This is a genomic window from Ewingella americana ATCC 33852 (assembly GCF_000735345.1).
Lineage (GTDB): Bacteria > Pseudomonadota > Gammaproteobacteria > Enterobacterales > Enterobacteriaceae > Ewingella > Ewingella americana.
The window spans coordinates 57401-151769 of sequence record NZ_JMPJ01000038.1 but is presented as its reverse complement, the minus strand read 5'-3'; the positions used below and the strand labels follow the sequence as shown (position 1 = coordinate 151769).

Genomic DNA, 94369 nt, shown 5'->3' with positions numbered 1-94369 from the left:
GGTTCGAGACCTGAGGCTCGAAGCCCGAACTGAGGGAACCGCCTAAGCGGCGGCACTTCGCGACAATCGCAGTGGTTGCTGAAACACGTCCACCCCAACCCTGCGCAGCCTCGATCTTCCAGCAGCAAAAAAACGCAGGATTCCAAAGGGTTTCGTTTAAAACCCTTTGGGCCAGTGTGGGCGGCGAGCCCACGGTGTTGACCTTAAGGCCGGTGTGGCGGCAGCGCACGACCTTGACCTTAAAGGCCAGTTTGCGTGGCAACACACGGTTTTGAATTCAAACCCCAATTTTTCTTTAATTTTACCAAAATTCTTAAATGTGATTTAAATCTCAATTTCCGGAATTTTATTCTTCTCTAAATAACGGCGTTTCCGCGCCGCCCTCATCCCAATTAAGGTAAACAACAACCAGCATGACTGGGAAATACAGGACGCCAAATTAAAATCATGGCTCAGGGAGTAGAGACCAAAGGTACCGCCAATAATATTAAGCCAGGCATAAATATCAGCATCTACTGCTAGTTTGCGCATTTGAACTAGCGCATAAGCCAGCAGGTAGCAAAAGACGCCAATTAAGCCAATCACGGTATGGAAGTCCAACGGTTATTTCCCTTCGCCGAATTCAGATACAGGCAAAATAAAACGTTTCAGGGTGTTCTGCCGCGCATTTTTCGCATACTCTCATGATAAATTCTCATGCAAATTCATCAGAGTGTTTTGATATAAATCACTAAGCAATAAATATAAATTATTCCTTTTTTCACCTGCGCCTATCCCCTGTGCCCTTCGCGTTGAATCAAGGCAGCAAGCGAACAAACCCCGGTTAGCTTACCTCCGTAAGTGTTGCAGGCGAATGAACGCGGCCCCCGAGAGACGACGCGCAAGGCCAGGAGATAACAGGTTTTCGCCACCCCGGAGATAATTAGATGAAAGATAAAAATTCCGCTTTGACGCAATTAATGCAGGATGCAAAACTCAGCCGCCGCGGTTTTATTACTAGCGCTGCCGCTGTGGGTATTACCGCCGCATACGGTCTTTCCCCCCTGTCTGCATTTGCAGCCGAGCCGAAAAAAGGTGGCGTATTAAAATTGGGAATGTCAGGCGGTAACACCAGTGATTCTTTAGATCCCACATTATTCAGCGACTGGGTTCCGTTAAATCAGGCATATATGCTGATGAACGGCTTGGTTGAAATCGATGAAAATAACAAAGCTATTCCTGAACTCTTCGCCAGTTGGGAAGCCAAACCGGGTGCGACCGAATGGATTTTCACTCTACAAGACGGCGTGACATTCCATAACGGCAAGAAACTCGATGCCGACGACATTATTTACTCCATCAATTTGCATCGCGGCGATAAGACCAAAAGCGCCATCAAAACTCAGCTCTCGCCAATCACCGGTTTGACCAAACAGGGCGACAACCAAATCGCAATCACGCTGGAAAGCGGCAACGCCGACCTGCCGTACTTGCTGGCTGACTACCACCTGCTGGTGGTGCCGAACGGCTTTACCGACTGGTCGCACCCAATAGGCACCGGCGGCTTTGTGTTTGACCAATACGAACCGGGCGTGCGCTCACTGTTCAAACGCAACCCGAACTATTGGAAGAAAGACCGCGCCTTCGTCGACGCCGTGGAAGTCATCGTTATCAATGACCCGACCGCGCGCACTAACGCCCTGATTTCCGGGCAGGTTCACGCCATTAACCGCGTCGACTTCAAAACCGTCGACTTCCTCAAACGCAGCCCGGCACTGAACATCGTGCGCTCCTCCGGCGGCCAGCATTTCACATTCCTGATGGACTGTAGCGTCGCGCCGTTCAACAACAACGACGTGCGCATGGCGATTAAACACGGCATTGACCGGCAGAAGATCCTCGACACCGTGCTGCGCGGCTATGGCTCACTCGGCAATGACCACCCAATCCCGAAAACCGACCGCTTCTTCAACCACAGCCTTGAGCAGCGCGTCTATGACCCAGAAAAATCCGCCTTCTATCTGAAAAAAGCCGGGCTCACTGACCTCAAGCTCGAGCTCTCCTCCTCCGATGCCGCCTTTGCTGGTGCTCTCGATGCCGCCGCCCTGTTCCAAGGTGAAGCGCAAAAGAGTGGCATTCAGGTCAGCATCAAGCGCCAGCCAGCAGACAGCTACTGGGACGACGTGTGGATGAAAGCGCCATTCAGCATGGGTTACTGGGGCGGCCGCCCGACGGCGGATCAGATGTTCTCCACCGCCTATCAGTCGACGGCGAAATGGAACGACACTCACTGGAAAGATGAGAAGTTCGACGCCATGCTGCTGCAAGCCCGCTCCCTGCTGGACGACGGCAAGCGCGCCGAAATCTATGGCGAACTGCAAAGCATTGTCCGCGACAACGGCGGCGCGATGATCCCACTTTTCGGCGACTACCTTGACGCCGCTAACAAAAAAGTCGGCGGAATTAAACCGCATCCGATGTTCAACTTCATGGGTGGTCGTCTGGCCGAGCGCGTCTGGCTGGAGGCATGATGAAGAAGAAGATTTTACAACGCGTGCTGCTTGGCGTGGGCACGCTTTGGCTGGTTTCACTGCTGATTTTTGTCGGAACTGAAATGCTGCCGGGTGACGTGGCAACCGCCATTCTCGGCCAGAGCGCCACCCCGGAAACCGTCGCGGCGCTGCGTCTGCAATTGGGACTGGATGAGCCCGCCGTGCTGCGCTATCTGCACTGGCTGGTGGGCATTCTGCACGGTGACTTGGGTAACTCGTTGGCGAATGGCCGTCCTATCGGCAACGAGCTGCTGCCGCGCCTGGGGAATACGCTATTTTTGGCCGGTTACGCGGCCATTATCGCCATCCCGCTGGCAGTCGGTTTAGGGATTGCGTCCGCCATCTGGCGCGGGTCAATCTTCGACCGACTGGCGAATACCCTGACGCTTATCAGTATTTCGGTGCCAGAGTTCTTCGTGGGTTACGTGCTGGTGATCGCCTTCGCCATTCGCCTGACGTGGTTCCCTAGTCTGGCGATGGTTGATCCTAGCTCGTCTTTCGTCGACCGGCTCTATGTCTGCACCCTGCCAATGCTCACGCTGACGCTGGTGGTGTTGGCTCACATGTTGCGCATGACCCGCGCCTCGGTGACGGCGGTGATGTCCAGCCCGTATATTGAGAGCGCGGTGCTCAAAGGCGTGTCGCGCTGGCGGATTGTGGTGTCCCACGCCCTGCCCAATGCCCTCGCGCCAATCATTAACGTGGTCGCCTTTAACCTTGCCTATCTGGTGGTGGGAGTGATTCTGGTGGAAGTGGTGTTTGTCTATCCGGGGATTGGCCAATACATGGTTGACGCCGTGACCAAGCGCGACCTGCCGGTGGTTCAGGCCTGCGGCCTGCTTTTTGGCGGCACCTACATCTTCCTCAATACCACCGCTGATTTGCTGGCGATTTGGTGTAACCCACGTTTACGCCACGCGCGCTAAGGCAGGAGCAACATGAATCGTTCGTATAAACCTTCATTTATCAGCAACATTCCGCTGTCGGCGTGGATTGGCATCGTGATTATTGCGGTGAACCTGCTGGCGGCGGTTTTCGCCCCGTGGATAGCCCCGCACAGCGAAACCGAACAAGTAGGCGATATCTGGCTGTTACCTTCGGCGGCCACGCCGTTCGGCACTGACAGTCTGGGGCGCGACATGCTGTCACGCATCCTGTTTGGCGCTCGCACCACCATCGCCATCGCGCTAACCATCACCATTGCGTCATTCATTATTGGCATTATCAGCGGCTTTGCGGCGGCGATTTATGGCAAATGGGTGGACGTGGTGCTGTCGCGCATTGTCGACACCGTGATGTCGATTCCCGTGCTGATTTTCGCCTTGATGGTGCTCTCCGTGATGGGTACCTCCATTCCGGTTCTGGTGCTGACCATCGCCCTGCTCGACGCCACCCGCGTTTTCCGTTTGGCTCGCTTAGTGGCACAAGCCATTGTTTGCCAAGAGTATGTCGAAGCGGCTCGCCTTCGCGGTGAAGGCCTGCGCTGGGTGCTAACCAAAGAGATCCTGCCCAACGCCATGCCGCCGCTGCTGGCCGAGTTCGGCATGCGTTTCTGCTTCACCTTCCTGTTTATCGCCGGACTGAGCTTCCTCGGCTTGGGCATTCAGCCGCCTTACGCCGACTGGGGCAGCATGGTGCGCGACAACGCGCAGGCGATTAACTTCGGTCAGTTCGCGCCGCTCTACCCGGCTGCGGCCATCGCGCTGCTGACCATTGGCGTCAATTTGGTGGTTGACTGGCTGCTGGCTCGCAACAGTCTGCCGCACGGAGAAGAAGCATGACGGACAACAAGCAAGACCTGATCCTCGAAATGCGCGGGCTGCGCATCGAAACGCTCGACGGCTCGCCGCTAGTGCAAGACATCTCCCTGACGCTGGCGAAAGGCGAAATCCTCGGGCTGATTGGCGAATCTGGCGCGGGGAAATCCACCATTGGCTTAGCTGCGCTGGGCTATGCGCGACAGGGCTGCCGAAATAGCGGCGGCGAAGTAATTGTCGATGGCACCGATATTGTTTCCCAACCTGCGCGAGTTAAACGCCAGTGGCGCGGCCGCCGCGTGGCCTATGTCGCACAGAGCGCAGCGGCGGCCTTCAACCCGGCGTTGACCATTGAAAAACAGGTGTGCGAAGGGCCGATTCGCCACGGCTTGATGAGTAAAGAAGAGAGCCGCCAGTGGGCCATCACCCTGTTCCGCTCGCTGGATCTGCCGGACCCGGAAAACATTGGGAAACGCTATCCCCACCAGCTTTCCGGCGGCCAGTTGCAGCGCGCGATGGCGGCTATGGCCATGTCCTGCAAGCCTGACTTACTGGTGATGGATGAACCCACCACCGCGCTGGACGTCACCACCCAGATTGAAGTGCTGGTGATGCTGCGCAAGCTGGTGCGCGAGTTCAACACCGCTGCGCTGTACATCACCCATGACCTCGCCGTGGTGGCCCAGTTGGCGGACCGCATCATGGTACTGCGCCACGGAAAAGAAGTGGAAACCGGCAATACCGATCAGATTCTTAGCTCGCCAAAAGAGGAATACACCCGCCGCTTAGTGGCCGAGCGCGAACACGCAGCGGAAACCGTGACCGCCGCGCAGCCAGAAGCCCCGGCGGCGCTGCTGACCATCAAACAGCTGAGTACCGGTTACAACGGCAAGAAAGTGGTCAATGACGTCAATCTGCAACTGGCCCGAGGCAAAACGCTGGCGGTAATTGGTGAGTCGGGCAGTGGCAAAAGTACCCTCGCCCGCGCGCTGGTCGGCCTGCTGCCAGATACCCAAGGCAGCGTCGAGTTCGATGGCGTTACCCTCTCCCCGCTTTACCAACAGCGGCAGAAAGAGACCCTGCGCCGGATTCAGATGATTTATCAGCTGCCGGACGTCGCGCTTAACCCGCGCCAGACCATTCTTGAGCTGATTGGCCGCCCGGTGGCTTTCTACTTCGGCCTGAGTAAACGCGAAGTGCGCGCCAAGGTGGAAGAGCTGCTGACGCTGACCGAACTGCCGCTCAAGCTGATTGACCGATATCCGGGCGCGCTGTCCGGCGGCCAGAAGCAGCGCGTCTGTATCGCCCGCGCGCTGGCGGCCCAGCCGGAGCTGATTATTTGCGATGAAGCCACCTCGGCGCTCGACCCGCTGGTGGCCGAAGAGGTGCTCAACCTGCTGCGCCGCCTGCAAGAGCAGCTTGGGCTTTCCTACCTGTTTATCACCCATGACCTCGGCACGGTGAAGCGCATTGCCCATCAGGTGGCGGTGATGTATCAGGGCAACATTGTTGCCAGCGGCGACACTCGCGTGGTGTTCAGCCCGCCGATGCATCCGTACACTGAAAAACTGCTGACCTCGGTGCCGGAAATGCGCACCGACTGGCTGGATGACGTGCTGGCGCTGCGTTCTTCCTCTTCTTCCGACAAGACATCTTTGACAGGCGCACTATGACCACAAAACGCATTATTACTGAGTTCCCGCATTCGGTGACCACCATCGAGCATCTGTGGATCAAACTGAGTGACGGCACCCGCCTCGCCGCCCGTTTATGGCTGCCGGACAGCGCGGCGGACCAGCCGGTTCCGGCCATTTTGGAATACATTCCTTACCGTAAACGCGACGGAACACGCACCCGCGACGAGCCGATGCACGGCTATTTCGCCGGTAATGGCTACGCCGTGGTGCGCGTGGATATGCGCGGCAGCGGCGAGTCAGACGGGCTGCTGGCGGATGAATATCTACTGCAAGAACAGGATGATGCGCTGGAAGTGATTGAGTGGATCACCCAGCAGGCGTGGTGCAGCGGCAATGTCGGCATGATGGGCAAATCATGGGGCGGCTTTAACGGCTTGCAGGTGGCGGCCCGTCGCCCAGCGGCGCTAAAAGCGGTGATCACCGTCTGCTCCACCGACGACCGCTACGCCGATGATATTCACTACAAAGGCGGCTGCCTGCTCAATGACAACCTCTGGTGGGGCGGCATCATGCTGGCTTATCAGAGTCGCCCTTCGGACCCGGCGCTGGTCGGCGAAGGCTGGTACAACGAGTGGCTGAATCGCCTCGAGAACATGCCATTCTTCCCGGCATTGTGGATGGAACATCCGCTGCGCGACCGCTACTGGCAGCACGGTTCCGTCTGCGAGGACTGGTCAGCGATTCAATGCCCGGTGTTAGCCATTGGTGGCTGGGCAGATGCCTATAGCAACGCGGTGTTCCGCCTGATGGACAACTTGCAGGTGCCGCGCCGCGCCATTATTGGCCCGTGGGCGCATATTTACCCACAGGACGGCACGCCAGAACCGGCGATTGGCTTCCTGCAAGAGGCGGTGCAGTGGTGGGATCACTGGCTGAAAGGGGAACAAAACGCCGCGATGGACGGCCCGATGGTGCAAGCCTGGCTGCAAGACAGCCAGCCGCCGTCGGCCCAACGCCCGGTCAGCAAAGGTCAGTGGGTCGGCTTTGATAAAGGCACGGCAAGCAATGTGACGCATGAGCCTCGCTGGCTGACGCGCGGCCAGTTGAATGCTCATCCGGACGCAGAAGCTGGAGTGATTTCCATCTGCTCGCCGCAGAACCACGGTCTGATGGCCGGTGAATGGATGGGCGCAGGCGTGCTGGGCGAAACCCCGCCGGATCAGCGCGTGGATGATGGCAATGCTGAAATCTTTGATGGCCAGCCGCTGGCCGAGCCACTGTCTATCTTCGGCTTCCCGCAGTTCACCGTCGAGCTGAGCAGTGATAAACCGGCCGCTATGCTCTACGTGCGGCTGTCGGACGTCTCGCCAGAGGGCGCGGTCAATCGCGTGACCCACGGCTGGCTGAATCTGAGCCACTTACAGGGCCATGATAAATCTGTACCGCTGGTGCCGGGGCAGAAAGTGCGCGTACCGGTACAGTTGGACGGCATTGCCCATCGCTTTGAAGTCGGCCACCGCCTGCGGGTGTCGCTGGCCACCACCTATTGGCCGATGATTTGGCCAATGCCGGAAGCCGCCACCCTGACCCTCGACCTGCACAGCGCCCAGCTTTCACTGCCGGTGTGCCATCAGCCGCTGGTGATTGATGGCCCAATCAAAGAGCCGCAAAGCGCCGCGCTGACCCCGCAAACCGTGCTGACCCAAGGCCGCGTTGACCGTTCGATCAGTTACGACTTCCTGACCGATGAGTGGACCAGCGTGACCAATGGCGAAGGCGGCGTGTTTGGTGAGGGTGTTTATCGTTTCGACGACATTGATACCACGGTGGACCACAACCTGCGCCGCGAGCTGGTGGTCGGCAATGCTGACCCACTGTCGGCGCGCTATCTGCTGACGCAGACCATGAAAATTGGCCGCGAGGGCTGGCAGATTGAAGCTGTGATCACCCTAGAAATGCGCAGCGACCTGACTCACTTCATCGTCAGCGGCGATATGGTGGTCAGCCTGAATGGCGAGGAAGAGTTCACCAAGTACTGGCACGAGCGAATTCCTCGCTAATTCTGTCAAATATAACTCTGAAATGGAGCAACCTAGGCTCCATTTCACTTCACCAAACCTTATAGCATAATCTGAATATTCTCATAGTTATGAGCGAGTTGAGATTTTGCTTTTCACCCTAAACATCGCTAAAGTACCGTCTTTTAAACCCTCGCCCCTATTCGTAAGATTCGTTTCGAACCATCAGAATCTGCTTTCACTTTTTCAAATGGATGATTTTAATGCGTTATCGTCCCGATATTGATGGTCTACGAGCCATCGCCGTCATTCTTGTGCTCATTTTTCACGGCGGTTTACTCGTTTTTCCTTCTGGATTTATTGGCGTTGATATCTTTTTCGTTATTTCCGGGTATCTCATTACTGCGATCGTGATGTCTGCAAAAACGGCCGGAAATTTCTCGTTAGCTCAGTTTTATACTCGTCGCCTATTACGTATCCAACCCGCCCTATTAGCAGCTACATTGTTTACTCTGCTGATTAGCTTGGTTTTCTATCTTCCTGATGACCTTACCGCCTACCTTGATAGTGCCAAATATTCATCCCTGTTTTTATCCAATCAGCATTTCTCAAAAGTAACTACCGGCTATGCATCTCCCGATAGCGCTGTGATGTTATTGCTCCATACTTGGTCACTGTCGATTGAGTGGCAATGGTATCTCATTCTGCCATTAGTTATGATCACGACTTGGAGATACTTGGGACAGAAGAGTTTACCCCGACTTATTTTGCTGATGACTCCGGTCATGTTGTTGGTTGCTTTACTATTATCTCACCAACATCCAGATAAAAGTTATTACTTCCTATTATCCAGAATCTTCGAGTTTTTGGCCGGTAGTTGTGTCGTTGTGCTGTCACGTAGTGACACAAAGATGTCGTCTTGGCTCACGACAGTTTTAGGGATCACTGCACTTGCAGCGCTAATATATTGCGCAAGACAAACTTCGATTTTGTTAGGCTATCCCGATATTTATGCAGTGATAGTGGTCGCGGCCACAGCCCTGCTAATCTATATAGGCGGTATCGGCCCTAGTCCTATAACAAAAATATTGGCGTGGAGGCCACTGGTCTTTATCGGTAAGCGTTCTTACTCTCTTTATCTGTGGCATTGGCCAATATTCGCCATCGCGCGATATATGGGGTTCAATGAAAATGTAGTATTCAAACTTACTTGTTTCTCGCTGACATTTATTTTTGCCTTACTTTGCTATCGGTTTGTCGAGCAGCCGCTACGCAAACTTAACATCTCCCTACCACGCGCATTTCTCCTTTTGGTGGTGATACCTATTGCGCTGTTTACAGTTTTACTTGCGGCTAGTAAGAAATTTGAAGGTTTTGCTTGGCGATTTGGTCCGGAATTGATGCGCATCGAGGCCGTAAAGCACGCCAGTGCAGCAGAGTCAGAATTGCGTCAATCTTGTCTTAACGGCGACACTATAGGTACAGATGCCCACTGCTTTATAGGTGACGTAACCGCCCAAAAAAGCGCGTTGCTAATTGGGGATTCACATTCAAACCACTTTTGGGGATTTTTTGATACGCTGGCCAAAAATGCGCATATTTCAGTGTTGGCTCAGGGGACATCATCCTGTCTGGCCCTTCCTGACATTTACCAATATGACTGGTGGCATTTTAAAAATACCGTGTATCAGGAATGTTACGACAACGTTCGGCAGTATTATCAACTTGTCGAAAAAAATCACTATAACTACGTGATATTGGGCCAATATTGGGAAATGTATATTGGTGATAATATTATCAATCGCTTGGGTGATTCACGCTCAACAGAATTATCAGAGACCAGAATAGAAAGCAGCTTTAGAAAAGCGCTGGATATCATCGTTAAGTCTGGGGCTCGCCCGGTGATTATCAAGACTGTTTTTACCCGGCCGGAGGGTTATACAGCCTGTTTTAATCGCCACCTGATAATGCATGCCAAGTACGACAGTAGTCAGTGCAACTCTCAAGAGTGGCAAAGCGACCAACAAGATTGGTTCCCACAGTTATTTGAAAAACTGCAACAGGACTACCCATCGATGATTATCATCGACCCGAAAGATGTTCAGTGCCATGCAAACCACTGCTTGACCGAAATAGACGGCGTCCCAATTTATCGCGATGTTGGCCATATCACTGATTTTGCATCAAAGACTTTTGGGCAGTGGTATCTTCAAACCTACGGAAACCCTCTTAAGTAGGCGGCATTTAACACGTGATTTAGTCGCTATTTACGCTCGGGCTGAATCGCCGTGATCTGGTCATAGTTCAAAACCCGCCCATCTTGCGAACGCAGTTCTATGGTTTGCAAAGGTTGGCGGGTTTCTTTATCCACCATTTCGGTGAATGGCTCGTCATCTTCAAACAGGTATTTGCTACCCCACTGGCTTAACGCCACCATGATCGGCCGCAGCGCTTTACCTTTCTCTGTCAGCACATAGTCCTGATACGCCGAGCCGTCGGCGGCGGGTTCGATGCGCAAAATCCCTTCCGCCACCATCGATTTCAGCCGCGTGCTGAGGATGTTCTTCGCCGCGCCCAGACTGCGCTGGAACTCGCTAAAGCGCGTCAAGCCAATCATTGCATCGCGCACGATAAGCAAGGTCCACCAGTCGCCAATCAAATCCAGCGAACGCGTGGCCGGGCAAACGCTGTCTTCCATTCGGGTTCTTTTCATTGCCGTTCTCTCTTAGCTGTTCTCAGCGACTTGTTCTCTAGCAACAGGGCCGAGTAGCAAAATGTGCCCTGCTCAAAAACCTGGTTGCATTATAAAACCACCTGCCGTACAAATGCATCTAGTTTAATAATTAAACCACACCATCAACCTCTAAAAGGAACACCCAAATGTCGCAATCTACTCAACACAAACCCGTTGCTTTAATCACCGGCGCGTCCACCGGCATTGGTGCGGTTTACGCCGATCGTCTGGCGAAACGCGGCTATGACCTGATTCTGGTCGCCCGTAATGCCAAACGAATGGAAAATGTGGCGCAGCCGCTGCGCGAGGCGGGCACTCAGGTGGAGATCATTGCCGCCGATTTGACCGAGCATAACGACCTGCTGCGCGTGGAAGATTTTATCCGCCGCCACCCGGAGATCACTCTGCTGGTGAATAACGCCGGTTCCACTACGCCAGGCGGGTTTGGCTCTACCGACGTTGAGTCGATTGACCATCTGATTCGCCTTAACGTCACCTCGGTGGCTCGTCTGTCCCGCGTGGCGCTGGACGGCCTGCTGAAGCACAAAGATGGCGCAATCATTAACATTTCATCAGTGATGGCTTTTGCCCCTGAGCTGAATAAAGCGGTCTATACCGCCTCGAAATCCTTCGTGCTGACCTTCTCACAAACGCTGCAAAGCGAGCTGGAACAGCAAGGCTTATACGTGCAAGCCGTGCTGCCAGCCGCCACCCGTACTGAGATTTGGGACCACGCGGGGCAGAATATTGATGACCTGCAAGGGGTGATGGAAGTGGCTGATTTGGTTGACGCCGCGCTGGTGGGCTTCGACCGTAAAGAGAAAGTCACCATCCCACCGTTGCAGGATGAAAAACTGTGGACTGACCACGAAGCGACGCGCATTGGCCTGCTGACCAACTTCGCGCACTCTACGCCGGGTGCCCGTTACACTCGCTAACAGCCGCACGATGACCGGCGAACAAATTCGCTGGTCATCCGCTTTACTCTTTGCAAATATAACATTCCGTTAACGTCATTCGGACATGTGAAGTATGCCAGCCCCCGCCACCAGCGTGACTTATGGAATGTCGCAGCGCAGCGACCGCCCTGACTTTTATATCCGCGATCAGTCCGAACGCCCGGCGTTGATGCAGCCACACCGACATGACTATTTCCAGATCCAGCTCAACTGCGGCACCGATAGCGTCCAGCACATCGGCGGCGCCATTCGCCCCTTCACCTATCGCACGATTGCTTTTATCCAGCCGCACCGCCTGCATTTCATCCCTCATCCGAACGATGGCCGCTCGATGGTGATCAACATTTCTGCGCCCTTTTTACTGCGCAATACAGCTATGGACACGCTGGATTTAGATGACATTCCGCTGGCCGATGTGCCTGAGCTGGCACCGTTTCGCTTTCAGGAGTATCTCGACTTCGTGATGTCCGAAGAGGATTTCGCCGAGATAACCGTGCTACTGGAGAAAATGCGCCAGTGCGACCGCCAGCGCGAATTTGGCGATGAGCTGCGCCTGCGCGGCTACCTGCTGCAACTGCTCGGGCTGGTGTGTCATCGCTATCAACAGCCGCTGCAAGAGATGGCAGCGCGTAACGCCGAGAAGCGCGGGCAGCAGGCGGCGCTCAACCGCACGCTACGCTATATCCGCCGCCAGCTGGCTGACCCACAGCTGAACCTGACCGATGCCGCCGCCGCGGCCTTTATTTCTCCCAACTATTTGACCCACCTGCTGCGCAAAACGATCGGCAAAACCTTCTCCGAGCTGGTGCTGGAGCGGCGGATGCGTCTGGCGCGCATGAAGCTCACCACCAGCAGCGACAGCATTGCCGAGATAGCCCGCCAGTGCGGCTATACCGACGACGCCTACTTCTCGCGGCGCTTCCGTCAGGCCCACGGCGTGCCGCCGGGCAAGTTCCGCCAGTCGCCCACTGACTTCTAACGCCGATTTCCTCTTTTTGTCCAAAAACAGCATGGATCTGTCCAGTTTCAACCCGACGGTTTTACGCGACACTGCAACTCAGACATCGCAATAAACTGAAGGAAGACAATATGACTGATTACGTGTTTACCCCTGCCACCACGCCGTCTCTGGCGATTGAAGGTAAAGAGGCTCGCTTCCCATTACGCCGCGTCTACTGCGTCGGCCAAAACTATGCCGCGCACACCCGTGAAATGGGTCATGACCCTGACCGTGAATTGCCTTTCTTCTTCAGTAAACCGGCGGATGCGGTGATCCCAGCCAGTGGCAACGTGCCTTACCCGTCGCAGACTGAGCTGCTGCATTATGAGGTGGAGTTGGTGGTGGCGATTGGCGTTGGCGGCAAAAACATCGCCGTGGACAACGCACTGGACCACGTTTGGGGTTACACCGTGGGTGTCGATTTGACCCGTCGTGACCTGCAAACCGTGGCGAAAAAAGCGGGACGCCCTTGGGACTTAGCCAAAGGCTTTGACGCCTCTGCACCGACCAACCCGCTGCTGCCGGTCAGTAAGGTGGGACATCCGGTGAAAGGAATTATCTGGTTGAGCGTGAACGGCGAAGAGCGCCAGAACGGCCATCTGAGTGAGTTGATTTGGAAAGTGCCGGAAGTGATCAGCCTGCTGTCTGAGGCGGTTGAATTGCAACCCGGCGACCTTATCTTCACGGGAACCCCGGCAGGCGTAGGTGAAATCAAACGTGGCGATGTGGTGACTGGCGGTATCAAAAACATCGGGACGTTCAGCTTCACCATCGTCTGATGAGGCTAGCTTGTTGTTAAATCTAAAGTGTTAAATCAAAGGCGTCCGGTCACCGGGCGCTTTCTCCTCTATAGTGCGCTCCACGATGGGTGCCAACTTCTCAAATCCACAGGCCGTGGCCGGGTCGAACAGCGACAGAGACTCAATCTGATTGAGTAAAATTACCTTGCGGAAATTCAACGCGTTATTCGGCTCAGACACCGGGGTTATCCAGTGCTTCTGGTAGTAAACCGCATAGTTATGCTCTACCACCAACTGCTGGGTATTGCGGTCGCGATAACCACTGATCATCGGGATAACCACAACGTTATCTGACGACGAGGTTTCACAGCGCGCGGTATGCACCATGCCGATATACACCCGATGCGAATTCAGGGTGATATACACCATGTCGCCCTGTTCCATGCACTGATACAAAATCCCTTCCACGCCGTTGGCGCTGGTCAGCTGCTTATAAAGCTGCCTACGACCGGCGGTGTTAAGCCGCAGCCCGGGGGACCACGTCGTGCGGAACAGACAGAGCAAAACCGACACACAGAGCATAATCACCACGGGGGCTTGAATCCCCAAGAAACTCCAGTTAATGAAGTCACGGTGGTAATGCACATGCTGCGGAATGGCCTGCATCTCCGGCAGATAGTTAATGCCGATGGAAATGCCCCACAGCAGCAGATAAACCAACGCAATCACCATTACGCCCTGCAACACGAAAATGCAGCCGTACAGCGCTACCAGGAAATAGACATCCCAGCCGAAGGTGCGTTTGAGTTTAAAGCGCGTGGAAACATTGCGCGTGGTGTACCAGTAGCCGCACACCATTAAAACCATAAATACTGCTGTTGCCATTAAAGTACGCTCATCTTTTTGACGTGACGGGTGAAGTCCTGCTGCACCTGCTCATTGGCAGGATTCACAGACGCGATGCCGTTTTCATCAATCAGAATTCGCTCGCCCTCCTCGATAGTTTCTTGAATGTCATTCGCACTAAACAGCCCTAAAAATTGCTCAGGACTGGAAAAGAGTTGCATGACGATTTTCAACATATTGCCTCCTTTTCGGCTAAAGAAAGAGAGAGTGTAGTCAAGATAACTGGCGAAGCGCGGTATTGCGGGGGTTTTCGGATTAGTTACTGGTTAGACTTACAGGCAAAAAAAGAGCACAGCGCGATGCTGTGCTCCAGAGTTTACTCAGTCAGTGGGAAAAGGGATTAGCTTTTCGCTTCGCCTGCGTGGTGCGCTTCTTCGTGCGCGGCCTGCTCGGCTTTGACTTCTTTGGCGCGGTTACGCAGACCAAACCAGCCCAGTACCAGCAGAATAATCAGCACCGGAATGGTGGCGACGGTGTAAGTGCCGTTCGGGTAGTCGAAGGCCATCAGCACCAGCACGCCCGCCAAGAAGGCTAAGGTCAGCCATGAGGTCACTGGCGCCCAAGGCATTCTGAAAGAAACCTCTTTCGCTTTACCCTCTTTGATGGCTTTACGCAGCTTCATCTGGCAAACGATGATGAATGCCCAAGAGCTAAGGATCCCCAGCGACGCGACGTTCAGAACAATTTCAAACACCTGCGACGGCACATAGTAGTTCAGCACCACGCCGATGATGTAGATTGCCACGGTGACCAGAATACCGGCGTAAGGCACCTGCTGGGCGTTCATTTTAGACATGAACTTCGGCGCGGAGCCGCCCATCGACAGGGAACGCAGGATACGACCGGTGGAGTACAGGCCAGAGTTGAGGCTCGACAGCGCCGCGGTCAGTACCACGATATTCATGATGGTGCCGATGTAAGGTACCCCCAGCTTGCTAAAGAAGGTCACGAACGGGCTTTGGCCTGCCTGATAGGCATTCCACGGCAGCAGCAGCACCAACAGCACCACGGAACCGACGTAGAACAACGCGATACGCCAGATAACGCTGTTAATGGCTTTCGGCAGAATAGTTTCAGGATCTTTGGTTTCACCCGCCGCCGTACCGACCAGTTCAATGGCGGCGAAGGCGAAGACCACGCCCTGCACCAGCACCAAGGCAGGCAGCAAGCCGTGCGGGAAGATACCGCCGTTTTCCGTGATCAGATGCAGGCCGGTTGAGCCGCCCGCCACTTGTTTGCCGGTGCCCAGTACCACGACGCCGACAATCAGGAACAGCGCGATGGCGGCAACTTTGATCAAGGCAAACCAGAATTCCATCTCGGCGAACCACTTCACGCCAATCATGTTCATGGTGCCGACAATCGCCAGCGCGCCAAGGGCGAACATCCACTGCGGAACATCACCGAAGGTGCCCCAATAGTGCATGTAGAGCGCCACGGCGGTGATATCCACGATGCCGGTCATTGCCCAGTTGAGGAAGTACATCCAGCCCGCCACGTAAGAGGCTTTTTCACCTAAGAACTCACGGGCGTAGGAAACGAAGCTGCCGCTGGTTGGGCGGTGTAAAACCAGTTCGCCCAGCGCGCGCAGAATGAAGAAAGAGAAAATACCGCAGACTGCGTAAACAATTGCCAGTGCCGGACCCGCCATTTGTAAGCGTGCGCCTGCACCAAGGAATAAACCGGTACCGATAGAACCACCAATGGCAATCATCTGAACCTGACGATTGCCCATACTCTTGTGATATCCGTCTTCGTGTGAATCCAACCAACGTCGCTTAGCGGCTTGCTTCGCTTCAGCGGACTTTCTATGTAATCGCATTCTTTCCTGTTCTCCAAAAATGCCCGTAGCCTGAATTCTCCCAACAGGCAAACGGTTGCAGATGTTGACGCTTACGCGGTGTGTTCCGCTCTATTATTTTTAGCCTTAAATGAAAATACTCGTCGAACTGACTTACGTGAAAGCAGCAGCCAACACTGCTGTAGAGTGTAGGATTAAGAGTATTAACGGCGGTGGATGCTACCTGTATTGTGCATTTGAGGCAAAAAAAACCTATCTCTAAGTGTGAGGAATGTCGACTTCTTGCTAGTTGATTAAGAAGAGTCCTAGGTATAAATGCCGTAAAATTAGCCGATTGCAGCTTGCTTATTCTGTTCGTCGCTGGCCAGTGCCTACAAAAAAGCCCGCGTTGGCGGGCCTCGGTCCTCTGTGAGTTGTCATTCGGCGGTTTTGGTTCCACAACTTTCTTTGCGCACCCTTTCGATGTTGATAGAGAGATACATCATCTCTTCATTGCTCAAGGCGCGCTGATAGGTGGCGGCGAGAAACAGGCTGATTTTCTCGGCACAGCCCGACGCCTGCGGATAGCTCTCTTTGACGGCGGCGTAGAGCGCGACATCGTCGTCCGGCACCTGCGCGTGGCTGAACATGCGCTGGGCGAAGAACTTAAGATGCGTGACAAAACGCTGGTAGCTCAGCGCCTCTTGGTCATACTCCAGCCGCAGCTGATATTTCACCAGATGCAGGATCTCCTGCATCACTTTGGTGACCTGTTTTACCTGCGACATGTCGCCATCCAGTTGGCCGTTGACCAAGTGCAGCGCGATAAATCCCGCCTCGTCGTCCGGCAGCCTGACACCCAACCGGCTGGCAATAACCTCCAGCGCCTCGACGCCCAGCGCGTACTCCTTCGGGTAGAGTCGCCGCGTCTCCCACAGCAGCGCGTTACTCAGCGGCACGCCCTGCTTTTGCCTCTCCAGCGCGAAATGGCAGTGATCGGTCAGCGCAACGTAGAGATTCTCATGCAATTTCCCCAGCCGCTGGCTCGCCATTTGAATGATCTGATCGCAGGCGGTCATCACTTCCATCGGAATATGGCTCAACAGCTCAGACAGCCGCGCCACCAGTTGGTCACTTTGCAGCGCAAACACCTTCTCAATCTGGCTATCGTCAATCCGATCGCCAACCTGCTTCTGAAACGCCAATCCCCGGCCCATCACGACCTGCTCGCGTTGCTGTGGGTCGAGCACCAACACCACATTATTATTCAGTATCTTGGCGATTCTCATTGGCATCCCTTGAAAAACAAAAAACCTGACCTCTTCTAAAGCGAAGCGATCAGGTTTTGCCTGCCGAAACAGTAACAATCCAGTCCGAACTTTATCAGGTTCCGCCGCGCTCTCAATCAGCGTGCAGCGCAAACGTGATAGCGATCGCGGGTTAGGCTTTCAGCGTGGCGCCGTGATGCTTGATGATGTCCGCATACCAGTAGAAGCTTTCCTTGCGGCGGCGCTCCAGCGTGCCTTGGCCTTGGTCGTCGCAGTCGACATAGATAAAACCGTAGCGTTTGGAGAATTCTGCTTTGGAGGCACTCACCAGATCGATTGGCCCCCAACTGGTGTAGCCCATCACCTCCACGCCGTCGGCAATGGCTTCGCGCACCTGCACCAGATGGTCATTGATGTACTGAATGCGGTAGTCGTCATTGATGCTGCCGTCGGCTTCAACTTTGTCCCGCGCGCCCAGCCCGTTTTCGACAATAAACAGCGGTTTTTGGTAGCGATCGTACAACTCATTCATCAGGTAGCGCAGCCCAACCGGGTCAATCTGCCAGCCCCATTCAGAACTGGCGAGATGCGGGTTGGGCACCATATTGAGAATATTGGCGCGCGCCGCCTGATTCTGCTCGGGGTCGGTAGTGACGCAGCCGGTCATGTAGTAGCTGAAGGAGATGAAATCCACCGTCTGCTTCAGCGCGGTAATATCCTCTGGGGTGATCTCCAGCTCAATCTGATGCTGTTTGAAGAAGCGTTTCATGTAGGCCGGATAGTAGCCGCGCACCTGCACGTCGCCAAAGAACAGCCAGTCGCGGTTCTGCTGCTGGGTTTCCAGCACGTCGGCAGGCTTGCAGCTCAACGGATAGAGCATGCCGCCGAGCAGCATATTGCCCACTTGGCCGCCAGCAACAATCTCGTGGCAGGCTTTCACCGCAAGGGCGCTGGCCACCAGCTGATGGTGGATTGCCTGATAAATCGCCTGCTTGCTGCTACCCGCCGCCAGCCCAACGCCGGTAAAAGGCGCGTGCAGCGACATGTTAATTTCGTTGAAGGTCAGCCAATGCTTCACTTTATACTGATAGCGCTCGAACACCGTTCGGGCGTAATTCTCGAAGAAATCTATAGTCTTACGGTTGCTCCAGCCGCCGTAATTGGCCACCAAACCATAGGGCATTTCGTAGTGTGACAACGTCACAAGTGGCGTGATGCCGTACTTTTTCATCTCATCAAACAGCCGGTCATAGTACGCCAACCCGGCTTCATTGGGCTGAGTTTCATCCCCCTGCGGGAAAATCCGCGTCCAGGCAATTGAGGTGCGCAGCACGGTGAAGCCCATCTCGGCGAACAGTTTGATGTCTTCCGGGAAGCGATGGTAGAAATCAATCGCCCGGTCTTTAACGCTAAAATCTCCGGCCACGCGCTGCTTAATCTCGCCAAAAATCCCCTGCGGTTGGAGGTCCGAGGTGGACAGCCCTTTGCCATCAGTCAAGTAAGCCCCCTCCACCTGATTTGCGGCTACGGCCCCGCCCCATAAAAACCCGTCTGGAAAACGTTGAGTCATTGGTCTCTCCTTTGATTAGCGTAAAAGTGACAACAGTGGGCTTTGCTCGGTCACCGGCTGGCCGATGGCTGAAGCAATCACGTCGAGATAATCCTCGCTGTTGCTGATGATAATCGGCGTCGTCAGGTCATATCCCGCGTCGGCAATGGCCTGTAAATCGAACTCCAGCAGCAAGTCTCCCTGCTTAACCTCGTCATTAACTTGCGCACGCGGAGTGAAAAAGCGGCCGTCGAGCTTCACCGTATCAATGCCGACGTGAATGAGTATTTCCGCGCCATCGCGGCTCTGAATGCCCAAGGCGTGATGAGTGCGAAACAGCGACACCAGCGTGCCGTCGCAGGGCGCAACCACCCGGCCCGTCTGCGGAATAATCGCCGTCCCCTTGCCCAGCATGCCGCTGGCAAAGGTGGCGTCGTCTACCTCGCTAAGTGCAATGCAGTGGCCCGCCAACGGGCTAGTGAGCTGCTCTTTGCCGCGCACGGGTGAAGGCGTGGTTGAAGTTGAAGCCGACGTCGCTGCCTCAGCATCCGATTTAGCGTGCGTCGCGGCGCTGCCTGACAGGCCAAACAAGTAGGTCGCTGCGGCGGCGAACAGGAAGGCGAAACCGGTGCCGACAAGCGCTGCGGTCACTGAGCCATCAAAGCCCGTAGGCGGGATCATCTGCGCGAAGGTGAACAGGCTGGGCATGCCGAAGGAGTAAGTGGTGCTGTGGTAGAAGCCCAGCACGGCAGCCCCGATGGCGCCGCCGACGCAGCCGAAAATAAACGGACGGCGCAGCGGCAGGGTCACGCCATACACCGCAGGCTCCGTAATGCCGAACAGGCTGGCGCTAAATGCCGAACCCGCGATGCCCTTCAGCTTGAGATCTTTGGTGCGCAGCAGCACCCCCAGCGTCGCTCCGGCTTGCCCCATCACGGCGGGCAGCACCAGCGGCATCAGGGTGTCATGGCCGAGCACGCTGAGGTTGTTGATCATCATCGGCACCAACCCCCAGTGCAGGCCGAAAATCACGCAAACCTGCCACAACGCGCCAATAAATAGCCCGGCAATCAGTGGGCTAACCCCATGAATAAATTGATATCCGTTGGCCAGTTGCTGACTGGCCCAAGTGGCCGTCGGCCCAATCAATAGGAAGGTCAGCGGCACGATAACCACCAGACAAATCAGCGGCGTGAAGAAGTTGCGAATCGCGCTCGGCAGCCTTGGATTAATACGTTTTTCCAGCCAGCAGGATGCCCACGCGGCAAAAATAATCGGGATAACCGAGGAGCTATAGTTGATAAAAGTCAGCGGGATACCGAAGAAATCCAGCGCCACGCTGTTGGCGACTAGTGAGGAGTCAAAGGCGGCAATCATCAGCGGATGGGTCATCGCGCCACCAATCGCCATGGTAATGAAAGGGTTACCGCCAAACTTCTTGCCCGCGGTATAGCCCAGAATAATGGGGAAGAAATAGAACAAGGCGTCACTGGCGGCAAACAGCACCTTGTAGCCGCCGCTATCGCTGCTTATCCAGCCAAGGGCCAGCGCCAGCGACAAGAAGCCTTTTAAAATCCCCGACGCGGCCAAAATGCCGATAAACGGCGTGAAAATGCCGGAGATCACATCGATAAAGCGCGCAAAGACATTCTCTTTGCCGCCGTGATTACTTGCTGACTCGCCAGACTCTTCCCCTTTCATCGCCAGCGCGTCAAACACCTCGCCGACATGGTTGCCAATCACCACCTGAAACTGCCCGCCGCTCTCCACCACCATTATCACCCCGGGGTTGCGCTTTAGGGTTTCAGCGCTGGCCTTGGCGTTATCCTTGAGTTTGAAGCGCAAGCGCGTGGCACAGTGGACCACGCTTTTAACATTTTCCCGTCCACCCACTCCTGAGAGGATCTCATCCGCTAAAGCCTTATATTCCATTATTTTTTCTCGTCATGATGGGGGTTACGCCTGCGAAGGCGAGTTGCTAAACACCTGAGTAAAAGCCAAAAAAAAACCTAAACTTGCTGCCTCTTGCCCCGACGGGGTTAAAGAAGCAGAAAGTTTAGGTTTTGCCTGACGAACAGTAACAATCCTGTTTTCTGGCTCTGAGTCTCTAGCGAAGCGGCAAAAGTTACAAGCGGGAAAAATGGCCGAAGCGAGTAATTGTGACCGGGTTCATACTTCACTCACTCCGGCTTATTGCGCGTTAAGGCACCGACTGCGGCAGTTCGCGCGGGCAGCCTTTACGCCCGTTGAACAGCAGGAAACTTGCCAGCGCCAGCAGCCAGACGCCCACCGCGCCGTAGAGCAGCAGCAGGCCGAAGCCGTCAATCAGCGCCTGCTGAATGCCTGCGTTTAGCGTCGAGGATTCCGCCCCCGCCGCCACTCGCTCGGCCAGCGCGTGCAGCTCGCCCGAGGCCATATTCACCGCGACATTGTCCCGCAGGCTGGCGGCAATGCCCGCCACCAGCAGGCTGCCCATCAGTGCGATATTGATCGCCAAGGTGATCAGTCGGGCGCTGATATCAATCCCCGAAGCCATCCCCGCCCGGTTTCCCGGCACCGAGCCGGTGGTGGTATTGGTCACCGGCGTGTTAATCAACCCCAGCGTAGCCCCGGCCAGCAGTGCGCCCGGCAGCAGCGTCCAGCCGTTGGCGGCGGCAATTTTCATCAACATAAAGCTCGCCCCGAGGGTGAACAACCCCAGCGGAATGAAGCGCGCCGCGCCGAACTTCGCCACTAAACGCTCGGCCAGCGGCGGCATGATCAAAGTGGGTAAGGTGTAAGCCAGCAGCGCCACGCCGGTCGCCAGACTGCTGTAGCCCAGCCCAACCTGATAATAGACCGGCAGGTAAATCATCAGCGGCCAGAAGCTAAAGTTCATGCCAATAGACCCCATCAGCGCGCCGGAAAATGGCCGAATGCGGAACACCGAAAAATCAAACATCGGGTGCGGGTGGCGTTGCTCAATCCAGATAAACAGCAGCGCGCTCAACAGGGTCAGCGCCACCAGCCCGTAGGCCGAGCCTCCGTGCCAATCGAGAGTACTTCCCTGTGTTATCAACCACGTACTGCCTAAAACGGCGAGTGACAACGTCACAAGCCCGCCAATGTCCAGCTTTTTAGCCTGCGGATCGCGGGAATCCACCACGTTGCCCAAGGCTAAAAACAGCGTCACGACGGCGATAAACACGTGAACCAGAAATACCCATTGCCAGCTAAACAGGGCCACCAGCCCGCCGCCGATAATCGGCCCGAACCCTAGCCCGAAGCCAAACACCACGCCCCACGCGGCGAATGCCGTGCTGCGCGCCCGGCCTTGGGGAAACTGGGTGGAGAGAATGGCAATCAGGCAGGTCAGCATCGCCCCGCCGCTCAGCCCTTGTAAAAAGCGGCCAAAAATTAGCCACGCCGCGCTGCTCGCCAGCCCGCACATCAGCGAGGTGACGCCAAAGGCCGCGATGCTGATAACAAACACCCGTTTGCGGCCAAATCGGTCCGCCAGCGTGCCCACTGCCATTAACACCGACGTACAGGCCAGCGTGTAGGCATTCATGATCCACTGAAGCTCTTTAAAGCTGGCGTGCATCTGCTGCTCGAGCACGGGGAGGATCACCGGCACGCTGGAGATCTCCAGCCCGGACATCAGCGCCGCGAGGCAAACCGCCACCAGCGCCAGCGTATTTTTAGTTTTTGTTGGAGTGTTCATGCTCTTCCTGCCAAAACGATAAGTTGGCTCAGTATGGAAGATTGTAGTCGTGGTGGTAATTGGCACGGATGCCATGTATCGTCAATATTGTGCCAACTTTAGCCACTATTCATCTAAGGCCGATCATGACTGCGCTCCCTCCCTCTTATTCGCTCGCTCCGTTCAACCGCCGACTGGTGCTGCTGGCCTATGAGTGCCTGTGTACCTTTGAATTTGGCACGGCGATAGAAGCCTTTGGCCGCGTTGACGAGCAGCTCGGCAAACCTCTTTATGATCTGGAAGTCGCCTCAGTGGAAGAAACCACCATTGGCGCGCAGGGTGGCGTGCGCCTGACAGTCGACGGCGGGCTGGAGCTGCTGGAAGACGCGGGCACCATTGTGATCCCCGGCTGGCGTAGCGTGCATGAAGCGCCGTCGCCGCAGCTGGTTGCCGCGCTGCAACGCGCCTATCAGCAGGGTTCGCGCATTGTCTCCATCTGTGCGGGGAGCTTTATTCTCGCGGCCACCGGCCTGCTGGATGGCAAAAAAGCCACTGCGCACTGGAACAGCACCGAAGAGCTGGCGCGGCAGTTCCCGCAGATTGAGGTGCAGCACGGGGTTATCTATGTGGATGAGGGCCGACTGATCACCTCGTCCGGCGGCGCGGCGGGGGTGGACCTCTGTTTGTATCTGATTCGCCGCGATTATGGCGCGCAGGTGGCGAACCGCACTGCCCAGCGCATGGTCACCTCTACTCATCGTGAAGGCAATCAGGCCCAGTATTTGCGCCAACCGGTGTCGATTCTGCCGGGGAAAACCCTCTCGCCGCTGCTAGATAGCCTGCGCACTCGACTCAATACCCCGCTGGTGATTGAGCAACTGGCCGCCGAGGCTGGGATGAGCCGCCGCACTTTCCTGCGCCGTTTTCACGACGCCACCGGCACCACGCCGGGAGAATGGATGCTCAGCGTGAAGATTGAAAACGCCTGCGCCCTGCTGGAAAGCAGCACCGTCAGCATTGAACGAGTCGCCGAGCAAGCCGGGTTCGGCTCAGTAGAAACGCTGCGCCACCATTTTCGCCAGCGCCTTGGCACCACGCCGACGCGCTTTCGTCAGCAATTCAGTGATCGGACAGCTATTTAGCGTCAGCCATAAAAAAGGCGCACCGGAGTGCGCCTGAGTCATGGCCGTCTTGCTGATTAGCAGAGAGTTTTGCTTTCCCACTCGGTCAGCAAATGCATGATTTGGCGAGAGTCCCGCGGGCGAACCGCCGGGCGAGCCAAAGCTTTCTCACCGTTTTGCAGCGCCTGCCACACCGCGCGCACCTGATAGTGGAAGGCGTCGCCGTCGGCACTCAGCTCGTGGCGCTGCTCTTCGCCTTCATATGGCAACACGCGGATCACGTTACCCTGCGCCTCTGGCAGCCACGGGTTGGAGATGATTTCCATCCGCCCTTTGCTGCCCGCCACCGAAAACGCCCAGAACATGCCGTAATCTTCCGCGCAGTGCAGCTGTGCCAGCGCGCCGTTGGCGAACTGGATGGTGGCCGCCGTCTCGCCGATGTTGCCGTCGCCCAGATTGCGGCGGCCGTGCGCCGTCAGCTCCCACGCAGGGCAAGTGCCGTCCGCGCTGGCACTTTGCATCACTAAATGGATCAGCGACGCCGGGTAGCAGCCGAGGTTGTAAATAGCCCCTTTGCTGCCCGGATTGACGAACTGGGCAATGGACGCGCAGTAGCTGGCGTTGATAGAGCGCACTTCGCCCAGCTCGCCGCTGGCAACCACGTCGGCAATTTTGCTGGCAAAAGGATGGGTTAAGTACATCAAGCCTTCGAGAAAGAACACGCCGTTGCTTTCCACGGCGGCGAGGGCCGCGTCGGTGTCGGCCATGGTCACAGACAGCGATTTTTCACACAGAATGGCTTTACCGGCGTTGGCGGCTTTAATCACATATTCATGATGAATATGATTTGGCAAGCCGATATACACCACGTCCACGGCGGGGTCGTTAATCAGCGCGTCGTAATTGTCATACTGAGTTGGCGTCGGGTGCTGGTTTAAGAACTCCTCCAGCCCTTTCGGCGAACGCCCTGCGACGGCGTACAGGTTGGAACCTTCATGCTTTTCAATCGCTTCGGCCATAATGCCGGAGATAAAGCTGGTGCCCAGCAGGCCCCAATTCAGCGTTTTAGTCTGGCTCATGCGACGGGCTCCTTGACCGGCAATTGACACAAGGTGGCCTGCACAAACTCAGTCAGACCGGAATGGATAAAGCGCTGGGTGTGGGCCTCGTCGAAATGGCGCTGCGACGCGGCTTCATCTTCATAGCGTTCCCAGAGAATGATCCGACGCGGATCCTGTTTATCCTGCAACGCCATGGCGAATGAACAACCCGCCTCGCTATTCATGTCGGCGCAAAATTGCTCAATCGCGGTAAGGGCCAGATTAATATCCACCTCTTCTTTGATGCGGATCTCAGCGTTAACAAAATGTCCTTGTGTAAACATATTCTCCCCAGGGGTTTGGTAAAGAGTGGCAGGTAATGCAAAGAGCGAGATGTGCTAAACGCGGCTCTTTATAATAAAAATCTGCTCACCAAAATAGTGCGAATTAATAAAATCCTCACCACTTCAGGGCATTATTTAAAGTAACAGAGTCTGTTTGTTCCTTTTTTGAACGCAATCGATTGCTCGTGACAAACATTATGAAAAAATCAGGTGAGTTTTGTGACGTTGCTGCTATAGTGCGCGCTTTAAAACACCACTCACACTCATTGGAGCCTTCATGGCGTCAAATATATTGCATTTCCTTCTGAGCCTTATAATGATATTCGGTATCGGCTGGCTGATAAGCTACAACAAACGCGGTGTTAAATTGCGGTTTGTAGTGCAAATTCTGGTGATTGAAATCGTACTGGCATGGGTGCTGTTATACAGCCAAGCTGGTGTGTACTTGATCTCTGGGCTATCTGGCGTGTTCACTGACTTGATGAGCTACGCTCGCGTCGGTACTGACTTTGTATTTGGCGGTCTGGTTAATGACAACCAGTTCAGCTTCTTCTTATTCGTATTATGCCCAATCATCTTTATTTCCGCGCTGATTGGTATTCTCCAGCATTTGCGTATTCTGCCATTAATGATTAAAGGCATCGGCTATCTCTTATCCAAAATTAATGGAATGCCGCGTCTGGAATCCTTTAATGCCGTGAGTTCTTTATTGGTCGGCCAATCAGAAAACTTCATCGCTATTAAAGATATTGTTCCGCACCTTAATGAACGCCGCATGTATACATTATCGGCAACCGCGATCTCTACCGTTTCCATGTCTATTGTTGGTTCTTATATGACATTGCTGGAACCGCGTTACGTGATGCTGTCGCTTATCCTGAATATGCTTTCTACCTTCGCAGTGTTGCAGGTGGTTAACCCATATTCTGACGAAGCCGATAATAAAATGCCTAAACTGAATGTGCCGAAACACAGCTTCGTAGAAATGCTGGGCGAGTACATCATGGCCGGTTTCAAAATGGCAATGATCGTTGCCGCGATGCTGGTTGGCTTCAACGCCCTGCTAGCGATGGTTAACGCCATCTTCCTCGGCGGTTTCGGCAAGAGCTTCCAAGACATCATCGGCTACTTGTTCTATCCAGTGGCTTGGTTGACCGGCATCGTGAGCCAAGACTCACTGACCGCGGGCAGCATCATGGGTACCAAAATCGTGGCTAACGAATTCGTCGCCATGTTGCAGATGAAAGACTTGGTTGCCCATCTGGAACCACGCACAGTAGCGATTCTGTCGGTGTTCCTGGTCTCCTTCGCTAACATTTCTACCGTCGGTATCATTGCCGGTGCCGTAAAAAGTATCGAAGAAGTTCAAGGTAACATGGTTGCTCGCGCCGCCTTCCGCCTGCTGGTTGGCGCAACGCTGGTGAGCCTGCTGTCTGCTTCTATCGTGGGTCTGGTTTACCGTTAATCCCCCGCGAACTCTCAAGGTGCAGCCATCGCGGCTGCACCTTGCTTCTCCCTCTGCTGTTAACTCCCCTTCTTCACCGTCAGTTCCAGCCTCGAGGCTCTCCCCGCGCAAACAAACACACTATTGGTCGCGACTCGCTTTAATCGCGCCTGCCCCTCCGGCTCGCCGCTGTTCGGGTTGCAATCAAAATGTGGGAAGTTGCTGCTGGCAATATCCAGCCGCAGGCGATGCCCGGCGCGGAACAGATTACAGGTAGCGAAAGGCTCAATAACCACTTCCGCGGCTTGTCCCGGTGTCAGCATCTGCTCTCTGTCCCAGCCATGGCGATAACGGCAGCGAATGATCCCGTCGGTGATATTCATCGCATAGCCCTGCGGGTAGTCCTCAGAGGGCGGATAGATATCCACCAGTTTGGCGGTGAAATCGGTGTCCGGCGCGTCACTGGCTACCCAAAGGTGAACGCGGATCTCCCCCGCCAACAGCAGGTCTTCGGTCAGCGGGCCGGTTTCAAACACCAAAATGTCAGAGCGAGCACTGAGCGGCAGATTGTCGCCGCGGCTGCCGAAGAACTCCGGCGTTTCGCGCTGATCGAACGCGCCCCCCGCGAACACCGGCAGGCCCGAAGTCAGCGCCCCGCCGATAGTGGGTACCGGGTTGCGTGGGTCGGCCTGATAGCGCAATTCGCCCTGTGCGCTCTCCGGCGGCTGCGACAACAGACTGTGGTCGGCATGCAGATACAGCACCTGCTTTTGACTCTCCGCCAGCGGCCACTGCACATCATGCAGCCACTGGCCGCCGTGAATAAGTCGCCCACTTTCATCCTTTTTCCCGCTGCCGCCGCCCATGGCGAAAGCAGCAACCTGATGGCCCTGCGGCTGGGCTTCCGTCGGTTTGAGCCAGCGGTCAAACCAGTCGATTCGGCAACTCAGCCAGTCAGTCTCCACATTGGCGTCAAAGGCCGCCGCGTCGCCAAACTCCACATTGCCGCTATAAGTCACATTACGATCGCCGTGCAGCCATGGCCCCATGATCAGGCGCTGCGGCGCGGTTTTCCCACGGCAAAACGCATTGAAGTTATCCAAGGTGGAACTGACGTAGGCGTCATACCAGCTCGACATAAACAGCACCGGCATATCCGGGATTCGCTCATAGCTCCCCTCGGCATAAATCCCGTTTTGCTGCCAATATGGCCCGAAGGTGCCCTGTGACCACTGCTCGAACAGATAAGCCTCATACTCCGGCACGTGGCGCAGCGGCGAATGGCCCGGCGTCCACGGCATGGCGGCAAACCAGTCGCGGATATCTTCCTGCTCCAGCGCCTGAAGGATCAGCGGATTTTGCTGCGCTTCCGGGCTCTCTTTCGCCTGCTTGTAAGCCCAAGTGGCCTGTTTTAGCTCGAACGCGCCGCCCTGACGAATGCCGCAGCGATAGGCATTACTGAACCCGCCGGAGTCCAGCACCATGGTTTTCAGCCCCGGCGGGTTGAGGCAGGCCATCGCCATCTGGGTGTGGGCGGCATAGGACAGCCCCATGCTGCCAATCTGCCCATTACACCAAGGCTGTTCGAGGATCCACGCCAGCGTGTCGACGCCGTCCGGCCCTTCCGAGGTGTATTTGGTGAATATCCCCTCCGAGCCGTAGCGACCACGGCAATCCTGAAACACCACCGCGTAGCCACGCTTGACCAGCGCCAGCGCCATGGCTTCCCGCGATATCTGCGTACCGTCGCGATTCACCTCCGAGCGCGATTGCCCGCGCTTATCATAAGGCGTGCGCTCGATGACCACCGGCAAGGGCGCAATCGGCGCATCCGGCAGATAGACATCAGTCGACAGATGCACGCCGTCGCGCATCGCCACCCGGCAATCTCCCAATCGCACCATCGGGTGCGCTACAACGTTAGACTGGCTTTTGTTCACAAAACGCTCCTTGTTTCATCAATAGCCAATGGAAACCGCAAAGGTCAGCATGGCGATACTCAACAGCATGAAAAACAGAAACAGCGGCAGAATGAACTTCGCCCACTGGGTCCAGCCGACCTGTGCCGAGGCGAGGAAAATCAGCAGCCCGCTGGAAGTTGGCGTGATCATGTTGGTCAGCCCGTTGCCAAATAAGAACGCCAGCACGGTCGTTTGCGGCGCGACGCCGGAGAGCTGACCGAGCGGCCCGAGGATCGGCATGGTCACGGCCGCCTGCCCCGAGGTAGAAGGGATCACGATGTCGAGCAGCAGCTGGCAGATAAACATGCCGTATGCCGAGACATAGGCGCCGTGCTGCCCCACCAGTTGCACCAAATCGTTAATCAGCGTGTCCATCACCTTGCCTTGGCTGAGGACGATTTCCACCGCCGTCGCCAGCCCAATCAGCAATCCGGCAATCAGCACTTTCTTCATGCCGCTGACAAAGGCGTCGGCCGAGGCGCTGGCCCCTAGCCCGCTCATCGCGGCGAAAAGCATGCTCATAAACAGATAGTAAGAAGCCAACTGGGCGTTTTTCCACTGCCACTGGTTGGCGGCGTAGACCATGAAAGCGATGCCCACCGTCAGGGTCAACATCATCAGGGTGTGGCGCGAAGAGAGGCGCGTGGCGGAAAAGGCCACCGTGGCGTCCTTCAGCTTGCCGTGTTTGCGAATGGCCCACAGCACGTACAGCACGCCGAACAACATAAACACGCAGTAAGAGAACACGCGCATGCTCAGGCCGCTAAAGATTTGCAGGCCAACCAGCGGCTGGGCGATGGAGAGTGCGTAAGGGTTGGTAATAGACGCCAAATAGCCGACTTTCACCGCGATCGCCACAATTGCTAGCCCGAGAATATTCGGCAGCCCGAGGCGATTCATCAGCGCCACCACGATGGGGATCACCAGCAGATACTCCTTGGCCAGCCCCATAAAGGTGCTGCCCGCAGAGAAGGCAATCATCAGGAACGGCACCAGCACATAAATATTGCCTTTAGTGACGCTGAGCAGCCTTTCGAGCGACGCCGAGATAGCCCCCGCCTCATTCAAAATGCCAAACATGCCGCCGATAAACAGCACCATGACAATCAGACTGGCCTGCTTGATGATGCCCGCTGGGATCGCCAGAAAGCCGTCAATCAGGCTGGCGGGCTGGGCCTGCGCGCTGCTGTCCGACGCGCCAAGGCCCACCACTTGCCCCAGCGAGAAGCTTTTGTCGATCACCTGATAGGTGCCGGGCAGCACTTTTTTGCCTTCATGCTGAAACTGCCCGGAATCCAGTACCCAAGTCATCACCACCGCCAACAGCACGATAAACAGCAGCACCAAGGTTGGGTTCATCTGGCGCATTGGCGAGCTCGCCGGTGCAGCCTCTTTTGAGAGATCAGCCATCAATTTCCGCCTTATTGTCATGATAGGAAGCGAGGAGTGGAGCCAGCGGCAGCGCGCCATAGGCCGGGCTACCCAACTGGTGAGAGATCTGCGCCGCGGCGCGGTGCAGCGCCTCAATCATCAGCTGCCGATGTTGCTCCGCGCGGCTGGCGGGTGCGCTCAGGCTGAGGGAGGCCACGCAGTGATTGTGATTATCAAAAATCGGCACGGCGAAAGCCCAGACGCCCGCCGTCAATTCGCCCTGCGAACAACAGAGCTGCTGCTGGTTGATATCTGCTAATAAGGCGCGCAGAGCCTCGGGCTGCGACGACTGCTGTACACACTCATCGCGCAAAGTCTCGGGAGCATAGGCCAGCAGTAACTTGCCGGAGGCCCCGGCCCCCAGCTTGCGGCGGTTGCCCACCGCGCTGCGCACTTGCAGCACCTGCCTCGAAGTGCGCACGGCGATCTGCACGATCTCATTCCCTTCGCGCAGACGAATTTGCAGGTTTTCATTCAGCTGTTGGCTGAGCTGGTCCAGCACCGGCTCGGCGATTTCCGTCAGGTTTATCTGCCGCCGGGCATTAACCCCCAGCACCAGCAGCTGATGCCCCAGCCGATAAGTCACCGGCTCCCCAGAGCGTTGGACAAAAAACTGGTTTTCCAGCGTGCACAGCAGGCGATAGGTTCGCGACTTGGTGAGGCCGCTTTTGCGCGCAATCGCACTCAGCCCTAGCCCCGGATTTTCCGCCAGCAGGTTAAGCAAACGCAGCGCGCTATCCACGCTAGCCACATTGAATTCCGTCATTAAATTTCCTTTATTATCAATCGGTTCACCTAGTGAACCAACGTTTCATTTTAGGAGAAATCGCAGACTTGCATGTTTCTTGTGCGCTGACAAGACAGTGACATTGGGCGGAAAGCAACGGAGCTTGGGGTTAAATATCAGCAGATAAAAACTGAGCAGTTTTTACTTCTGAAAACAGGATGAATAGCAGATGTGACAACTGGCTTTAGTTGAATGCGAAGATTTTTAACAATTTGTTATCTTTTTCGATCTTTGCGATCCAGAGTGGGCCTAAGGTGAGAAAACCATTTCACAGCTACAGTTAACTTAACTGATTAACCTGAGGTTTTGCCGCGCCATGTCCCTCTTCCCCCTAAAGCACTACATTCATAACCGCCCGCGCCTGCTGAGTGCCATTATCGCGGGGGTGGCGTGCTATTTTCTTTTGCCACTGTTTCCGGCGCATTTGTCTGTTTTTGAAAGGTTAATGGTCAGCTGGAATGTGCTGGCGTGGCTCTATCTGATTTCTATTTGGGTGCAGATGATGACCGCCAAACCCGAGCGGATTCGCGAGGTGGCGCAGTCGCAGGATGAGAGCGCCACGCAGGTGCTGACGCTGGTGAGCATCACCTGTCTGGTCAGTATGCTGGTGATTTTTATGGAGTTGAGCACGGTGAAGCAGCTCTCCGGCACGGCGAAATCCTTCCATTTAATTCTTACTGTGACAACGCTGATTGTCTCTTGGTCGCTACTGCCGACGGCCTTTTCGATGCACTACGCCCATCTCTATTACCGTCGCGGCGCGGAGTCCCACAAGGCGCTGCTGTTCCCGGATAAAATCGAAAAGCCAGAATATTGGGATTTCCTCTACTTCTCTTTCACGCTGGCGGTGGCCTGCCAGACTGCCGATGTCGCCACCGGCAATACCGAAGTCCGGCGCATTACGCTGATCCAATCGGTGCTGGCGTTTGTGTTTAATCTGGCGGTGCTGGGGCTGTCGGTGAATGTCGCGGCAGGGTTAATGAGCTAGCTCAGAGCTGCCGTTCCAGCTCCAGTAATAGCAATTGCTTCAGTTGTTCTACCACTTCAGAAGGTTTCGGCTGGCGCTGGATCAGGCCGATGCCCATGGAAGGCAGGGCGGGCAGTTGGGCACTGAGAGTTGACGTCAGCGAGTCCGGCACGCCAATTGCCGAGCGCACGGTGATCCCTAATCCCGCATTCACCGCCGCCCATATCCCGCCCAGACTCTGGCTGACAAAGGCCACCCGCCACGCAATGCCCGCCGCGTCAAGCGCGTCGGTGGCGCATTTGCGAAACAGGCACGGCGAGTCGAACATCACCAGCGGCACGGGTTCGCCGCGCTGGAGATAGTCACTCAGGGGGAAGTCCGGGGTGGAGATCCAGCGCAGCGGCAACCTTTTCAATGGCGTAAACGCATTGTGCGGCGGCTGTTGGCACCAAATCAGCGCCAGATCCATTTCGCCACTTTCTGTGGCTTGGGTAAGCACCTGATTACGGGCGATATGTGCAGTCACCTGCACCCCGCCGTGGGCTTTGGCGAACTGCCCGAGTACCGGCGGAATAAAGCTTTCGCCGAAATCTTCCTGCAAGCCGAGCTGCACGCTGCCCTGCAATAACGCACCGCGCAGCGACATCAGCGCCTCATCGTTAACCGCCAAAAGTCGTTTGGCATAGCCCATCAGCCGCTCGCCGCTGGGGGTCAGCACCAAGTGACGCCCCTGCTTTTTCACCAGTTGCGCCTGGCACTGCTGCTCAAGCTTTTTGACGTGTACGCTCACCGCCGAGGTGGATCGGTGCAGGCGCGCGGCGGCCTGAGCAAAGCTGCCACACTCAATTCCCACCACAAAACTGCGCAGCGCGTCGAGATCCAGCGTTGAGGTAATAGGCGTCATAACACTCCCGATTTCATGGACGTTTTATTGCGAATATTTCGATTTTATAAACCTTATACCCGAGCAACAATCCTCCTGTCACCTCTTATCAGGAGTTAACCATGTCCCAACCGTTGAACCGCGAAACCCTGCAACGGGTTGCCCCAAAACTGTCCGAACTCACCCACGACGTACTGTTTGGTGATATCTGGCAGCGCCCGGATTTATCGCCGCGCGACCGCAGTCTGGTCACGCTGGCGGCGCTCACCGCCCTTGGCCGCAGCGGGCAGATCCCTTGGCACATCAATTTTGCGCTGAGTAACGGCGTCGAGCGCCATGAGATAGTCGAGCTGTTCACCCATTTAGCTTTCTACGCCGGATGGCCCGCCGCCGTGGCCGCCCTTGAATGCCTGCCGCAGGAGTAATCTATGCCGATTTCGCGCATTACCTTTCACCAAGCCAGCTACGACGCGGAGCAGATAACGCAGGTTTCCGCGATTCTGCATCAGACACTGGTGGATGCCTTTGCCGTTCCCGCCAATGACCGTTTTCAGGTGTTAGAGCCTAAAGCGCCGGGGGAGTTGGTGTATGACCCGCACTATCTGGCGCGGGGGCGAACCGAGCGTTTTCTGCTGTTTTCACTTCTTGGCGGCAAGCCGCGCAGCGCGACGCAGAAAGCCGAGTTCTACCAATTACTGACCGACCGGCTAGTGGCCGCCTTGGCGATCAGCCCGTCAGACGTGATGGTGACAGTGCAATTCAACAGCCTCGATGACTGGTGTTTTGCTGAAGGAAAAATAGCTTCGGCCTAAAACTTGCACAACACATTAGCATCTACTAATGTGTTTATATGAATGAAAATGACATCTTTAAAGCGCTGGCGGATCCCACCCGCCGCGCCATCTTCGACAAACTGGTGGCGGGCAGCATGAATGCCAGCGCCCTGCGCGAAGGTATGCCCATCACCCAGTCCGCCATGTCTCAGCATCTGGCGGTGCTGCGTAACGCCCATCTGATCCGCGAAGAAAAACAGGGAAGATTTGTGAATTATGACGTCGATCCTGACGGCGTTGCCCTTATCGCGCAATGGCTGGCGAAGTACCGCGCCTTCTGGCCTGAGCGTATCGACAGTCTTAAAACCTTGTTGAAGGACATGGAATAATGACGCAAAAATCGCCCCCACAGCTTGAGCTGGAATACCGGCTCGACGCCCCGCCGGAAAAAGTCTGGCGGGCCATCAGCACCCCGACTCTGCGCCAGCAGTGGCTGCCGGATAACCTCCTCGCCAGTGCCGAACCGCTGAGTGCCACGCCCAATCAAGAGCTGCGCTTGCGCATGCGCGATGACCAGCCGCCGTACCTCGAAAGCACGGTGCAGTTTCACCTTCGCCCCGACCACGCCGATGGATGCGTGCTGAAGATTATTCACACCCTTGATGATGTCAGAATTGCCGCCAACGATGCCGACGCCACGCTGATGTGCGCCGCCTAACCACATGTAAATTTGGAGGTTTTATGCCAGACGCGATGCAACTTATCCCGATGGTGGTGGAGCAATCCAGCACCGGTGAGCGCTCTTTCGACATCTATTCGCGTCTGCTGCGTGAAAGGATCATCTTCCTCAATGGCGAAGTAAATGACGGCATGGCGATTTTAATCTGCGCGCAAATGCTGTTTTTAGAGGCGGAAAACCCCCAGCGGCCGATTAATCTCTACATCAACTCCCCCGGCGGTTCGGTCACCAGCGGATTGGCGATTTACGACACTATGCGCTTTATTCAGGCACCGGTTCACACGCTGTGCATGGGCACCGCGGGCTCGATGGGATCCTTCTTGCTGATGGCCGGAGAGCCGGGGCATCGCCTCGCCCTGCCGAACGCCACGGTAGTGGTACATCAGCCGTCGGGCGGTTTTCAGGGGCAAGCCACGGATATTTTCATCCACGCGCAGAATATGCAGCGAACCAAAAGCTTGATGATTAAGCTCTATGCCGAGCACTGCGGGCGCACCACGGAAGAGGTCGAGCGAGCGCTGGATCGCGATAACTTTATGACCGCCGAACAGGCGGCCGAATGGGGATTGATTGACCGCGTGCTGCACCATCGCCAGCCCGCAGAGAATCTGCTTTAAGTGCTCTTTGCCGGGTTCTGTGTAGGACAAAAATGATAATTGTCAGCGAGGGCCTAAACGCGTTGACAACCTTTCTCGAACCTCCTAAAACCTGATTAGCTGTCGAGCTTGGTGCCGATACAGCAGGCACAGGAGGACTTATGTCCGCGATTAAAATCGGAATTGTAGTATTTAACGACATCATCCCTTTCCACCTCTCCGTGCCTTGCGCCGTGTTTGAAAAGGCAGTGGATGCCAAGGGTAAGCCGTTGTATCAACTGTTTGTTTGCGGCACAGAGTCCGGCCCGTTGCGCACCAACACCGGCTTTTCCATCGTGGCGGATCACCCGCTACAGAAGCTGGAAGAGGCGGATATGGTGATTGTGCCGAGCTGGAGCCAGCCGGAGGTTTTGCCGCCGCAGGCGCTGATTGATGCCCTGCTTCGCGCCCACCAGCGCGGGGCAAAAGTGGTCGGCTTATGCATGGGAGCTTTTGTTCTGGCAGCGGCGGGGTTACTCGATGGCCGCCCGGCCACCACGCACTGGAACTGGATGAACGATTTTATTCGCCTTTATCCGTCGCTCAAGGTGGACCAAAACGTACTTTATGTAGATGACGGCGACATTGTGACTTCCGCAGGCACCTCGGCCAGCATTGACTGCTGTCTGCATCTGGTTCGCCAGCAGTGTGGCGCGGACATTGCCAACTCGGTAGCGCGCCAATTGGTGGTTCCGCCCCACCGTCAGGGCGGACAGGCGCAGTTTGTTGAACAGCCGGTGTATAACACGGCGGGCGGTGACCGATTCATGCAGGCTTTGAACTGGGCCTCTTCTCACTTGCAAGAAGCATTAACCGTAGAGCAACTGGCTGACAAAGCTTTGATGAGCCGCCGCAGCTTCACCCGCCGTTTTCAGCAGGTCACTGGCACCACTTTCACCCAGTGGCTGTTAAACCAGCGCCTTTCCGTCGCCCAACGCTTTCTGGAAAAAACGGACCAGCCGGTTGAACGCATCGCGCAAGAATCAGGTTTCGGCTCTGCTCTTTCCATGCGTCGCCACTTCCAGCAGCAATTTAAAACCTCGCCTTCACTGTATCGCCGGGAATTTAAAACGCTGGGAGAATAACGCGGTTGGAATGCCGCCAATAAAAATCCCGCCACGGCGGATATCACCGGGCGGGAATAGTGAACACAGGCTTAGTGTGAATTAGCGAACCGGCATTTCCAGTACGGCGTCGGTAGTTTTGATTTCAGCAAATACGTCAGCCACGCCAGCCAGTGCCGCGCGTTGCAAGGCTTCGTGATCCACCACCTTGTTATCCCAAGTCGCCAGATCACGGGTCGCCGTGGCGTCTTCTGGAATAATCACCTCATAGCCCAATGGCACCGCGTCGCGCGCCGTGGAAGAGACGCACATGTGGGTCATCAAACCGGTGACCAGCAGCTTCTTGATCCCCAGCTTTTTCAGCTGCTTATCCAAGTCAGTCCCGACGAAGGAGCTTGGCGTGGCTTTGGTGATTACGTGGTCAACGCTGGTCGGTTGCAGGTCTTTGTGGAACTCAGCAAATTTACTGCCTTCGGCGAACAGCGGGCCATTGGCTGGGCCAAGGTGGCGGACGAAGAACACTGGCATTTTGTTGTCGTGGGCGAATTTCACCAGACGCTGGGTGTTTTTCAGCGCTTTCATGCCATCAGGAATAGGCATTTTCCCGCTGAAGTATTCGTTTTGGAAGTCGATCACAATCAGCGCCGTGGCGTTGGCTTCAAGAGAAGTCGTCGCCTGCGCGCCGGACATGGTGCGAATTGTCGGAGCCTGTGCCGCCGTGGTGGCAAACGCCAAGCTAGAAGCCGACATAGATAACGCCAGTACGCTGCATGCAAATAACTTTTTCATTGAATTTCATCCTAATCATGGGTCGGCAGAAGGTATTTCCCGCCGCAACTTGAGGGATAAATTGTGCGACTCGTGGCGCTTTTCGGACAGTCACCGAGGTCACCAAAAGCAGTCATATTGGGCCAAAATAGGGATGGGAAACTGTCATATAAGATGTTTATTATGTCGGACAGCTTTTGAGCAGCCATCCTAAAACAGGCAGGAAGATAACCATGAGCACTCAAGATTCCCCACGCGTGGCGCTGATTGGTCCGGGCGCGATTGGCACCACTATCGCCGCCGTGATGCATGAGGTAGGTCGCACCCCGACGATTTATGGCCGCACGCCTCATCCGCAGCTTGAACTGCGTTTCGACGGCGGCGAGATCCGCGTGCCGGGGCCGGTAAAAGTGGAGGTTCCACAAGCGAGTCAGCCCTATGATTTGGTTTTCGTGGCGGTGAAAACCACGCAAATTGCCGATATCGCCCCGTGGCTGGAGGCGCTCTGTGGCCCGCAAACCGTGGTCTGCGCACTGCAAAACGGCGTTGAGCAGCAGAGCCTGCTGGCACCTTATCTTGCTGGAGGGCCAGTGCTGCCGTCAGTGGTGTGGTTCCCAGCCCAGCGCGAGCCTGATGCCTCGGTATGGCTGCGCAGCAAGCCGCGCCTCACCCTGCCCGACCAGCCCGCCACTCAACGGGTGATTGCCGCTCTGGCGGGAACCCGATGTTCAGTGGAAGTCGAGGCAGATTTCACTTCAGTGGCGTGGCGCAAGCTGTTGCAGAACGCCGTCGCCGGGCTGATGGTGTTGGCGGGCCGCCGCGCGGGGATGTTCTCGCGTAGCGACATTACCGAGCTGGCGCTGGCTTACCTGCGCGAATGCCTGAGCGTGGCGCGGGCCGAAGGAGCAAACTTGGGGGATGACGTCCCGCAGCAGATCGTCGCGGGCTTCCATCAAGCCCCCGCCGACTTGGGCACATCGATTCTTGCCGACCGACAGGCGGGACGGCAGCTTGAATGGGATATCCGCAACGGCGTGGTGCAGCGCTATGGCCGCAAACACGGCATTGCCACGCCAATCAGCGACTTAGTGGTGCCGCTGTTGGCCGCCGCCAGCGACGGCCCCGGCTGATAATTTATTTATTTTCCAGCAACTTAAGAAAGCGCAGCACCGCCTTGGCGTTGTCATTGCGTCGCCACGCCAGCGCCACTTGAGTAGTCAGCGGCGGGCCGTTTAGTGGCAGAAAGCTGACATTCTCATCATCAATTTTTCCCAGCGACGCGGGCACCACCGCGTAACCAAACCCGGTCGCTACCATACTGATTGCCGAGGTCACCTGTGGTGACTGCTGGCCCAGCTTCGGCGTGAACCCGGCTTCATTGCAAGCGGCAATCACTGAGTCATACAGGCTCGGCGAGATGTCGCGTGGGAAGGTGATCAGGGTTTCATCTTTCAGCGATTCAAGGCTGATATCCGGCCCCTGCGCCAACGGATGGGCGTGCGGCAAGGCCACCACCATCTGCTCGAAATCAATCACCCGCGTGGCAAAATCTTTGCTGCGCTCACAAGGCAGGCGAATAAACGCCACGTCAATCGCGCCATCCGCCAGCGCGGTCATCAGCGCCGACATCTCCTTCTCCTGCGGCAAAAGCTCCATTGCCGGATAGCTGTCGCGGAAACGATGCAGCAGCGCAAACACCTGCGGATTAAACGCCGTCGAGCTGGCGAACCCAATGCGTAACGTTCCGCTAACACCTCGCGCCACGCTGCGCGCCCTTTCCAACGCCACATCGGTCAATTTGAGGATGTTTACCGCGTCGTCATACAGGGTCTTCCCCGCCTCGGTCAATTCAATACTGCGCGTCAATCGCCGCAACAGCGGCGCGCCAATTTCATGCTCAAGTCGTTGTATTTGCTGGCTAAGAGGTGGTTGTGAGATCCCAAGTTGCTCGGCCGCCCGAGTAAAGTTCCCGGCTTCGGCTACCGTCACGAAATAACGCAGATGACGAAGTTCCATATCAAAAACGTCTCAAAGTGAACATTCCATCATATTGGAACTCCCTGCTGAATGGAGTCAACCTTTAGTTAACAACGCTAACCATTTTCAACCGGAGCGACACCATGACAGCCCACAAACTTCACCGCCACGACGACCACAGCGACTGCTCTTGCGTGGCGGATATCACGCGTAGCGCCCTGCAACTCCAACAGCAGCATCCTGAACGCGTCATCTACCAGTCCTCGATGATGAGCGCCCTGCTGAGCGGGGTGTATGAAGGCAACACCACCATGGCTGACCTGCTGAAACACGGCGACTTCGGCCTTGGTACCTTTAACCATCTCGACGGCGAGCTGATCGCCTTCAACAGCAACATCTTCCAGCTGCGCGGCGACGGCACTGCCCGCCGGGCGCGACCGGAGCAGAAAACTCCGTTTGCCGTAATGACATTCTTCAACCCGACTAATGAGTATCACCTCGACAAGCCGCACAGCCGCGACGAAATCCACCAGATCATTGATGACGTGATTGCCAGCAATAACACCTTCTGCGCCCTGCGCATTGACGGCGTGTTTAGCCGCGTTGATACCCGCACCGTGCCGGAGCAGCACCGCCCGTATAAGCCGATGCTGGAAGCTATCGAGGCGCAGCCAACCTTCCATATTGAGAATTCCGCAGGGGTGCTGATTGGCTTCCTCACGCCGGAATATATGCAAGGCATTAACGTCGCCGGTTACCACGAGCACTTTATCAATCGCGAGCGCAGCAGCGGCGGCCACGTGCTGGATTATCAGTTGGAAAGCGGCGTGTTGACCTTCGGCACGGTAGACAAATTGCTGATCGACTTCCCAACGGACAGTGACTTTATGCAGGCCGACCTCAGCCCTGAAAACCTCGATGACGCTATTCGCACCGTTGAAAGCTAATCCACAACATCCACTCAGGAGCAGTAATTATGAAAAATTCAGACAGCAAAAATGCGTGGAAATGTGGCGCGGACTTAGTGGTAGCACAGCTCGAACAACAGGGCGTGAAGCACGTGTTTGGCATTCCCGGCGCCAAGATTGACCGGGTATTTGACTCGCTGGTCGACTCCTCAATCGTGACCATTCCGGTGCGCCACGAGGCCAATGCCGCCTTTATGGCTGGAGCCGTCGGGCGACTGACCAGCAAAGCCGGCGTGGCGCTGGTCACCTCGGGTCCGGGCTGCTCAAACCTCATTACCGGCGTGGCCACTGCCACCTCAGAAGGCGATCCGCTGGTGGCCATTGGTGGCGCGGTAAAACGCGCTGACCATGTGAAACAGGTCCACCAGACCATGGACACGGTGTCGATGTTCCGCCCGGTGACCAAGTTCGCCGCCGAAGTCACTTCGTCATCTGCCCTGTCCGAAGTGCTGGCCAACGGCTTTCGCGCCGCCGAATTTGGCCGCCCCGGTGCCTCTTTTATCAGCCTGCCGATGGACATTATCAATGAACCGGCGCAGGGCCGCTTACTGAGCTCACACTCGCCGACCCTCGGCAGCGCGCCGCACGACGCGATCCGCCAAGTCTCCGCCTGCCTGAAAAAAGCTAAAAGGCCGGTGTTGCTTCTAGGCCTGATGGCCAGCCAGCCGCGCAATGCCGAAGCTATTCGTCGCTTCCTCAACAAAAGCGACCTGCCGGTCACCAGCACCTATCAGGCGGCGGGGGTGATTGAGCAGGCGCACTTCCACCGTTTTGCCGGGCGCGTAGGCTTGTTCAACAATCAGGCCGGTGACCGCCTGCTGCGCAATGCCGACTTGGTGATCACCGTCGGCTACAGCCCGGTGGAGTATGAACCGGCTCAGTGGAGCAACGGCACGGCGGAGCTGGTGCATATCGACGTGGTGCCTGCCGAGACGGACAGCGACTACACGCCGGACGTTGAACTGGTGGGCGACATCGCCGACACGCTGGACTTACTGACCGAGCAGGTCCACCAGCAGTTTACCCTCAGCACCGAGACGCTTTCGATTCTCGACGACCGCCGCCAACAGCGCGAACTGCTGGCGCAGAAAGGCCGCAGCCTGAACCAGTTCGCCATTCACCCTCTTCGCTTGGTGCGCGCGATGCAGGATATCGTCAACAGCGACGTCACCCTGTGCGTGGACATGGGCAGTTTCCACATCTGGATTGCCCGCTATCTGTATAGCTTCCGAGCGCGGCAGGTGCTGATTTCCAATGGCCAGCAGACCATGGGCGTGGCCCTGCCGTGGGCGATTGGCGCGGCGCTGGTGGAACCCGGCCGCAAAGTGGTGTCGGTATCGGGCGATGGCGGCTTTATGCAGTCGAGCATGGAGCTGGAAACCGCCGTACGACTGGGCGTCAACCTGCTGCACATCATCTGGGTGGATGACTGCTACAACATGGTGGCGATTCAGGAAGAGAAGAAGTACCAGCGCACCTCCGGCGTAAAATTCGGGCCGATAGACTTTAAAGCCTATGCCGAAGCCTTCGGCGCCAAAGGGTTCGCCGTCACCTCCTCTGACACCCTCGAAAGCACCCTGCGCGCCGCCATGGATGTGCAAGGCCCGGCGGTGGTTGCCGTGCCGGTGGATTACAGCGACAACGCCCTGCTGATGGGTCAATTAAATATGGGTGAAATGTTCTAGCGAAGCGTGCACTGCCCCAAACGCCCTTTTCCATAAGGGCGTTATTTCCCCGTTTCGGCATTCGTTAGCAGGCTACTTTAGCTCTTTATGACAATCCGCCTCTCTCCCTATCTCCTCCTGCTAAGGGTATGATCATCCTCAGGCGATGGGCATTTGCCCATGTCATTTTCTATCCTAATCAGGAGATTTCCGTCGTGTCAGACAGACAAATCATCACGCCCCCGGCGATGCAAGCCTTAGCAGAGAGAGCCGGTTACGCCCCGGCGGTGCTGGTCGGCAATACCCTTTATTGTGCCGGACAAGTTGGCCGCACTGCGGATTTACAAGTGATCAGCGACCCGGAAGCACAATTCACCGCCTGCTGGGAGAACCTGCGTACCGTGCTGGAAGAGGCCGGATGCACCTTCGAGGACGTGGTAGAAATGACCACTTATCATGTTGATATGAAACAACATATGGATGTTTTCCGCCGGGTAAAAGACAGCCTGTTCCCACGCGGACACTGCGCATGGACCTGCATCGGCGTCACCGAACTGGCTCATCCGGGGCTGCTGGTTGAAGTGAAATGCATCGCCGTGAAGCGCCCGGCCTGAGCGCTTTAAAAGTGAATAGAGGGGAAAATCAGTCCGCAGGGTCTGGCTCTCCCCTTATTTCCAACTGATATACATCCCTTCACTGGCCGGTCGCGTCAGTTTAAAACCAAACTTTTCATACAGCTCTGGCACGTCGGCCATCAGGCTGACATAGGCTCCGGCCAAAGCCGTTTTTTGCAAATAGGCCATAATGCTCTCCATGATGAGGCGGCCATATCCCTTGCCCTGCTGCTCTGGGTCGACCGCAATATCCACGATTTCAAAGTTAATCGCACCATCCCCAACCACTCGGCCCATACCCACAATCTTCCCCGCCACCACAATATGTACCCCATAAAGACTGGCGGGAAGTGCTCTCACCACGCCCTCGAAGGGCCTTGGGGATAATCCGGCAATCTGACGCAAACGGCAAAAATCCTCTGCCGGTGGGGTGGTTTCAATCAATTGCATCTCATGTTCTCCTGATAAGTAAGTCGCTATTCATTATTGCTGACAATAGAATCCTCCGAGTTCCCGGTCGCTGCATTCATCTCTTTCTCCCGATCGGGTATATTGCTACCCAGATCACAAAAATTATTCGAGGAAAATGCCGCGCTATGATTCATCGTTTCACCCTCGCCGCCGTTGCGGCCGCTTTTGCGCTCACGGGCTGTGCGAAACACGCCCCAGCAGAGCCAGCACCTGACTTTACCTCTGGCCCGACGCGCGTCACCGTGACACACGTTCCGGCTAAAACTGATGATGGCACCAAGGTGTTTGTCACCGTAGACGGTAGCGATGCCGGTGCTTTGGCGATTGGTGAAAGCATGGAAGTCCACCTGCCAGCCGGTAAGCATGAAGTGGGCGGCTATGCCCGTTCGCTGATTGGCCGCGTGACTATTCCATCGGTCGAAGTCACCACGTCGCCGGATGATGAGAAATATGTCGGCTACTCGGTTGCCAGCTCCAAGCCAGCCTTCTCCGAGTTAAGCACGCCACCGACCAAACAGGCCGTGGCCGAGCCAAAAGCTCAGGACCCGCAAGGCCCTAAAATCACCGACGTAACGCAAGACCCGCAGGCTTAAGCCGCACTTCCTCGCGCCTGATAGTTAGCTATCAGGCGCAGGCACTTCCCCCCTTCTGTTCCCTATTTTTAAACCAACCTTCAACAAAGAATATGTGGCTGGAACCCCTCTACGGCTGGATTTACTCACCACCATATCACTGTGAGGAAACCAACATGTTCAATGTCTCTAACAATGTCGCACCAAGTCGTTACCAAGGCCCTTCTAGCACCTCAGTCACGCCAAATGCCTTTCACGATGTTCCATCTTTAGGGCAAAAAGTGGGTGCGGGCAGTCAAAAAGATGTATTCCACTCGCGCCAAGATCCGCGCCAGTGTATTTGCCTTTTCCGCCCAGGAACCACGGGCAGCATCCCCGCCGAGCAATATGCCCAAAAAGAACTGGAAACCACCAAGCAGCTTAAAAATCTGGGATTTCCTGTGGTAGACGCTCATGCGTTGGTTAAGCACCAAGGCAGCGTCGGCGTGGCAAAAGACTTTATTCATAACGCGCTCGACTCCGAAGACATTGTGAATAACAAAAAAAGCCTGCCGGATAACCTGAAGTTTAATAAAAACGTGCTCGAAGACTGTAATGCCATTATTCGTCGGTTGAAAAACCTCGAAGTCCATATAGAAGACCTGCAATTCTTGGTCGATCACAATGGCCATGTGCTGATTAATGATCCGCGAGACGTGGTGCGCTCCTCACCGGACAAAAGCATCAGTAAGGTCAACGAACTGCGCTCTCATGCCCTCAATAACCTGCTGGATATTGATAGCGATTAGTGGTGATCCCTACCCATATGGGCCATTTGTGAGAGGATTTCGCTAATGTGCCCTTTGCGGATAATCTCCCCCTCTCTTCTCAGCTCAGCTCAGCTCAGCTCGGCAAAATAACCACTTTGCCGACATGATTCTTCTGCTCAAGATATTTCCATGCAGAAACTGAGTCGTCGAAGTCGAAGGTTTGGCTTATTACTGGTTTTATCGGTTTGAAGGACAATGCGCGGTTCATATTTTCAAAATCTTCCCGTGACCCGACGCTTAAAGGCCGGATAGTGGCTCCGGCTTTGAACAACTGCATAAAATCTATCGGGGATTGGCTCTGGGAAGCGAAGCCTATCAGCGCGATTTCACCTCCCAATCGGACTGATTTTAAAGAGTTTTCAATGGTTCCCGGCCCGCCAACCTCAACAATTCTTTCAACTCCTTCACCGCCGGTTATTTCCCGTATCTGCCGGTGCCATTCGGGATTTTCTTTATAGTTAACAATATGATCTGCCCCTAAATCGTTAAGAAGCGATGCCTTCTCCGCCGTCGATGTCAGTGAAATCACCTGCAAGCCCATGGTTTTTGCGAACTGTAGCGCAAATAAAGACACCCCACCGGTTCCTTGAATCAGCACGGTTTCTCCGGGCTGCAATGGGCGAGACTGGGTCAGACTATTCCAAGCGGTCACTGCCGCGCAGGGCAAGGTTGAACCTTCCGCAAATGACAAAGAGTCTGGCAGCTTGACCAAGGCTTCTTGATTGACGACCTTATACTCGGTCAGCCAGCCGTCTTGCGCCAGTCCATAGGCCCCTCTTCCCGTGTCGGCGGTCAGTCTGCCAGCTTGCCAGTGGGGGAAAAAGGTCCCGGCCACGCGATCATTAAGTTTGAATCGGCTCACCGACGCCCCGAGCTTCACCACTCCACTTCTCCAGCGCCATCGGAAAGAGGGATCAGGCCATTTTTCGGGGTTAAAGTCCCTGTGCCATAAAGCATGGAAAGGTCGCGATAATTGAGGCTACAGGCGCGGATCTTCACCAAGACTTCATTGGCCGCTGGATCAGGGATCTGCTCTTTTACTGTCTGTAAATAGTCCAAACTTCCCAACTGCTTTAGACGAAAACTTTGCATCGAATTACTCCCATTTATTCCAGAATGGAATCAATTGTAGGTTGGGATCTGCTTTTTGTAATATTCATAACCTGCATTAACAAACCTGATTATGTGAGTTGGCTGAGGCAGAAAATGGATTTTTCTTCTCCATTTAGCAGTAGGATAGATCCGACCGCCAACCGACAAACTAATAGAACTCCTATGCCCACTCCCCCAGCCTTGCTACCTCTTAGCGCCAGCTTTATTGTCCATCCTGCGGGTGGTGGTGTGCCGACGCATCAACACCACAGCGGGCAATTGACGGTGGTGCTGGGTGGGACCATGCGCGTCACGGCGGATCAGGGGTGGTGGCTGGCTCCGCCGGGGCTGGCGGTCTGGGTGCCGCCACAAACGCCACACGCCGCGTCTTACAGTGAAACGTCGTCGCTGATAAACGTTAAATTTCCGCCGCAAATTGCCCAGCGCCTGCCCGCGGAGTGTCGGGCTTTGGCGGTATCTGATTTGCTGCGTGAACTGGCCCGTGAGGCGGTAAGGCTGGAGGATGAGCAGGAGAAAAGCGCGGAGCACGTGGTGCAATCGCTGGGGCTGATTGCCGAACTGATGGTGTTACAGCTGGTGCGCCCTGTCGCCACGCCCGGCCTGTTTGTGCCTCACGGGCAGGACCGACGCCTGCGCAAGGCGATTGCTATTTTGCATCAGGAACCAGGGGCGGATTTGAGCATTGAGGCGCTGGCGGCCCGGGTTAACAGCAGCGAGCGCACGCTCTCCCGGCTGTTTGTCGCCGAGACGGGGATGACCTTCCGCCGCTGGCGCGAGCATATGCGACTGGTGACCTCAATCGATAAGCTGGCTCGCGGCCATACCATCACCGCCACCGCGCTGGAGCTGGGTTACTCCAGCGCCAGCAGCTTCACCACCCTATTCACCCGCGTGCTGGGCGTGCCGCCGCGCCGCTATATGTCTTTGATGCGCGAACAGTCAGAAGAGGCGCAGCGCTAACGGCTTGCCTTGGTGAGCGAAAGTGCCTCTTTTAGCGCATCAATCAGCTGTTGAAGATAGGGACTCAGCCCTTCAGCCGCCTGAACTATCGCGCCATCCTCGGCAAACACCAGCTCGGAGAGTTTAATCTCAATGCCCGCACTCAGCGGCTGCATGTGAATGCCTTCCAACACCTGCTTTAACTGAGCCGCGGCCTTACCACCGCCGCGATTGGCGTAGCTGACCATCAGGGCTGGTTTGCCTTTCCACTCATGATAAAGGTGGTCAATGGCGTTTTTCAGCGCCGCCGGATAGCCCCAATTGTATTGCGGGAAGACAAAAATCATCATCTGCCCTTGGCTGATTTTCTCACTCCAGCGCAGCGTGTGCGGCTGAAGATATTGGCCGGAAGAAGGCATAAACGGCTCGTCGTCCATCGGCAGCGGCCACTGCGCCAAGTCGATAATTTCTGCGCTGCACTCCTCACCTGCCGCCATCAGGCTGTCCTGCACCCACTGGGCGATTTGCGGGCCAATACGGCCTTGTCGGACACTGCCAATAATGATCTGTATTTTCATTGTTTACCTTACGATGAGCCGAAAAAGCACGCTGCCCATAAACACCCCGAACGCGCCGATAATGCCGGTTAGCGTGGGCGGTGCAGGCAAAGGCACGCGCAGCCATGAGAACAGCAGGCCGACAAACAGGCCCGCGCCGAGCGCCAGCAGCATCTGCATCACTTAGCCCCAAGCCTGATTTAACTGAGCCGACGCGGCCTGCGCTTTGTCGATAAACCGCGCCATCTGCTGGCGAATAAACTCGACACTGCGCGGGTCAGTCAGGCGATTTTCCTCGACCTTCTCCCCTATGTGCGGGATGGCAATTTCCCCCATCGGCACGAAGTTACAGTGCATGGAGGCCAAGGTTTCGCGCAGCTGATATTGCGCCCGTACGCCGCCCAGCGCGCCCGGCGAGTGGGTAATAAAGAACACGTATTTGTGCAGCATCGGGCTGTTAAAGGCCGGGCGCGAGAGCCAGTCCAGCGTGTTTTTCAGCACGCCCGGAATGCCGTGGTTAAACTCCGGCGTGACGATAAACACCACGTCGGACTCACTGACCAAGGCACGAGCGTTGATCACCGATTCCGGCAAGGCGTTGCGCTCAAGATCTTCGTTGTAATGCGGCAGCGCGCCGATATCGATGTTGTGCAGCGAGCCGCCTGCGGGCAGTTGCTCCGCCAGCGTATTCATAATCATGTGGGAAAAAGAGCCTGCGCGCAGGCTTCCGGCAATTCCGGTCACTTTCAAGGTGGTATTCATGTTCACTCCAGTCAAGGCACTTGGTCAGTTGATGAATGAAGTTTATAAGCAATAAATATTAGTTTCTTTCGCTAATCCGCCAATGTGTTTTTCCCGATCGCCAATCGTCTGCCTATTGGCTAATCAAGGCAGCTTTGCGCGCCATTTCAACCCGTTGATGCCCGGCACGATTCGCCGCAAACAGGCTTCGCAAGCTAACTCGCATAATGTATAGTCCGCGTTTTACGGAGAAACCATGCTGACTAACTCATCTATTCGTCTTAACAAATACATTAGCGAGAGCGGCATCTGTTCTCGCCGTGACGCCGATCGCTACATTGAGCAAGGCAACGTTTTTATCAACGGTAAGCGCGCCGCCGTTGGCGCTCAGGTATTTGCCGGTGACGTCGTGAAAGTTAACGGTCAGCTTATCGAACCGCGCGATGAAGAAGATTTAGTGCTGATCGCACTGAATAAGCCGGTGGGCATTATCACTACCATGGAAGAAGGCGAGCGCGACAACATCAGTGATTTCGTCAATCACAGCAAGCGCGTCTTCCCTATCGGCCGTCTGGATAAAGACTCGCAGGGGCTGATTTTCCTGACCAACCACGGGGATCTGGTCAACAAAATCCTGCGTGCTGGTAACAATCACGAGAAAGAGTACGTGGTGACCGTGAACAAGCCGGTGACCGACGAGTTTATTCAGGGCATGAGCGCCGGTGTACCAATGCTCGGCACGGTGACCAAGAAGTGCAAAGTCAAGCAGGAAGCGCCTTTTGTCTTCCGCATTACGCTGGTTCAGGGGCTTAACCGCCAGATCCGCCGCATGTGTAAGCACTTTGGTTATGAAGTCACCAAGCTTGAGCGCACGCGGATCATGAACGTCAACCTGAAGGGAATTCCGCTGGGTGAATGGCGTGACCTGACCGACGACGAACTGATCGAGTTGTTTAAGCTGATTGAAAACTCTTCTTCAGAAGATAAACCGGCGAAGAAACCTCAGTCCAAACCTGCGGCCAAAAAGCCGACTGTCAGCAAGCCTAAAGTGGCCGAAAAAGCTGACGGCAACGCCGCCTCGCGCAAGCGCTTTGCCCAACCGGGACGCAAGAAAAAGGGCCGTTAAGCCCTTTTTACTTTTCGCTGCTGACTGCTCGCTTTCAACACTCTCCGCCCGCCGCTCTGGCGGGCGAAGCTTTCCCCTTTCGCAACGCTCTGCTTTATTGCCCTGCCTCAATAATAATTAATGGTAAAAGTGGCGCGACCGTCGGCTGGCCCTGGCGTGACCTTGCTGGCGGTCTGGATATAACGCGCCTGAAACGGCAGAGTGAAATTCTGATTGCTGGTACTGGCAAAACTTTGGCTGATCAGCTGTGCCAAATTCACCAGCGGCGGGTTGTTATTACTCGAGCCTCTAGCCAGCTGAATGCCGACACCGGTGGCATTTCCCGTCGCCGGGTTAATCTTGAAAATCCCCTGCGCCGCATTTTCGATGCCATAAGCCGGAGTAAAACCCAGCGTAATACTATTTTGCACTACGGTGCCCGGCGCGGTGGTTTGGTCGTTAAAGCCCGTTGGCGGGGAGGTGCTTTCAGGATAACTGCCATACATCGGCGGGCAGTTTTGCAAAGCAATATTAAACCCAACCCAAGGCGAGGCCGCACCGATGGCATTAAAGGTATTGGTTTCGTGTTTGCCCAGATTGACGGTTACATCCGGCGTCGTGCAGGAGGTGGCAATAACGTTCATCGAGCCGCTGAAATTGTAGATAAGCGGCGTCAATGGCATCCCTGTCGTTGGGGCATCGCTATTGGCGGTAAGCGTCACCGTAGGCAAATTCGCACCATTAATTACCCCACCACTCACTGGACCCGTTTTAACAAAATGGATGTACATTGTGTTGGCATAGAAAGATTGCCAATCAATGTTTTCGGGAATTGGAATGGTATATTTCAAAAAGGGGGACGTGGAAAGCGCTCCTGAATCCTGCCCGGCGTTGTAACCATCGGCATTGACAAAGGCAATACCAATCCCAGCGACGGAAGTCTGGTAGAGCTTACCGGCAAAGCGTCCGGTCCAGTTCGGTACCAGCGCAGGGGTATTGCTCAGAGTTAAATATTGCAACACGTTAAAACTTTTGCCGCCGTCGGTTGTACAGTGCCACCAAGGCCGCAGCGCGGTGGTGTTGCCTGCCTGCATGCGATACAGCACCGTCCCCACGGGGATATCCGCCCCCACGGAGATATTAGCCGTCGGCAGTGGAAGGGTGTATTGGGCATCTGCCGAACCTGGGTAATAAGTACAGGTGTTGGCCAGCGCCGTTGACACTCCGCCCAGCATAAGTAAGGCTCCAATAAAGAGCTGCGTAAATCTGTTATTCATTAGCTTTGGGTCCTGTTTTGAGTGGCAGAACTGGCCGTCATGGCTTTGGGGCTGGGCGATGGGCTTACTGCCTCGGTGCAGGTGGCGCTAAACTGCTGAATACTTTCCACCGCTTTCCCTTTCGCTTGCGGCATCAGGTGGTAACGTACGCGACACTGCCCGTCGGGGCCATCAGCCCATTTGATGCGCAATTCACCCTGCTCGTCGGCCACCCGGGCATAAATCTGTCCGGCCTGTCCCACCGATCCCACACTGTTACCGGCGCTGTCCAACACGTTGGCGCCAAAGGCCACGGGTTCGCCGTCGAAGCTGGCATTAATCAGCACAGGCGTGCCGCGATGACTGACATATTTAACCTTCACGACCGCACCGGCATAGGGGGCGACGCGTTGGGTGGTGTTATCAAGCTCCACGTCAGACGAGGTGCCTTTCGGATCGATACTGATTTCATTGATTTGATACGGGTTGAGATACGGCACGGCGGCATAGCCTAAGGGATCGACCGTCACGCCCGGATAGCTGGAAACGTGCGCCCCGCTGGCCCCTTTGGCTTCCACCAGCGCAAAGGTATCTGCCACATAAGGCGATGCCGTCAGGCCGCCGCTATGAGCAATAAGGGTGCCCGTCGCGCCCAGCGATGTGCTGTGATAATCGCGCCCCGTGCTATAGGCCGCGTTGAGCGAGCTGTAAGGTGAGCGGTACTGCCCGTTGACTGACCCGCTGCTGCCGCCGTGATTGCTGTGCAGCCCGGAAACGCCGTAGCTGTACTGATTTTCACTGCCCGCCACGCCGGAGATTGTCGCCTGCTGGCCATTATTTCCATGGCTGTCCCGATTGAAATCAAGGCGCATTTGCGGCGTATAAACGCTAGCTGCGCGCCCGAGCGGGAAGCTAAATGTCAACTGGTAGTTATTCTGGCTAATGCCATTACCACTCTGGCTGCGGCTGGCGTTAATCCCCCAACTGAGGGATTGAAACTGATTGTTGTAGCCCAACTGGTATTGCTTATCGCTGCCCGATTTATTCCAATAATCTTGCAGTGAACTACTGATATAAAACTGCCCCCAACTGCCCGGTAGCCCCTGGGATGCCGTCACGGTCGCCCGATTTTTGGCGCGCCAAAGGTTGCTGTCACCCAAGCCGCGCTCAAGATAATCGCGGGTTTCCGCCGCGGTGTTGAAATCCAGATAGCCGCTAGTGGAGAAGCGATAAGCCGCCACCGACAGATTGCTGCGGGTTTCACTGATACTTTTACTGTAAGTAACGCGGTAGCTCTGCCCCGAACTGCTCAGCCCGTCGTCATTAAGGTGCGCTCTGGCCTGCGTGACATCCGCCGCCACGGCGCCCACCGGGGTGCCAAAGGCCAATCCCAGCTGTAATGCGTAGTAATCTTGGCTTGTCTGTAAGCCACCGTAGCCAGTGACAATATTGCTCAGCCCGCGCTGCCAGGTGCCTTGATACAGCTGGGGATTAGTATGTAAAAACTGATTACGCAGTTTCCCGGCGACTAAGGCATAACGATTGCTTCCCGGCCGCAGCAGTTGGGCGACGGAGGAGTAAGGCACCAGAAAACGCTGCTCACTGCCGTCAGCTTCGCGGACCGTTACCTCAAGATCGCCGCCGTAACCCGTCGGATAGAGATCGTTAATCAGGAATTCGCCGGGAGTGACCGTCGTTTCATAGATAATTTGCCCACTCTGCCGTACCGTCACCCGCGCGTTAGTTCGCGCAATGCCGTGGATATCTGGCGCATAGCCGCGCAGTGATTCCGGCAACATGCGCTCGTCAGTGGCTAACTGAACGCCGGTAAACGGCAGCGTGTCGAAAAGTTGCCCCTGAGTATTCGACTGACCCAGCAGCAACTGCCCCTGAAGTGTCGGAATATCCCGCTGCACGTAGGTATTAATCGTGCTGTAGTGCTTCTCGCCGTGGTCCGTAGCGTTATATGAGCCGTTATGCCGCAGATACCAGCCACCAAGGTTAAACCCGGCATTGATGCCGGCATACAGGGATTTATACTGATAGTTGCCGGCCTGACTGTTATAGGCATTAAGGTTGTAGCCCAGCATCGCGGCGGTGACGCCACTGTCCCACAGCGCCGGATTGACACTCCCCTGCGCGCGCTGGCGTAGATAAATCTGTGGAATACTGATATCCAGCCGCTGTTCATTACTGTCGAAGGCGATACGCGCCTCGGGCAGCCGCTGCTGAAGGTCCAGACAGCTTGCCTCACTCGCCAGCGGCTGCATAAAATCTTTTGGCAGCTTTTCTTGGTTAAAATTAATGCTCTGTAGAATATGCGCGGTTAAGCAGGGATAAACCCTTTGATTTGAATCGCCTTCAAACTCGACCTCCTCATTACCCACCGCCTCGCCGTTGACATAAATAGCCACGCGATAGCGTCCAGGCGTCGCCGAAGCGCCGTTGGCAAAGCGCGAAAGATCTACGCTATGGATATTCTCGAGATTGAGGAAGGAGCTATCGAAATCAACATGTTGCGCCACCTCTTGCGGGGAAGCATTTGGCTGAATATTGCCCTCAGCCCACAGTGGCGCGCAGGGTAAAGCGGCCGCAATCAAAATACCGAGTGGTGTGAGTCGCCCCTGGTAGGCGGATATTTGCGGGTTATCTCTTTCCATAACACCCTTCTTATTATTTTTTTAATTCGTTTTATTTTTGGTAGTCGTGAGAAAATTATTTGACGGTGGCCTTGCTATTGACGATTGCGCCATAGTCATTCACTGACGTTAAATTAATTTCAGCTCCGGGTAATACCGCCGCCGGGAATTTAAAAGACAGCGAGGATTGCGGCGGGATCATATATCCCTCGGTTTCCCGTTTATTAACGGCAACCGTCACCAATGAGACAAAATACGGCGTCGGATTCGTGGCGGTTAGCCCTTCTGGACTGGATTTCCACGTGACACTTTTCACTGCATCATTAGCATTACCTTCCAGCCCCTGAGGACGGAAAAACAGCTTAATTCGCGAGCGGAAGGCAACTTGCAGATAATTATCTTGGCCTTTTGACTTAGCTTTAGCCGGGATCTCTAAAACATTCAGCCAGAAGACGGACTCTTTATTCGTAGGGAGCGGCGCACCGGTATAACTTACACGCAGTGTTTGCCCTTTCTTTGGCTCAACGCGGTTGATCGGCGGCGTGAGAATAAACGGTACGACGATCTTTTCTGGTTTGGTATCGACATTACCGTTATCAATCCAGCTCTGGATGAGTACAGGCGCACTGCCGACGTTATCGAGCTTTACCGTCACTTCTTTTTGCCCGGCGGGATAGATAACCCGCGTGCCGCTAATCACCACGCTTGACCACGCGCAGGTGCTAAGCAGGCTGAAGGTTATGGCGCAGAGCAATGTCACCCATTGAGGGCTGTGGCTTTTCATTCTTCACTCTCACTCGTCAATAAAAAGGGCCGGGAATGGTGTCGTGCCCGATTCGCAGCCCTTTGAAAATCAGCTAATTATTTGTACTGAATGGAATAAACCACGTTGCTTACCACAGTACCGGCAGTGGTGGCTGCGGTGGCGTAATACTCCACGTCGTAGTTCAGATTGGCGGTGCCAGTGGAGACATCCACATAGCTATTGTTGTCAGTCTGGCTGCTGTCACCGACTTTGATCACCCCACGTGAACCTTGGCCATCGAGCAGCTGCAATTGCACACCCGTCGCGTTGCCGGTCAGGTTATTCAGACGCCCGGTAGTGGCATCAACGCTGCTACCATCTTCAAAATAAGCACTGGCGGTTTTCAGCGTACCGGCGCAGTTGGTCAGCGCCATTGGGAAATTGGTTCTGCCCGCCGTTTGGCCTGCCTTAGTTAATTGACTGATAGCAATGGTAGGCAGTGTCACGGTAGCGTCTGCCGCCTGTCCCCCTACGACCACATCACAGGTGGTTGCTGTTAATTCACCATTAAAAGTGATGGTGCCAGTCGACGCTGCCGAAGCCGCGTTCACAGCACAGAAGGAAGCAATAATGGTGGTAGCTAATAAGATTTTTTTCATGGTTTAAAACTCCTTTTAATTAATCAGATTTGGATAATTGAATTAATTCTTCTTATCCATTTATATTTTTAATCCTAGTGGCACTGAAAAAACGTCGAAATATAGCCATTCGATTAGTCGAGGCTCAATATCACTTCATCTTATTCAGAAAAAGAATAAGTTAAAGATAGAGAGCATTTCGGACATGGAAATTGAGTGTAAAGAATAGATACTCAAATTCACAAACAAAAATCCTAATGAAATAAATGTCCATAAAGAAGTCACTTCTTTTCTTCCTGTATTATTCCCTAAAAATCCCTTAATAATTTTGGCGCTCATCCTTGCACTTCCATTTTTGCGCCTGATATTCATACTATGCGGCGAAAAAATATGCGCAATAGCGCCTGACGCGATAGGGAAACTTCCTACAGATCATAGGGAGGAATCGTCATCACCCTATCTTTTTCGCCGCCTTACAGTGCGCCGGTAACGTTCCCACTTCGCCGCAGCATAAGGCTTCGTGGGGAGTTTTTATTGGATGGCTTCGCCCTCAGAGGATTAAGCGGCTTTCCTACAAGAAAGCTGGTCTAGCGCAGTGCTTCACGCCATACCTAAATTCCTAACGCCAAATGGAATAGCTCAGTTGTAAAACGCATAAAGCTTTTGGTGTTTTTAATAAATTTTTTGAAACATTAAATTCTTGTTTGGACTGCCCTACAAACATTGGGGAAATAACTATTCCTAATGGTTGGAAAGAACTATCAAATCCATAGAATAATGCGGCTATCGCTTAATCATCTCCTTGGCTATCTTAATTATGAAACATTCAAAAAGAGGGTATGCAAGTGAGCGAATTAATTGATAACAAGAGCGAGTCATCTCCCGGGAAATGTCCGTTTCATCAAGCGAAGCCTACTGAAACTGCTGGCGGCGGGACAAATAATAGAGACTGGTGGCCAAGCCAGTTAAGAGTCGACATTTTAAATCAGCACTCCGATCGTTCTAACCCTTTAGGTGAAGATTTTGATTACCGTAAGGAGTTCCAAAAGCTCGATTACTACGCGCTTAAAGCCGATATCAAAACCCTGTTAACCGATTCTCAGGTTTGGTGGCCAGCCGACTGGGGCAGCTATATTGGGCTGTTCATTCGCATGGCGTGGCACAGCGCAGGTACCTACCGTTCTGTTGACGGTCGCGGCGGCTCGGGTCGCGGTCAGCAACGTTTTGCCCCCCTGAACTCTTGGCCAGACAACGTTAGCCTAGATAAAGCGCGCCGCCTGCTGTGGCCAGTGAAACAGAAGTATGGTCAGAAAATCTCTTGGGCCGACCTGTATATTCTGGCGGGTAACGTCGCGCTGGAGAATTCAGGTTTCCGCACCTTTGGTTTTGGTGCCGGGCGTGAAGACGTTTGGGAGCCAGATCAGGATATCAACTGGGGCGGCGAGAAGAATTGGCTTGAGCACCGTCACCCGGAATCACTGGCTCAGGGCCCATTAGGCGCCACCGAAATGGGCCTGATCTACGTTAACCCGGAAGGCCCAGAGCACAGCGGCGACCCGGCTTCCGCAGCCTCGGCTATTCGCGCTACCTTCGGCAACATGGGGATGGACGACGAAGAGACCGTCGCCCTGATTGCCGGTGGTCACACGCTGGGTAAAACCCACGGTGCCAGCTCCGCCGACCATGTTGGCGTTGACCCAGAATCAGCCCCGATTGAAGCTCAAGGCTTCGGCTGGAACAGCAGCTATGGCTCAGGCTCCGGCGCGGATGCTATCTCCTCCGGGCTAGAAGTTACTTGGACCCAGACCCCGACCCAGTGGAGCAACTACTTCTTCGAGAACCTGTTCAAATACGAATGGGTGCAGACTCGCAGCCCGGCGGGCGCGATCCAGTTCGAAGCCGTGGATGCCCCAGACATCATCCCTAACGCCTTTGATACGTCGAAAAAACACAAGCCGACCATGTTGGTTACCGACCTGACGCTGCGCTTCGACCCTGAGTTTGAGAAGATCTCCCGTCGTTTCCTTAACGATCCGCAGACCTTCAATGAAGCCTTTGCCCGCGCTTGGTACAAGCTGACTCACCGCGATATGGGGCCAAAAGCGCGCTACATCGGGCCTGAAGTCCCGGGTGAAAACCTGATTTGGCAAGATCCACTGCCGGACGCCACTTATCAGCCAACCAGCGGCGATATCGCCTTCCTGAAAGAGAAGATTGCGGATTCTGGTCTGACCGTTAGCGAACTGACCTCGGTAGCATGGGCTTCTGCTTCTACCTTCCGTGGTGGCGACAAACGCGGTGGTGCCAATGGCGCGCGCCTCGCTCTGCTGCCACAGCGTGAGTGGGAAGTTAACGCCACGGCGGCTCGCGTGTTGCCAACGCTGGAAGGCATTCAGCAGCAGTTCCACAAAGCCTCTCTGGCCGACATCATCGTGCTGGCGGGTATCGTGGGCGTTGAGCAAGCTGCCAAAGCCGCTGGCGTCACCGTCGAAGTGCCGTTTGTTGCTGGCCGTGTCGATGCACGTCAAGAGCAGACCGATGTGGAGTCCTTCAACCTGCTCGAACCGCAGGCCGACGGCTTCCGCAACTACCTGAAAAACACCCTGCACGGCGCGACGGAAAACCTGCTGATTGATAAAGCCCAGCAGCTGACCCTGACCGTCTCTGAACTCACCGTGTTAGTCGGTGGTTTAAGAGCCTTGGGTGCTAACTTCGACGGCAGCAGTCACGGTATTTTCACCGATAAAGTGGGTGAACTGAGCACCGACTTCTTTAGCAATCTGCTCGACATGCGTAATGAGTGGAAAGCCATTGATGGCGCGAAGCAGCTGTTTGAAGGCCGCGACCGCGTGACCGGCGAAGTGAAATTCACCGCCACCCGCGCGGACCTTGTTTTCGGTTCCAACTCCGTCTTACGTGCTATTGCCGAGGTTTACGCCAGCGCCGACGCCAAAGAGAAGTTTGTGAAAGACTTTGTTGCCGCCTGGAGCAAGGTAATGCATCTGGACAGATTCGATATCTAGTTGTTGCTAATCGGGGGATGTCACCATCCCCCTTTTTTACCGCCATAATGATCGATAGGAGTGGCCATGCCCGCTGAAAAACTGGAACACAATCCGCAAAATCATCACGGCGAGCTGCGCGTTATCTGCACCAACTCTCTGGATCATCAGAGGATCACCAGCCTTTCGCAATTGGGCCTCTCCTTACAAGATATTGAAGCCATTACTGGGCTGAATAAGGCCGAGTTTCAGCATTTGGTAAGGGATTAGATCTTCTCCGCGATGCCTGCTTTTACCCCAGCAACTTAACTCCCTATTGCCCCCTTTCTGCGTTCCCTAGCCTTTTACTCGTAATGCAATCACCAACGCGGCCAGCAACATCACGATGCCGGAAATCATAAAGACCCCGCTGACGCCGCTAAAGCCAAACACTAACCCGCCCAAAGCCGCGCCGGCGGCGATGGAGGATTGCACAGCCGCAACCACCATGCCCCCTGCACTTTCGGCCTGATCGGGTAAGGATCGTGCTACCCAGTTTGACCACGCGACAGGGATGCCGCCGAAAGCCAGTCCCCAAAGTGCCACCAACAGCATCAGGCCCGTGGCTTCAATTGGCAGCAAAATCATTGCCAGCGCGGCTATGCCTACCAGCGACGGCATGATGATCAAGGTGGCACGCAGACTGCGCTCTATCACCCATCCAGCCAACAACGTGCCAGCAAAGTTGGCAATACCGAAGCCGAGCAACATCAGTGCCAAACCGTTGACATCAATTTGCACCACGCTTTCTAAGGCGGGCCGAATATAGGTAAAAAGCGCGTACTGCCCGGTGTGGGCTAAGACGCAGCCGAACATGCCCATGCTAATACCAGGCCGACGAAGCAGCTCTAGCACTGACGCGGTTTTTATCAGTTTTAGCGCCGCCATCTTTGGTAAGGCGCACCACTGGAAAGCTAGCGTGATCACCCCCACCGCAGCGGCAGCCACAAAAGCACTGCGCCAGCCATATAGCCCGCCGAGATAACTTCCGAGAGGGACAGCAACGACCGTGCCGACAGCAATGCCGCTGAAGATAATCGACAGCGCGCGCGGTACCCGTTTCTCCGGAACCAGACGCATGGCAACCGCCGCCGCCATGCTCCAGAATCCCCCCAGAGCTATCCCCAGCAGGATGCGCATGATTAAAACAATTGTCAGACTGGATGATAAAGCCACCAGCAGATTAGAGACGATCATTAACAGGGTGAAACTCAGCAGTACCACGCGGCGGTCTAAGGTGCGCGTTAACCTTGGCACCAACAGCCCGGCAAACAGCGCCACGACGGCGGTCACGGTGACGGCCTGCCCGGCCAGCGCCTCCGAAACGCCAAGATCAGTTGCCATCGGCGTCAACAAACTGGCGGGAAGGTATTCAGCCGTTAATAGCCCAAACACCCCCATCGCCAGTGAAAACACGGCCAGCCACGCGGCGGAGGCGGGTTCAATCTGGCCTGCCGCTACGGCATCACAACGGTTATTACTCATGTAAAACTTCCCTTAAAGAATCGTAGAGCGAAATTCTAGGGAGAAGGCTTGGGATGATCTATGATGGTCACTCCTGAATCTTTGACCCAAACGCCTAAAATGACGGAACACGAACAATTCGCGCTGTCGTCGGATCTGATAAGCGAGCTGCTGACTGGCATGCGCCTGCGCGGCGTGCGATATCGCCGCATTCAAACAGGGCCTGATTTTGGTTTGGAGTTTAAAAACCAGCCGGGCCATGCTTATTTCCACTTTTTAGCCGTGGGATCGGCCTTCCTGCGTACTCGCGATGGCACCCTACACTCACTTTCAGCGGGCAATGCGGTTTTGCTTCCACAAGGCAGTGCCCATCAGTTGCTCTCCGCCCCTGACCTGCCGGTACAGGGCATTGACACCCTAGCCGCCGCTCCGCTCAGTGATAATGTCAGTGGCGTGGACACCTGCCCAAGCACGCATTCCACCCCTAGCGCCGTCTTGTTCTATGGCTGCATGGAGTTTGATCTTGGCGGCATGCAGCGTCTGGGCAAACTGATGCCGGACATCATGGTGGCTGACGTTACGGGGGCGCGTTATCCCGACTTAGTGCCGATGCTTGACGCAATGAAGCGCGAGATTTGCGCCGGACGCATTGGATTTGCAGGCATTCTGGCTGGGTTAGCGGACGTCGTAGCAGCAATGATGGTGCGCGGCTGGGTTGAATGCGGCTGTGATAATGCCTCGGGTTTGGTGGCTGCTCTGCGCGATCCTCGGCTGGCTCGCGCTATACTGGCGCTACATCGGCAACCGGGTCGAGACTGGACCGTGGCCGAACTGGCAGCAGAATCCCATACTTCACGCTCAGTCTTCGCAGGTCGCTTTAGCGACACTATCGGCGTGCCGCCCTTGCGCTATGTGGCTGAGTTGAGAATGCGACTCGCAAATCAGCTGCTTATACAAGAAAGGCTGTCGATTGAAACCGTGGCTCAGCGGCTGGGCTATACCTCTCAGGCGGCGTTTAGTCGCGCGTTCAAACGCATTACCGGGCAATCCCCCGGTGCCAGTCGGCAGCTTTACCGCGAGTGACGCGAGAAGGTTTGTTCCCACCCTCTGCTGCCGTTAAAATGGGGGTTATCGCACCCAACGTTAGGATTGGTGTATGCCTCTTTCCATTCAGTCTCTTGCTTCTATCGCCATTGATTTACAATCCGGCCTCACGCGGCGAGATCACTTTGACGTGTTAGTCAGCAGCCTGCGCAAGCTGCTGAAGTGCGATGCTTCGGCCCTGTTGCGGTTCGAACAGCAGCAGTTTCGGCCATTAGCCATTGATGGCTTGGCGCAGGACGTACTGGGGCGGCGTTTCTCTCTGGACCAGCATCCTCGGCTTGAAGCCATCGCGCGCGCCGGGCACGTGGTGCGTTTTCCCGAAGACAGCCATTTGCCAGACCCCTACGACGGGCTGATCCCCGGTCAGGATGAATTGAAGGTGCATGCCTGCATTGGCTTACCGCTGTTTGCCGATCAAAACCTGATTGGTGCCCTAACCTTCGACAGCCTAAACCCGCGCCAGTTTGACCAGTTTAGTGATGAAGAATTACAGCTTATCAGTGTGTTAGCCGCTGGCGCTTTGAATAACGCGCTGCTGGTTGAAACGCTGGAAAAGCACTCCCTTCCTGAGTTTGTGCAGCAAATCAGCACCCGCCGTGAGGGGGATGAAATGATTGGCTCTTCCCCCATCATGCAGCAGCTCAAGAAGGAGATAGGCATTGTTGCCGGTTCGGACCTCAATGTGCTTATCGCGGGCGAAACCGGCGTGGGGAAAGAGCTGGTTGCCCGAGCTATTCATCTTGGCTCATCGCGCGCCTCCAGCCCCTTGGTTTATCTAAACTGCGCGGCGCTGCCGGAAAACGTGGCAGAAAGTGAGTTGTTTGGGCACGTCAAAGGCGCCTTTACCGGCGCCATTCAACATCGCGTCGGCAAGTTCGAGCTGGCGGATAACGGCACGCTGTTTCTGGATGAAATCGGCGAACTCTCTTTATCGCTACAGGCCAAATTACTGCGCATCATCCAGTATGGCGACTTGCAGCGGGTCGGCGATGACAGCATGAAGCGCGTCAATGTGCGCATTCTGGCAGCGACCAATCGCGACCTCAAGCAGGCCGTGGTCAGCGGTGAGTTCCGCGCAGATTTGTACCATCGATTGAGCGTATTCCCTCTGCTGGTGCCACCACTGCGCGAACGCATTAGTGATATTCCCCTGCTGGCCGGTTTTTTCTGCGAACGTTATCGCGTGAAACTCGGGCTGGCGCAGCTCATTTTAAGCGCCGGAGCCTTGAAGGCGTTAGAGCACTACCCGTGGCCGGGCAACATTCGCGAGTTAGAACATGCCATTTACCGTGCTGCCGTACTGGCCCGCGCGACGCAAAATAGCCCAGTAACGGAGTTATTACCGCTGCATTTCAATCTGGCGAGTCAGGTCGAGACGGAGATGCAAGAAGCCTCCCTGTCGCCCGACATCATGATGCAAAACGATCTGGCGGCCATGACCCATCAGTTCCAAAGAGAGGTGATCCAAAAGGTACTGGCCGAATGCAATATGAACTGGGCATTAACGGCCAGAAGATTAAATCTCGATAGCGGTAATTTGCATCGTTTGGCAAAACGACTGGGAATGAAATAGAGTCGACGTCTTCTGGTGAATTAAATCTCGCGTTTTTTCGCCAGAAGCGTCGCAAAGCGCAGTTTAATTCTTTCCCCGTTGCTATCTACTTTATGCAGTTGCCCGACATCTTCGTTATATTTTATGATTTCCCAATGCTCATAATAGTTTTTAAGTTCTCCCGATTTAAAGGTAAATGGGAATGGCATAACGCACGGGTAATCTGGCGTATCCATTGCTGCAACAATCAAATTATAGCCGCCGGGCAGCGTGTGGGTTTGCATATTATTAATCAGCGACGGAATGCTCTCTGGCTGCAGGAACATTAATACTACGGTTGAGAAAATAAAATCATACTGCTCGTCTAATTGCAGCTGGTTTAAATCCCGAATATCAGCCGTAATATTGGCCAACCCTTCCAGAGAAATAATCTCATTCACCCGCGCGATGCTGTCGGCATTTTTATCCCAAGCCGTCACATCAAAACCTTTTAGGCTGAGATACAGCGCGTTGCGCCCGACGCCGCAGCCCAAGTCCAGCGCGCGCCCAGCTGGGATCAGCTCTGCGGCGGCAACCACTTCAGAGTGCGTCGGCGTTAGCTGGTACTTGTGATGGAAATACTCTTGCGCGTTACTGTTTTGCATATCATGTCCTGTATTTTTTATGCCAAAACGCCTACCCGACAGGCTAGGCGTTATTCACTCATCTATTATTTTTTGGTATTAACCACGGTTCCTAATCCTGAACCTTCAAGAATGGCTGCTGGCTCCGCAAAGAAATCAATATTAAAATAAGTATCGTCGGTCATTAACTCAATATGATGCCACTTCTGCGGTGGCGAAATACCGAAGGTCCCAGCTTTAATAATTATCTCCATATCAGGCTCCGTGCTTTGTGCATCGGCAAAGCCAAAGTATTTTACTGCGCCCTGCATCACGGACAGCCGACCATAAACCCCTGCTTTAGTATTATGGTGGGTTAATAATGCTTGAGGCACCGAGTTTTTATCCCAAAACGGTGTAGCACGGGTATGAACGTAATGTGCTGGAATACTATGTTTCATCATTAAATCTCCTATCAGACTGGATGGACTTTAAAGTCAAACCTGTAAAGTCTTTAATAAGCCGAAGGCCTGCTTCATGTGATCTTCACTGACAATAAAAGCCCGTAACTGCTGTTGCTGATCAAAACCTTTGGCAATCATGCCCTGAGTTTCGCTCGTAATGGTCCACTGTAAATCTTGACGCTGGGTTTCCCCGGCGAGATGCAGAGGCATGTTGGGAGTTTTGATTTTCACCAGCATGGCGGGCAGTTTTAGGTTATCGCTGGCCCCCAGTAAATTCTTGGCTAAGGTCATGGCGCTGAACTGGATGGGTTGCAGGAATGGCAGCAGTTTGCCTTCGATTTCCGCGCAGTCGCCCAGCGCATAAACATCTTCTGCCGAAGTCTGCAAACGGGCATCCACCACAATCCCCCGATTAACCTGCAACCCCGCCTGCTCGGCAAGCTGGATATTAGGTCGCAGGCCAATGGAGGACACCACGGCGTCCGCGAGAAGTTCGCGACCATTACTTAAGGTGGCAAGCCATGCCTGCTGATGAGGCTGAAGGGAGACAAGCTGCTGATTGAACACCAGCTCGACACCCATTTGCTGCAAGCAAAATTGCAGGCGGCTACTCGCCTCCACGGGCATCAGTGAAGACAACAGGCTGCACGACTTATCAATTACCGTCACCTGCTTGCCCGCCCGGCACATGTCCATTGCCAGCTCGCTGCCAATCAATCCCCCGCCTAGAATCAGCACCCGCTTGGCTTGCAGCAGCTGTTCTTCGCACTGGCGATACTCCTGCTGACTGTTGAGGGTCAGCATATGCTCGTGACCAGAGATCGGCGGCACGATGGCCGACGCCCCGACGGCAAACACCAGCTTATGGTACTGCCAGCAGCTCTCGCCGCTGGACAGGGTTTTAGTGGTGGTATCAAGTGACGTGATGCGCGTATGCGGGTGCATCTGCACGTTATATTGCTCGGCAAAGCTGGCGGAGGAGTCCCGCGTCAGTGCGTCCGCCAACTGATTCTGGCTAATCACATGGCTCAGATCCGGCTTGTTGTACTCATCACAGTTGTCGGCGGCAATCAGCACAATCGGCACGTTAGCATCTTGTTTTCTCAGGTTTTTAACCAGCTGGCGTGCCGCGAAACCCGAGCCGATAATCACAATCTGATCACTCATTTTGCCTCCGGTTTGATAGGGTCAAATACCTCTTTCCCCATCGCACATTCCGGGCATAAGAAGTTATCCGGCACTTCTTCCCAACGCGTGCCTGGCGCGACGTCCTGCATCGCCTCACCCTCTTTCGGGTCGTAAATCCACAAACAGACGCTGCACTGCATGCACGGGCCTAAATCTTGCTCGGCGGCGTTGTTTTCCACCGCACTTGGCGCGGTTTGCGGAGTTGTCGGGGCGACTTCTGGCAGAGCCTCCAAGGCCCATTGGCGAGCGATATTACGCCCATGCTCGCGGCATACTTCCAGATTATCGCGGTCGGGCCGCCACTTGGTTTTCAGCGCCAGCGTGGTCTCAAAACCACAGTCCATCAGGCGAGTTTGAATGCGGTCCACCGCGCCGCCGTTCCAACCAAAGCTGCCAAACGCCGAGGCTTTTTTATTGCGAAAACGCAGGCCTGCCAGCTCTTCCAGCATCCCGGCGACCTTAGGCATCATCACGTTATTCATGGTGGAAGAGCCAACCAGAACGCCTTTCGAGCAGAACACATTGGTCAGGATTTCATTCTTGTCGTGGCGGGCAACGTTGAAGATTTTCACCTTAACGCGCGGATCCGTTTCATTAATGCCCTGAGCAATGGCGTCCGCCATCATGCGCGTGTTGTTGGACATGGTGTCGTAGAAAATGGTGATGCGGTCTTCCTGATAATCCGCCGCCCACTCAAGGTATTGGTGAACAATTTGGGTCGGGTTATCGCGCCAGACCACGCCGTGGGAGGTGGCAATCATATCTACAGGTAGATTAAAGCCGAGGATTTCGTGGATTTTCGGCCCAACCAGGCGACTAAACGGCGTCAGGATATTGGCGTAATAGCGCTGACACTGCTCAAAGAGCTCGTTCTGGTCCACTTCATCATTGAACAGATGTTCATCGCAATAGTGCTGGCCAAAAGCGTCGTTGCTGAACAGCACCGCGTCGCCGGTGATATAGGTCATCATGCTGTCCGGCCAGTGCAGCATCGGGGTTTCGACAAAGATCAGCTGTTTGCCATTACCGATGTCCAGCGTGTCGCCCGTGTGCACAATGTTGAAATTCCACTCGGGGTGATGATGGTGACCGTTAATGGAATCAACGCCGTTTGCAGTACAGTAAATCGGTGTGTCGGGGATATGAGACATCAGCTCGGTCAGTGCCCCGGCGTGGTCCTCTTCAGCATGGTTAATCACAATGAAGTCCAGCGTGCTGAGGTCGATTTCCTCCGCCAGTTTCTGCACAAACTCGCGGCTGAATTTATGATCAACGGTATCGATTAAGACGGTTTTCTCTTCACGGATTAAGTAGCTGTTATAGCTGCTACCTCGCAGGGTTTTGTACTCTGTGCCGTGAAAATCGCGTACTTCCCAATCACGTTGCCCAACCCACTGGATGTTGTTTTTTACCTGAATCGCCATCTTCTCTACCTTTCAATAATTAAGGGACTTGTTGGTATAGAGATAGCAATCCACGTGCCAATATTTATTTCATTGAATTTTAAGGTGTTTTGTTTTAATGGTGTCTAAATGACAGTTTATAAAAAATGTCAATTTGACTACACAGTGTCTTTTTGACAGTCAGCTAACCCACGGCAGGATGCTGTCTCAGAAGTTCGCCACCGCGCTCCCAACTAAATTCCCTTTGCTGACAACGCCTTTATCCGAACGGCTCTAAATCGACTTGATCCATCACGCAGATCAATAATACTGTATATAAATACAGTTACCGTTGAGAGTAGAATCATGGAGTTTTTCAAGCCTGCGGACATCCGCGCCGTGTCAGAGTTGCCGCTGTTCATTGATCGCGTTCCCTGCGGGTTTCCCTCCCCCGCTTAGGACTATGTTGAGCAGCGCCTTGACCTGAACAATCTGCTGGTGAGCCACCCTAGCTCGACCTATTTCATTAAGGTGAGCGGCGACTCTATGGTTGATGCGGGCATTAAGGATGGCGACATGCTGATTGTCGACAGCTCCATCAAAGCCGAGCATGGCGACATTATTGTGGCCGCGCTGTCGGGAGAATTTACGGTTAAGCAGTTGATGGTAAGACCCTTTCTGCATCTAAAACCTATGAATGCGGCGCACGCCATCATCCCGATCACCGAGCCGGATCAATTTGAAATCTTTGGCGTCGTGAAGCACTCCATCATGACCTTGAGGCGCTAATGTTCGCACTCGTTGATGTGAACTCGTTTTATGCCAGCTGCGAGACGGTATTTAGACCTGATTTGCGCGGTAAACCGGTGCTGGTTCTCAGCAATAATGATGGCTGTGTGATTGCTCGCTCAGCCGAAGTTAAAGTCTTGGAGATCCGCACTGGCGCGCCTTACTTCAAAATAAAAGATGAGATAAAGAAGCATAAAATCCACGTATTCAGCTCTAACTATGCGCTGTACGCGGACATGAGCAGCAGAGTGATGACCACGCTGGAGGAGCTGGCGCCGTCGGTTGAGATATACAGCATTGACGAAGCTTTTCTTGACCTGACCGGGTTTAGCAACAGCCGGAGTTTGGAAGAGTTCGGGCGGGAGATCCGGGATCGCGTCAAGCGTGACACCCACCTCGCCGTGGGCGTCGGCATAGCTCCCACCAAGACCTTGGCAAAGCTGGCCAACCACGCGGCGAAGAAGTGGCCGCAAACGGGCGGTGTGGTGGACCTGTCGAACGTCGAACGTCAGCGAAAACTGCTGGCGCTGACGCCGGTTGAGGACGTATGGGGCGTGGGGCGACGCATCAGCAAGAAGCTGAACGCCATGGGTATCCTGACGGCTAAAGACCTGTCGGAGCAAAGCACCTACGTCATTCGTAAACACTTCAACGTGGTGCTGGAGCGCACGGTGCGGGAACTGCGCGGAGAGCCCTGCCTTGAGATGGAGGAGTTCGCGCCTACTAAACAGCAGATCGTCTGTTCTCGCTCCTTTGGTTATCGCGTCACGGAGTATGCCGATATGCGCCAGGCGGTCTGCGCCTATGCCGAACGGGCCGCCGAAAAGCTGCGTGGCGAAAAACAGTACTGTCGGCAGATCGCCGTATTTGTCCGCAGCAGCCCGCATGCCGTTGGCGAAACCTTTTACGGGAATCAGGCGATGGGCAAGCTGTTAACGCCATCAAACGATACGCGCGATATTGTCCGTGTTGCCATGAATGCCCTTGATAGCATCTGGTTGGACGGGCCGCGATATATGAAAGCCGGCGTGATGCTGGGCGACTTCTTCAGTCAGGGTATTTCGCAACTGAACCTGTTTGACGAGTTCAAGCCACAGGCCAACAGTGAGGCACTGATGCGCGTCGTCGATGGCCTGAACCAGAGTGGCAAAGGCAAATTATGGTTCGCAGGACAAGGCATCCAGAAAAGCTGGGCAATGAAACGTGACATGCTTTCCCCTGCTTACACCACCCGATACGCTGACCTGCCGGTGGCGAAATAGCCAACCCGAGTTTGCGGCCTTGGTGCCGGGTTGACTTTTCGAGCCGTTAACGACCAATGCTTTTGCTCTGTGCGAAGGTTTCCGCCAATAAATCAATAAAGGCTCTTAACCTCCCGGTGACATAGCGCCTGCTGGGATAGAGACACCATAAAATCAACTCAGGGTCTTCACTCACCCCCAGAGAAATTAGCCGATTTTCTTTGATGTCATCGGCGACTAAGGCTTCTGGCAGCAGCGCGGAGCCGAATCCCGAAATAATGGTCGAACGGGTGATAAACGGAGACGAGATATACAGCTCGGTGTTCACCTTGAACTCTCTTGGCTCCCCTTCCCAGACAGTGCTGAACTGAGTGGGTTGCCAGTGGGTTCCAATACTGATGAATGGCAGCCCGGTGACGGGCTCTGCCGCAGCCAGCCTCTCTCTGTATTGCAGTGAGGCGACAAAGACTAACGTCTCGCGGAATATTTTTACGCCGATCATCTCTTCATCCACCTTGGGATTTACCCGAAGAACGGCGTCAAAACCCTCGCGAATCGGATCTACCAATCGGCTGTCAGCCACGAGTTCCAGCTCAACCAGTGGATAAAGTTCTCTATAACGCGCAGCCGCTTTACCCAAAGTATCAAAGGCGATAACGGGAGGAACGCTAACGCGCAGTTTTCCCGACGGGCTGGCAGTCTGTTCCATCATGTCCGTTTTGATGTCGCTAAGCTCGTTCACCAGCGGCTTTACTCGCTCGAATAGCATGGCCCCTTCTGAGGTCAAGGCGAAACCGGTGTTGGTGCGCTCAAACAAGCGGGTTTGCAGTTCATCTTCCAACTGGCGGATCCGCCGCGAAATAGAGGCTTTAGGCGTCACCGTTGCGCGACTTGCCGCGCTGAAGCTGCCGTGGGTGATCACGCTGATGAAGTCCTGCAAGGCATCCATATTCATATGCTGTCTCATTTTCGGTACGCAGTGTTCATAATTTAGCATCTTATTAATTATTTTTGATACGGGTACAGTTTGAAAATAACTGAGGAGATAAAACATGAATAAGCCACTTGCAGCCGTTATGTACCGTTATGGTGCCCAGGACACGATTAAAATTGAGCCAATCCAACGGCCTAAAGTCTCTCCCGGCAAAGTCATTGTAGAAATCAAAGCAGCAGGGATTAACCCTCTTGATTGGAAACTGCGTGACGGAACATTTAAGAATATCTTTCCATTAGTCCTGCCCTGCGTTCTGGGTGTGGAATTTGCCGGAAATGTGATTGAAGTGGGCGAAGGCGTCACGAGCTTCAAGGTAGGCGATCGCGTCATTGGGAAGTCGCTTAACTATGGTGCATTTGCTGAAATTATAGAAACTACGCCGGACCTGTTAGTCCCTACTCCCGATAATTTAGGCGACAGCATCGCGGCAACCCTGCCGGTGGCTGGCCTGACGGCGTGGACCGGGTTATTTGATATCGGCGCGTTGAAGTCCGGAGAAACCGTGTTGATTCAAGGCGCGGCCGGTGGCGTAGGTTCTTTGGCCGTTCCATTGGCGCAGCGCGCCGGGGCAAAGGTCATCGCCACGGCATCGAGAAAGAACAAGAGTTATGTCAAGTCATTGGGAGCCGCGGAGGTCATTGACTATAGCGACCCTGAGGCTTTAGCGCAGTTAAAAGACGTCGACCTTATTCTTGATTTGGTTGGTGGGAAACCCCTGACAGCTCTCTGGAGTGCTCTGTCACCGAACGGCCGTATTGCGAGTGCGGTTGCGGTTGATATCGCCGGAAAAAAACCAGACGGCCAACCGGGCAAAGGGACTTTTTTCCAAATGAAATATAACGCTGCCGTATTGAGTACTATTGCAAGAGATATTGCTAAGGGTGAAATCCCCTACACGCCACCCAGGGAGTTTTCTTTAAATGATGCCTCATTAGCATTGGATTCCGTTAAGAGCGGAGTCTATCGAGGTAAAACCGTATTACGCATGAAAGAATAAGCCTTATATAAAATCACACTTATTTTCATGTCAAAAAAGCCAACAGTAAATCATTGTTGGCTTAAACGTTTTATTAAAAATGCAGCGTTATCTATAGAGGCGAGAAAAATGACCCGAGTAATTCAATTTAATCGTGTCGGTGAGCCAGATGTACTGGAAATTGCAGATGTAGAGCTTCCTCCCCTCGCCGCCGATGAAATCAGCATTAAGGTCAAGGCTATCGGCTTGAATCGGGCTGAGGCGCTACTGCGTCGCGGTCAATATGCCTTCCCTCCGGTATTTCCGCAGCGAATGGGTTATGAAGCGGCTGGCGTTATCGACGCCATTGGCGCAGAAGTAAAAGGCTTTATTCCGGGCGATGCCGTGAGTGTTATCCCGTCACTGGATATGGGCAAATGGCCCACCTATGGTGAAACCATTCATTTCCCGGCCAGCAATGTGGTGAAACTTCCAGAAAACTTATCTTGGGAGCAGGCAGCCTCGGCATGGATGCAATACATCACGGCCTATGGCGCACTGGTTGATGTGGCAAAAATCACCGCTGGCGATTATGTGGTGGTAACGGCAGCGTCCAGCAGCGTAGGGATCGCCGCGATTCAAATCGCCAACATGCTGGGTGCAGAGGTGATTGCCACCTCAAGAACCGAGTCTAAACGCCAGGCGTTACTGGATGTCGGTGCATCCTGGGTTGTCACCTCTCAGGGTGAAGAAAGCGTGGCCGAAGTGAGAGAGATCACTGGAGATAAGCCACCGCGAGTTATCTTCGACTGCGTTGGCGGCGAAGGCGTGATCAGGCTCGCCGAGATGCTGGCACCCGGCGGCACGCTAATTGAGTACGGGAACCTTAGTGGCGAAATCACGCCCTTCCCGGCCAGTTTGGCAATCCCAAAAGGTCTCACCATCCGGGGATATGCATATAGCGAGATTGTCGGCAATCCGGCACGCCTCGACAAAGCAAAACTGTTTATTTTGACGGCGCTGAGTCGCGGCGAATTAAAGCCGGTTATCGCCAAATCCTTCAAGTTTGAACAGATCGTTATGGCACATCATTACCTCGAAGCTAATGCCCAACTCGGCAAAATTGTTGTCACGCTTTAAGTGAAGATGAGGGCTTAGCCCCTGCCATCAGGAGTCAATAATGAAAAAAGAAAAAGAGATCGTTGCCGTAATTACCGGCTCAAGCAAGGGCATCGGTAAGGGTATCGCCAAAGAGCTGGGTCGCAAAGGCGCGATTGTCTATGTTACTGGCCGCGACCGAGAGTCCATCGACGATGTCGTCAGTGAAATAACCCAAGCCGGTGGTCAAGGCATCGGCGTGGTTTGCGACATGTCTAAAGATAAGCAGATAGAACGCCTGTTTAAACAGGTGGAGAAGAAACACGGCTATCTCAATATTCTGGTCAATAACGCCACGTCGCTGAATAGCCAGATGGGCGTAAAACCCTTCTGGGAAGCGACTATCGACCTTGCCAATATATTGGATGTGGGTTTGCGCTCTCACCATATTGCGACTTGGCATGCGGCACGCTTATTACTTGCCGGTGAGCGCGGATTGATCGTCAATATCTCTTTCTATGCCGATGCGAAAGTCCATGACCCAGCCTATTACGCCTCAAAAGCGGGCTTGGATAAATTGGCGGCGTCCTACGCCGAGCACTTTGCGCCTTTCAACGTTTCCGCCGTCTCCCTTTGGCCCGGTTTCGTGGCGACAGAGACCATGGTTGAGCTTGCCGACTCAGACCCAAAAACCCGCCACCTCCGTGACACATTAGGCTTTGAAAGCCCTGAGTTTTGCGGACGCGTCGTGTGGGGACTGTTTAATGACCCGAACCTAAAAACCTTGTCGGGGAGTACCCTACTGACGGCTGAAGTGGCTAAACATTATAATATTACCGATAACAATGGTTACTTACCCAACTCCTTACGTCATTTATATGGTAGCCCTCCCGCCAATCACGATGCCTTAAATAAATAGCCGTGGGCGGAACACAGTAAGACTTAATTAACTAAAAATATCATTAATGCATTAATTGTTCGGCCGCAGCGTTATTTAACCACGTGCCGAGCATTTTAATGCCTTTATTCCAAAATGTAGTGAGGAAACAGTAATGTCTATAAACGCAAAGTTTAACGACCTAATCGCTAATAAAGTCTTTTACGGTTTAGTGTCTGTCTTTATGCGAGTGGTGCTTTCATCCGTTTTCATTATTGCCGGTATTGGTAAACTTTCAGCATATAACGCGACCGGCGAATATATGGCCTCTATGGGCGTCCCCGCCGCGCTGCTGCCTTTGGTTATCTTAACCGAATTGGGCGGCGGTCTGGCTCTTTTAGTGGGCTACCAAACCAGAATTGTCGCCATTCTGTACTTTGGGTTCTGTATCATCTCAGGGCTGATTTTCCATAGCGGCCCCGACATGCAAAGCCAGCTGATGCTGATGAAGAACGTCACCATGTCCGGCGGCTTTATCGCCCTGTTCCTCCTCGGAGCTGGCGGCTTTAGCGTGGATAACAGAAACGCTCGCTAGCAGTAGAAAGAACAAATTTGAAATGAAAAACAGTTGGCAGCACATAAAAACTGCCATCTGGATTTACTCTCCCCGAATGCAATTTATCAGCGCCTTTAGCCCTCTTGAGACATGCCGATGCCCCGAGTAGTAGAGGGATAATCCGGGGTATTCAGGGCACCAGTCGTCTAATACACGTTCCAGCCTGCCCTCGGCGATGGCCTTGAGCGCCAAGTGCTCAGGCACAAACGCAATGCCGATACCGTCTATTGCCGCGTCGACCATCATCGGTTGGTCCGTCAGGGTCAGCGGGCCGGTGACGTTCATCACTTCAGCATGACCATCACGTTCGAACTCCCAACGATAAATAGCCCCACTGTCGAAACGAAAGCGAATGCAGCGATGCTCCAATAACTCTCGCGGCGACGTTGGCCTGCCCCACGTGGAGAAATAACGGGGTGAGGCGACGGCGGCAAATCGCACCGGCCCGGTCACCCGTATGGCAATCATATCTTGTGGCACATCCTCCGCCAGACGAATACCGGCATCGAAGCCGTCGGCGACGATATCACTGAGCTTGCCATCGCATATGATGTCGAGATGGACCTGCGGATACTTATCTAAGAATTGCGCCAAAATGGGCAGCAAAACCAGCCGCACCCCGCCCTCGCTGGAGTTGATGCGCACCACGCCTTTCGGCGAATCACGAAAATCATCAACCTCCTCCAGCGCCTGAGTGATCGAACCAAACGCTGGAGATAGCTGAGCAGAGAGCTGCTCGCCGGCATCGGTTAAGGACACGCTGCGCGTGGTGCGGTGAAATAGTCGCACGCCAAGGCGCTTTTCCAGATTTTTAATGGCATGACTGACGGCAGAAGGCGTCAGCTCCAACTCGGTGGCTGCCACACGAAAACTGCGGTGCGTGGCGACGGCCAGAAAAACGGTCAGCGCGAACAGATCATTGCTTTTAAACGGTGGGTTTAGGCCCATATAGCCTCAACTGAGGGGTGTCATACACTTAAAAGTAATGGCTAGCGTGACAAAAAACTACCCATTGCGCTTAAATCAGGCCAGCCACCGGCTAGCCTGCGAGCTTCAACCCGTGGGCTAACCCTGAGGGGTGAACACTCCACGAAAACGCATTTTCCCCGAGGAAAGGCGGGCATAGGCTTCTTGGGCCTGATCGAGGGTGTAAGTCTCAACAATCGGCTTCACTTTACCTTGAGCCGCAAGGTTTAGTACCTCACTGAGATAATGCTGGCCGCCATGAGTGGAGCCGATAACCTGCTGGCGCATCATGTGGAACGGCACCCCTTCCGAGGAAATACTAAAAGGTTTGCTGAAATCCAATCCACAAAGAACAACCCGCCCATCAACTCGCAGCCCGGCCATGGCTTCCTGTGCAGAATCAAAATCATTGGTGGTGACCAGTAAAATGTCCGCCCCGCCGATCTCTTTCAACTCTTTACCGGAACTCACAACCTGATCAGCCCCCAACTGCTTGGCTAACGCGTGTTTATCTGCCGAATGCGTGATTGCAATGGTATTAAATCCACAGGCTCGCGATAGCTGCAAAGCCACGTGCCCCAACCCACCGATACCTAAAACGGCAATCTTCTCATGAGGTTTTGGCGCGGCATCCCGAATACCACTCCACGTGGTGTAACCCGCGCACATCATCGGCGCTGCATCAACGTAGGATAGCCCTTCAGGCAGCAATACCGTGCCTTCCGCCGAGATAGCGATGTACTCGGCATGCCCGCCCTGAGCCACAAACCCCGTGGTCCTTGGTGAAACGCAATTCATCGCCGTTTGCCCGGTCAAAGGACGGTTTTCACGGCAGTAGTCACAGCGCCCGCATGAGGACTGCACCCAAGTGGTGCCAACCCGATCGCCGACCTTTCTGCTGTGAACGCCAGCGCCAACTTCAACCACTTCCCCCACCACTTCATGTCCGGGCGTCTGCGGGAAGATGTCGCCGCCGTAGCCCTCGGTTGACCACACGTCGGTGTAGCACATACCCGATGCATGGACTTTAACTAATACCTGCCCCGGCTCAGCTTTTGGCATAGGGACTTCCCACACTTCCCATGGGAGGCCAGCCCCAGTCATCACGACGGCTTTCATCTTCTTTTCCATGCCTAACTCCTGTGCTAGTGACGTGACCATTAATCTGCTCACGGATAGCAACAGCTTAAGACTCAACAGACAGGGTAACAATCCGAGCTAATTCACTGAAATAATGAACGGGGTTCATTAATAGGGGGCGGGGTTTAATGCTGCGAGTTACCACCATTCCGCTGGGTGAGTACAGTGGTCTGGCGTATCATTTTTAGTTTGAAATTGGCCACGATATGTGTGGTTTTAGAAGCACTAAACCTTTGTTTACGGTACTTGGGGGGCGTGTTCTTGCGATAGAAGTAGTCGCGCAGAGAAATTCTGTATGCAGCTGGGCTGGGGCAATGAAACAGCGATTAACGATACTGATGTCATATTAGAGAAATATCACGGAGTTTAACTAATTCAACTTATATTAATGTCTGCTTTGAGCGAGGAGCGGAAGTTCACTTTAAAAGTAATCGAATCCGCATGCCAAAGACTCCTTAAGGAAATTCGTGCGGAAATCAGGCACATCTGTGATTCAAAATTAATTCCTGAAATTCTTATTTGATTAAATTGAACATTAAAGATTCATAAATGTCGTATATATAGTGACGGAAATGGATGTAGATAATTTCTGCTCGCAGTAGTATTTAGCGCTTCAATTAATGCAACATATAGCTTAGTCGTTTGACCTCGCACGAAGCCATGAGTGTAAACTGGCCCATACCCAGGCGCTAAACTCATAGTTTTATGATTGCCATCTAATATCTGTATTTTTGTAAAAAAACAGTTCTTATCGCAAAATAAACTTAGCTCATCGTGACCGAAAGTTATCACTTTGAAATCGGCATCAAATGGATAATGCTGTTCTTGAATTTTAAATAATGATTTTTTAAGCAGAGAAATTGTACGATATAGATGTATCATTTCTATAGAAACATAAGCACTCATTTTATTTGCCATGAACCCTCCCCCGGGAGACATAATTGCAATGTCATCACTAAGGGCCGTAATCACATTGGTACCGTTACTTCGCAAGGCATTTCGCTCTTCTGGGGATAATGTCTGCCCTGTCACACCTCTAACTCGACACTGTTCAAGGAGATGGGGCCACTCATCATATAAGGACTTGAGCAACTGTTCATCAGAATAGATGAATTGTTTTTCTTCACTGTTATGACCGAACACTCCTAATAAATAAATGTCGTTCTGATCAACCTTTGCAAAAATAGTATTACCAGTTCTTTCAATGTAGCGCTTATGCTTTCCAGTCTTTTGAGTTGTTTCACCAAGATGGAAATGATGTAAGCCGAAATCATTCAAAAAATCATCATTGAAATTAGTTCTTTCCAAATGATGACTTTGATAGCCGTTAATGTTACTCCCACATTGCATTTTATTAATGAGCAAAGCAAAGCCATTTCTATTTTTTTCCGGAACAATCAAGGTGCTGTGAAAATGCACATTCCTTTTACGGGGTTCAATAAGTCTTTTATTCATGTTCAAAAGGAGAGGTAAGTAGCCGTTAGTAGTTTCTTTAGGAACTCTGAAACCTGCATTAACAAGTTGCTGTTTGCAGATGTCTTCAATTGAACCATACAGACTGATGCAAATATTATTGATCATTGAATGCCTCTTTCCACCTATAGACAACATGTACTGCTTTTACTTTTTTCAGTCAAAATTATCAGGTAATATCTCGATAAAACCATTCATAAATTTTACTCGGTAAGCCTAATTATTGTGTATGTTAATCTGGGCATTTCCAAATCATTTATGTCCGCTCATGGCACTGAGCGGACCTAGTTCCGCGAAATGTCCGCTTTGAGCGAGGAGCGGACATTAACACTTTCTCGTTTATCGCTTTGCCAATAATCGCATGTTATGCAGGAACTTTGCTTGATATGCCGGCCTATCTGTCATTCTTCTAAAACTTAACATTGTATTAATAGACAAAATTGTATAATTTACAGTACTCACGTACTAGCTAGGTAGTTTGATGGTAAGTTTTTCAACTATTGAAGATGTTAGAAATCGTATCGACCAAATTGATATTGAACTGGTTAAAATGATCGCACAACGTAGCCAATGTGTTATAGCTGCAGCAGCTTTCAAGAGTGACCATTCAGCTGTGCGCGCCCCAGACCGCGTTCAACAGGTAATCGACAAGGTATGTAAACAGGCAACTGAAATAGGGCTTCCCGCAGTGATTATCGAAAAGGTGTATCGGACTATGATCGGTGCGTTCATCGACTATGAACTCGATCAACACGACAAACTGCGACAAGGAAAACGCTAAAATCGTGCGTCAAGTTACTATATTGGAGCGGTTGGATGTCCGCTCCTGAGCACTTACTTTTAATATTAAAGTATTGTTGATCCCTTCCAATAGCACCATAACAACGTCAAGTTAAGGAAGTTCTTTGCACATAAAAACACTTAAGGGATCTGCTGCATAAGGGGGGAATGCTTCGCATATCTCGTAACCACATTTACGATAAAGTTTTATGGCCGGTTGCTGGTGAATCCCTGTCTCAAGCCGCAATAGGCTCGAATTCTTGTCTAAAGCAATTTTTTCGATTGCACTGACTATCGCCTCTCCAAGGTTTCTGCCTCGGTATTCCGGGCGAATGTAAACCCGCTTAATCTCTGCTGAACCATTTTCATGAGTTAGTAAAGCACCACAACCTGCAGGCAAGCCAGCTTCATCACGAACGATAACGCACCGGAGTTTCTCGTCGGCAACTGTTGAAAAATCTAAGCAGTGATTACTTTCTGCAGGATAAAGCTCGCTTTGAAAGGCATCAAGCTCGCTAATCAGCCACATCAGGTCAGTATCACTTTTATCTACTTCTGAAATATTGAACATTCATTATCCTCGACTCAGTTTTTAACTTCTGAATCTAGCATAGCCTTCTACCTGCGGCGACATTCAGTATTTAACCTAGGAGTCAGTGTGCAACTTCCGCTTATGGCACATAGCAGACGTTCAGGCCCATCAAGATTCCTGCTTTGCTGGCGGAAGCAATTTTTTTGCTTCGTTAATGAGCTTTTCAATCTCTTCCAGAGGGATGCATCCTTCGTAACAAGAGAAAGAGAACTCATGAGTTACATCGGAATAGAAGACTTCAGCAATTTGCCGGAGCGGGGATGTTCCAGCCTCAAAAAGTTCGAGGTACATCCCATCACGGATGACATCGCTTCCACGGGTTAGGTTGTATTGGATCTTAGCCATAAATTCAATTTCCCATTTTTCTAATTAATGAGGCCTCTGTTCGAGCGCAATAAAACGTAAAATATGCCCCATAAGGTAACTTGCACAGATCCGCAAAGAGCGAGGAGCGGACTTTATGCTTGGATTAGAAATGGTATTTAGAGGTTTCACACAGGCAAAATCTGATTCGGTTAAACCTTTTCACGTCGAGTTTTACCGAATTATTATTAAGCGCGCAGCATTAAGAACTGAATCATCGATCTCGTAAAGTTTCCGTGCTGCGCAAACTGAGAATGGATTATCGATTTTCTTGATTGTCTTTATCTCCCAAGCTAGCCAGCCGTCTTCATAATATGATGCACACGCTTGAAATATATCCTCTCGTCTAAATTCTCTGATTTCTCCCAAAGTAATTATGGCAACGGCAATTCCGTTTTCCTCTTGACCATCAGCAGTAAGGAAATTTTCGTTTTCAACCAGTAATATCTCTTCCCCTGCCCGAATTTCAGGTTTCCACCGTCTTATTTCTAGCGTTTTCAGTCCATTTGCGATTTGTGTTCCAGCAGGACGGACTATAGAGAGTGCCTTCATTGGGTACCTATCAATTCTAGGTGATATATTGACTATAAATCATTATTACCGATAAGTCATATACTTAGAAGAGAGAGTGTTACACCAAAATTTAGATTTACTGGCCTGCTCCCGATTGATAAATACATCGAAAAGTAAGATATCTCAGCTCCTAGCCCACAGCAGACAAACACTTGACGCTGAGGGTCTGCTGAGAGCGAGGAGCGGAAGTTGGCAACTCCCACAACTACATGACCAACATTGAGGTGTTGTAATCAAGGAAAGCAGGTCATAGTCACTTTAGCTGTTTCAAGGGATAAGAGTTAGTGGTACTGGAACCGTCACTGTAGAGCTCGGTAATAATAATTTTTTTGTCATCAATAGCATATTTGACTGTACTGTCTGCAGGATCATCCCGCCAGCGACCTATGCTGTCAGGATTGTCAGATGCCCACATAACTTGATCACCTATAAGTTTGCACTTGATTGCCCAACGAGTGCCATCGTTCTGTCTGATATAATGCACGTAGGCAGTACCTGATTCGACTTTATCCAGTTGCATGATCTTATGGTCACGGCCAAACATTGCAGCAGAAGCAGCCTTGCAAACCTGACCTACCGTGACTTCAGAAGCATATACCGGCGCAGTAAACACCAGCGGAACAAGAAGTAAGAGTTTTTTCATAGGGATCAATCCATTTTGTTTATTTTCAGGAATAACGCTAAATATATTTCGGCAATCTAAAGCATTTCTTGAGGCTAATTTAGCGTTGCGATGACAGGACTGATTAACTTAGTCTCCCTAGCGCAATCTCAAACTCTACCTGACTGTCAGCTTTGCTCCTGCTGTGCATCCTCAACGTGGTAAGCAAACAAAACATCGGGCATGAGGCCAGTTTTCTCTATGGTTGTCAGCACGGACTGAGTAGACACGTCAGCGATAACCTTCATTGCCTCATCACGGATTTCAACATACGCAGGGTTATCTCGAGGCACAAATGGCTCAAGGAGGTGGGCAATCGCTTTACCGTTAACTGAGAGGCTGAATGTGCCAGCGGCACGATCCACATTCCAGATATAAATGAGAGGACCTAGCCCAATATCCTCGCAATCATCTTCGTTACGGATCCCCGGAAGATAGACGGGCATAGACAGCTTTTCATCACTCAGCGTCAGCGCAATAAACTGTTTTGCCGTGATTGAGGAACCTTGCCCAGGCTTAGTTTCAGGTGTTTTCTTTCTAAAGATTCCGAACATGCCTTTTCCTTGTTAGTGGTGAATTACAAAGATAATTATAAATCCTACAGTGCTAGATGATTAGATCAATGGAATGACCCATTCCCCGTTGAACAACTCAGATTATTGTTAGCCACTTCCACTTCTGGGCACAGAAGGAATTCATGCTCGGCAAAGTCCGCTTTGAGCGAGGAGCGGAAGTTCACGATTCTTATTACTATTGGTTAAAAGAGAACTCCCGGGCAGGTTAACGAGTAGCACAGTTATGGATGAAGCAGGATCTAATGCTGATGTGATCGAGGCCGCGTCAGCAGATAACATAAAAAGTTAGCAAAATCCCTTTCTAGAAATTACTGTGAGGGAAATTCCTTCTTCAAATCGGGATACCCGTTTTGAGATCAAGCTTAAACGGCTCCCATCCTCCTGGCGGATCCCACTCTCCAAGGCCAAGCACCGTATCATTCTCTATTGATGTAATTATCACGCCATCAATGGCGCACTGAATGGATTTCCAGAGAATGCCCCCTGCAATTTCAATCAGAAAAACGTGACAGTAAGTGGTGACCATAACCCGATCATGTAGCCTGTCAGAATGGACGTCAGGAATTGAATAAATATGAGCAACGTAATCACCAAGTGAATGGCTTCTGAACGAGTGAGTGGTCAGGTCAATAACATGAAAGTGATCGCCACAAATGATTGCTATGTGAGAGTCATTCAGGAGAAATTCAGAAAAGGCGCTGGAAATTAGCCAGCCATCTTCATCCGCACGAACATACAACTGTAAAATAAGAATGGGCTCAGCGTCCTTACTGATTAGAAGTCGCCGATCCTTTTCTCCATTAGTGCCAAAAGGATTAACGTAGATGATTGAAACACCTTCCGTTTCATCATCGGGCGTTGGCTGTTCATGATAGGTCGCTTGTAATGTCATTGAGCATCCAGAGTGGGACAGGAGAAGAACTCATACTACTTTACAAGCTGATGTCACGACAGCACCGTTGTTGCTTCTGCCCATGTTGCATATTGTGTTGACCAGCCTCCGCAGATTAGTGCATTCCGTTATCAGTAACGTCCGCTCCTGGCACATAGCTGAATTTACCCAGCCCCTATCACCACCACGGCCTTCATTATTAAAAGACATAGCCTAACCCAGCGGGATGTCCCCACCCCGCCGGATAAACAGCATTAACCCATATTCGGCGTTTCAGCCTGTGGGGCAATTAAGCCTTTGTTTCTTAAAGCTTGCCAGAAGCCCTGCGGGATAACTTCTGCCATTGCTTTGCTGTCTTCGATAAGGCGCGAAGGTCGGCTGGCGCCGGGGATCACTGCGGCGAACAGTGGCTCGGCCAGCGGGAATTGCAGAGCGGCGGCTTTAACATCTACCCCGTACTGGCGGGCGATGTCGTGAATGACTTTGACCTTCTCGAGGATCTCCGGCGACGCCTCGCTGTACTCAAAATGCTTGCCGCCCACCAGCACGCCCGAGCTGTAAGGGCCTCCGGCGATAAACTCGGCGTTCTTGGCTCTCGCCTTGGCCAGCAAACGTTGCAGAGGTTGTTGGTGATCGAGCAGCGTATAGCGGCCTGCCAGCAGGAAGCCGTCTGGGCGCACGTCATCGAGGTCCAGCAGCAGTTCGCAAGGCTCGACGCGGTTCACGCCCAGCCCCCAGCCCTTGATAACGCCCTCTTCTTTTAGCCGAGAAAGTGCTTTAAAAGCTCCTTTGCGAGCAATATTGAAATGCTCGATCCACTCGTCGCCGTGCGCGTCCTGAGCCACGTCGTGGACAAACACTAAGTCCAGACGGTCCGTTTTCAGCCGCTCCAGACTGCCCTCAATAGAGCGCATAGTGGCATCTGCCGAATAATCGGTCAGCATCTTGTTCTGGTTACCCAGCCCAAAAGCCCCGGCGCGAGGAGCAGCGTGCAGCTCGTCAGAAATGGGTCGCCCGACCTTGGTACTTAAGGTGTATTCACTGCGCTTATACTTCGCCAGCGCCTCGCCGAGTCGGCTTTCAGACAGGCCAGCGCCATACAGCGGCGCAGTGTCAAAGAAGCGGATCCCCTGCTGCCACGCGGCTTCCACCGTTTCTGCGGCCTCTTCGTCAGACAGCGCGCGGAACATATTACCCAGAGGGGCGGTGCCGAAGCCAAGGCGGCCGATGATCTTGTCTTTAAAACTCATAATTTTCTCCAATGTATGTTTCAGTCGTAGCCATAATAGATGTCACTTAGCATTTATACAATAAATGTTATATGACATTTATTTTGAGGGGCGAAAAACACAATGAAGAAGGAAGACGTGTCGGCAAGCAGAGTGCCGACACGGGAGGCTGCGTTAAGCCTGTTGGCGAGTTGGCCGGAAGACGATTTCATTCACATCCATATCCTCGGGCTGCTCGATGGCGAAGATAATGGCGCGGGCGAATGAGTCAGCCGAAATAGCCGTAGACTGGTAGAACCCCTGCATCCCCTTGGCGACGTCAGCCTCGGTAATGCTGGCGGGAAGCTCAGTGTCCACCGCCCCCGGCGACAAAATAGTGGTGCGGATATTCCAAGGTTTTACCTCCTGCCGCAGCCCTTCCGACAGGGCGCGCACGGCAAATTTGGAGGCAGAATAGACCGTGCCGTTAGGCATGATCTTGTGCCCGGCAACCGATGCCACGTTAACAAAATGGCCGGACATCTGGCGCTGCATGTGCGGCAGCGCCGCCGCGATGCCATAAAGCACGCCCTTGATGTTCACATCGATAGTGCGCTCCCAGTCTTCAACTTTTAGCCTTTCCAGCGCCGAAATGGGCATCAGCCCGGCATTGTTAACCATCACGTCAACTCGCCCGAAGGTCTGCACCGCGCCGTCCACCAGCCGTTTTACATCATCAAGACGCGTGACGTCGGCCTCGACGGCAATCGCCCGATACCCTTCGCCATTCAGCTCGTCCGCCAGCTGTTGCAGGCGTTCGATACGCCGCGCGCCCAGTACCAGACAAGCCCCCTGCTGTGCCAGTCGACGTGCGGCGGCCAGCCCAAGACCACTGCTCGCGCCGGTGATCACAATGACTTTGTCTTTGATGTTGTTGTTCATAGCAAGCTCCGAAAAATGATGTCAGAGCCGATGTTAGGTAAAAGAGTAGCAAGCCACTAGTAGGCCAATTATTGACTCAGTAACAAGTAGAGGTTGATACTCGACGCTCTATTAGGAGAGGAATTGCCATGCCTGTTAGCGACCTGCGCGCCATCGAAACCTTTATCAAAGCCATCGAACTGGGCAGTATTCGCCGAGCCGCAGCGGCTCAGGGAGTCAGCCCACAGGCGGCGAGTCAGGCGCTGGCGGGCCTTGAGCAGCGGCTCGGTGTGCGCCTGCTGCATCGCACCACCCGCAGTCTGGCGCTGACCACCGAAGGCCAGCAGTTTCTTGATGCTGCCCAGCCCGCGTTGGCGGCATTGGAGCGAGCCGGGGATCGGGTGCGTAATGTGAAAGACGCGATTGCGGGCCCGCTGCGCATTGTCGCGCCAAAGTATTCGTTTTTGCCGGTACTTTGGCCGCTGCTCGACGAGTTCTGCGGACGCCATCCCGACGTCGAGCCGGACATCAAACTCGACGATCGCATTGGCAGTTGGGTGGAAGATCGCACCGACGTCGGCTTTCGTATTGGTCAGCCGCCGGAAGACGGTGTCTCGGTTCGCCGCCTGTTCGCCATGCAGCTAATTGTCTGCGCCTCTCCGGCTTATCTCGCCCGCCACGGCGCGCCGCAGAATATCGAGCAATTGGCCGCGCACCGTTGCAGCACCTTTCGCCACCCCGGCTCGGAGCGCGTGCTGCCTTGGCTGCTAAAAGTGGATGGCGAAGTGACTTCAGTTGACGTGCGCCCGGCGCTGTCGAGCAACGACGCACAGCTCGAGACTCAGGCGGTGCTCTCAGGCCACGTGATTGGCCTGCTCTCCGGTCTGTCGGCGGCCGCGCCAATCCGCGCCGGACGGCTGGTGCCGCTGCTCACCCAGCACGTCACCGACCATATGAGTGTTCACGTCTATTACGGCAGCCGCGCGGCCCAGCCATCAAGGGTTCGGGCCTTTATCGACCTGACTATTGAAAGGCTGCTGGATGCGCCGGACTACGTGCTCAGCCCTCAGGAGTTGGCAGAAAAGTCAGGCTGAATCGCCCCCGCCGCGCCGAAAATAACCCTGTAGCAGCAGAGTCAGCTGCTCGGGCAGATGCTGGTCGAACTCGGGAGAGGAAAGCCCCTCCAACAAGGCGCGCACCGGGCCTGCCAGCGCGCCGAGGGCAATGGCCGCCGTGACATCCGGGTCTTTAAACTGGGCGTCGGGCGCACTCACCAGCATGGTTGAAACCGCCGCCGACATCCGCCGATGCACAATAGCCACCACGCGCGCGCCGTCGCGCTCGGCCGCCACGCGATACAGCGCCTTTGATTCCTCGGTGTCGTGCAGTTTTGCCGCTAAAAACTCCTTCACCAGCCTTGCCGCCATGACATCCACCGGCTGGCCCTGACAGGCGGCGCACACCTCTTCAACCGCCGTCGCCACCCTCTCCAGATGATAAGCCAGCACCGTCGCCAAAAGCGCATCGCGGTTGGGGTAATACTGGTAGACGCTGCCTACCGAGATGCCCGCGCGCTCGGCAACCCGCGTCGTGTTGCATCGCGCAAGCCCTTCTTGGGTCAAAACCTGAATGGTTGCCGTATGTAAAGCCGCAACCGTGGCAGCCGATCGGGCCTGAACTGGCGATTTACGGGGCTTGAGCGTCTTAGGAGGTGTGTTCATAAATGCGAATTCTAAACCTGAAGGATGATTCATATACTTGTACTTCCCTTACTCAGCGAAAGCAAGAAGACAACTATGACAAGCATCGATAAAAGCGGCACATTCAACCTTGGCACGCGCAGTGTAAAACGTCTCGGCTATGGCACTATGCAGCTCGCCGGTCCGGGCGTGTTCGGCCCGCCAAAAGATAAACAGGCGGCGCTGGCCGTGCTGCGCGAGGCGGTGGCATCTGGGGTAAATCACCTTGATACCAGTGACTTTTACGGCCCGCACATCACCAATCAGCTGGTGCGCGAGGCGCTTCATCCTTATTCCAGTGACCTGACGATTGTCACCAAAGTGGGCGCGAAGCGTGGCAGCGACGGCTCATGGCTGGCGGCCTATTCGGCGCAGGAACTGACCTCGGCGGTGCATGATAACTTGCGCAATCTGCAACTGGACGTGCTCGACGTGGTTAACCTGCGCATTATGTTTAATGCTCACCAACCCACGGAAGGCTTGATAGAAGAGCAGCTGAACGCGCTGGCCGAGCTACAGCATCAGGGGCTAATACGCCACATTGGGGTGAGTAATGTCACCGCGAATCAGGTCGCCGAAGCGCGCAGTATCGCGCCGATTGTCTGCGTGCAGAATATGTACAATTTGGCTCATCGCAAGGACGACGCACTGATTGACGAACTGGCAGAGCAAGGCATCGCCTACGTGCCGTTCTTCCCGCTCGGCGGCTTCAATCCCTTGCAGTCAGCGGGTTTGCAGCAGGTGGCGGATGAGCTGAATGCCTCAACCATCCAAGTGGCGTTGGCTTGGCTGTTGCGCCGTTCGCCGAACATTTTGCTGATCCCCGGCACCTCGTCGGTGAGCCATTTGCAACACAACCTCGCCGCCGCCCAGCTGGATATTCCGCAAGACGCGATGGATAAACTGAATCAGCTGGCGGGCTAACCCATTCATGGGGTCAATGTAACTCATTGCAATACAGGAATTTTTCTTGGAAAGCGTGCCGCAGAATAGAACTTAGCCGCTTGGTTAAGGCTTCTGACTTAACTATAGTTGCCTTGCTGCGGCAAAATCCGCAGCTGGGAGTGAGAACCTAAAATTCTGAAGGGGATACTGCATAAACCTAATAAGGAAACACATATGACACTCCCTCACAGCTCGACCTTTTTGCCCTTCCTCGCCTTGGCTTTTCAACTGCAAGGAGTGGCAAATCATGAATAAACAAGACTGGCATCAGGCAGATATCATTGCCGCGCTGCGCAAGAAAGGCACTACTCTCGCCGCCGTGTCCCGTGGCGCGGGGCTGAGTTCCTCCACGCTGGCAAACGCGCTATCGCGCCCGTGGCCGAAAGGGGAAATGCTGATCAGTCAGGCAATTGGCGTGAACCCTGCCACTATCTGGCCCAGCCGCTATTTTGACGCCAACACCAAAACGCCGCTCCAGCGAACATTTCGCGCCCCGCGCTGTAAATAAAGGCTAAAGCTAAGGCGCGGAGCCTGACCATAAGAACAGCCCGCGCCTTATAGCGTTTTGAGACAGGTGGCTCAGGCAGAGCAACCTTCGGGTTGGCTGGTATCCTTGTTTGCCGGTACTGCGAACCCTGTCTGGGCTACCACCAAAACTTTCGCAGCTTAGGTGGCAGCTAAATTCTAGGACTCGGCGTTTTTAATCTCCGCCAAGAGCTGCGCTTTCGCCACAGAGATAAAATCATCCGCCACCGAGTAGCCGCTGTTAGCGCGGGCTAGGATCAGCGCGCCGACCATGGTCGATACCGCCGCCAGCGCCTTCGCGTGGTTGCTCTCCCCGGCGGCAAAAATCTCTACCAGCTTCTCAGTGCCCTGATGGAACGCCTCGCGCACCGGCTTATCTTCATCTTCTCGCGCTACGTCGCTCGCCAGCGAAGCCAGCGGGCAGCCATCGCCCATGTTCTTGATATTTGAAGATGAGAGATAGTGCTCCACCAGCGCCTTCTGTTTTTCGGCCAACGTCTCGCCGGACGCCGCTTCGTCTTGCCAGTTGTGTACTGCCGTGTCGAAAGCGTTGGCGCAGGCAATGGCGATCAGCTCATCTTTGGATTTGAAATGACCGTAAAAGCCGCCGTGAGTCAGCCCGGCGGCGGACATCACGTCTGCGACGCTGACTTTCAGCCCCTGCTCGCGAAACAGTCTTGATGACACTTCCTCGATCAGCGCGCGGTTGCGCTCGGTTTCGGCTTTAGATACCCGTGGCATAGGACAGACTCCTGCTAAACTTGGCAATAGATGATATTTATCATATTACAATTTGCGCCATTGCTCTACGGCTGATGCTGGATTAAATATCCCTTGCCAAAAATAAAGTATAGTCGTAATTTATTTTTCAAGCAGTACAGCATTTAACCCTTCCCCTATAAAACTGGAGACTGACCATGCCGATCGTACGCGTTGATATCATCAAAAACTCCGATAGCAGCTATATCGGGAAAATTGGCAAGATAATCTATCAGGCGATGCGCACCGCCATTAATGTGCCGGACAAGGACAACTTCCAAATTTTGAACGAGCACGCGCGAGACCACTTCGTCTATGACCCGGAATATCTGGGCATTCAGCGCACGGACCAGACGGTGATCATTCAAATCACCCTCAATGAAGGCCGAACTGTCGATCAGAAAAAGGCGCTGTATAAGACCATTGCCGACCAGCTTGCGCAGCAGTTAAGCATCCCGAAAGGCGACGTGTTTATCAGTCTGGTTGAAGTGAAGAAAGAGAACTGGTCGTTCGGCAACGGCATAGCGCAATACGCCGAGTAACAGAAGAATAAGCCGTGAAAACGCCATGACGACAGCTGCGTCATGGCGTGTGAAAGGCTTAACGCGAGAAGCGCTTGGCGCCAAACACGCAGGCCAGAACCCCGGCCATGACGGCGATCATTGAGGGTTGAATGGTCTCTTGCAGCAACCATCCTGCCAGCGCCAGCCCGAAGAAAGGCTGCAGCAGCTGGAGCTGGCCGACAGCGGCGATGCCCCCCATCGACAGGCCCCGATACCAGAAGATAAAGCCAATTAGCATGCTGAAAATCGACACATAGCCGAGGGAAGCCCACGCCTGCGGGCTGGCGACCGGCCAGCTTGCCGGGGCGGCGTACCACGCCAGCGCGAAGGCCACCGGCAGCGAAATAACCAGCGCCCAGCAAATAACTTGCCAGCCGCCCAGCTTGCGCGTCAGGACCGCGCCTTCAGCATAGCCCAGCCCGCAAAGCACCACGGCTGCTAGCATAAACAGGTCACCCAGCCACGAACTGCCCGAGCCTTGGCTGAGCGCAAAGGCCGCCACCAACAGGCTTCCCAGCACTGAAAAAGCCCAAAATGCCGGGCGAGGACGCTCGCCGCCGCGCAACACGCCAAAGCAGGCGGTCGCCAATGGCAGCAGGCCGATATACACCAGCGAGTGCGCCGAGGTAGTGTGTTGCAAGGCCAGCGCGGTAAGCAGCGGGAAGCCAATCACCACGCCGAGTGCCACCAGAATCAGCGGGATAATGTCCTGCTTCTGCGGGCGTTTTTGCGCCGTCATCAGCAGCATAGCGGCCCCCAACAGCCCGGCGATCAGGGCGCGCACGGCGGTTAAAAACAGCGGATCGAACTCCAGCACCGCCACCCGCGTGGCGGGCAGCGATCCACTAAAAATCACCATGCCCAAGAAACCATTAATCCAGCCCTGCGTTGCGCGTTTTCCTTCTGCGCCCTCAGCCCCGCCACGACGCCCTACTTCTGCCGTTTGACTACCCATTCCCAGACTGCCCCGCTGATTATTATTAAAATTTTAAAAGGTGAGTGAACTGCTCCGGCCACCATTTTGCACGGCGTGCGCCACAAATATAGACACACTTTGCACAAATAATAGGGAGACACTTTTGATTGCTGCTTTAATCTGCCGCTGTCTTCGGCAATACTGGGTGTATAAACAGCCTGTGTAAACGCACAGGCGGCGACAGTTAACCACGAGGGACGATCATGGGCGCGTTTTCCGGTTTCAACCAGCAGGGTTTGACCTTCCTGCTGCAACTCAGCCAGAACAACAATAAAGAGTGGTTTGAAGAGCATCGCGAGGTATATCAAGAGAACGTGCTCAGCCCGTTTCGCCATCTGGTGTCGGACCTAAGTCAAGATATGCTGGTGATTGACGAACTGTTTGAAGTGCGCCCGTCGATTGGTAAAACCCTGTCGAGAATGCACCGCGACACGCGCTTCTCCAACGATAAGTCGATTTACCGCAGCAATATGTGGCTGTCGTTTAAGCGTTCGCGCAAGAACTGGACCGACGCCCCGACTTACTTCTTCGAGCTGGGGCCTGACTGGTGGCGCTACGGGCTGGGCTACTACAGCGCGACGCGCGTCACCATGGACCTGTTCCGCCAGCAGTTGAATCAAAAACCCGAGGAGTTCCTCAAGCTGGCGCGCCGCATTCCGTCGCATTTCACGGTGGAAGGTGACAGCTACAAACGCCCGCTGGTGAAGGATCAGCCTGCCGAAATCGCCACCTGGTACAACAAAAAGTCCTTCGCGCTGATTAGCCATCATCAGGATATGGAGCCGCTGTTCTCCGGTAAGTTAGCAAGTCAGCTCAGTCAGGACTTCCACAAGCTGGCGCCGCTGTACGACATGTTGATGAAGATTGAAGGCATGAAGAAGAATCAGATGCAGTTTGATGAGTGAAACCAGCCAGCGAGGCTGACTGGTTGGGCGGGAGACTTAGTGCGCGTCGCCTTGCAACACTTGCTCAATAAAGCGGGCAGAGTTGGTCATCGCCTGCATCGCTTCCGGCAAAATGGTGGCGTAAAAATGCCAGGCGTGGAACATGCCGGGCCACACCTCCAGCGTGACGCGCACCCGATGGTCGCCAAGGTGCGTCGCCAAACGCATGGCGTCACTGAGCATCACTTCGTTTTCACCAATTTGAATCATGATTGGCGGCAACTCGGTAACGTCGGCAAAAACCGGCGACGCCATCGGATGGTTTGGCAAGGCGTCTCCCAAGAAGCTGCGCGCCAGCAGGTTCAGGCTTTCACGGCTACAGGCTGGGTCATAGCCATCGCGGTTGAACATCGACGCGCCGGTGTGTTCAAGGTTAGCCCACGGGGAGATCGCCACGCCTCCGGCAGGTAGCGCCAGCCCCTTGTTGCGTGCCGCCACCATCACGCTGACCACCATCGCGCCGCCCGCTGACTCCCCGGCCAGCACGATGCTTTTCCCCGCAATGCCCTGCTCTAGCAGCCATTCATAAGCGCGAAGCACATCATGAATTGGCGCAGGGAATGGGTGTTCAGGCGCCAGCCGGTAATCCGGCAGATAGACCCTCGCGCCCACCAGCTTGGCATAGTTGCCACCAATCCCCGCGTAGCCTTCTGGCGAGCCGACCAGATATCCGCCGCCGTGGATATACATCACCACAGCGTCAGTTTTCAGCTCGTCCGGCGTGATGAGCAAGCCCGGCACGCCACCCATGTCCACCGACGTCAGACTGACATCCTCGGGGTGAGGCTGTTTGGCCTGCATGGCGTTATAAGCCGCGCGCACCTGATGGATATCCGACGCCGAGTTGTCGCCCCTAAGCACTGGCCCCAGCGCCGATAAAATCTGGTTACTTTCCGCCAGCGCGGCCTGAGTTTTTTGATTCAGCATGACCTTTCCTCTTCTATGATTTGCGTTGATTCACGACAGAAGAGAATGCTATAGAAAACATTGGGGAATGTGTTTCCCCACTTGGGGGAAGTAAATAGCCACAAATCGCGGCTGGGAGAACAGCGTGGAGCTGAACAGTATCAATGACATCGCCGCCTTTGTGGCCGCGGTCAGAGCAGGAAGCTATACCCGCGCGGCGGTCACTCTGGGGCTGACCCGTTCGGCCGTCGGCAAGAGTATCGTGCGTTTAGAAACCCGGCTCGGCGTGCGGCTGTTGAATCGCACCACCCGTAGCCTGAGCCTGACCGACGAAGGGCGGATTATGTATGAGCGCTGTCGGCAGATTTTAGAAGATCTGGAGGAAGTGGACAGCACGATGGCGCTGCGCCGGGTGGTGCCGACCGGTAGGCTGAAGCTCACCGCCTCGCAGTCGTTTGGTCAGCGCCACATTCTGCCGCTGGTCGGCGAATACCTGCGCCAGTGGCCCGAGCTTCAGGCGGATGTCTCCTTCTCCGACCGTTATGTCGATATTGTCGAGGAGGGTTTCGACATCGCCATTCGCATTGGTGATGAGCGCGACGACTCGCGGCTGCTATCGCGCACCATTGGCTGGCAACAGGTGGTGACCTGCGCCTCGCCGGAGTATCTGCAACGCAAAGGCATTCCGCAGCGACCAGAAGATCTGTTCAACCACGATAATCTGTTTCTGGCGGGCGTGATGCGTCGCCGCGACTGGAAGTTTAAAACGCCGGAAGGAATTTACAGTTTTGACTGCCCCGGAAGGCTGAATATTGATAGCGCAGAGGCGATGCGCGAGTCAGCGCTGGCGGGCTTCGGCGTTATTAATATGCCGACGTATCTGACTGCCGAAGACATTAAAACGGGCCGGCTGGTGCCCGTGCTGGGGGCCTTTAATATGGAGCCGGAGCCTATCCGTCTGCTCTACCCGAGCAAGCAGCACCTCTCGCCGCGCATTCGCGGGTTTATTGATTTGCTGGTAGAGCGTTGGGCCGACGGCGTGCCTTGGCATCTTCCAAATTTATAAACTGTTGTATAAAAAAACTGCCGCACGAGGCGGCAGTGGAGGATGACAAGTCGGGCGGGTTATTTCGCGCCTTTGGAGATAACCAACTTCTCCGCTGGGCGTGAGTTCCACTCTTCTTCGGTGGTGTCGAAGTTCTGTGCCAGCACGTAAGACGGGGTTTTCGCCAGCCAGTCTGACAGGGAAATGTCCTGATAGATGCCGTTATCCAGCACCACCAGCACTTTCAGGTCTTCGTCGCCGGTGTTTTCGATATAGTGACCAAAGCCCTGTGGCACATAGCCGACGTCGGTAGCGACAAACTCTTCGGTTTGCGCGTGGCCGTGTGAGCCGAAGACGGTCATGCGGCCTTTGCCAGAGATGTAGTATTGCCACTCATTGGCGTTCGGGTGCCAGTGCAGTTCGCGCACCGCGCCCGGCTTCATAATTTCAATCACGCCGGTCATGGTGGTGGAGACCGGGAACTCTTTGGAAGACACGATGTGAACGCTGCCGTCTTCGCTTTCAAAGAACGGTGGCTCGCTCAGCAACGGGTAGTGGTGTTTCAGCTTGGAATCATCTCTTCCGCCATTGTCGTGCGCCAGTGGCAGTGCCGGTGGAACGCGGCCAGCGACAATATAGGCTTCGCCCTGCTTGGCTTTAGAGAAAATAGACGACGGCATATTGGTGCTTTTCGCCAAGACTTCTTTTGGCATGTGGGCAATCCAGTCGGTAATACTGAATGTACCGAACTCGGAGAAATGGCCGTTATCGAAAGTCAGAATAAAGTGCGCGCCGCCTTCCAATGCTTGAATGGAATGACCGTAGCCTTTCGGGAAATACCACACATCGCCTTCGCCAAAGTCAGCGACTTCAGAGGTGCCTTCCGGGTCAATAATAGTGATCCGCGCTTTACCGGAAATCATATAAGCCCATTCAGCGGCAATAGCATGCCAGTGCAATTCACGCACCGCGCCCGCTTCGAGGGTCATATCAACCCCGGCAATACCTTCGGAAATAGGGAATTGTTTTACCGTCGCTTCACGCGCCCAGCCACCGGGCAGAGAGCGTTTTTCACTGTCGGAAAATTTATATTTATATAACCCTTTGGCATCTTTTTTCGGCACAAAGGAGGTTGGCGGGACAATATTACGGTTTTCATCGGCAGAGGCCGTGTTAATCATGGCACTGGCCAGGCTGACTGTCGCTGCACCAGCGGCAGACATTTTCAACATATCACGACGTGTAAGCATTTATATTCTCCTTAAAGAATACAAATGATAGACAGAATTTAATTATTTATAGGTTTTTTGTTTATTACATTTTGTTGATATATGACCAGAAAGTTACAACGCTAAACCGTTGATAAATAGCGATCAAATAGCAACTATCAATTTCCGAGGGAAACTATTTTTTTGGATTTAAATCACATTAAACCGGCATAAAATCACGTAAGCCAATTTCCCGTTTTTCCGCCTCAAATATGAGAATGAGAATTAAAACCTAGCGATATATATTCCATTATATATCGCTATTTTGCTAACTGATATTAGTTCTCAATTTTAATCGGTTAAAAAGTATATCCGACAGTAACCGAGGCACTGCGCGGCGCGCCATAAACCGCGTAAGACGACAGATAGTCGTAATACTCTTTGTCGAACAGGTTATTAACGTTGGCCTGCACCGAAAGCTGGCGCGTTACCTGATAACGGCTGAACAAGTTGACCAGCGCGTAACTCCCCTGCTCCACGCGCATATTACCCTGCGGGCCGTCAGCATATTGGAAAGTGGTGTTTTGCCAGTTCACGCCGCCGCCAAGGCTCAGGTCCGGCAGCATCGGCAACTGGTAGCGGGTAAACAGCTTGAGGGTGGTGCGCGGCAAGTCTGAGTTAACCGCATTGCCATTGTTGTCGCTGGCAACAAAGCGCGAGCCGCCGAAGGTCATTTGCAGGTTGTCGGTCATTGCGCCGTTGACCTCAAACTCCACACCTTTGCTCACTGTGCCGTTAACCGCGTGATAGGCCGACTCGGTGGTGCCCGGAATATAGGTGCCGTCTTCCTGCGCCAGATTATCCTGCTCGATGCGGAACACCGCGACGGAAGCCGTCAGGCGGCTGTTGTTCCAGTCCCCTTTCACGCCTGCTTCGTAGTTCTTGCCTTGAATGGGATCGAGGTAATTTTTGTTGCTGTCGCGCTGGGTCTGCGGCTGGAAAATCGAGGTGTAGCTGGCATAGGCCGACCAAGTATCATCAATGTCATACACCACGCCCGCGTAAGGAGTGACGTCGGTTTTATAGCTGGTTGCCGTGGTGCCGTCGGCGCGCCAGTCGGTGTAACGTGCGCCGACAATCAGCGACAGCGGGTCAGCCAGCGAAAAGCGCGCGGCGGTATAGGCCGACTTCTGGCGAATGGTGTCCTTCGAAAGATCAGCCCAGTCACTCCACTGCGGGTCGGCGGTGTGACCATTCCAGTTGTTGTAATTGCCAATATCCTCTTCGGTCAGCGTGGCCTGCGTGTTGCGATACTGATTGCGCTGCCTGCTGTAGCTAGTGCCGACCATCAACTGGTGCTCACGGCCTAATAGCTCGAAAGGTCCGTTGGCGAAGGCGTCCACCGAATCCACTTTGCGAGTGCCGGTATTCCAGCCGCCGTAGCCCATCACGCCCGCGCCCGTCTGTTTGTCCGGGAAGCCGGAGCCGTACATCATTTTGGTATCAAAATCGGTTTCGGCATGGGTGCCATTAAGGCGCGCCTGCCAGCCGTTATCAAACTTTTGCGTCAGATTGGCGAAGACCTTTTTTGACTCGATATCGGAATAAGCCCAGTCCGGCGCGGCGTTAAAGCTGCGGTCGAAATGGGTGCGGCTGCCGTCGCTATACCACGTCGGAATGCCGCCCCACGTTGGGTTGGTGGTGTCGTTTTGCTGGTAGTCGTAGCCGAGTGAGAGCTGGGTGGAGTCCGTCAGGTCGGCATCCACCACGGCGTAGAGGAATTTTTTCCGATAGTGATAACGGTCCAGCCAAGTGTCGTTGTCCTGATATCCGGCAATGACGCGGCCACGCACCTTGCCTGATTCAGTAAGCGGCGCGGATAAGTCGCCCACGATGCGCTGCTTGTCCCAGCTGCCGTAGCTGCCGGTGACCGAGCCTTGGAACTCTTTGCTGTCGGCATGCTTACGCACCATATTCACCGCCGCCGACGGGTTGCCCGCGCCGGTCAGCAGGCCAGTCGCGCCGCGCACCACTTCGATTCGGTCATAGATTGCAGTGTCTGAGCCGCCGTCGCCGAAGTTCCACACCGGGCTGAGGGTGGTCGGAATGCCGTCAAACAGGAAGTTATTAATGAAGAAGCCGCGCGAGTAGTAGGTCGAACGGTCTGAGTCGATGTTGCTGGCGGTAATGCCGACGGTATTGTTGAGCACGTCACCCACGGTTTGCAGGTTTTGGTCCGCAATGCGCTGCTTGCTGATAATGCTCACCGATTGAGGAATATCGCGCGGCACCAGCAGCATCTTCGTACCGGCGGTAGTCACCGGCACGCTATAGTCCTGCACCGCACTTTCGCCCTGCTCCGGCGCGGTGGCGCTCACTACGACGGTGTCATCCGCAGCCTTCGCCGGAGCCGCCTGTTCTGCCATCACCCCTTGGTATGATGAAGCCACAAATACCGCAATTACGGAGAGAGAAAAGCGTCCGCCAGAGGTCTTTAACTCTTCCTTTGTATTTTTTATATTCACTGCGCAAACCCCAAACAATAAAAAGAATGAGAATCATACGCATTGCCTTTTGATCAGTAAATCAATTAAACATACTAAAAATCCTAAGAATTATCCCCAATAAAAAAGCCCCGCTTAAACCGCCACGGAGCTTTGATCTGCGCGGCTTAAACTCAGCCTTGGCGCAAAAACGGGTCCACTTTGACAATATTACTGGCGGGGAAATGGCCAAAACAGCGCTGCCTGACCCCACACATCGTCCGTGTTGAAGCCTAACTGCCACACTTCGCCGTCATAAATGATGAACGTCTCGCCGAATTTATCCACTCGCGGCCCCTGATAGTTCTTGGCGATACCGTCGCGGGTTACGGTGTCTAATAGCACCTGACGTTCGGCGCGATCCATCGGCCCTGCGCTGAGGCGGGATGGCAGTTGCACCATCTCTTCGGGGCTGTATTTGAAGCAGTTCAGCGCGCACTGGTTGGCGTAGAAGAACACCGGATCAGGCCCACGGCCGTGGGCCAGAATGCTGTACGGCGCTTCGTTATGCAGCCACTGGTAGCGATCTTCCACCTCTTCCGGACAGAACAATCCCTGCCCCGTCAGTTGCTTGTAGCACTGATCGATTTTTTTTAGATTTTCTATGTCATTGGACAACGCCATGTTTACCCCCTGAAATTCAACCTGTCGAAATGTGAGTTAATCCTGCAATAAAACTCAATGAGGCTCTGTGGCTGAAAACGCAAAATAGTTCCCAATAAATGTAAACCTCACCGGCCAGCAACACATATGCTTTACTGAATATGTTTTCAGCGTTATGCTGCCGAACATTGTTTACAACTAAAGGCATTGGCATGTCATCACTTACCGCACTGCAACTGTTTAAAAATATGTCAGATGACACCCGTTTGACCATTATTTTATTGCTGAAACAGGCAGGCGAACTCTGCGTATGTGAACTGACTGCCGCCCTCGAACTCTCGCAACCCAAAATCTCCCGCCATCTGGCAATGCTGCGCGAAAGCGGCCTGCTGCAAGACCGGCGCAGTGGGAAATGGGTGCATTATCGTCTGTCGCCACACATCCCGGTGTGGGCCGCGGCCATTATTGACCAAGCCTTAATGAGCCAGCAGCAGCACATCGCCCAGCTTGCCCTGCGCGCCGCGCAGAACTGCGCCGTCCCGGCGGAATAACTGATTTTTTTGCCCTAAGACAGATTAGGAAAAATTTTATCTAAACATATATGAATTTTCATATATTAAGCATGATGGAGGCAGTATGATTTTGGCGGTGGCAATTTTTGTTTTCACCCTAGTCTTGGTGATTTGGCAACCCAAAGGCTTGGGTATCGGCTGGAGCGCCCTGCTCGGCGCGGTGTTGGCGCTGGTGTCCGGGGCGGTGCATCTCAGTGATGTGCC

96 protein-coding genes and 2 pseudogenes (1 of these 98 only partly in view) are annotated in these 94369 nt (G+C 54.1%); 46 read left to right on the top strand and 52 right to left on the bottom strand.

Annotated features, from left to right (window positions below):
• The coding region (locus tag GEAM_RS23345) for a hypothetical protein (protein ID WP_210435877.1) at positions 1-262 on the bottom strand (262 nt) is incomplete at its 3' end.
• A 62-nt stretch (positions 263-324) separates the two neighbouring features.
• Positions 325-600 carry a CBU_0592 family membrane protein gene (locus GEAM_RS06815; protein ID WP_034789817.1) on the bottom strand — a complete coding sequence of 92 codons (276 nt, stop codon included), beginning with the start codon at positions 598-600 and terminating at the stop codon, positions 325-327.
• Positions 601-926: 326 nt separating this feature from the next.
• On the opposite strand from GEAM_RS06815, the gene GEAM_RS06810 reads away from it, so the two are divergent.
• From GEAM_RS06810 to GEAM_RS06785, 6 genes are all read left to right on the top strand, one after another.
• A complete protein-coding gene (locus tag GEAM_RS06810) occupies positions 927-2510 on the top strand; it encodes an ABC transporter substrate-binding protein (RefSeq protein WP_034789815.1) in 1584 nt (527 codons plus the stop codon).
• Entirely contained in the window at positions 2510-3457 is a 948-nt protein-coding gene (locus tag GEAM_RS06805; RefSeq protein WP_034789813.1) for an ABC transporter permease, read from the top strand. The genes GEAM_RS06810 and GEAM_RS06805 overlap by 1 nt, the downstream gene beginning before the upstream one ends.
• A gap of 12 nt (positions 3458-3469) precedes the next feature.
• On the top strand, positions 3470-4312 hold the full coding sequence (locus GEAM_RS06800; RefSeq protein WP_034789811.1) for an ABC transporter permease: 843 nt from the start codon (positions 3470-3472) through the stop codon (positions 4310-4312).
• Positions 4309-5961 carry an ABC transporter ATP-binding protein gene (locus tag GEAM_RS06795; RefSeq protein WP_034789809.1) on the top strand — a complete coding sequence of 551 codons (1653 nt, stop codon included), beginning with the start codon at positions 4309-4311 and terminating at the stop codon, positions 5959-5961. Before GEAM_RS06800 ends, GEAM_RS06795 begins: the two co-directional genes overlap by 4 nt.
• The gene (locus tag GEAM_RS06790) at positions 5958-7985 is read left to right on the top strand and encodes a CocE/NonD family hydrolase (RefSeq protein ID WP_034789807.1); all 2028 of its coding nucleotides are present in this window, start codon (positions 5958-5960) and stop codon (positions 7983-7985) included. The genes GEAM_RS06795 and GEAM_RS06790 overlap by 4 nt, the downstream gene beginning before the upstream one ends.
• Positions 7986-8206: 221 nt before the next feature.
• Positions 8207-10180: an acyltransferase family protein gene (locus GEAM_RS06785; RefSeq protein ID WP_034789804.1), complete on the top strand. Its 1974-nt coding sequence runs from the start codon at positions 8207-8209 to the stop codon at positions 10178-10180.
• Between the two features lie 26 nt (positions 10181-10206).
• Here the strand turns inward: GEAM_RS06785 and GEAM_RS06780 are convergent, their stop codons facing one another.
• The gene (locus GEAM_RS06780; protein ID WP_034789802.1) at positions 10207-10656 is read right to left on the bottom strand and encodes a winged helix-turn-helix transcriptional regulator; all 450 of its coding nucleotides are present in this window, start codon (positions 10654-10656) and stop codon (positions 10207-10209) included.
• Between the two features lie 167 nt (positions 10657-10823).
• Between GEAM_RS06780 and GEAM_RS06775 the strand changes: the two genes are divergently transcribed.
• The 3 genes from GEAM_RS06775 to GEAM_RS06765 all read left to right on the top strand — a co-directional run bounded on the left by GEAM_RS06775 (position 10824) and on the right by GEAM_RS06765 (position 13415).
• Complete coding sequence (locus GEAM_RS06775) at positions 10824-11615, top strand: SDR family NAD(P)-dependent oxidoreductase (RefSeq protein WP_034789800.1); 792 nt, start codon at positions 10824-10826, stop codon at positions 11613-11615.
• Positions 11616-11709: 94 nt separating this feature from the next.
• Positions 11710-12615: a helix-turn-helix transcriptional regulator gene (locus tag GEAM_RS06770; RefSeq protein WP_034789797.1), complete on the top strand. Its 906-nt coding sequence runs from the start codon at positions 11710-11712 to the stop codon at positions 12613-12615.
• Between the two features lie 110 nt (positions 12616-12725).
• Positions 12726-13415, top strand: coding sequence for a fumarylacetoacetate hydrolase family protein (locus GEAM_RS06765; RefSeq protein WP_034789795.1), 690 nt, complete (start codon positions 12726-12728; stop codon positions 13413-13415).
• A 30-nt stretch (positions 13416-13445) separates the two neighbouring features.
• On the opposite strand, the gene GEAM_RS06760 is transcribed toward GEAM_RS06765, so the two are convergent.
• The 7 genes from GEAM_RS06760 to GEAM_RS06730 all read right to left on the bottom strand — a co-directional run bounded on the left by GEAM_RS06760 (position 13446) and on the right by GEAM_RS06730 (position 22582).
• Positions 13446-14261 (bottom strand): hypothetical protein, encoded by an 816-nt coding sequence (locus GEAM_RS06760; RefSeq protein ID WP_034789793.1) that lies wholly within the window; start codon positions 14259-14261, stop codon positions 13446-13448.
• Positions 14261-14458: a hypothetical protein gene (locus GEAM_RS06755; protein ID WP_034789791.1), complete on the bottom strand. Its 198-nt coding sequence runs from the start codon at positions 14456-14458 to the stop codon at positions 14261-14263. Before GEAM_RS06755 ends, GEAM_RS06760 begins: the two co-directional genes overlap by 1 nt.
• A gap of 164 nt (positions 14459-14622) precedes the next feature.
• A complete protein-coding gene (gene ansP, locus GEAM_RS06750) occupies positions 14623-16104 on the bottom strand; it encodes an L-asparagine permease (protein WP_034789790.1) in 1482 nt (493 codons plus the stop codon).
• A 395-nt stretch (positions 16105-16499) separates the two neighbouring features.
• Complete coding sequence (gene licT / locus GEAM_RS06745) at positions 16500-17351, bottom strand: BglG family transcription antiterminator LicT (protein ID WP_034789789.1); 852 nt, start codon at positions 17349-17351, stop codon at positions 16500-16502.
• A gap of 151 nt (positions 17352-17502) precedes the next feature.
• A complete protein-coding gene (locus GEAM_RS06740; protein ID WP_034789788.1) occupies positions 17503-18900 on the bottom strand; it encodes a glycoside hydrolase family 1 protein in 1398 nt (465 codons plus the stop codon).
• A gap of 15 nt (positions 18901-18915) precedes the next feature.
• On the bottom strand, positions 18916-20811 hold the full coding sequence (gene bglF, locus GEAM_RS06735) for a PTS beta-glucoside transporter subunit IIABC (protein ID WP_034789787.1): 1896 nt from the start codon (positions 20809-20811) through the stop codon (positions 18916-18918).
• A 268-nt stretch (positions 20812-21079) separates the two neighbouring features.
• The gene (locus GEAM_RS06730; RefSeq protein ID WP_034789786.1) at positions 21080-22582 is read right to left on the bottom strand and encodes an MFS transporter; all 1503 of its coding nucleotides are present in this window, start codon (positions 22580-22582) and stop codon (positions 21080-21082) included.
• A gap of 125 nt (positions 22583-22707) precedes the next feature.
• Between GEAM_RS06730 and GEAM_RS06725 the strand changes: the two genes are divergently transcribed.
• Positions 22708-23703, top strand: coding sequence for a helix-turn-helix domain-containing protein (locus GEAM_RS06725; RefSeq protein WP_034789785.1), 996 nt, complete (start codon positions 22708-22710; stop codon positions 23701-23703).
• A gap of 56 nt (positions 23704-23759) precedes the next feature.
• Here the strand turns inward: GEAM_RS06725 and GEAM_RS06720 are convergent, their stop codons facing one another.
• Positions 23760-24761 carry a Gfo/Idh/MocA family protein gene (locus GEAM_RS06720; protein WP_034789784.1) on the bottom strand — a complete coding sequence of 334 codons (1002 nt, stop codon included), beginning with the start codon at positions 24759-24761 and terminating at the stop codon, positions 23760-23762.
• Complete coding sequence (locus tag GEAM_RS06715) at positions 24758-25066, bottom strand: putative quinol monooxygenase (RefSeq protein ID WP_034789781.1); 309 nt, start codon at positions 25064-25066, stop codon at positions 24758-24760. Before GEAM_RS06715 ends, GEAM_RS06720 begins: the two co-directional genes overlap by 4 nt.
• Before the next feature lie 316 nt (positions 25067-25382).
• Here GEAM_RS06715 and GEAM_RS06710 point away from each other — a divergent pair, with 316 nt between their 5' ends.
• Positions 25383-26531: a NupC/NupG family nucleoside CNT transporter gene (locus GEAM_RS06710; protein ID WP_272869457.1), complete on the top strand. Its 1149-nt coding sequence runs from the start codon at positions 25383-25385 to the stop codon at positions 26529-26531.
• A 59-nt stretch (positions 26532-26590) separates the two neighbouring features.
• On the opposite strand, the gene GEAM_RS06705 is transcribed toward GEAM_RS06710, so the two are convergent.
• Genes GEAM_RS06705 through GEAM_RS06695 form a run of 3 tightly spaced genes read right to left on the bottom strand, consistent with a single transcriptional unit; the run spans position 26591 to position 30668 of the window.
• On the bottom strand, positions 26591-28450 hold the full coding sequence (locus GEAM_RS06705) for a CocE/NonD family hydrolase (RefSeq protein ID WP_244956601.1): 1860 nt from the start codon (positions 28448-28450) through the stop codon (positions 26591-26593).
• A gap of 18 nt (positions 28451-28468) precedes the next feature.
• The gene (locus GEAM_RS06700; RefSeq protein WP_034789775.1) at positions 28469-29881 is read right to left on the bottom strand and encodes a YfcC family protein; all 1413 of its coding nucleotides are present in this window, start codon (positions 29879-29881) and stop codon (positions 28469-28471) included.
• On the bottom strand, positions 29874-30668 hold the full coding sequence (locus GEAM_RS06695; protein ID WP_051899431.1) for an IclR family transcriptional regulator: 795 nt from the start codon (positions 30666-30668) through the stop codon (positions 29874-29876). The genes GEAM_RS06700 and GEAM_RS06695 overlap by 8 nt, the downstream gene beginning before the upstream one ends.
• 337 nt (positions 30669-31005) lie before the next feature.
• Here GEAM_RS06695 and GEAM_RS06690 point away from each other — a divergent pair, with 337 nt between their 5' ends.
• Positions 31006-31677 (top strand): DUF1345 domain-containing protein, encoded by a 672-nt coding sequence (locus GEAM_RS06690; RefSeq protein WP_034789771.1) that lies wholly within the window; start codon positions 31006-31008, stop codon positions 31675-31677.
• Position 31678: 1 nt separating this feature from the next.
• On the opposite strand, the gene GEAM_RS06685 is transcribed toward GEAM_RS06690, so the two are convergent.
• Complete coding sequence (locus GEAM_RS06685; protein ID WP_034789768.1) at positions 31679-32560, bottom strand: LysR substrate-binding domain-containing protein; 882 nt, start codon at positions 32558-32560, stop codon at positions 31679-31681.
• Between the two features lie 101 nt (positions 32561-32661).
• Here GEAM_RS06685 and GEAM_RS06680 point away from each other — a divergent pair, with 101 nt between their 5' ends.
• The 6 genes from GEAM_RS06680 to GEAM_RS06655 all read left to right on the top strand — a co-directional run bounded on the left by GEAM_RS06680 (position 32662) and on the right by GEAM_RS06655 (position 35771).
• Positions 32662-32964, top strand: a complete 303-nt coding sequence (locus GEAM_RS06680) for a carboxymuconolactone decarboxylase family protein (RefSeq protein WP_034789767.1) — start codon at positions 32662-32664, stop codon at positions 32962-32964.
• A 3-nt stretch (positions 32965-32967) separates the two neighbouring features.
• The gene (locus GEAM_RS06675; protein WP_034789765.1) at positions 32968-33351 is read left to right on the top strand and encodes a tautomerase family protein; all 384 of its coding nucleotides are present in this window, start codon (positions 32968-32970) and stop codon (positions 33349-33351) included.
• A 38-nt stretch (positions 33352-33389) separates the two neighbouring features.
• A complete protein-coding gene (locus GEAM_RS06670; RefSeq protein WP_034789763.1) occupies positions 33390-33701 on the top strand; it encodes an ArsR/SmtB family transcription factor in 312 nt (103 codons plus the stop codon).
• Positions 33701-34030 (top strand): SRPBCC family protein, encoded by a 330-nt coding sequence (locus tag GEAM_RS06665; RefSeq protein ID WP_034789761.1) that lies wholly within the window; start codon positions 33701-33703, stop codon positions 34028-34030. The genes GEAM_RS06670 and GEAM_RS06665 overlap by 1 nt, the downstream gene beginning before the upstream one ends.
• A gap of 23 nt (positions 34031-34053) precedes the next feature.
• The gene (locus GEAM_RS06660; protein WP_034789758.1) at positions 34054-34668 is read left to right on the top strand and encodes an ATP-dependent Clp protease proteolytic subunit; all 615 of its coding nucleotides are present in this window, start codon (positions 34054-34056) and stop codon (positions 34666-34668) included.
• Between the two features lie 140 nt (positions 34669-34808).
• Positions 34809-35771, top strand: coding sequence for a GlxA family transcriptional regulator (locus GEAM_RS06655; protein WP_034789756.1), 963 nt, complete (start codon positions 34809-34811; stop codon positions 35769-35771).
• A gap of 81 nt (positions 35772-35852) precedes the next feature.
• Here GEAM_RS06655 and GEAM_RS06650 read toward each other — a convergent pair whose 3' ends face one another.
• Positions 35853-36539, bottom strand: a complete 687-nt coding sequence (locus GEAM_RS06650) for a cysteine hydrolase family protein (protein WP_034789754.1) — start codon at positions 36537-36539, stop codon at positions 35853-35855.
• Between the two features lie 212 nt (positions 36540-36751).
• Here GEAM_RS06650 and GEAM_RS06645 point away from each other — a divergent pair, with 212 nt between their 5' ends.
• Positions 36752-37648 (top strand): oxidoreductase, encoded by an 897-nt coding sequence (locus GEAM_RS06645; protein ID WP_034789752.1) that lies wholly within the window; start codon positions 36752-36754, stop codon positions 37646-37648.
• A 4-nt stretch (positions 37649-37652) separates the two neighbouring features.
• On the opposite strand, the gene GEAM_RS06640 is transcribed toward GEAM_RS06645, so the two are convergent.
• The gene (locus GEAM_RS06640) at positions 37653-38534 is read right to left on the bottom strand and encodes a LysR family transcriptional regulator (protein ID WP_034789750.1); all 882 of its coding nucleotides are present in this window, start codon (positions 38532-38534) and stop codon (positions 37653-37655) included.
• Between the two features lie 104 nt (positions 38535-38638).
• On the opposite strand from GEAM_RS06640, the gene budA reads away from it, so the two are divergent.
• From budA to GEAM_RS06625, 3 genes are all read left to right on the top strand, one after another.
• Entirely contained in the window at positions 38639-39442 is an 804-nt protein-coding gene (budA, locus tag GEAM_RS06635) for an acetolactate decarboxylase (RefSeq protein ID WP_034789748.1), read from the top strand.
• A gap of 29 nt (positions 39443-39471) precedes the next feature.
• Complete coding sequence (gene alsS / locus GEAM_RS06630) at positions 39472-41148, top strand: acetolactate synthase AlsS (RefSeq protein ID WP_034789746.1); 1677 nt, start codon at positions 39472-39474, stop codon at positions 41146-41148.
• A 194-nt stretch (positions 41149-41342) separates the two neighbouring features.
• Entirely contained in the window at positions 41343-41741 is a 399-nt protein-coding gene (locus GEAM_RS06625) for a RidA family protein (RefSeq protein ID WP_034789744.1), read from the top strand.
• 54 nt (positions 41742-41795) lie between these two features.
• Here the strand turns inward: GEAM_RS06625 and GEAM_RS06620 are convergent, their stop codons facing one another.
• On the bottom strand, positions 41796-42191 hold the full coding sequence (locus GEAM_RS06620) for a GNAT family N-acetyltransferase (RefSeq protein ID WP_034789742.1): 396 nt from the start codon (positions 42189-42191) through the stop codon (positions 41796-41798).
• Between the two features lie 146 nt (positions 42192-42337).
• Between GEAM_RS06620 and GEAM_RS06615 the strand changes: the two genes are divergently transcribed.
• On the top strand, positions 42338-42805 hold the full coding sequence (locus GEAM_RS06615; protein WP_072009875.1) for a hypothetical protein: 468 nt from the start codon (positions 42338-42340) through the stop codon (positions 42803-42805).
• Positions 42806-42960: 155 nt separating this feature from the next.
• Entirely contained in the window at positions 42961-43572 is a 612-nt protein-coding gene (gene hopBF1, locus GEAM_RS06610) for a T3SS effector protein kinase HopBF1 (protein WP_034789740.1), read from the top strand.
• 94 nt (positions 43573-43666) lie between these two features.
• On the opposite strand, the gene GEAM_RS06605 is transcribed toward hopBF1, so the two are convergent.
• Positions 43667-44476, bottom strand: a complete 810-nt coding sequence (locus GEAM_RS06605; protein ID WP_244956600.1) for a zinc-dependent alcohol dehydrogenase family protein — start codon at positions 44474-44476, stop codon at positions 43667-43669.
• Positions 44470-44685: an alcohol dehydrogenase catalytic domain-containing protein gene (locus tag GEAM_RS23415; protein ID WP_244956599.1), complete on the bottom strand. Its 216-nt coding sequence runs from the start codon at positions 44683-44685 to the stop codon at positions 44470-44472. The genes GEAM_RS06605 and GEAM_RS23415 overlap by 7 nt, the downstream gene beginning before the upstream one ends.
• Positions 44686-44868: 183 nt before the next feature.
• On the opposite strand from GEAM_RS23415, the gene GEAM_RS06600 reads away from it, so the two are divergent.
• Positions 44869-45666: an AraC family transcriptional regulator gene (locus GEAM_RS06600; RefSeq protein ID WP_051899430.1), complete on the top strand. Its 798-nt coding sequence runs from the start codon at positions 44869-44871 to the stop codon at positions 45664-45666.
• On the opposite strand, the gene GEAM_RS06595 is transcribed toward GEAM_RS06600, so the two are convergent.
• From GEAM_RS06595 to GEAM_RS06585, 3 genes are read right to left on the bottom strand one after another with little or no spacing between them, the layout of a single operon-like run.
• Entirely contained in the window at positions 45663-46223 is a 561-nt protein-coding gene (locus GEAM_RS06595; protein ID WP_034789737.1) for an NADPH-dependent FMN reductase, read from the bottom strand. The two genes, GEAM_RS06600 and GEAM_RS06595, sit on opposite strands and share 4 nt — an antisense overlap.
• A gap of 3 nt (positions 46224-46226) precedes the next feature.
• On the bottom strand, positions 46227-46382 hold the full coding sequence (locus GEAM_RS06590) for a XapX domain-containing protein (RefSeq protein ID WP_154147579.1): 156 nt from the start codon (positions 46380-46382) through the stop codon (positions 46227-46229).
• Between the two features lie 3 nt (positions 46383-46385).
• Positions 46386-46964, bottom strand: a complete 579-nt coding sequence (locus GEAM_RS06585; RefSeq protein ID WP_051899429.1) for an NADPH-dependent FMN reductase — start codon at positions 46962-46964, stop codon at positions 46386-46388.
• Positions 46965-47199: 235 nt separating this feature from the next.
• Between GEAM_RS06585 and rluF the strand changes: the two genes are divergently transcribed.
• On the top strand, positions 47200-48069 hold the full coding sequence (gene rluF / locus GEAM_RS06580; RefSeq protein ID WP_034789733.1) for a 23S rRNA pseudouridine(2604) synthase RluF: 870 nt from the start codon (positions 47200-47202) through the stop codon (positions 48067-48069).
• Positions 48070-48176: 107 nt separating this feature from the next.
• Here the strand turns inward: rluF and GEAM_RS06575 are convergent, their stop codons facing one another.
• The 4 genes from GEAM_RS06575 to GEAM_RS06560 all read right to left on the bottom strand — a co-directional run bounded on the left by GEAM_RS06575 (position 48177) and on the right by GEAM_RS06560 (position 53347).
• Positions 48177-49283 (bottom strand): fimbrial protein, encoded by a 1107-nt coding sequence (locus GEAM_RS06575; protein ID WP_167333523.1) that lies wholly within the window; start codon positions 49281-49283, stop codon positions 48177-48179.
• A gap of 41 nt (positions 49284-49324) precedes the next feature.
• A complete protein-coding gene (locus GEAM_RS06570; protein WP_072009874.1) occupies positions 49325-51964 on the bottom strand; it encodes a fimbria/pilus outer membrane usher protein in 2640 nt (879 codons plus the stop codon).
• 55 nt (positions 51965-52019) lie between these two features.
• Positions 52020-52727, bottom strand: coding sequence for a fimbrial biogenesis chaperone (locus GEAM_RS06565; protein WP_034789731.1), 708 nt, complete (start codon positions 52725-52727; stop codon positions 52020-52022).
• A gap of 77 nt (positions 52728-52804) precedes the next feature.
• The gene (locus GEAM_RS06560) at positions 52805-53347 is read right to left on the bottom strand and encodes a fimbrial protein (protein WP_034789730.1); all 543 of its coding nucleotides are present in this window, start codon (positions 53345-53347) and stop codon (positions 52805-52807) included.
• 824 nt (positions 53348-54171) lie between these two features.
• Here GEAM_RS06560 and katG point away from each other — a divergent pair.
• Together katG and GEAM_RS06550 are read left to right on the top strand one after the other, a co-directional pair.
• Positions 54172-56349 carry a catalase/peroxidase HPI gene (gene katG / locus GEAM_RS06555; protein ID WP_419471219.1) on the top strand — a complete coding sequence of 726 codons (2178 nt, stop codon included), beginning with the start codon at positions 54172-54174 and terminating at the stop codon, positions 56347-56349.
• 66 nt (positions 56350-56415) lie between these two features.
• On the top strand, positions 56416-56598 hold the full coding sequence (locus tag GEAM_RS06550; RefSeq protein WP_034789727.1) for a hypothetical protein: 183 nt from the start codon (positions 56416-56418) through the stop codon (positions 56596-56598).
• Between the two features lie 66 nt (positions 56599-56664).
• Here GEAM_RS06550 and GEAM_RS06545 read toward each other — a convergent pair whose 3' ends face one another.
• Entirely contained in the window at positions 56665-57852 is a 1188-nt protein-coding gene (locus GEAM_RS06545) for an MFS transporter (RefSeq protein WP_034789723.1), read from the bottom strand.
• A 60-nt stretch (positions 57853-57912) separates the two neighbouring features.
• On the opposite strand from GEAM_RS06545, the gene GEAM_RS06540 reads away from it, so the two are divergent.
• The gene (locus tag GEAM_RS06540) at positions 57913-58914 is read left to right on the top strand and encodes an AraC family transcriptional regulator (protein ID WP_034789720.1); all 1002 of its coding nucleotides are present in this window, start codon (positions 57913-57915) and stop codon (positions 58912-58914) included.
• Positions 58915-58987: 73 nt separating this feature from the next.
• Positions 58988-60508 (top strand): nitric oxide reductase transcriptional regulator NorR, encoded by a 1521-nt coding sequence (gene norR, locus GEAM_RS06535; protein ID WP_034789716.1) that lies wholly within the window; start codon positions 58988-58990, stop codon positions 60506-60508.
• 20 nt (positions 60509-60528) lie between these two features.
• Here the strand turns inward: norR and tehB are convergent.
• The 4 genes and pseudogenes from tehB to norV all read right to left on the bottom strand — a co-directional run.
• Positions 60529-61116: pseudogene (tehB, locus tag GEAM_RS06530) on the bottom strand (tellurite resistance methyltransferase TehB); the annotation flags it as partial.
• Positions 61117-61196: 80 nt separating this feature from the next.
• Entirely contained in the window at positions 61197-61550 is a 354-nt protein-coding gene (locus tag GEAM_RS06525) for a TehB family protein (protein WP_034789842.1), read from the bottom strand.
• 36 nt (positions 61551-61586) lie between these two features.
• Positions 61587-62720, bottom strand: a complete 1134-nt coding sequence (gene norW / locus GEAM_RS06520) for an NADH:flavorubredoxin reductase NorW (RefSeq protein ID WP_034789710.1) — start codon at positions 62718-62720, stop codon at positions 61587-61589.
• Positions 62717-64165 (bottom strand): anaerobic nitric oxide reductase flavorubredoxin, encoded by a 1449-nt coding sequence (gene norV / locus GEAM_RS06515; protein WP_034789707.1) that lies wholly within the window; start codon positions 64163-64165, stop codon positions 62717-62719. Before norV ends, norW begins: the two co-directional genes overlap by 4 nt.
• A gap of 324 nt (positions 64166-64489) precedes the next feature.
• Between norV and umuD the strand changes: the two are divergent.
• Both umuD and umuC read left to right on the top strand, forming a co-directional pair.
• Positions 64490-64912 (top strand): annotated as a pseudogene (gene umuD / locus GEAM_RS06510) (translesion error-prone DNA polymerase V autoproteolytic subunit).
• Positions 64912-66174 carry a translesion error-prone DNA polymerase V subunit UmuC gene (gene umuC, locus GEAM_RS06505; protein ID WP_034789704.1) on the top strand — a complete coding sequence of 421 codons (1263 nt, stop codon included), beginning with the start codon at positions 64912-64914 and terminating at the stop codon, positions 66172-66174. Before umuD ends, umuC begins: the two are co-directional and overlap by 1 nt.
• 46 nt (positions 66175-66220) lie before the next feature.
• On the opposite strand, the gene GEAM_RS06500 is transcribed toward umuC, so the two are convergent.
• Complete coding sequence (locus GEAM_RS06500; protein WP_034789701.1) at positions 66221-67108, bottom strand: LysR family transcriptional regulator; 888 nt, start codon at positions 67106-67108, stop codon at positions 66221-66223.
• Positions 67109-67205: 97 nt separating this feature from the next.
• On the opposite strand from GEAM_RS06500, the gene GEAM_RS06495 reads away from it, so the two are divergent.
• The 4 genes from GEAM_RS06495 to GEAM_RS06480 all read left to right on the top strand — a co-directional run bounded on the left by GEAM_RS06495 (position 67206) and on the right by GEAM_RS06480 (position 70672).
• A complete protein-coding gene (locus tag GEAM_RS06495) occupies positions 67206-68144 on the top strand; it encodes an NADP-dependent oxidoreductase (RefSeq protein ID WP_051899428.1) in 939 nt (312 codons plus the stop codon).
• Between the two features lie 108 nt (positions 68145-68252).
• Positions 68253-69242, top strand: a complete 990-nt coding sequence (locus GEAM_RS06490) for a zinc-dependent alcohol dehydrogenase family protein (protein ID WP_034789699.1) — start codon at positions 68253-68255, stop codon at positions 69240-69242.
• A 40-nt stretch (positions 69243-69282) separates the two neighbouring features.
• On the top strand, positions 69283-70119 hold the full coding sequence (locus GEAM_RS06485) for an SDR family NAD(P)-dependent oxidoreductase (RefSeq protein WP_034789696.1): 837 nt from the start codon (positions 69283-69285) through the stop codon (positions 70117-70119).
• Positions 70120-70252: 133 nt separating this feature from the next.
• On the top strand, positions 70253-70672 hold the full coding sequence (locus tag GEAM_RS06480) for a DoxX family protein (RefSeq protein ID WP_051899427.1): 420 nt from the start codon (positions 70253-70255) through the stop codon (positions 70670-70672).
• A 63-nt stretch (positions 70673-70735) separates the two neighbouring features.
• On the opposite strand, the gene GEAM_RS06475 is transcribed toward GEAM_RS06480, so the two are convergent.
• The 3 genes from GEAM_RS06475 to GEAM_RS06465 form a co-directional block, all read right to left on the bottom strand.
• A complete protein-coding gene (locus GEAM_RS06475; protein WP_034789694.1) occupies positions 70736-71641 on the bottom strand; it encodes a LysR family transcriptional regulator in 906 nt (301 codons plus the stop codon).
• A gap of 117 nt (positions 71642-71758) precedes the next feature.
• The gene (locus tag GEAM_RS06470; RefSeq protein ID WP_034789692.1) at positions 71759-72790 is read right to left on the bottom strand and encodes an alcohol dehydrogenase catalytic domain-containing protein; all 1032 of its coding nucleotides are present in this window, start codon (positions 72788-72790) and stop codon (positions 71759-71761) included.
• Positions 72791-73342: 552 nt separating this feature from the next.
• Positions 73343-74380 carry a hypothetical protein gene (locus GEAM_RS06465; RefSeq protein ID WP_034789691.1) on the bottom strand — a complete coding sequence of 346 codons (1038 nt, stop codon included), beginning with the start codon at positions 74378-74380 and terminating at the stop codon, positions 73343-73345.
• Positions 74381-74753: 373 nt separating this feature from the next.
• On the opposite strand from GEAM_RS06465, the gene GEAM_RS06460 reads away from it, so the two are divergent.
• A complete protein-coding gene (locus tag GEAM_RS06460; protein ID WP_034789690.1) occupies positions 74754-75053 on the top strand; it encodes a chorismate mutase in 300 nt (99 codons plus the stop codon).
• A gap of 111 nt (positions 75054-75164) precedes the next feature.
• Here the strand turns inward: GEAM_RS06460 and GEAM_RS06455 are convergent, their stop codons facing one another.
• The 8 genes from GEAM_RS06455 to GEAM_RS06420 all read right to left on the bottom strand — a co-directional run bounded on the left by GEAM_RS06455 (position 75165) and on the right by GEAM_RS06420 (position 80858).
• On the bottom strand, positions 75165-75623 hold the full coding sequence (locus tag GEAM_RS06455) for a GNAT family N-acetyltransferase (RefSeq protein ID WP_034789689.1): 459 nt from the start codon (positions 75621-75623) through the stop codon (positions 75165-75167).
• 129 nt (positions 75624-75752) lie between these two features.
• The gene (locus tag GEAM_RS06450) at positions 75753-75989 is read right to left on the bottom strand and encodes a hypothetical protein (RefSeq protein ID WP_034789686.1); all 237 of its coding nucleotides are present in this window, start codon (positions 75987-75989) and stop codon (positions 75753-75755) included.
• A 192-nt stretch (positions 75990-76181) separates the two neighbouring features.
• Positions 76182-76559, bottom strand: coding sequence for an ASCH domain-containing protein (locus tag GEAM_RS06445; RefSeq protein WP_034789683.1), 378 nt, complete (start codon positions 76557-76559; stop codon positions 76182-76184).
• A gap of 274 nt (positions 76560-76833) precedes the next feature.
• Positions 76834-77223, bottom strand: a complete 390-nt coding sequence (locus tag GEAM_RS06440) for a hypothetical protein (RefSeq protein WP_034789677.1) — start codon at positions 77221-77223, stop codon at positions 76834-76836.
• Positions 77224-77369: 146 nt separating this feature from the next.
• Positions 77370-77795 carry a hypothetical protein gene (locus GEAM_RS06435; RefSeq protein WP_034789676.1) on the bottom strand — a complete coding sequence of 142 codons (426 nt, stop codon included), beginning with the start codon at positions 77793-77795 and terminating at the stop codon, positions 77370-77372.
• Between the two features lie 352 nt (positions 77796-78147).
• On the bottom strand, positions 78148-78708 hold the full coding sequence (locus GEAM_RS06430) for a hypothetical protein (protein WP_034789675.1): 561 nt from the start codon (positions 78706-78708) through the stop codon (positions 78148-78150).
• Positions 78709-78962: 254 nt separating this feature from the next.
• A complete protein-coding gene (locus GEAM_RS06425; protein WP_034789673.1) occupies positions 78963-79958 on the bottom strand; it encodes an aldo/keto reductase in 996 nt (331 codons plus the stop codon).
• A 153-nt stretch (positions 79959-80111) separates the two neighbouring features.
• Positions 80112-80858, bottom strand: a complete 747-nt coding sequence (locus GEAM_RS06420; RefSeq protein ID WP_034789671.1) for an SDR family oxidoreductase — start codon at positions 80856-80858, stop codon at positions 80112-80114.
• A gap of 128 nt (positions 80859-80986) precedes the next feature.
• On the opposite strand from GEAM_RS06420, the gene GEAM_RS06415 reads away from it, so the two are divergent.
• Positions 80987-81931 carry a LysR family transcriptional regulator gene (locus tag GEAM_RS06415; RefSeq protein WP_034789669.1) on the top strand — a complete coding sequence of 315 codons (945 nt, stop codon included), beginning with the start codon at positions 80987-80989 and terminating at the stop codon, positions 81929-81931.
• Here GEAM_RS06415 and GEAM_RS06410 read toward each other — a convergent pair.
• Positions 81923-82558 carry a TetR/AcrR family transcriptional regulator gene (locus GEAM_RS06410; RefSeq protein WP_034789838.1) on the bottom strand — a complete coding sequence of 212 codons (636 nt, stop codon included), beginning with the start codon at positions 82556-82558 and terminating at the stop codon, positions 81923-81925. The genes GEAM_RS06415 and GEAM_RS06410 overlap by 9 nt on opposite strands.
• 75 nt (positions 82559-82633) lie before the next feature.
• Between GEAM_RS06410 and GEAM_RS06405 the strand changes: the two genes are divergently transcribed.
• The 3 genes from GEAM_RS06405 (at position 82634) to GEAM_RS22585 (ending at position 84191) form a co-directional block, all read left to right on the top strand.
• A complete protein-coding gene (locus tag GEAM_RS06405) occupies positions 82634-83500 on the top strand; it encodes an aldo/keto reductase family oxidoreductase (protein WP_034789667.1) in 867 nt (288 codons plus the stop codon).
• A gap of 268 nt (positions 83501-83768) precedes the next feature.
• Positions 83769-84029 (top strand): helix-turn-helix domain-containing protein, encoded by a 261-nt coding sequence (locus GEAM_RS06400; protein ID WP_034789664.1) that lies wholly within the window; start codon positions 83769-83771, stop codon positions 84027-84029.
• 66 nt (positions 84030-84095) lie between these two features.
• A complete protein-coding gene (locus tag GEAM_RS22585; protein WP_244956598.1) occupies positions 84096-84191 on the top strand; it encodes an ash family protein in 96 nt (31 codons plus the stop codon).
• A gap of 14 nt (positions 84192-84205) precedes the next feature.
• Here GEAM_RS22585 and GEAM_RS06395 read toward each other — a convergent pair whose 3' ends face one another.
• Complete coding sequence (locus GEAM_RS06395) at positions 84206-84787, bottom strand: TetR/AcrR family transcriptional regulator (RefSeq protein ID WP_034789662.1); 582 nt, start codon at positions 84785-84787, stop codon at positions 84206-84208.
• Positions 84788-84963: 176 nt separating this feature from the next.
• Here GEAM_RS06395 and GEAM_RS06390 point away from each other — a divergent pair, with 176 nt between their 5' ends.
• Entirely contained in the window at positions 84964-85347 is a 384-nt protein-coding gene (locus GEAM_RS06390; protein WP_034789659.1) for a tautomerase family protein, read from the top strand.
• 58 nt (positions 85348-85405) lie between these two features.
• Here GEAM_RS06390 and GEAM_RS06385 read toward each other — a convergent pair whose 3' ends face one another.
• A complete protein-coding gene (locus tag GEAM_RS06385) occupies positions 85406-86323 on the bottom strand; it encodes a DMT family transporter (RefSeq protein WP_034789656.1) in 918 nt (305 codons plus the stop codon).
• A 221-nt stretch (positions 86324-86544) separates the two neighbouring features.
• Between GEAM_RS06385 and GEAM_RS06380 the strand changes: the two genes are divergently transcribed.
• A complete protein-coding gene (locus GEAM_RS06380; RefSeq protein ID WP_100936742.1) occupies positions 86545-87249 on the top strand; it encodes a DUF2461 domain-containing protein in 705 nt (234 codons plus the stop codon).
• Positions 87250-87285: 36 nt separating this feature from the next.
• On the opposite strand, the gene GEAM_RS06375 is transcribed toward GEAM_RS06380, so the two are convergent.
• A complete protein-coding gene (locus tag GEAM_RS06375; protein ID WP_034789650.1) occupies positions 87286-88215 on the bottom strand; it encodes an alpha/beta hydrolase in 930 nt (309 codons plus the stop codon).
• Positions 88216-88339: 124 nt separating this feature from the next.
• On the opposite strand from GEAM_RS06375, the gene GEAM_RS06370 reads away from it, so the two are divergent.
• Positions 88340-89260 (top strand): LysR family transcriptional regulator, encoded by a 921-nt coding sequence (locus GEAM_RS06370; protein ID WP_034789648.1) that lies wholly within the window; start codon positions 88340-88342, stop codon positions 89258-89260.
• Positions 89261-89319: 59 nt separating this feature from the next.
• Here GEAM_RS06370 and GEAM_RS06365 read toward each other — a convergent pair whose 3' ends face one another.
• The 3 genes from GEAM_RS06365 to GEAM_RS06355 all read right to left on the bottom strand — a co-directional run bounded on the left by GEAM_RS06365 (position 89320) and on the right by GEAM_RS06355 (position 93614).
• Positions 89320-90489, bottom strand: coding sequence for a cupin domain-containing protein (locus GEAM_RS06365; protein WP_034789646.1), 1170 nt, complete (start codon positions 90487-90489; stop codon positions 89320-89322).
• A 317-nt stretch (positions 90490-90806) separates the two neighbouring features.
• A complete protein-coding gene (gene fhuE / locus GEAM_RS06360) occupies positions 90807-92873 on the bottom strand; it encodes a ferric-rhodotorulic acid/ferric-coprogen receptor FhuE (protein WP_034789643.1) in 2067 nt (688 codons plus the stop codon).
• A 288-nt stretch (positions 92874-93161) separates the two neighbouring features.
• On the bottom strand, positions 93162-93614 hold the full coding sequence (locus tag GEAM_RS06355; RefSeq protein ID WP_034789641.1) for an MEKHLA domain-containing protein: 453 nt from the start codon (positions 93612-93614) through the stop codon (positions 93162-93164).
• A gap of 191 nt (positions 93615-93805) precedes the next feature.
• Here GEAM_RS06355 and GEAM_RS06350 point away from each other — a divergent pair, with 191 nt between their 5' ends.
• On the top strand, positions 93806-94144 hold the full coding sequence (locus GEAM_RS06350) for a metalloregulator ArsR/SmtB family transcription factor (RefSeq protein WP_034789639.1): 339 nt from the start codon (positions 93806-93808) through the stop codon (positions 94142-94144).
• 85 nt (positions 94145-94229) lie between these two features.
• A protein-coding gene (locus GEAM_RS06345; protein ID WP_034789637.1) for an arsenic transporter crosses the window boundary here: on the top strand, positions 94230-94369 show its start. Its footprint extends 1144 nt past the window's final position; the window shows 140 of its 1284 coding nt (coding positions 1-140); it begins with the start codon at positions 94230-94232; its stop codon lies beyond the right edge, outside the window.

Coding starts and splice junctions, on each gene's coding strand:
- GEAM_RS06810 (WP_034789815.1), top strand. CDS start 927: ATGAAAGATAAAAATTCCGCTTTGACGCAATTAATGCAGGATGCAAAA.
- GEAM_RS06805 (WP_034789813.1), top strand. CDS start 2,510: ATGAAGAAGAAGATTTTACAACGCGTGCTGCTTGGCGTGGGCACGCTT.
- GEAM_RS06800 (WP_034789811.1), top strand. CDS start 3,470: ATGAATCGTTCGTATAAACCTTCATTTATCAGCAACATTCCGCTGTCG.
- GEAM_RS06795 (WP_034789809.1), top strand. CDS start 4,309: ATGACGGACAACAAGCAAGACCTGATCCTCGAAATGCGCGGGCTGCGC.
- GEAM_RS06790 (WP_034789807.1), top strand. CDS start 5,958: ATGACCACAAAACGCATTATTACTGAGTTCCCGCATTCGGTGACCACC.
- GEAM_RS06785 (WP_034789804.1), top strand. CDS start 8,207: ATGCGTTATCGTCCCGATATTGATGGTCTACGAGCCATCGCCGTCATT.
- GEAM_RS06780 (WP_034789802.1), bottom strand. CDS start 10,656: ATGAAAAGAACCCGAATGGAAGACAGCGTTTGCCCGGCCACGCGTTCG.
- GEAM_RS06775 (WP_034789800.1), top strand. CDS start 10,824: ATGTCGCAATCTACTCAACACAAACCCGTTGCTTTAATCACCGGCGCG.
- GEAM_RS06770 (WP_034789797.1), top strand. CDS start 11,710: ATGCCAGCCCCCGCCACCAGCGTGACTTATGGAATGTCGCAGCGCAGC.
- GEAM_RS06765 (WP_034789795.1), top strand. CDS start 12,726: ATGACTGATTACGTGTTTACCCCTGCCACCACGCCGTCTCTGGCGATT.
- GEAM_RS06760 (WP_034789793.1), bottom strand. CDS start 14,261: ATGGCAACAGCAGTATTTATGGTTTTAATGGTGTGCGGCTACTGGTAC.
- GEAM_RS06755 (WP_034789791.1), bottom strand. CDS start 14,458: ATGTTGAAAATCGTCATGCAACTCTTTTCCAGTCCTGAGCAATTTTTA.
- ansP (WP_034789790.1), bottom strand. CDS start 16,104: ATGCGATTACATAGAAAGTCCGCTGAAGCGAAGCAAGCCGCTAAGCGA.
- licT (WP_034789789.1), bottom strand. CDS start 17,351: ATGAGAATCGCCAAGATACTGAATAATAATGTGGTGTTGGTGCTCGAC.
- GEAM_RS06740 (WP_034789788.1), bottom strand. CDS start 18,900: ATGACTCAACGTTTTCCAGACGGGTTTTTATGGGGCGGGGCCGTAGCC.
- bglF (WP_034789787.1), bottom strand. CDS start 20,811: ATGGAATATAAGGCTTTAGCGGATGAGATCCTCTCAGGAGTGGGTGGA.
- GEAM_RS06730 (WP_034789786.1), bottom strand. CDS start 22,582: ATGAACACTCCAACAAAAACTAAAAATACGCTGGCGCTGGTGGCGGTT.
- GEAM_RS06725 (WP_034789785.1), top strand. CDS start 22,708: ATGACTGCGCTCCCTCCCTCTTATTCGCTCGCTCCGTTCAACCGCCGA.
- GEAM_RS06720 (WP_034789784.1), bottom strand. CDS start 24,761: ATGAGCCAGACTAAAACGCTGAATTGGGGCCTGCTGGGCACCAGCTTT.
- GEAM_RS06715 (WP_034789781.1), bottom strand. CDS start 25,066: ATGTTTACACAAGGACATTTTGTTAACGCTGAGATCCGCATCAAAGAA.
- GEAM_RS06710 (WP_272869457.1), top strand. CDS start 25,383: ATGATATTCGGTATCGGCTGGCTGATAAGCTACAACAAACGCGGTGTT.
- GEAM_RS06700 (WP_034789775.1), bottom strand. CDS start 29,881: ATGGCTGATCTCTCAAAAGAGGCTGCACCGGCGAGCTCGCCAATGCGC.
- GEAM_RS06695 (WP_051899431.1), bottom strand. CDS start 30,668: ATGACGGAATTCAATGTGGCTAGCGTGGATAGCGCGCTGCGTTTGCTT.
- GEAM_RS06690 (WP_034789771.1), top strand. CDS start 31,006: ATGTCCCTCTTCCCCCTAAAGCACTACATTCATAACCGCCCGCGCCTG.
- GEAM_RS06685 (WP_034789768.1), bottom strand. CDS start 32,560: ATGACGCCTATTACCTCAACGCTGGATCTCGACGCGCTGCGCAGTTTT.
- GEAM_RS06680 (WP_034789767.1), top strand. CDS start 32,662: ATGTCCCAACCGTTGAACCGCGAAACCCTGCAACGGGTTGCCCCAAAA.
- GEAM_RS06675 (WP_034789765.1), top strand. CDS start 32,968: ATGCCGATTTCGCGCATTACCTTTCACCAAGCCAGCTACGACGCGGAG.
- GEAM_RS06670 (WP_034789763.1), top strand. CDS start 33,390: ATGAATGAAAATGACATCTTTAAAGCGCTGGCGGATCCCACCCGCCGC.
- GEAM_RS06665 (WP_034789761.1), top strand. CDS start 33,701: ATGACGCAAAAATCGCCCCCACAGCTTGAGCTGGAATACCGGCTCGAC.
- GEAM_RS06660 (WP_034789758.1), top strand. CDS start 34,054: ATGCCAGACGCGATGCAACTTATCCCGATGGTGGTGGAGCAATCCAGC.
- GEAM_RS06655 (WP_034789756.1), top strand. CDS start 34,809: ATGTCCGCGATTAAAATCGGAATTGTAGTATTTAACGACATCATCCCT.
- GEAM_RS06650 (WP_034789754.1), bottom strand. CDS start 36,539: ATGAAAAAGTTATTTGCATGCAGCGTACTGGCGTTATCTATGTCGGCT.
- GEAM_RS06645 (WP_034789752.1), top strand. CDS start 36,752: ATGAGCACTCAAGATTCCCCACGCGTGGCGCTGATTGGTCCGGGCGCG.
- GEAM_RS06640 (WP_034789750.1), bottom strand. CDS start 38,534: ATGGAACTTCGTCATCTGCGTTATTTCGTGACGGTAGCCGAAGCCGGG.
- budA (WP_034789748.1), top strand. CDS start 38,639: ATGACAGCCCACAAACTTCACCGCCACGACGACCACAGCGACTGCTCT.
- alsS (WP_034789746.1), top strand. CDS start 39,472: ATGAAAAATTCAGACAGCAAAAATGCGTGGAAATGTGGCGCGGACTTA.
- GEAM_RS06620 (WP_034789742.1), bottom strand. CDS start 42,191: ATGCAATTGATTGAAACCACCCCACCGGCAGAGGATTTTTGCCGTTTG.
- GEAM_RS06615 (WP_072009875.1), top strand. CDS start 42,338: ATGATTCATCGTTTCACCCTCGCCGCCGTTGCGGCCGCTTTTGCGCTC.
- hopBF1 (WP_034789740.1), top strand. CDS start 42,961: ATGTTCAATGTCTCTAACAATGTCGCACCAAGTCGTTACCAAGGCCCT.
- GEAM_RS23415 (WP_244956599.1), bottom strand. CDS start 44,685: ATGCAAAGTTTTCGTCTAAAGCAGTTGGGAAGTTTGGACTATTTACAG.
- GEAM_RS06600 (WP_051899430.1), top strand. CDS start 44,869: ATGCCCACTCCCCCAGCCTTGCTACCTCTTAGCGCCAGCTTTATTGTC.
- GEAM_RS06595 (WP_034789737.1), bottom strand. CDS start 46,223: ATGAAAATACAGATCATTATTGGCAGTGTCCGACAAGGCCGTATTGGC.
- GEAM_RS06590 (WP_154147579.1), bottom strand. CDS start 46,382: ATGCAGATGCTGCTGGCGCTCGGCGCGGGCCTGTTTGTCGGCCTGCTG.
- GEAM_RS06585 (WP_051899429.1), bottom strand. CDS start 46,964: ATGAATACCACCTTGAAAGTGACCGGAATTGCCGGAAGCCTGCGCGCA.
- rluF (WP_034789733.1), top strand. CDS start 47,200: ATGCTGACTAACTCATCTATTCGTCTTAACAAATACATTAGCGAGAGC.
- GEAM_RS06575 (WP_167333523.1), bottom strand. CDS start 49,283: ATGCTGGGCGGAGTGTCAACGGCGCTGGCCAACACCTGTACTTATTAC.
- GEAM_RS06570 (WP_072009874.1), bottom strand. CDS start 51,964: ATGGAAAGAGATAACCCGCAAATATCCGCCTACCAGGGGCGACTCACA.
- GEAM_RS06565 (WP_034789731.1), bottom strand. CDS start 52,727: ATGAAAAGCCACAGCCCTCAATGGGTGACATTGCTCTGCGCCATAACC.
- GEAM_RS06560 (WP_034789730.1), bottom strand. CDS start 53,347: ATGAAAAAAATCTTATTAGCTACCACCATTATTGCTTCCTTCTGTGCT.
- GEAM_RS06550 (WP_034789727.1), top strand. CDS start 56,416: ATGCCCGCTGAAAAACTGGAACACAATCCGCAAAATCATCACGGCGAG.
- GEAM_RS06545 (WP_034789723.1), bottom strand. CDS start 57,852: ATGAGTAATAACCGTTGTGATGCCGTAGCGGCAGGCCAGATTGAACCC.
- GEAM_RS06540 (WP_034789720.1), top strand. CDS start 57,913: ATGATGGTCACTCCTGAATCTTTGACCCAAACGCCTAAAATGACGGAA.
- norR (WP_034789716.1), top strand. CDS start 58,988: ATGCCTCTTTCCATTCAGTCTCTTGCTTCTATCGCCATTGATTTACAA.
- GEAM_RS06525 (WP_034789842.1), bottom strand. CDS start 61,550: ATGAAACATAGTATTCCAGCACATTACGTTCATACCCGTGCTACACCG.
- norW (WP_034789710.1), bottom strand. CDS start 62,720: ATGAGTGATCAGATTGTGATTATCGGCTCGGGTTTCGCGGCACGCCAG.
- norV (WP_034789707.1), bottom strand. CDS start 64,165: ATGGCGATTCAGGTAAAAAACAACATCCAGTGGGTTGGGCAACGTGAT.
- umuC (WP_034789704.1), top strand. CDS start 64,912: ATGTTCGCACTCGTTGATGTGAACTCGTTTTATGCCAGCTGCGAGACG.
- GEAM_RS06500 (WP_034789701.1), bottom strand. CDS start 67,108: ATGAATATGGATGCCTTGCAGGACTTCATCAGCGTGATCACCCACGGC.
- GEAM_RS06495 (WP_051899428.1), top strand. CDS start 67,206: ATGAATAAGCCACTTGCAGCCGTTATGTACCGTTATGGTGCCCAGGAC.
- GEAM_RS06490 (WP_034789699.1), top strand. CDS start 68,253: ATGACCCGAGTAATTCAATTTAATCGTGTCGGTGAGCCAGATGTACTG.
- GEAM_RS06485 (WP_034789696.1), top strand. CDS start 69,283: ATGAAAAAAGAAAAAGAGATCGTTGCCGTAATTACCGGCTCAAGCAAG.
- GEAM_RS06480 (WP_051899427.1), top strand. CDS start 70,253: ATGTCTATAAACGCAAAGTTTAACGACCTAATCGCTAATAAAGTCTTT.
- GEAM_RS06475 (WP_034789694.1), bottom strand. CDS start 71,641: ATGGGCCTAAACCCACCGTTTAAAAGCAATGATCTGTTCGCGCTGACC.
- GEAM_RS06470 (WP_034789692.1), bottom strand. CDS start 72,790: ATGGAAAAGAAGATGAAAGCCGTCGTGATGACTGGGGCTGGCCTCCCA.
- GEAM_RS06465 (WP_034789691.1), bottom strand. CDS start 74,380: ATGATCAATAATATTTGCATCAGTCTGTATGGTTCAATTGAAGACATC.
- GEAM_RS06460 (WP_034789690.1), top strand. CDS start 74,754: ATGGTAAGTTTTTCAACTATTGAAGATGTTAGAAATCGTATCGACCAA.
- GEAM_RS06455 (WP_034789689.1), bottom strand. CDS start 75,623: ATGTTCAATATTTCAGAAGTAGATAAAAGTGATACTGACCTGATGTGG.
- GEAM_RS06450 (WP_034789686.1), bottom strand. CDS start 75,989: ATGGCTAAGATCCAATACAACCTAACCCGTGGAAGCGATGTCATCCGT.
- GEAM_RS06445 (WP_034789683.1), bottom strand. CDS start 76,559: ATGAAGGCACTCTCTATAGTCCGTCCTGCTGGAACACAAATCGCAAAT.
- GEAM_RS06440 (WP_034789677.1), bottom strand. CDS start 77,223: ATGAAAAAACTCTTACTTCTTGTTCCGCTGGTGTTTACTGCGCCGGTA.
- GEAM_RS06435 (WP_034789676.1), bottom strand. CDS start 77,795: ATGTTCGGAATCTTTAGAAAGAAAACACCTGAAACTAAGCCTGGGCAA.
- GEAM_RS06430 (WP_034789675.1), bottom strand. CDS start 78,708: ATGACATTACAAGCGACCTATCATGAACAGCCAACGCCCGATGATGAA.
- GEAM_RS06425 (WP_034789673.1), bottom strand. CDS start 79,958: ATGAGTTTTAAAGACAAGATCATCGGCCGCCTTGGCTTCGGCACCGCC.
- GEAM_RS06420 (WP_034789671.1), bottom strand. CDS start 80,858: ATGAACAACAACATCAAAGACAAAGTCATTGTGATCACCGGCGCGAGC.
- GEAM_RS06415 (WP_034789669.1), top strand. CDS start 80,987: ATGCCTGTTAGCGACCTGCGCGCCATCGAAACCTTTATCAAAGCCATC.
- GEAM_RS06410 (WP_034789838.1), bottom strand. CDS start 82,558: ATGAACACACCTCCTAAGACGCTCAAGCCCCGTAAATCGCCAGTTCAG.
- GEAM_RS06405 (WP_034789667.1), top strand. CDS start 82,634: ATGACAAGCATCGATAAAAGCGGCACATTCAACCTTGGCACGCGCAGT.
- GEAM_RS06400 (WP_034789664.1), top strand. CDS start 83,769: ATGAATAAACAAGACTGGCATCAGGCAGATATCATTGCCGCGCTGCGC.
- GEAM_RS06395 (WP_034789662.1), bottom strand. CDS start 84,787: ATGCCACGGGTATCTAAAGCCGAAACCGAGCGCAACCGCGCGCTGATC.
- GEAM_RS06390 (WP_034789659.1), top strand. CDS start 84,964: ATGCCGATCGTACGCGTTGATATCATCAAAAACTCCGATAGCAGCTAT.
- GEAM_RS06385 (WP_034789656.1), bottom strand. CDS start 86,323: ATGGGTAGTCAAACGGCAGAAGTAGGGCGTCGTGGCGGGGCTGAGGGC.
- GEAM_RS06375 (WP_034789650.1), bottom strand. CDS start 88,215: ATGCTGAATCAAAAAACTCAGGCCGCGCTGGCGGAAAGTAACCAGATT.
- GEAM_RS06365 (WP_034789646.1), bottom strand. CDS start 90,489: ATGCTTACACGTCGTGATATGTTGAAAATGTCTGCCGCTGGTGCAGCG.
- fhuE (WP_034789643.1), bottom strand. CDS start 92,873: ATGGCAGAACAGGCGGCTCCGGCGAAGGCTGCGGATGACACCGTCGTA.
- GEAM_RS06355 (WP_034789641.1), bottom strand. CDS start 93,614: ATGGCGTTGTCCAATGACATAGAAAATCTAAAAAAAATCGATCAGTGC.
- GEAM_RS06350 (WP_034789639.1), top strand. CDS start 93,806: ATGTCATCACTTACCGCACTGCAACTGTTTAAAAATATGTCAGATGAC.